Genomic DNA, 112,036 nt, shown 5'->3' on the forward strand with positions numbered 1-112,036 from the left:
GTTCCTCGATCACGTCCGCGAGGCGCTCGTCGTCCAGCTCGTCGGCGATCTCGTAACGCCGTTTGGGCGGCAGGTCGCGCAGCGCGGCGGCGACGTCGGCCGCGCGCATGCCCTCGAAGATGCTCAGAAGTTGTTGCGCGCCTTGAGGTTGCGCGGCCAGGTCGAGGACTCCGGGGCCACGCACGTCTTCCCACTTCACGATCCGGACCGGGCCGCGCCTGCCGAACCGGCCGATCCGCTGACGGATCGCGACGCGTCCGAGGACCCAGTCGCGCGTGCGCGTCGGTTCCATCCCGATGTCCTCGACGACCGCCTTCGCATCGGACGCTTCGATCGTGACGTGTGCGTCCAGCAGCTGCCCGACGACCAGAACCTCGTTAGGGCGCTGGTGGAAATGGCGGAGGTTGACCGAGCCGGTGGACAACGTCACGGCGTTCGCCTCGATCGACGTCACCCGCAACATAGGTACGAAGATGCGTCGTCGGGTCGCGAGTTCGACGACGACGCCGAGGACCCTCGGCGGCAGGCGGTCGGCGCGCAGCCCGGCGACGATGTCTCGGACCCGGCCGATCCGCTCGCCATCCGGCCCGAACACCGCGAGACCGGCGAGCTGACCCGCGAAAACCCGGTTTGTGGCGGCCACGTGATCAGGCTAGTGGGCCGCTGCCGGTAACGCCTGGTGCGCCCCGCACGTCTAGGTGGGCATGGAACGCGTACAAGATCCGGTCACCAAGTGGTGTGTCCTGATCGAGGAGACGGTCGGCCGTGGTGAGAGCCAGCGGTGGGGTGTTTCGGAGATCAGCAAGTTCGACACGAGGGACGAGGCGCTCGCCGCAGCGGAGCAGGCGGTGCGCGAGTACCAGCCGCAGCATCCGACGTTCGCGAAGGGACGGGACGCCTACCAGGTGGGCGAGGACTCCTGGATCGTGTGGGTGCCGGGTGCGACGCGCGAGTATCACTTCCGTGTCTCGGTGGGGAAGCAGGTGTGATGTGGAGCCCGAAGAGGAGACCAGGCGCGTACCGCTCGACCGGTGGTGTGTCCTGATCGAGGAGACCGTCGGCCACAGCAGTTACCTCCGGTGGGAGCTGACGCGTATCAAGTCGTTCGGCAGTCGAGCTGACGCGCTGGCGGAAGCCGCGAACTTGGCCAAGGGCTATGAACCCCAGCACCCCGGGAAGGGCCGCAGCCGCCGGATTTTCCGGACCGGCGAAGACCTGTGGACGGTCCAGGTGCGCGGCGCCAAGGACGAGACGTCCCATTTCCGGGTGGTTGTCGCGAAACCCGAGACTCCGTAAGAAAGGGGAACGCCCGGATCACCAGCCGGTGTAAGGGAATCGGCGTAGCATCGGCCTTACCAGATGGGTGGTGGTGCCGATGCTCATCGAAATTCTCACCGGGGTCGTCGCACTCGGTGGCGTGTGGGTCGGGCTCTCGGCCCGCGTGGTGAACCAATACGAGCGGGGTCTGGTGCTGCGCTGGGGCAAAGTGCACCGCCAGCCCCGCGAGCCGGGACTGACGATGATGCTGCCGATCGCCGACCGGATGCGGAAAGTCAACATGCAGATCGTCGCGATGCCGGTGCCCGCACAGGAAGGCATCACGCGCGACAACGTGACGGTCAAAGTGGACGCGGTGGTGTATTTCAAAGTCATCGACCCGGTCCAGGCCGTGATCGGCGTCGAGGATTACCGGTACGCCGTCGGCCAGGTCGCGCAGACCTCACTGCGGTCGATCATCGGCAAAAGCGAGCTCGACGACCTGCTGGCCAACCGTGAGCGGCTCAACCAGGGCCTCGAGGTGATGATCGACAGCCCGGCGCTGGAATGGGGAATCCACATCGACCGGGTTGAGATCAAAGATGTCGCTCTGCCCGAATCCATGAAGCGCTCGATGTCCCGGCAGGCCGAAGCGGAACGGGAGCGCAGGGCGAGGGTTATTGCCGCAGATGGCGAGTTTCAGGCATCTCAGAAGTTGTCCGAAGCCGCCGCTGTGATGGCAAACACACCGGCCGCACTGCAACTCAGACTGCTTGAAACCGTCGTAGAAGTAGCGGCCGAGAAAAATTCGACGCTCGTCCTGCCGTTCCCGGTCGAGTTACTCAGATTCCTGGAAAACGCGGCGAAGGTCACAGGACAATCACAGGAGAAAACCGACTAATTACTCGCTGTATTCGGTTGCTATGAGCACAGCCACAAAATGTGTGATCAATTTGCTCGGAGCCGATCACCGGGTTAACGCTTGTCGGCATGAGTTCTAGACGTTTTCGGATCTTCCGCAAGCGGCAGGAGGACGACCTGCTGCAGCGCAGCATGCGGACCTGCCCTGGTTGCCAGCGTGACGTGCACGTTTTCGCCGCGGGCTGCCGCCACTGCGGCCAGCAGCTGGATATCGCCAGCTGAGAGCCGCTTCACACCGCACGACCCCGGACAGGCGCGATACTGCTGAGTAACTGACACCGACGTTACGGGAGCAGATCATGGCTCGCCTTGCCCAGACCGCCGGACTGACCGACATCCAGAGCGAGATCCTGGCGACGGTCCGCGGATTCGTGGACAAGGAGGTCATCCCGCACGCGCAGGCCCTCGAACACGGTGACGAGTACCCGAGCGACATCGTCGAGGGCATGAAGGAAATGGGCCTCTTCGGCCTGACCATCCCGGAGGAGTACGGCGGCCTGGGCGAGTCCCTGCTGACCTACGCCTTGGTCGTCGAGGAGATCGCGCGCGGCTGGATGAGCGTGTCGGGCGTGATCAACACCCACTTCATCGTCGCGCACATGATCAAGCAGCACGGCACCGACGAGCAGAAGCAGTACTTCCTGCCCCGGATGGCGACCGGCGAGGTGCGCGGGGCGTTCTCGATGTCCGAACCGGACCTCGGCTCGGACGTCGCGGCGATCAAGACCAAGGCCAAGAAGGACGGCGACTCGTACACGATCGACGGCCAGAAGATGTGGCTGACCAACGGTGGAACGTCCACATTGATCGCCCTGCTGGCCAAAACCGACGAGGGAGCGCCGAAAGCGCACCAGAACCTGACCGCGTTCCTGGTCGAGAAGCCGACCGGCTTCGGTGAGGTCGCGCCGGGCCTGACGATCCCCGGCAAGATCGACAAAATGGGCTACAAGGGCGTGGACACAACGGAAGCGGTGTTTTCCGGCTACCAGATCCCGGCCAGCCGCGTGCTCGGCGAGGCGCCGGGCAAGGGCTTCGCGCAGATGATGGACGGCGTCGAGGTCGGCCGGGTGAACGTCGCGGCGCGGGCGTGCGGCATCGCGATCCGCGCGTTCGAGCTCGCGATCGAATACGCACAGCAGCGCAAGACTTTCGGCAAGGCGATCGCGGAACACCAAGCGATCGCCTTCAAGCTCGCCGAGATGGCCACGAAGGTCGAAGCCGCCCACCTGATGATGGTGAATGCGGCGCGCCTCAAGGACTCCGGCGCGCGCAACGACGTCGAAGCCGGCATGGCCAAACTGATCGCATCCGAGTACTGCGCGGAAGTGACGCAGGACGCGTTCCGGATCCACGGCGGCTACGGCTACTCCAAGGAGTACGAGATCGAGCGCCTGATGCGGGAGGCCCCGTTCCTGCTGATCGGCGAAGGCACGAGCGAGATCCAGAAGACCATCATCAGCCGTGGCCTGTTGCGCGAGTACAAGTCCCGCAGCTGATATTCCGAGGGCGGCGTGCATGAAGTTCGGAGTACGCCGCCCGGCCTGATATCTCTGGAGTATGAGAACGCTCGGTGTCGTCCTGGCGCTCGTCTTCGCGCTGACCGGATGCAGCTCGGACCCCGTGCCGGTGCAGTACGACAAGCAGTTCGCCGACCGTCTTGACGAAGTGCGCGACAACGCGCGGACCGTGCGGCTCAAGGACTTGGTGCCGGGTGACTGGGATCGGGTGCAGATCTTCCTCGGCCCGCACACCCGGGAATGGGTCGAGGGCAGGATCGGTCAGCCGCTGGACAGCGGCGAGTACGTCTTCGACACCGAAGGCAACATCCTCGTGTTCTGGAACGGTGACGACGTCGAGCGTCTGGTTGGCACGGTCGGGCGGCTGCTCGCGGAAGGCGAGTTCACCGGCGACGCCACCGTGACCGGCGAGAAGGACGGCACCGTCAAGATTTCCGGCTAGTATTCGTCGCGCAGCCGCAGCCGGGTCCACGTCGGCTCCTGCGGCCAGCCTTCCGGGGAGTCCTCCCACTCCTCCTTGCGCCCGTACGGGGTCAGGTCGAGCAGGTTGTGGTCCGTGCGCAACCGGTCGACTCCGCGCCCGGACGTGTAGTACGTCCGGAAGACCTCGCCATGGTCCAAGAGGAACACGCTGAGCCCGAAGCCGCCGCCGAGACCGAGATCGTCGTAGAAAGTGTTGCCGTAGGCCGAATACCAAGGCAGTGTCCAGCCGAACCGGGACCGCACGCCGGCGATCTGTGACTGCGGCGCCGGTGACATCAGTGCCAGCCGGGTGTCCCGGGCGTTGAGGTGGGTCTGGTCCTGCGCGAGGTTGTCGGTGAACGAGGCGCATCCGTCGCAGATGTGCGAAGACCCTGGCTGCAGCATGAAGTGGTACACGACCAGCTGCTGTTTGCCGTCGAACAGGTCGACCAGGCTGGCGGCTGACCCGTCCGGCGCGGTGAACGAGTAATCCGTGGACAGCTGGACCATCGGCAGCCTACGCCGCTCGGCGGCCAGCGCGTCCGTTGCCCGTGTGATCTCCTTTTCCTTGACCAGCAAGGCATCCCGGGCTGCTTGCCATTCGGCGGCCGATACCACTGGCGGACGGTTCATCGTGCGCTCCCTTCCGTGTGAAGTTCCTTGAGGGAACTCAAGCTAGCACGATGAGTTCCCTAAGGGAACCCGTACGGCTAAACTCGCTGCATGCAGCGCACTCAGTTCGGGGACATGGCGTGTTCGATCGCGCGGACCCTCGACGTCATCGGTGAGCCGTGGTCGCCGCTGATCCTGCGGGACGTCTACGTCGGCATCAACCGGTTCGACCAGATCCAGCAGGACCTCGGCATCTCCCGCAAGGTGCTCACCGAACGGCTCAAGTGGCTGGTCGCCAACGAGGTCCTCGACCGGCGCGAATACTCGACCGGCCGGTACGAGTACGTGCTCACCACCAAGGGCACCGAACTGGCCGATCTGCTGCTCGTCATGGTCCGCTGGGGCGATCGGTGGACCGCTGGCGAGGCCGGTCCGCCCGTGCTCTACCGGCACCACGCGTGCGGCGAGATCAGCCATGTCGAGCCGGTTTGCTCGGTGTGCGCCAAGCCCATGCACGCCTCGGACGTCGACGTTCTGCCCGGCCCCGGAGCAGCCGGGTTCGCGTCTTGATGTCCGGCTTGGCAGGATGGAACCACAGCTGTGCAGCGTGGAGAGGTGAACACCGTGGCCGGTGGTTTTTCTGGGACGGGGCGGCCCAATCCGGGCCTGCCACGGTTGCCGACGCCGCCGTCAGGCTGGCCGATCGGCTCCTACGAGACGTATGAGGGCGCCCAACGGGCGGTCGAGCACTTGGCCAGCGAGGACTTCCCGGTCACCGAAGTGACTATCGTCGGCGTCGACCTGATGTTGGTCGAGCGGATCGTCGGCAGGCTCACGTGGGGCAAGGTGCTGGGTACCGGCGCGTTGTCCGGTGCGTGGTTCGGCCTGTTCGTCGGCATCCTGCTGGCGTACTTCTCCAGCCAGGGCATGTCGCTCGTCCCGGTCCTCGTCGGCGTTGTCGCCGGTGTGTTGTTCGGGCTGACGTTCGCCGCGGTCAGCTACATGTCGACACGCGGGCGGCGGGACTTCGCCTCGGCGAGCCAACTGGTCGCCGGCCGCTATGACGTGCTTTGCCAGCCGCGGAACGCCGAGCGTGGTCGTGACTTGCTGGCCAAGCTGTCAATGCGCCCATCGGGTGGTACCCCGTAATACCTTGACGTAATCGTTTCTGCAGACACGGGCCATTCGCTTGCGAGGGGTGATCAACCCGCCTAAGTTCAGTGGGCCCGAGCGCGTTACAGGTGAGGTTGGGCACATCCGCGTTCGGGGGCACACCGAGGTGCCGGGCGCGCGGTGAGGGGCATGCCCGGTTTCCTCGCAGGACGAGGAGGCAGGGTTCATGCGCAGCGCCAGTCGCACGTCGCGAAGGCGCCTTGTCGGAGCCGTCGGGGCGGCACTACTCGCCGTTCCGCTGGTCACCGCTTGCGGATCTGATTCGGGTACGACGATCAACGTCTACTACTCACCCGAAGAGGTCTTCGACAAGGTAGTCGCGAAGTGCAACGAACAGGCAAACGGCCGGTACACCATCGTCTACAACAAGCTGCCACGGGAGGGCGATGGGCAGCGTGAGCAGATGGTCCGCAGGCTCGCGGCGAACGATTCCGAAATGGACATTCTCGGTCTCGACGTTGTCTGGGTCGCCGAGTTCGCCGAAGCCGGGTGGATTCTCGAGTGGACGGGCCAGAACAAGGCGGAAGCCGAACGCGATGTCTTCCCCGGACCACTGAGCACCGCGCAGTGGAACGGAAAGCTCTACGCGGCCACGAAGAACACCAACGTACAACTGCTTTGGTACGACCAGTCGCTCACCCCGACGCCGCCGAAGACGTTCGACGAGATGATCGCGGCGTCCGAGCGGCTCAAGGCGGAGGGCAAGCCCTACCAGATCCTGTTGACAGCGGCCGAGTACGAGGGCCTGGTGGTCAACTACAACACCATCGTCAACTCCGCGGGCGGGCACATCCTGTCCGAGGACGGCAAGAGCGTGGTGATGGACCAGGGTGCGGTCAAGGGCCTTGAGATCCTCAAGCGCCTCGCGACCGCGGGCGTCACCGCGTCGGACCTGAACGCGGCGAAGGAACAACAGGTACAGCTGGGCTTCCAACAGCCCAACAGCCAGGCCGCGTTCCAGATCAACTGGCCGTTCGTCTACGCCAGCATCCAGTCGGACGCACCTGACCGCTTCAAGAACCTGAAATGGGCGCAGTACCCGGGCGTGAACCCGGGCCAGCCGTCCAAGCCGACGATCGGTGGCTTCAACCTCGCGGTCAGCGCGTACTCCCGGCACCCGCAGGAGTCCTTCGAGGCCGCGCTGTGCCTGCGCAACGCGGAGAACCAGAAGTTCCAGGCCATCGAGGAGTCGCTGCCGCCGACCATCCGGTCGGTCTACAGCGACACGACACCGGTCGATCGGTCGAAACCGGCTGATCCCAAAGCGAACCCGACGATGGATCAGGCGTACCCGATGAAGGACGCGATCGTGCAGTCGCTGCAGGAGTCCGAGTCGCGGCCGCTCACTCCGGCGTACCAGAACGCCTCGACCGTGATCTCGACGATCCTTTCCCCGCCGTCGGCCATCGATCCACCGGCGACTGCCAATCGCCTGCGTCGTGAGCTGCAGGACGCGCTCGAGTCGAAGGGGGTCCTGCCGTGACCGAGACAGCGGTCAAACCCGCACCCGCGAAGACCGGCAAGAAGCCGAAACCCGAACTGTCGGAAGGAAAGCGCGCCGAACGCAAACTCGGCTGGCTGCTGTGCGCGCCCGCCGCGCTGGTGATGGTCGCGGTCACCGCGTGGCCGATCATCTACTCGATCTGGTTGTCCATGCAGCGCTACGACCTGAGATTCCCCAACCAGAGCGAGTTCGTCTTCCTGGACAACTACATCACCGTGCTGGGCAGCAACTACTGGTGGACCGCGTTCGGGCTGACCATGCTGATCACGGTCGTGTCGGTGATCATCGAGCTGGTTCTCGGCATGTGCCTCGCCCTGATCATGCACCGCACGATCGTCGGTCGAGGTTTGGTTCGTACGGTCTCGCTGATCCCGTACGGCATTGTCACCGTGGTCGCGGCCTTCTCATGGAAGTTCGCCTGGCAGGACACCACGGGCTATCTGAGCGATCTGGTGGCGCCGAACGCGTCGCTGCTGACCGACCAGGTGCCCGCGTTCTTCATCGTCGTGGCGGCCGAGGTGTGGAAGACGACGCCGTTCATGGCGTTGCTGCTGATGGCAGGTCTGGCGCTGGTGCCCGACGACCTGCTCAAGGCGGCGGCGATGGACGGCGCCGGGCCGTGGCAGCGGTTCACCAAGGTGATCGTGCCGGTGATGAAACCGGCGATCCTGGTGGCGCTGCTGTTCCGCACGCTCGACGCGTTCCGCATCTTCGACAACCTCTTCGTGCTCACCCCGGGCACGTCGTCGGTGTCGATCCAGACGTACAACAACCTGATCAAGGGCTTGAACCTGGGTATCGGGTCGACCATGTCGGTACTCATCTTCATCACGGTCGCGATCATCGCGTTCCTCTTCATCAAGGTGTTCGGCACGGCCGCACCAGGCTCCGACCCGGGAGGTAAGCGCTGATGGCCATGATCGGAACCCGGACACCGGGACGGGTGTTCAGGTGGACCGTGATCGACGTCGTCGTGGTGGTCTACGCACTGGTACCGGTGCTGTGGATCCTGTCGCTGTCGTTCAAGACCAAGGAGACGCTCACCGACCGGAGCCTGATCCCGACCGAGTGGACGTTCCAGAACTACATCGACATCTTCCAGACCACGGACTTCCTGCGGGCACTGGTGAACTCGATCGGCATCGCGGTGATCGCCACGGTGATCGCGGTGATCCTCGGCACGATGGCCGCGTACGCCATCGCGCGCCTGGATTTCCCCGGAAAGCGCGCACTGGTCGGTGTTTCGCTGCTGATCGCGATGTTCCCGCAGGTGTCGCTGGTGTCCCCGCTGTTCGAGATGGAGCGGGCGCTGGGCTTGTTCGACACGTGGCCAGGCCTGATCCTGCCGTACATCACGTTCGCGCTGCCACTGTCGATCTACACGCTCTCGGCGTTCTTCCGTGAGATCCCATGGGAGTTGGAGAAAGCGGCCAAGATGGACGGTGCCACACCCGGCCAGGCCTTCCGCAAGGTGATCGCACCGCTGGCCGCGCCTGGCGTGTTCACCACAGCCATCCTGGTGTTCATCTTCTGCTGGAACGACTTCCTCTTCGCGATCTCGTTGACGTCGACGAACGCGTCCAGGACGGTGCCCGCGGCACTGCAGTTCTTCACCGGCGCCTCGTACTTCGAGGACCCGACCGGGACGGTGTCCGCGGCGGCCGTCGTGATCACCATCCCGATCATCCTGTTCGTGTTGTTCTTCCAGCGCCGTATCGTCGCGGGGCTGACCTCCGGTGCCGTAAAGGGTTGATCATGGCTGAAATCGTGCTTGACAAGGTGACCAAGCGGTACCCGGATGGTGCCCTTGCGGTGTCCGAAGCGGACTTCACGATCGCTGACGGCGAGTTCATCATCCTGGTCGGCCCGTCCGGCTGTGGGAAGTCCACGACGCTGAACATGATCGCAGGCCTTGAGGACATCTCCGACGGTGAACTGCGCATCGACGGCAAGCGGGTGAACGAGAAAGCGCCGAAGGACCGGGACATCGCGATGGTGTTCCAGTCGTACGCTTTGTATCCGCACATGTCGGTGCGGGAGAACATGGCGTTCCCGCTGCGACTGGCCAAAGTGGACGACAAGATCGTCCGTGAGAAGGTCGAAGAGGCCGCCCGCACGCTGGACCTGACGCAGCACCTAGACCGCAAGCCGGGCAACCTGTCCGGTGGTCAGCGGCAGCGTGTCGCGATGGGCCGGGCGATCGTCCGTAGCCCCAAGGCGTTCCTGATGGACGAGCCACTGTCCAACTTGGACGCGAAGTTGCGTGTGCAGATGCGGACCTCGTTGTCCAAACTGCAGAAGCAGCTCGGGACGACGACGGTGTACGTGACCCACGACCAGACCGAGGCGATGACCCTCGGCGACCGGGTCGTGGTGCTGCGCGGCGGGATCGTGCAGCAGATCGGTTCGCCGCAGTTCCTCTACGAACAGCCGGCGAACCTGTTCGTGGCAGGCTTCATCGGTTCGCCGTCGATGAACTTCCTGCCCGCGACCCTGGCCGACAACGAGGTCAACTCGCCACTGGGCAAGTTCGCGCTGACCGACAGGATCCGCTCGTTGGTCGAGGCCGCAGGCGCACCCCGGGAGGTGATCCTCGGCATCCGGCCGGAGCACTTCGAAGACGCGCGTCTGCTCGACGACACGGCCAAGGGCACCGGTGCGACGTTTGTCGCGTCGGTCGACGTGCTCGAGTCGATGGGGTCGGACAAGTACGCGTACTTCACCATCGAGGGCGACCAGGCGACGTCGCAGGAACTGGAGGAGCTCGCCGCGGACTCGGGGACCTCCGATGTGCCTGACAGCGGCTCGCAGGTCGTGACCAGGCTTTCGGCGGCGTCCGAGGCCCGGCAGGGCGAGTCGCTGGACATCTGGTTCGACACGGACAAGGTGCAGCTCTTCGACCCGTCGAACGGCAAGAACCTCACCTACGCTGGCTGAAAACCCGCAATCCATGCTTGCATGCTGGCATTGTGCTAGCATGCAAGCATGGCGCAGGTGAGCTGGCGAGCCGACGACGAATTAGTGAACCGTGTCCGTCGGGCAGCAGCGGCCCAGCGGCGCAGCATGAACGACTTCATCAGCCTGGTGATGGAGGCTGCGACGAACCCGGACTTGGTGAGCGACGAGGCTGCCCGAATCCGGGAGCGGCTTGGCCGAATGGACCTTGTGGTCACGCCTATGCGCGTTTATGTGGATGAGGACGTGCATGACCACGCCCTGGGCGACCCGTCCCAGGAAGAGATCGAGAAGGCCATGGAGGCGGCGGGCAGGGGGACCAGCCTGTCCGACATCGTGAGCGAAGGACGCGGTGAGTGAGCGTCTTCGCGGATTCATCTGCTCTGGTGAAGCGCTACGCCAAAGAGGAAGGGCAGAACCTGGTCCGGCAGATTCCGGTTCTGGTGATCTCACACCTCGCGCGGGTGGAGGTGCCGTCGGCATTCTGGCGTAAGCAGCGAATGGGGCAACTCAGCAATAGGGAAGCCGCAGTGCTGGTGTCCCTGTTCGAGAATGACTACTACGACACCGAGGACAAGGCTCCATTCGTCGTGCTGGGAGTGACGCCTGTGGTCCTCGAAGCGGCGGCTCGTCTGACCCGCCGTCACGAGCTGAGGGCTTTCGACGCGATTCAGCTTGCTTCGGCCAAGCTTGCGGCAGAGGGGGATCCCGAGATCACTGAGTTCGCGGTGTGGGACAAGCGTTTGCGTGAGGCCGCGGCGGCGGAAGGGTTCACCCTCATCCCGGCCTGACCCCCGCCGTGTCCACCTGTCCAGCCCCCTGAAATTCCCGCTCCAGCACCGCGTGTCCACCGTTCCGGCATGGCGTGTCGACCTTTGCGGCATGGTGTGTTCGCTGTTGCGGCGCGGTGGGGCTGACATTGCGGCATGGGCGGGGGCGCATTCCGGCGTGCCGAACCCACCGTTGCGACGTGGCGTGTTCGCCTTTCGGCGCTTGGTGGGCCATTCGGGCTTCTAGCACTACCGTGCGCATTCGTGCGTTGCGCTCGGTATGCCGCGTTGACCTGCGTAAACCGCTCGTTCGGCTGCTGAAATCGGGCGTCGATCGGTGTCACCATGTACTCGGGGTGATCGATCATGGTGGAAAATGTCACTGTCGGTTGGCAAGTCGGGGCTGACGTCACCGACTGGCAGTTGACAGTCGAGTCGAGGGCTCGGCGGGTGCGCGCGGATTTGGCCGCCTTGCCGCCTGCTCCGGCGACGGAAGTGGCGCGCAAGGCAGCGGAGGTCTCGCTTGAGATCGTGGACGCGGCCTTGCGCAGTGCGGACAACAAGTGGTGGCGTTCCGGTGCGTCCTGGTGGTCGGGCTGGCACATCGAGCGCGCCTGGCGTGCCCTGCACGAAGCCGAGATCTACCTGGCCGCCGCCGATCCGGACCTGCCTTCCAGGCTGCCGGGGCTGCGGGCCCGGGTCCGGATGTACCTCGAAGAGGGCGATCCGCGGCGCAGGGCCATTGAGCAGGCAGACCCAGACCGGGCAACGGTTGTCGACGCGATGCGGGCGGCGTTCGACGCCTCGGACGACGCACATGCTGCCGCCAGGGCACTGCGCAACAAGCTGATTGTCATCAGTCTCGCCTTGTTCGTCCTCAACACCGCGCTCGGGTTGGTAGGGCTGCTCAAACCTGGGCTTGTGCCGACGTGCATGCCGCCGAACCCCGCTGTGCCGCAACTGCTTTGCCCGACCGGGGCGCGGGCGGCCACCGGCTGGGACGTGTGGATGGTCCAGCTCTTCGGGGCGTTGGGTGCCACGATTTCCGTTGTCCTGCTGCTCATCCGGCGCCGGCCTGACCTGAGTCCGTACGTGCTCATCGGATATCAGGCCTTGGTGAAAATCCTGCTCGGCGCGGCGTTGTCGGTCGTAGGGTTGCTGGCGTTGGGCGCGGGTCTGGTCAGCGGCATTGTTTACGTTGGCTCGCAGGCGGCTCTGCTGCTCTGGGCGGTACTTTTCGGGTACGCGCAACAAGTTGGGACACGGTTGCTTGACAACTACGCGGACCGGTTGATGGACGAAGTCAGGCCATTGCCCGATCGAGTCACAGTCGTGGCATCGAAGCGCTAGGGATGTCCGTCCGACGCGCGATCCACGAGTCAAGTGCCGCCAGCAAAACCGGGTCCGTCACCGCATGCCTGTGCAGGCTGGCGGCGGTGATCAGGGACTTGTCGGTGCGGTCCATCTTCCCCGTGATCTGCGCGAGGCACGTCCGAACGACGGTGTCTGCCGGGAGGCGACGCATTTCCGGTTGGGCGTCTTCGAGGTTAGCGGTGTACTCCGCGACCGCCTGCGCCGTCATTGCCGCGGGCACGTCAAGCGACGGGCACTGTTCGAGCGCCCAATAGCCGAAGTCGACCCACTTCTCCCGGTTGCGGACGGCATCCGTTGTCGTTGCCCGCCATGTGATCGTCCTGATGCGACGCATCCACCAGCTCCACGCGTACTCGGCGGGCTTGTGCTTGGCTATCCACCTCAACCGGGCGGCGGGGGAGAAGCTGACTAGTTCCTTCATGCTGCGGTAGATCGCCCGGTGGTCGCCCCAGTCGGGTTGTGAGTGGTCCTGGCGGTAGTCCGAGCCGATCCGCTCCACCTCACCGCACGGCAGGTGCACGGTCAGCGCCATCCTCGACTCTGGCTGCCAGTACTCCTGGTACTCCTCGAAAAGCGGCTTGCTGGGCAGCGGCGTCAACGACACACCACGGCGGGTGAGTTCGGCTTCCAGGTCTGCGAACAGCAGTGGGCGGTTGCGTGCGTTGAGCCGATGGGTCTGCACGCTGTAGTGCGAGCCGATCACGCCGTGGCCACTGGCTCTCCGGTGCCAGAAGATCTCCACGATGTCGTAGCCCCACCAGAAGGACTCGCCGTTGTCGTTGTCGTACTCGAAGTCACCGAGAATCCGCCGTACGACCGACGGGTCAAGGTCCGCGTCGACGCCGAGTACCGTTCCGGTTTCCACGATGTCGGCGAAGAACCCGGGATGGGCGTTGACCACCGGAACCCGTTCGCCCGGAATGTCCAAGCCGCCACGACCGCCGCGCGTCGACACAATCAGATCGACCAGGCCGTCACGAACATGCACAACGACACCGGACGTCGGCTGCAAATACGTGCGATCCTCCTGTGGGACAAGGGATACCCTGGCGGCCAGGGCAGAGAACGGCACTTGTTCCGTTGTCCGGCCGAGGTTCACCTCGAACCGGGACCCCTTGATGTCCCAGAAGAACTCGACGAGACCGTAGTCCCACGACAGCTCGTCGTCGCGCTCGGTGTCCCACGGGTCATCGCCGAGGTAGCGCTGGACCTCCTGAGGGCTCATGCCCGCGTCGGCGCCGAGGACCGTGCCGGTTCGCGCTATCCCGGCGAAGAAGTCGATGTCCATCAATCGGACACTGTGGCCGGTCGAACCCGAAGCGGCAACTCCTTTATCCCTTACGCAGCTTGGCTATCACGTCGTCATCCCACCGATGGGTGCGCATCAACCGGTACCGCTGCTCACTCACCGCGAGGTAGGCCTCGGCCTCGGTCCGGTCGCCGATCAGCCCGGCCTGCCTAAGCATGGTGACCACCGGCTCGAACTCCTCCGCGTAGAACCGGGCCGCGATCTCCGCCCGGTTGTAGAACTTGGACTCGTCCTGCATCAGCCGGAAGCCCCACGCCTCGACGGTTTCGCTCAGGATCGTGTACTGCCACGGGTCGCTGAGCACCATCGCCGCTCGGGCCGGCCCGGACAACGGCACGCGTTCCAGGAACAGCCTGCGGTCGTTCTTCACGATCAGGTCGCCACGGAACCGGATCCCGTCCGCCGAGATCTTGGTGCGCACCTCGGTGACGTACGCCTCGATCGTGTCCTGCTTGAGCGCGTGCGCCACCGAGACCCGGTGGTGCCCGTCGGACACGAAATGCAGGTCGCCGACCCGGTACACCTCGATCGGCGGGATCGGTTCGCCCCGCCGCTGTGCCCGCGCCAGCCTTTCCCACCGCTCCCGCAGCCGCCCCGATGTCGGCCGGAAGCGACGGTCGAAGTCCCTGGTCCGGTCCACGCTGCCGACGATCGAGTCCAGCCGGATCACCTGCGGGCCGAGCCTGCGTTCGCCGACCCTGCCGAGTGCCTCGACCACTTCGTCGAACGGCAGCATGATGTTCACGTCGTCGGGTTCACGGCGCAGCCACGCGGCCAATCTGGACAGCACTTGTCTGCGGCGCGCCTTCAGGAAGTCGTTTTCCGCGTCAGCACGTGGAAATCCCGTGTCAGTCTGCACCGTCACCTCCCGGCGTGATGTCCAGGATCTGGTAGCCGACCGTGTTGACGACCCTGGTCTGGTCCATTCGCCGCTCGGGAACCGTTTTCCCCAAAAGAAAATCGTCACCGTGCGGATGGATATGTCCGTGTAGTAGCCATGCCGGACGCATCCGGCGCACTGCGTCGTGCAGGCAGGCGAAGCCGCGGTGTGGTGGGTCCTCGCGGTCCCCGACCCCCAGCGGTGGTGCGTGCGTCAGCAGCACGTCGACGCCTCGCCCATCTCGACGGTACATACGGTCAGCCGCGCGGGCGAGCGTTTTCACCCGGCGTGATTGCTGTCTCTCGGTCCACTGGTTCGGCCCGTTGCTGTACCGGATCGAACCGCCGAGACCGGCTATCCGCAGCCCCGCGACATCGACGATCCGGCCGTCGGCGTCCACCCAGCCTTGTGGACCGGGCCAGCGCGCGGGGAACCCGTCGCGCATCCAGAGTCCACGGCGCCGGGCGTAGCCGCCCAGATCCACGTCGTGGTTGCCGGGGACCAGGACGCATGGCTGCTCCAAGGCGTTGGCCAGGTACTCCAGATAGTCGAACGGCAGGTCGCCCGCGGCCAGTACGAGATCGACCGAATGCCGGTGGACTTGATCGGTCCACAGCGACTCGACCACTTCATCGGACACCGTCAGCACCTTGGGCACGGCACTGAGCGTACGACCGTATTTCAGCCGTCGCGCGGCCATGAACCAATCCGGATAATCGGACACTCGCTGACGCGTGGTGGCCGAGGGAGGACACACCAGTGTTATCGGGGCTTGGCACTCTTTACCAGGGACTACTTCAGCACATCCGGGGCGCTTTCCCGGCACGGCATCCCCGCCATGCCGACGATGACATGTACGTCACAGGCGGCACGCACTGGAACGGCTACAGCCTCGAGTCGCTGATCAAGATGGTCTCGCGGGACGCCAATCCGGCCCAGCTGCAGTTCCTCGCCGACACGTGGCGCAGGCAGGGCGAGAAGCTGTCGGCCAGCGCCGCCGATCTGGAACGGTCGTTGGTCGCGCTGATGCAGTTCTGGTCCGGCGCGGGCGCGGACGAAGCACGAGCCAAAGTCGCGCACAACGCCAAGTGGATCTCCGGGCTGGGCCAGACGGCGACCCGGATCGCCGAGCCCGTCGACGACTCCGGTGGTGCGCTGACATCGGCGCAGAGCACGATGCCGGGCGCGCCGAAGGGCGGCCTGTGGTCCGGTCTCGGGACCGCTGGCGGCGCCGCGGCCGCTGGGTTCGCGATCGGCGGGCCGTTCGGAGCCGCGGCTGGGGCGGTCATCGGAGGCCTGGCGAGCGCGTTCGGGTTCGGCAGCAACAAGAAGAAGCTCAAGCGCAAGGCCGTGCAGACGATGACCCGGTATGAGACGGCAATTCTGGGCATCGACCGGGCCACCCCACAGTTCGGGCGGCCCGCGGATGGCATCAGTGACCCGATCTGGAACCGGCCAGGCGGACGCGACGGCGTGGGGACGATGCCATCCGGTGTCAACCGTTCCGGAACTGGGTCGCCTATCGGCTCCGGCGGCATGGGTACCTCCGATTGGTCGTACAGCACGGCACCGTCCTTTGCGGACAACGCGACTGGACGTTGGGGCGCGCTGACTGGTGTGGGCACCACGGGCGGCGTGGACATGGACACGTTGCGTGACAAGCGATTCGCTGGCGCGGTGCCGGGCATCGGCGGTGTGCCGCCGATGATGGGCGGCACGCGACCCAGCGACCACACGAACAGGTACGGCAGGGGCTCTCTCGCCGGATACGGGCCGGGTGGAATGGGTGCGGCACCTGGCCAGAAGCAAGAGGACGAGGAACACAAACGGCGTTACCCGCACGAAGAAGACCTGTTCACCGGAAATCTGAAGGCCGCGCCGCCGGTCATCGGGCTGTAAGGGGAATCATGTACGAGCATGAAGCCGGCGCACAGGGCTGGGAAGTCACCCCGGAACGGCTACGCGAGTTCGCCGCGGCGATAGCCCAGGTCAAGGCCGATTTGGACGCGGTACGCCGGGAAGTCGCCGAATTCCGTGACCCCGCGCTGACACCGAAACTGGGCACCAGCCCGCCCGCGCGGGAACTGGCCGAGAAGTTCACCGACCGGATCGCCGGGGACAACGGCCTGGCCGGCCAGCTCGAGCTGGCAGTGGCCAACCTGCAGGAGTTCGTCGAGGGCGCCGAACGCGCCGCGTCGAAGTACCAGGAGGTCGACGCGGCGAGCCGGGACGGTTTGAAGTGAGTGAGGACGTTGAGCTGCACCCGGTCGAAGTGGACCTGCTCTGCACGTTCGCTGAGGTGCGACCGCCGTTCCCGTTGGAGATCCCGGAAACCGGGCTCTCCGAGCAGGAACGCGCGGTGGTGTTCCACGTCGCACGCGAACAGCTGACCGAACGTGGTCTTGCCGACGAGCAAGGCCCGCTAGGCCTCGCCGACGAGTTCGTGCACCTGCTCAGATTCGGCGGCGGTGTGCTGGATCTCGTTGTCGCTGAGGAGAAAACCACGGTCGGCGCGGTCGTCCTGGCCTACCGGGACGACGCGCTGATCGTGGTCCAGCGGGCAGCCGATCCATTCGGGACTGTCGTGCTGCGACGGGTCACGCTCGACCAGGCCGTCGACGAGCTGTACGACATCATCCCGCGCCTCGACGCCGCACCGGCCACGCCTTTCACGTTGCCGCGCAAGGCTTTGCAGTCCGCGTTCGACGCGCTGATCGCCGACCTGCCGACCGAGGACGACGTGCGGCCACGCAAGCTCCCGCCGCGTGTGGTCGAGGAAATCCTTGCGCAGCACGGTGTTGACGATCGCGTGTCCCGCCGGATGGTCCAGTACCTGCAGCCCGTGCTCGGCAACGGTCAAGCCGGGGTGGCCCGCAGATCAGGGCCGGACGACGACTGGCACCGCACCGGTGACGAAATCCGTTGGCTGGACACGGAAAACGGTCGCTACCAACTCGGTGGTGACGGCGACTGGATGAGCGTGAACCCCTTCGCCCCCGCGGAGATCCGTGCGGCGCTGCGGAAACTGGCGGCAGGCCTGCGTTAACGCTGGGTGACCTGCTGCGGGGTTTCCATCGAGTGCGCGCGAGCGCCTTCCGGGTTGCCCGCGATGGACACGGTGATCACGACGAGCCATGCGACGATCACTGTGACGAGCCAGAACATGGGGTTGAGCAGGAACCGGGACATGATGTGCCTCCCTGTGTGGTGTCAGGGGGTGGACATGGGGCAGGGGACCGGAGGAGCAGCCGGGCGGCACGCGCCCGGCTAAAGCCATCGGTTCTTGCGCAGCACCCGGTAGAGCCACGTGCACACCAGCACGATGAGCAGGATCACCAACGGATAGCCGAACTTCCAGCGGAGTTCCGGCATGAAGTCGAAGTTCATCCCGTAGACACCGACGACCATGGTCGGGATCGAGATGATCGCGGCCCACGCGGTGATCTTGCGGATGTCGGTGTTCTGCTGGAGCGTGATCTTGGCCAGCGTGGCGTCGATCAACGTGTTCAGCATTTCGTCGAACCCCGTTACCCGGTCGGTCACCGTGGTCAGGTGGTCGTCGACGTCACGGAAGTACGACCGCACCTGCTCGGGTACCAGCGGCGTGTAGCCCTCGGCCAAGCGCCGCAACGGGTTTCCCAACGGTGTCACGGCCCGGCGGAGTTCGAGAACCTCACGTTTCATCAGATAGATCTGTTCGGCGCTGACCTGGGTGCGCGGGGCGAAGATGGTCGTTTCCATCATCTCGATGTCGTCCTCGAACCGTTCGGTGACGTCGAGGTAGCTGTCCACGATCCGGTCGGCGATCGCGTGCAGCACCGCGGCCGGGCCCATCTTCAACCGGTCCGTGTCCTTGTCCAGCTCCGCCCGCAGTGACGCCAGGCCGGAGTGGTTGCCGTGCCGGACCGTGACGATGAAGTCCTTGCCGAGGAAGGCCATCAGCTCGCCGGTCTCGACGATCTCGCTGGCGGTGGTCGGTGAGGAGTGCTCGACGAAGCGGACTGTCTTGAGCACCATGAACAGCGTCTCGTCGTAGCGCTCGAGCTTCGGCCGCTGGTGCGCCTGCACGGCGTCCTCGACGGCCAGCTCGTGCAGGCCGAAGGTGTCCGCGATGCCCTTGATCTGCTCGGCGTCCGGTTCGTGCAGTCCGATCCAGACAAAACCGTCGTTGTTCTTGCGTACTTCCTTGATGGCTTCGGCGTGCGTCCAGCGACCGGGGACGCGGGTGCCGTCACGGTAGATGCCGCAGTTCACGACGTACGCGGAAACAGGCACCGGGATCGGCGCCTGCGCGTTGTTGCGGTCAGGCTTTCCGCGCAGACCGCCAAGCGGGCGGATCGCAGCCATGGGGCCTCCAACGTTCGTCGTGCTACGGGCGTCAAACGCGCCGGAGTGGACTGGAGTCCTCCCCGGCCTTGCGGAGCGTCCCGGCCGGTACCGCGGGGCCTAGCGGGCGAAGCTGACCCTTCCGGTGGGGACGCTGCTGGTACTCGGCGCGCTATCTGTGCCACTCATGCGTCCTCACCTCCCAGGGTCGGGTCGTGTCAGCGGTGGAGTCGCTCACACACCAGTTGCACAGAATACTCCCTGTGCAACCACACTGTCGTCCTCGCCCATCGGCAGCGTTACACGGAGGTAGATCAAGTGCAGTTCGGTCGCTACTTCGAAGAGTTCGAAATCGGTGCGGTGTACAAGCACTGGCCTGGCAAAACTGTGACCGAGTACGACGATCACCTGTTCTGCCTGCTCACCATGAACCACCATCCGTTGCACATGGACGCGCACTATGCGGCCGAGACAACGGACTTCGGCCGCAACGTCGTGGTGGGCAACTACATCTACTCGCTGTTGCTGGGCATGTCGGTGCCTGACGTGTCCGGCAAGGCGATCGCTAATCTGGAAGTGGAATCGCTCAAACACGTCAAACCGACCTTCCACGGTGACACGATCTACGGCGAGACCGAAGTGCTCGACAAGACGCCGTCGAAGTCCAAGGACGACCGTGGGGTGGTGTACGTGGAGACCCGTGGGTACAAACAGGACGGAACCGTCGTGTGTGTTTTCCGTCGCAAGGTGATGGTTCCCAAGCGCTCGTACGGCGAGTCGCGCGGCGGCGAGCAGCCCGGCCGTCCGGAGCCAGTGGCCTGATGGCGTCGTTGGAGCTGGCCAAGGCGCGGCTGACGAACTTCGCCGTGAACGAGGCGGCGGGCATCTCACCGCTGTACGAGCTGCTGGCCACCCACGCCAAGGACGACGACGAAGTGGCCGCGCTGCTGGCCGCGGCACCGGAGAATTTCGCGCACGGCACGCTGTTCTTCGCCGCGGCGCAACGTCTCGTTCAGGCCGAGCCGTGGATCGAGCTGGCCAACTACTACCTGACGATGGGCGGCAGTTACGGCCCGGACGAGCGGGTCTGGCCGCTGTTTCGCCAGTTCGTGCTCGAGCGCGCGGACAAGATGCGCGAGCTGATCTCGACGCGCACGACGCAGACCAACGAGGTCCGCAGGGTCGCGACGATGTTCCCGGCCATCGCGATGGCGGCAAAGGAGGCCAAGGGGGCGATCGGGCTGCTGGAGGTCGGCACGAGCGCGGGGCTGCTGCTCGGCGTCGACCGGTACGGCTACCGGTACTCCACCGAGGCCGGTGAGCAGATCAACGCGGGCCCGGCGAAGACGCCGCTCGTGCTCACCTGTGCGGTGTCCGGCCAGCCGTTGCCCAAGCTGCCCAAGAAGGTCGCCGTGGCGGCCAAGGTGGGCCTCGACCGCCGCCCGATCGACCTGCGGGACGAGGAGGAGCTGGCGTGGCTGGAGGCGTGTGTCTGGGCCGATCAGCCGGAGCGGTCGCGGCGGCTGCGGGTGGCTGCCGAGATGCAGGAGAAGGACCGGCCGACCTTGGTCACCGGGGACGCGGTGGACGGCCTGGCGGAAGCGGCCGCGCAGGTGCCTGCCGAGCTCCCATTGGTCGTTCTGACGAGCCATGTGCTGCCGTACATGGCTGACGAGCGGCGGCAGGAGTTCGTGGCCGCAGTGGCCTCGCTGGCGGCCACCAGGCCGCTCTGGTGGGTCAGCCAGGAGCACTACCTGGCCGCGATGACGTACCTCGTGCCGGGCCGCACCGACTTCGAGGACAGCTTCCGGGAGATCCGGGGCGTGCTCGCTCTCGTCCGGTGGGAGGCGGGGAAGCCGGGCACCAGGTTGCTCGGCCGTACCGGAGCGCATGGCCAAACCCTTGCGTGGCTGTAGAAACTCATGCGCGCGGGAGCATGTCCCATTCCCGGAGTGTGGGAGCAAGGCCTTCGGTGAGCAAATTCGTCCGTTCGAGTGTGCCGAACGCCGCCAGGTCGATCCACGCGACCTGTGCGGCGTCGTCTCCCGGCCGCAGAAGGCCTCCGATGACCCGGCATTCGTAGTCGTAGATCTCGTACAAACCGCTCGCGGCCGGCCGGGTGACACTGCCGACCAGACGGCCTATCGAGACCGTCAAACCGGTCTCTTCGCGCAGCTCACGGGCCACAGCGACGGGGTCGGACTCACCCGGTTCGACCCGTCCGCCCGGTATCGACCACAGGCCTTCGCCGGGGGCGTGCGCACGCTGAACCATCAAAAGACGGCCATATGTGTCGTGGGTCACCCCTCCGACACACCTGATCTTACGAACGTGGCCACCTGGCATGAATACGTAGCGTAGCGATATTCGGCTGTGTGTCTGAGCGTGTGCTCCGAGTGCTGTACAACTCTCGTCAGCCGCCCACTTGGTGCGGTACAACGGTTTTCAACAGGCGCCACTGGGTGCGGAGAAGGACGGGGTTGGTCGTCGTGAACACGAAGAAGATCCTCGTGTTGACCGGAGTCGCTTTGCTCGTGTTCTTCCTGGTAACTCAACCGCAGGCGTCTGCGGGCATCGTCACCAACATCGTGAGCACGATCAAGGACGCCGCAGAAGCAATTATTACGTTCGTCAGTCATGTGTTTAACCCGTAGGCGCGAGATACTGGAGACATGTTCGCGCCCAGGGATCCAGACGAGTACCTCCTTGACTCCGAACGAAGAGTGATCCGGGTACGCCGGCATTGGGCGGTGTTGGCGTGGGATGTCTTCGAGGCGGCGGCGCTGCTGGCCGTCGCTGTGATGGTGTCCTACATCCTGCCGTCGTCGATGTGGCTGCTGCAGAACGTGCTGTGGTACGCCGCGCTTATCGTGCTGCTCCGCTTCGCCTACCTCGTGCTCGAGTGGTGGGTGGAGCGGATCGTGGTGACCGACAAACGGTTCATGATGACCACGGGAGTCTTCACCACGAAGGTCCTGATGATGCCGATCGGCAAGGTGACGGACCTCACGTACGAGAGATCGTGGGTGGGCAGGCTGTTCGGCTTCGGCACGATGGTGGTCGAGTCGGCCGGTCAGATCCAGGCGCTGAACCGGATCAACTATCTGCCCAAGCCAGAGCAGGTCTACGACGCCATTTCGGAACTGGTGTTCGGTGACAAGAAGGCGCAGGCCGAGCGGTTCTCGATGATCAAGGCCAAGAAGGCGGCCCTGGGCAAGAAGGCCACCGGCTGAGCGGCGAGAACCATGCCATGCAGCACACTGGATGGCATGGTGATCGATCTGCACACGCACTCGTCCGTCTCTGACGGCACGGACACGCCCACGGAGTTGGTCACCAAGGCATCGGCAGCCGGGTTGTCCGCGGTCGCGTTGACCGACCACGACACCACGGCAGGGTGGGCCGAGGCCGCGGAGGCGCTCCCGCGCGGTCTGTCGCTGGTCCGAGGCGCCGAGCTGTCCTGTACCTCACCTAACGGGCGCGGTGGCACGGCCACCGTGCACCTGCTGGCATACCTGTTCGACCCGACCGCACCCGCGATCGTGGCCGAACAGTCCCGCCTGCGCGCAGAACGCCGGACCCGGCTGTACAAGATGGCCAAGCGGATGGCCGAGGACGGCTATCCGGTGGACCCGGACGCTTTGATGGCGTCCCTTCCGGCGGACTCGCCAGCCGGACGTCCGCACTTGGCCATGGCACTGGTCCAAGCGGGTGTTGTCGCCACGGTCGACGAGGCGTTCGGCGTCTTCCTGAGCTCCCGGGGCCGGTTTCACGTCAGCCGCCGGGACACCCCCGTGCACACTGCGATCCAGATGATCGCCGACGCGGGCGGCGTGACCGTCCTCGCGCATGCTTTCGCTCACCACCGCGGCCCGACCGTGACCGCCGACGTGATCAAGGAGATGGCGGCCGCGGGCCTGACCGGGCTGGAAGTCGACCACCCCGATCACGACCCGTCGGTCCGCGCGGAACTGGGAGAGCTGGCCGTGGACTTGCGCCTGATCCGGACCGGGTCCAGCGACTACCACGGCACCAACAAGACGATCAGGATCGGCCAGGACTCCACCTCGCCGGAGGCTTTCGACGAGCTCGTCTCCAGGACCTCCGGCGTCGCGGTGCTACACGGTTAGGAACCGCACCTCGGGATAAGCCGCGGACGGCTCGTTGAGCAACGGCTGCGGCACGCCCCGCAGATGCAGGTCGAAGAAGGCTTTGACGTAGGCACGGGTGATCACGGCCGTCCGGTCCGCGGGCAGCGTGCCGCCGCCGTCGAGGCCCAGCTGATCACCCAGCAGGCCCACGTCGGTGAAGGACGCGTGGCGCGTGCCGTCGACCTCCAGCCACCGCTTCCAGCCGGTCATCCGCTGCCACTCGTGCACCCAGCCGGTGTTGCGATCCGGCCCCGTGCCTTCGTGGCCGATGAGCAGGAACGGCCGGTTCAGCTCGGCAGCCGGCTTCTCCTCGTGTGAACCGCCGTCGATGTTGATGCCTGCCCGAATCCGGGTGTCGGCCAGCATCGCCCGGATCGTGCTGATGCCACCGGCCGAGTGGCCGCCCATGGCGATCCTGGTCCGGTCGATCATCGGGTACTTCGCGGTCAGCTCGTCCAGTACGAAGGACACGTCCGCGGCCCGGCCGTGCTCCAGCTTCAGCCAGAACGCCCTGTCATGTGGGATGTCGCAGGAGACGCAGGTGGCGACGCGCCCGTCCGGGAACTGCGTGCCGCTGTTCTCGTAGGTGTGGTCGATCGTGGCCACGATGTAGCCCGCACTCGCCAGTTCCTCGGACAACGTGCTGAGCGTGGCACGGGGTTTGGTGTAGCCGGGGGAGAGCACGACCAGCGGCCACTTTCCCAGCGCCGGAACGGAGTTGGTGAACGAGTTGGTCCTGACCGTGGTCAGGATCTCGGGCGGTACACCGGGAATGCCTTCCAGGAGGAGTGCGGATTCCTTGGGCGTCATGTACTTCGCCCGTTGGGTACCGGCGAACCACGCGGGGTACCGCAGGGTGAGCATCAGCTCTCTCGGCCCGCCGACCCACGGGTCGGCACGCGATAAGTCCTTGAGGTACAAGGACTTCGTGCCGACTGCGTACTTGCCTGTCGGTGCGGGCAGGAACAAGGCAGGCTCCGCGGCGGCTGTGTGCCCTGTCGCGAGGGTCACGGTCACGGCGACGGCTGTCAAAGCTCGAAGCACTTCGGTTCCTTTCAGGACAAGTGCCGGCGGACCAGCCGGAAGGACAACCACGCCAACAAGGCCGTGAGGGCGAGGTAGATCGCGGTCTCGATGGCTTGCAGTCCCCAGAACTTGCTCGCTGGGTGATAAGTCAACTCTTGCTTGTAACCCAGGCTGTCGAGCTTCTTGAGGCAGGCGGTCGGTCGTTGCGGCGGCGGGCCCTGCGAGGGCGGCGGGACGGTGCATTCGGAGGCTGTGACCGCGGTGGCCAGCTCGACCGGGTTGCCGGCGGGGTCGACAGTCTTGTTGGCCAGTACCCACGATCCCGGGCTGCTTTCGACCCCGATCTGCTCGAACTTCCCAGCCTCGTTGACATGGATCTGCCTGACGCTTTCCTCGCTGATCGTGACCGTCTGGGTTTCGGGCGCCAGCACGTAAGGCCGCACTGCGAAGGGGAACACGAGCTGCACGGCGATGTAGAGCACGAGCGTGACAGCCATGGCCGCGATCGTGCGCCGGAGCAGGATTCCCACCGTGACACCGAGGACGAAGGCGAAGGCGGCGTAACCGATCGGCACGATGCCGCGGACTGCGAAGACCGGCGGTTCGATCCGTGGGCCGAAGCTCGAGCTGCGTGCCAGTTCGGTCGCGGTGTCGATCGGGCCCGCCCACCAGCTGACCACCAGACTGGCCAGTGCGCTGACAGCCATGGCCGCCAGCCCGGCCATTCCGAGTTTGACCGTCAGCCACCGGCCTCGCGTCACGGTTTGGTTCCACGCCAGGCGATGCGTGCCGGTCTCCAGCTCGCGGCTGATCAGCGGGGCACCCCAGAAGATCCCGATGATCGGCGGGATCCCGTACATCACCAGCAGTCCGGCGTAGTAGAGCTGGTAGTCCAGATCGGTGATCTGGCTGTACAACGTCTCCGCGTCGGTGATGGACGGCAGTTGCAGGGTCACCAGGACTGTGGCGAGGGCCGCGACGATCGCCGCGACAGCCGCGGCGGGCAGCCGGAACTGGCGCCAGGTCAACCAGATCATCGCAGGACCTCCAGCGCGCGACGGGGTTGCGGACGGCTCATGTAGGCGAGGACGAGGTCCTCGATGGTGACCGGCTCGACCGACCACGCCGGGTCGAGGATCGGCGCGGTGGTGTGGATCAGCAGCGTGGTCTGCCGCTCGGTGTGGCTGGCGGAGATGACGTGCTGGTCCTGCGGCAAGGTGTCGAGGTCACGCCGTGGGCCGGTCAGCCGGTAGTGCGTGGCGAGCAGTTCGTCGAACTCGCCAGTGATCCGGACCCGGGACTCCATCAGGACGATCAGGTGGTCGCAGACCCGTTCCAGGTCCGCGATGAGGTGCGACGAGAGCACGACACTCAGCTCCTGCTCGGCGACGGCCTCCATCAGGTCCTGTAAGAACTCCCTGCGTGCCAACGGGTCCAGCGCGGCGACCGGTTCGTCGAGCAGGAGCAGCTGTGGCCGTTTGGCGATGCCGAGCGTCAGCGCGAGCTGGGCGCGTTGGCCGCCGGAGAGTTTCCCGGCTTTCTGCGCGGGATCCAGGCCGATCTTGGTGATCCGCTGGTACGCGAGCGCGTTGTCCCAGTTCGGGTTGAGCTGCGAGCCGAGCCGCAGGTGGTCGGCGACGGTCAGGCCCGCGTAGACCGGCGTGTCCTGTGCGACGAACCCGACTTTGGCCAGCTGTTCGGTGCCGCTGCCGGGACGGCCGCCGCACACCTCGATCGTGCCTTCCGTCGGCGTGAGCATGCCCGCGGCGAGGTTGAGCAGGGTCGACTTGCCCGCGCCGTTCGGGCCGACCAGGCCGGTCACGTGACCGGCGGGGATTTCCAGCGTGCAATCGGTCAGTGCCCGCCGCCGCTTGTACGTCTTGCCCAGTCCTTGGGCTCTGAGGATCACGCTATGTCCTCCTGTGCGGCGGAACGAAAGGTTGTGGTGAACAGGGCCTCGATGCTCTCCTCGTCGAGGCCGGCCTTGCGGGCCTTGACCAGCCAGCGCTCCAGGTCCTGCCGTAGCGCGCCCAGTGCGGCGTTGGAGCCGCCGTTCAGCGTGGCCGTGACGAACGTGCCCACGCCCGGGCGGGCGGCGACGAGACCGTCGTGCTCAAGCTCGCGATACGCCTTGAGCACCGTGTTCGGGTTGATCGCCAGCTGGGCGACCACGTCCTTGACCTTCGGCAACTGATCCCCCTCGCGCAGCAGACCGAGCCGCAGCGCGTGCCGTACCTGCTGGACCAGCTGCTGGTAGGGCGACAGGCCGGATCTGCCGTTCAGATGGAACTCGATCACGACTTCCTCCATTTATCTAGCTAACTAGTACTATAGGGAAAGTGTGAGATGGGTGCCAGCGTGTGCCGATACCTGCAGGTTCGGCCGTGTCCTGTTTGGATGTGCGGGTGGCACTGGCTGACTACTTCGACGCGCGGATGTTCACCGCGACCACGATCACGCTGGTGGTGATCATGGATCCGCCCGGCACCATCCCGGTCTTCCTGAGCCTGGTCGGGCGCAAGTCGCGGGCCGCGCGCGCCGCGGCGGCCAGGCAGGCGGTGCTGGTGTCGCTGCTGGTCATCAGCCTGTTCGCGGTCGGCGGGCAGGCCATCCTGGCGTACCTGCACATCGGCATCCCGGCACTGCAGGGCGCGGGCGGGTTACTGCTGCTGATCATCGCGCTAGACCTGTTGAGCGGCCGTGGTACGACCGAGCCGCAGGAAGTCGAGGACGTCAACGTCGCCTTGGTCCCGCTCGGCACGCCGTTGCTGGCCGGTCCGGGTGCGATCGCGGCGACGATCGTGTTCGTGCGCCAGGCTGAGGGGCACACGGGCGGTTATGTGGCGCTCGCATTGGCGATTCTGACTGTTCACTTCTTGCTGTGGATCTGCCTGCGGTTCTCCGGCGTGGTGATCCGGTTGATCAAGGAGAGCGGGATCGTCCTGCTCGCCAAGATCGCAGGTCTGCTGCTCGCCGCGATCGCGGTGCAACTGCTGGCGGACTCCGTCCGCGGTTTTGTCAGTGGTTCCGGGTAACTTGGAGTCTGTGCAAGGGCAGCTCGGATTCGACAGCATGCCGAAGAAACTCGTTCGGGTGACTCCGTCGAAGTTGGCGACGTGGATGGATTGCCCACGCCGCTATCGAATGACGTACATTGACCGCCCGACACCGCAGCGCGGTGGTGCGTACGCGCACAGCACCCTGGGTGCCGTGGTGCACAACGCCTTGCGGGCTTTCTTCGATCTCCCGCTGGACAAGCGCACGCCGGAAACCGGTGCGGCCCTTGTGACAACCCATTGGAAGGACGACGGTTTCGCCGACGGCGGGCAAGCCGCTGTCTACCGTGACCGCGCTCGCGAATGGGTTGCCCGGTACCTGGCGGAGACGGACGTGTCGGTCGACCCGATCGGTCTCGAACGCTGGGTGTCGGCGCCCGCGGGCACGATCGTGGCAGAAGGGCGAGTCGACCGCATCGACGACCGCGACGGCGAGCTCGTGATCGTCGACTACAAGACCGGTCGGCAGGCCCTGACCACCGATGATGCCCGTGGCTCCCAGGCGCTGGCGATGTACGCGATCGCGACGACCCGGACACTGCGGCGCAAATGCAGGCGCGTCGAACTTCACCACCTGCCCACAGGCGAAGTCGCAGTCTGGGAGCACACCGACGAATCACTGGCCCGCCACCAGAAACGCGCGGAGGAAACGGCAGAGGAACTGCAGCTCGCGACCGACACACTGGAAGCGGGCGGCGATCCGGACGTGTTGTTCCCGCCGCAAGTGGGAAGGCAATGCTCATGGTGCGACTTCCGTCGCCACTGCCCAGAAGGCCAAGCAGCAGGACCGCCGACCGCCCCGTGGGGGATGTTGCCACCGTGAATTCCGAGCAGGCGACAGAAGAACTGCCGACCCAGAACCCGCACGCGAACGCGAATGCGGTGACTGAGGAGTACCCGGCCCAGGGACGGCAGGCTCGCAAGCCGCGCCCCGCGCCCGAGGGACGCCCTGAAGAACACCAGGTTCGCAAGCCGCGTCCAGCCGCCGAGGGGCGGGCAAACACGGTGGCTGAGGAGCGGCAGGTTCGCGTGCCGCGTCCCGCTCCTGAGGGGCACCCGAACGCGGCGACAGCTGAACAGCAGGTTCGCGCGCAGCGCCCGGCTCCCGAGATGCGCGCGAACGCCGTGCCCGACGAATACCAAGCGCAGCACGCAGCGCCTGAGGAACGCACAGATCAGACCCCCGAGGACCAGCCGAAGCGCCGCAAGGGCCGGCTCTGGCGCGAGCTCACCGGGGCGTTGGCGGCGGGGTTGACTGTCCTGGCCCTTGTCGTTCTTGTGCTGCAGATCATCTCGTGGTCCAACGGCGTGCCCGGGTTGGGCGTGGTCGAGCTCATCGGGCACATCGTTGCCGCCGGGTTGGCGTTGTATGCGCAGCGCACGATCGACCGGAGACCGGGCAGACCGGCGTTGATCGCAGGTCTCGGGATCGGCGTGCTCGTCGTGCTGGTGCTCGTCCTGTTCTGGTGGATCTAGCCAGCCAGCCACATCCGCCAGGTCGACAACAGAACCCCCAGCAGCGCCTCGGGATTCTCCACAGCAGGCGAGTGCCGGGCGCCCGGGATGACCGCGAAGTCCGCGTCCAACCGCTCTGCCATGTCCCGTTGCGCCGCGATGGGCCATGCGTCGTCATCGGCGCCACACGCCACCAAGCACGGCGTAGCAGTGGTTTCCAGCTGCCTGGCGAGGCTGTCGACGAGGTCAGGCTCGGTCCGTAGCCCCATGGCCATACCCAGCAGGTTCTCGGGCATGGTGCGCCGGAACCGCTCGGTCAAGAACTCCCGCAACTCGGCTGGCAACTTCAACCAGTTCGGGTCGTTCTCGTACATCGCCCGACGGAACTCGGCCAGCGTCTCGATGCCGTGCTCGCGCAGTACGGGCTCGGCCAACTCGAGCATCTTGCGCCGCGGCCCGACTGGCAACTCCTCGGGCCCGCTGCTGAGCAGCGTCAACCCGCGAATCGGCGTCCCGGCCAACACGGCGCCGCGCGAAACCAGCCCGCCGTAGGAATGCCCCAGCAGGAGAATCGGCCGTCCGTCCGCGGCCAGCTTGCCGACCAGTTCGGCGATCAATCCGCCGAGCGCCGCTGGCAAGTACGCGTCCAGTTCCACCGGTCCGACAGATTCGTACTGTCCCGGCAGGTCGATCGCGATCGGTTCGATCCCGGCGTCGGCGATCGGGTCGATCAGCGGCACGAAGTCCTCTTTGGACCCGGTGTAACCCGGTACCAGCAAGGCGATCGGGCCTTGGCCGGGCACCGGACGGCGCAACGCGGCCAGCGGGCCGTACCGGCCGGGCAGGTCGACTCGTTTGGCGCCGTGCGGGCTGACCTGGGACGGCGTCATCGGAGTGCGACCAATGTCGGCCCACGCTGTTCGAGCACCATGGGGCCGAGGGTGGACATCTGCACGGGACCGTTGTACTCGTCGCGGTTCACTGGTGTCTGCGCGACACGCGCGCCGGTCACTTGATCGGTCACCAGGTATGCGTCCTTTACCGGTAGCAACAGGTAGCCGGCGAACACCGCACCGGACCCGAGAGTGTTCTCGACCGTCCACAGTGGCCGCAGATCCGTTGTGGACAGTGCGATCGTGCGGGTGCCGGTGAACCAGAACAGCGCGTCGGTTCCCTTGGTGACCGGGACGACGCCGTGCGCGGGATCACCGGCGAAGTCGGAATCGGGGACCGCGACCGGGTACTCCTGGATCTTGTTGCCTTCGTTGTCGTACACCAGGATCCGGGACGGGTCGGGCAGCGCGATCGCGGTGTAGGTCTGGTTCATCGCGATGATTCGCGCACGAGAACCGCCTACCGTGTTGCTGAAGGCGACAATCGGCGTGTCGCTCTCGTTTTCCTTGCCCTCTGGGTTGTAGACGGTGAGCCGGTCGTCGCCAGTCACTGCCGGGTCGCTCGCGGCTGGGCATCGTTCGATCACGCCGATCCGGCCCGGCGTCACCGCGATCGATCCGTACATGCAACCGACGCGCGGCTGCTTGTCCGGGTTCACCATGTCCGGCACCTGGCCGTACTCCATGGTCTGCACGAGATCGTTGCGCCAGGTGTTGAGCAGGCGCTTGCCCGTTGTGGTCACGTGCGAGCCGTCGGACAACAACTGGGTGTCCAATTCGGCGTCGCCGTTGCGCTGGCGGTCCCGCTCGCCAGTGGCCGCCTTGAGCGAGGTCACCTCGCTGCAGTTGCCCTTCTTGCCAGGATCGGTGGACGGCAGCGAATTGTCCGGCTTGCTGAACAGCGCGATCGCGTCGTTGAAGCCTTCGCCGACCGTACACAGTGGAATGTCGCGGGCATAGCGCCAGCGCACTTTGCCGGAGTACGGCTCGCGACCGACGACCTCGTTGCCGTCACCCGTGACCACGGTCGGGCCGACGGCGACAGGGATCGGAGTCGCGCCACTCGGCGCGCGCCACGCTTCACCGAACGACGGCGGCAAGGTGCTGGGCTCTTCGGGAGTCTCGACCTCGCCGGACGCGGTCTGCGACGACGTCGCGGCGAAGTCGCTGGTGGTGCCGATCAGCGCCCAGCCGGCGACCACCGCGACAACGATGAGCGCGACCGCGATGAAGTCGCGGCGCCGGTGAAACGACGTGCGCGGTGGCCGGGGCGGGTCATCGTGGACCTCTCCGGCGAGGACATCCTCGCCGGAGACGGTCGTGCCGTGCCCGTCGTGCTCGGCGGTCTCCGGCACGTCGTCCTCCTCGAGAAGCTCGCAAAGTCCTTACTTCACGGTACTCACGAGGTTTCGCCCGCGTCACGGACCACCTCGACACCGCTGCGGCGTCGCGTGCGCTGGCGTCGTGGCTTGTCAGCGGCCTTCTCGGCGGTCTCCGGGGCCTTTGGTGCCTCTTCCGCCGTCGCGGTGACTTCCTCGCCTGCCCGGCGGCGCCTGCGCTGCCGTGGCGGACGCTCCTCGCCGTCACCCGACGGCGCTTCCTTCGTGCGCGTCTCCTTCGTGCGCGACGAGGTACGGGTGCGCGTGGTGCCGCCACTACGCCGACGGCGCTTCTTGCCGCCCGTGAGGTCTTCCTCCTGCTCGGCGTCCAAGCCCGCGCGGGTCTGCATGTCCTCCGGCAGCCTGCCGGTCGCGTCCGCGGGAATGCCCAGGTCGGCGTAGAGGTGCTCGGACGTGGAGTACGTCTCGACCGGCTCGGGCATGTCGAGGACGAGTGCGTCGCTGATGGACTTCCAGCGGTACTCCTCGTCCCAGTCGACCAGCGTGATCGCGACACCGGTGCGCCCGGCCCGGCCGGTGCGGCCGATCCGGTGCACGTAGGTCTGCTCGTCCTCAGGGCACTGGAAGTTGATCACGTGCGTGACGTCGTCGATGTCGATACCGCGAGCGGCCACATCGGTCGCGACCAGCACATCCACCTTGCCGGTCCGGAACGCGCGCAGCGCCTTCTCCCTGGCGCCCTGACCAAGGTCACCGTGCACGGCAGCGGCCGCGAACCCGCGTTCGGCCAGGTCGTCGGCGACTTTCTGGGCCGTCCGCTTGGTCCGGGCGAAGATCATCGTCAAGCCGCGGCTCTCGGACTGCAGGGCACGGGCGACGATCTCCTCCTTGTCCATGGAGTGCGCGCGGTAGACGAACTGACGGGTGCGCTCGTGGATCGCGCCCTGGTCGTTCTCCTCGGCCCGGATGTGGGTCGGCTGGTGCAGGAACGTCCGCGCCAGCGTGATGATCGGGCCGGGCATCGTGGCCGAGAACAGCATGGTCTGCCGCTCGTCGGGCACCATCCCGAGGATCCGCTCGATGTCCGGCAGGAAGCCGAGGTCGAGCATCTCGTCCGCTTCGTCCAGTACCAACGAACGGACCTTGCCGAGCACCAGGTGACGCTGTTCAGCCAGGTCAAGCAGGCGGCCAGGGGTGCCGACCACGACGTCGACGCCCTTGCGCAGCGCCGAGATCTGCTGCTCGTACGGACGGCCGCCGTAGATCGACAGGATCTTCACACCGAGGTGCTTGCTCGCGTCGGTGAGGTCGTGGGTGACCTGGAGACAAAGCTCACGCGTCGGCACGACGACAAGGGCCTGCGGGGTGCCGTCACCCGGCGTGGCCAGGCGGTGCAGCAGCGGGACGCCGAACCCGAGGGTCTTGCCCATCCCGGTCCGGGCCTGGCCGATGATGTCGTCGCCGGACATGGCCAGCGGGAGCGTCAGTTCCTGGATGGCGAACGTGCGGTCGATGCCCGCAGCCGACAGCGCCTTGACGATCTCGTCACGGACGCCGAACTCGGCGAAGGTCGGGGAGTCGCCCCTGACCGGTGCGCCTGCCTGCAGCGGGTGGGAAGTGTCAGTGTCCGGAACGCCGGCTTCGCTGTGCTCCAGCGCTACCGGATCCAGATTCTCGTTATGGGTAGAACTCAGGGTGATCGCCTCTCTTTACCAGTGCGCACTGCCCTGGTTGGGCCGCTCGACCGCTGCTGGGCGCTGGGGCGCCTGCGCGGGAGGGCCAGCGTGGCGTGCACACACCCTCCACGTGACGGGCTTGACCGCCACTGTCATACAACGTCGCCTCACGGCGTTGGGTACGCCGGGCGTCACACCGAGTCTACCTGGGATGTCCTGCCGTTACGCTCACCGCCATGAGCGAGGCTGATTCTGTGGTGGACTCCGCACGGCTGCAGGATGGAGTTGTTGATCTACTGGGCGTGCTGGCCTACGGCGAGCTTTCCGCGTTCGACCGGCTGGCGGAGGACGCCCGCAGCGCGCCGACCCTGGCAGGGCGCGCGGCGCTGTCGGTGATGGCGGCAGCCGAGATCGGGCACTACAGCAAGATCGAGCAGTACCTCACCGCGCACGGCGTACAGCCGACGGAGGCGATGGAGCCGTTCATCCAGCACTTCGAGGCGTTCCACGCGTCGACACCGCCACGCAGCTGGCACGAGTCGATCGTGAAGGCCTACGTGTTCGACGGCCTCGCGGCGGACCTCTACAGCCAGCTGGCGAACTGGCTGGACGAGTCGACGAAGGAACTCGTGCTCGATGTGTTGGCCGACACAGGGCACTCGGCGTTCGCTGAGCGCGAAGTCCGCGCGGCGTGCGAAGCGGACCGGACGCTGCGCGACAGACTGACGCTGTGGGGCCGACGGCTGCTGGGCGAAGGATTGACGCAGGCCCAGTACATCGTGGCGGAACGGGACGGGCTGACGGAGTTGATCGTGACGGGCTCGGGCGACCTCGCGGGCATCGCGGCGTTGTTCCGGCGGTTGCAGCAGGCGCACGGCAAGCGGATGACCGCGCTCGGACTCGGATAACCTTTCGTCATCACCAAAGAGGCACAAGCTGGAGGTCAGCGTGGAGGTCAAGATCGGCGTGGTGGACAGCCCAAGGGAGCTGCTCCTCACGAGCAACCTGTCGCCCGACGAGGTTGAGGCGCTGGTGGCCGACGCGCTGAAGAACCCCGCGGGCCAGCTCACCCTGGTCGACGACAAGGGCCGTCGTTACATCATCCCGGCGTCCCGGGTGGCTTACGTGGAGATCGGCACCGCCGACACCCGCAAGGTGGGCTTCTCGGTCAAGGTCTGAAGCACCTTTTCGCCCCCGAAGCGGCCACAGCGGTCACTTCGGGGGCGAAGTTTCACCTAGGCCATGTGCCAGCCATCCCGCGCGAACGGTCCGTTCGCGAATCGGGCTGGGGCCTACTTGGCCGCCGTCAGGTCCGTTGTGAACGGAGGCCTGCTCGTCCCCGTGATCCGGTAGCGATTCCACGGGTCCGGATCGGACACTTCGGCCGTGGCCTCGCCCTGCGGGGTCTTCACCCGGGCCGCGGTCTTCTTCCCGCCGGCCAGCGACGAGAGTTCAGCGTTCTCCTGGATCCGGCCATACCAGTGGTAGTAGCCGTCGATCGGCTGGAAGTAGCCGCGCAGCTCCACCTCGACGGTGACTTCTTTCTCACCGACCAGCAAGGTCGCCGGACCGGTGTAGCCCTCTTCGTCGCTCACTGGATTCTCCTCAACTGGACCACTTTGTTCACTTCGAAGGGTTTGTCCGGGGCGATCTGCACGTTGTGCTGCCGCAGGAATCCGTCGATCGCGGCCCAGATGATCGTGGTGAGGTATTCGACGACGGCGTCGCGGGTCATCGAGCGGCGTTCCAGCCACCATTCACCGGTGGTCTGCACCATGCCGACGATCGAGTACGCCCAGGGTTCGGCCGCGCCGGAGTCCAGGTTCAAGGCGCGCATGTAGTCACCGAGCAGGCTTGTCAGTGCCGCGGCGATCAGTTCTTTGTCCTCGCGCACCGGGTCTGAGTCCACCGGACGGTCGCCGAAGGACCGGCGGGCCAGCAGCCGGTAGAGGTTCGGGTAGTCCTCGATCACGCTGAAGAACGCGTCGAGGCTCTTGCGGATCCGCGGCACCGGGGCTTCTTCGCGGTTGATCGCTGGGATCAGTCGCTCGAACAGGATCTCCGTGCCCCGTTGTCCCAGTGCGACGAAGAGGTCCGCTTTGTCCGTGAAGTGCCGGTAGAGCACGGGTTTGGTCACGCCCGCCGCCTGTGCGACGTGCTCCATGCCCAGGTCGGGGCCGTGTTCGTCCAGTGCGCGAAGCGCCGCTTCGACGAACTCCTCGCGGCGGGCGGCCCGGTGTTCGCGCCACCGCTCACGCCGTGCGTCGCCTTGTCCCTTGACACGTTCGCCCATGCGGCTGCATGCTACCAGAAGTAACTGTTACTTCCGGTAACGCTTAAAGGGGTGTTCCGATGAGCCGCGCGTTGCGAGTTGCCGAGGGTTCCGATCGCGAGAAGACCGCCGAGCGACTGCTGAACTCGTCGGCCGACAAGTTCTACGACCCCGAGGTCGACATCGACTGGGCCGCGCCGCTCAAGCAAGGCATGCGGTACGCGCCCGACCACCGGATTTCCTTGTACGGCACCGAACTGTGGGACCAGCTGACGCCCGAGCAGCGGATCGAGCTGGGCAAGCACGAGGTCGCCAGCGTCGCCAGCAACGGCATCTGGTTCGAGGTCCTGCTGATGCAGATGCTGCTCAAGGAGGTCTACCGGATCGACCCGACCACGAGGCACGCCCAGTACGCGCTCACCGAGATCGCCGACGAATGCCGGCACTCGACGATGTTCGCGCGCGCCATCGAGCGAGTCGGCGCGCCCGCGTACGGCCCGCCGCCGATCCTCAGGCAGCTGGGCAAGCTGCTGCCGGTGATCGGTTACGGCCCCGCGCTGTACGGCTCGATCCTGATCGCCGAGGAGATCCTCGACCGCATCCAGCGCGAGAGCATGGCTGACGAGAACATCCAGCCGCTGGTCCGCATGGTCAACCGGATCCACGTGCTCGAAGAGGCCCGGCACGTCACGTTCGCCCGCCAGGAAGTGGTGCGCGGCATGAAGAACCTGCGCAAGTGGGAGCTGCCGTACCAGCGCTTCCTGATCGCGATCGTGGCGTTCGCGATCACCCGAAGCCTGATCAACCCACGTGTCTACAAGGCTGTCGGGCTCGACCCGAAGCACGCTGCCCAGGTCGCTCTGCGCAACCCGCACCACCAGGAGACGCTGCGGTGGTCCGGCGAGCGGATCATGAAGTTCCTCGACGAGGCCGGGCTGGTCGGCGCGCCGGGCATGCGCTGGTGGAAGGCGTCGTTCCTGGTCAGCCGCTGATTCGAACACAAGTCGAGCCCGCGGGCGACGCGGGCTCGACTTGTGTGAAGGTCAGGAATGCGGCTGGAGCGGGTACCCGCCACCGATGCCGCGCCACGCCAGCGTCGAGATCAGCTTGACCGCCTCGGCCTTGTCGATCGGACGGTTGCTGGCCAGCCACGACTGGGCCGCGACCTGGCTGGCGCCGACCAGACCGACCGCGAGCAGCCGCGCCCGCTCCTCGTCCAGACCTGCGTCAGCGGTGATGGTCGCGGTGATGGCGTCCACGCAGGCCTTGGTCGCGCGCTCGATGGTGTCGTGCACGACCGGTTCGCCCCGGATGTCCGACTGGAACACTAGCCGGAACGCTTCGCCTTCGCTGTCGACGAAGTCGAAATACGCGCCGACGGCCGCCTGAACCCGCAGTTTGTTGTCGGTGGTGGACTCGAGCGCACCGGTCACGCCCGCGATCAGCTCGTCGGCGTGGGTCTGCAGCAGCGCCATGTACAGCTCGAGCTTGCCGGGAAAGTGCTGGTAGAGCACGGGCTTGCTGACGCCCGCGCGCTCGGCGATCTCGTCCATCGCGGCAGCGTGGTAGCCGTTGGCGGCGAACACGTCCTGCGCCGCTGCAAGCAGCTGCGCGCGCCGGGCAGTCCGGGGCAGTCTCGCGCTCTTCGTGCCCTGCTGGATCGTTTCCGACATACGGCCTCCTCGCTCCGCCACAAACCTTACTCGCCGGTATGTCGGGCGAACCGGCGTCTCGATATTCGTCCTCACGAAGATGTCGCGGCGCGCATGCACACTGGACGGATGGACGTCACCAGTGAGCGGGTCCCGCTGACCCGAGTTCCGCTGTCCGACGCGCCGCGCCCGCCACTGGACACCACTCGGCTGCCGTGGCCGGGTGAGCACGTCGAAGCGGGCGGCGTGCGGCTGCATATCCGCAGGACACCGGGCCCGGCCGACGAGACGGCGGTCTACGTGCACGGCCTCGGCGGGTCGTCGAAGAACTGGACAGATCTGGCCGCCCAGCTGTCGCTGCACGCGCAGGGGATAGCGGTGGACCTGCCCGGTGCGGGGCAGTCCGAGCCGCCAGCCGGGTACCGGTTCGATCTTGCCGACCACGTCGAGACGCTGGCCAAGTTCATGCGTGGCCTGGATCACGGACCAGTGCACCTGTTCGGCAACTCGATGGGCGGCGCGGTGTCGATGCTCCTCGCGGCACGGCATCCCGACCTGGTGAAGACGTTGACCCTGGTCTCGCCCGCCGTGCCGGACCTGCGGCCGTTCCCGAACCGGATGTCCGACCCACGGATTCCGTTCGCGATGTTGCCGTTCGTCGGGTCGCGCTTCCGCCGCCAGCTCGCCGCGCTGACGCCGATGCAACGCGCTCACCAGCTGGTCAAGCTGTGTTTCGCGAACCCGTCGCTCGTCCCGCCGCACCGGATGGAGGAGACAGCGGCCGAGTTCGCCGAGCGCGCCAAGATCGCGTGGGCCGCGCAGGCCTTGATGGCCACGACGCTCGGGCTGTTCCGGGCGTGGCTCGTGCCGCCGTCCCAGTCGTTGTGGCGGATCGTCCCGCAGATCACCGCGCCGACGCTCGTGATCTGGGGCGCCGAGGACAAGCTGGTCACTGTGCGTAAGGCCCCACGAACCGCCCGGCTACTGCCGAGGGGGCGGCTGCTGGTGCTGCCGCGAACCGGTCATGTGGCGCAAATGGAGCGGCCAGAGACGGTCGCCCGGGCCGCGCTCGGCCTTTTCGAGGCCGAACGAAACGGAACCTGGTAGTCGCCGAGTCGCGCATTCGTTATCAGAGAGTGATGTGGCACCCTGTATGCCGTGAGCCGGAAGACCCAAGGAGGAGACGTCTCGCCGCCGAAAAGGTCACGCTCCGGAGCACCGCGTGGACCGCTTGGCCGCCGCGCGGGTGATGATCGGTATGAGCGTGGTGCCCGCCGCGTGTCCGGCGAACCGCTCGCCGCGGCGTGGCAACCGGACGAGCAGAACGCCGAGGAGTCCTTCCGGCGGCTCCCGCCGGTCAAGAAGCGCGGCCTGCTGGCCGTCTACGGGTGGCGGCTGTACGCGATCCCGATCTTGCTGGTGATCACCGCGCTCGTGGTGTGGGACACCACCAAAGCCGGGCCGCCCGGCGAGGCGCAGGCGTCGAACGGCGTGCAACAACCGGAAACTCTCGGCGGCACCAACGAAGTGCCGACGGACACGCCGGACGCCACCGAGAAGCCGGTGACCCCGATCGACGCCAAGATCCCGACCGCGGAACTGCCCCCCGGCAGCGAGTTCACGCAGGCAGGCGCCGGGACCTTCCGGGTGATCCCAGGCAACGGCCCGAAGGTCGGCCAGGGAACCAAGCAGACGTACACGTACACGATCGAAGTCGAGAACGGCATCAACGCCGCCGAGATGGGCGGCGGGGACGACGCGTTCGCCGGTCTGGTCGACAAGACACTGGCCGAGCCGCGCGGCTGGACCAGCGACCCCCGGATCGCCGTGCAACGCGTCGCGGACAAGCCGCAGGTCCGGATCTCGCTGACCACGCCCGAGACAACCCACAAACTCTGTGGGCGCACGATTCCGTACGAGTCGTCATGCCGGTTGTCCCGCGACGGCAGGGTTGTCATCAACCTGGCCCGTTGGGTGCGTGGCGCGTTGGCGTTCAACGGGGACATCGGCAGCTACCGGGTCTACGCCATCAACCATGAAGTTGGTCACGCGTTCGGCCGTGGCCATGAAGGCTGCGCGCAGGCCGACGGGCTGGCGCCGGTGATGATGCAGCAGACGTTCGGCGTGAACAACGACTACGTTGCCCAGCTCAACGACGCAGTCCCGGGCACACGGGACCCGGTGAAGGCGGACGGGAAGGTCTGCAAGATCAACCCGTGGCCCAACCCGCAGGGGAAGCCGGCCACCGGCTGACCGCCGTCCCGGAATGTGGGCAAACGGAAGGTTCCGGCCCTGCGCGGTGTTGGATTGGGCAGGACGCTTAGGAGGAGTCGATGCCCAGTAGTTCGCTGCCGCCGCTGGTAGAGCCCGCTGCGGAGCTGACCAAGGACGAGGTGGCCCGCTACAGCAGGCACCTGATCATCCCAGATGTTGGAGTCGACGGTCAGAAGCGACTGAAGAACGCTCGCGTGCTGGTCGTCGGTGCAGGCGGCCTGGGCAGCCCGGCGCTGCTGTACCTGGCGGCCGCGGGAGTCGGCACGCTCGGAATCGTGGACTTCGACGTGGTGGACGAGTCGAACCTGCAGCGCCAGGTGATCCACGGCGTGTCGGACGTGGGCAAGCCGAAGGCGGTGTCGGCCCGCGAGTCGATCGCGGAGATCAACCCGTTCGTCAAGGTGAACCTGCACGAGGCGCACCTGAACTCGGAGAACGCGCTCGACATCTTCCGTGACTACGACCTGATCCTGGACGGCACGGACAACTTCGCGACCCGGTACCTGGTGAACGACGCCGCCGTGCTGCTGGGCAAGCCGTACGTCTGGGGCTCGATCTTCAGGTTCGAAGGCCAGGTGAGCGTCTTCTGGGAAGACGCACCGAACGGACAGGGCCTGAACTACCGCGACCTCTACCCCGAGCCGCCGCCCCCGGGCATGGTCCCGTCCTGCGCGGAAGGCGGAGTGCTCGGCGTGCTGTGCGCCTCGATCGGTTCGATCATGGTGACCGAGGCGATCAAGCTGCTGACCGGCATCGGCGAGCCGCTGCTGGGTCGCTTGATGGTCTACGACGCACTGGAGATGTCCTACCGGACGATCAAGATCCGCAAGGACCCGGAGAGCCCGAAGATCACGGAGTTGATCGACTACGAGGCGTTCTGCGGCGTGGTGTCGGACGACGCGCAGAAGGCGGCGGCGGGTTCGACGATCACCCCGCGCGAGCTGAAGGAGAAGTTCGACCGGGGCGACAACTTCGCCCTGATCGACGTCCGCGAGCCGCACGAGTACGAAATCGTGGCGATCCCAGGCGCGGTGCTGATTCCGAAGGACCGGATTCTGTCCGGCGAGGCATTGGCGGAGTTGCCGCAGGACAAGCCAATCGTCCTGCACTGCAAGTCGGGTGCCCGGTCGGCTGAGGCGCTGGCCGCATTGCACAAGGCCGGATTTGCCGACGCGGTGCACGTGGGCAGCGGTGTCCTTGGCTGGGCCCGCGACGTTGATCCCAGCCTGCCGACGTACTGAGCTGTGCCTCGTGAGTGGTCCGGCCGGTGCCAACCGGCCGGACCACTCACCAGGATGACCAGGTCGGCCCGGACACCATCGCGTCAAAGGCGTGGCGGGGGCGGAAATCTTGCCGGGACGCGGTAGCGTGCCTGCCGATGGGTACTCCGAAGCCGCCTCCACCACACGTCCGCGCCGCGTTCGGCGCCAGGGACGCGGAGCCGGAGTTGATTGACGCCGGTCCGATGTGGCGATGCGGGGACGGCGCCTTCAAGCCGGCCAGCAGTCCCGCCGAAGCCGCATGGGTCGCGAAGGCCCTGGGCGACCTGCACGTCCCCGGGCTGCGCATCGGGCGTCCGTTAAGGAGCACGGACGGCCGGTGGGTCGTCGGTGGGTGGGCGGCGTACCGGTTCATCGAGGGCCATGCCGAGCCGCGGCACGACGAGGTCATCTCCGTCTCGCTCACGCTGCACGAAGCGCTGAAGAGTCTGCCGAGGCCGCGGTTCATCGACGCCCGTCAGGACGTCTTCGCCGTCGCCGACCGTGTCTCCAGCGGTGAGCTGGAGATGCCGTTGAAGCCCGACCGGGGTGGCGAGCTCTTCGCCGAACTGAACGCCAAGCAGAAGCCGGCCAAGCTCACCAAGCAGGTCGTGCACGGTGACCTGTTCGGCAACGTCCTCTTTGTCGGGGACGCTGATCCCGGGCTGATCGATTTCCGGCCTTACTGGCGGCCACCGGAGTGGGCTGCCGCCGTCGTTGTCGTGGACGCGTTGGCGTGGGGTGGCGCCGACGATGGCATCATCGGCCGGTGGTCTCACCTTGCCGAGTGGCCGCAGACCATGCTCCAGGCGTTGCTCTTCCGCCTGGCCGTACACGCGTTGCACCCGCGTTCAACTGCGGAGTCGTTGAAGGGCCTTGCCCGCGTCGCCGAACAGGTCGACCAGCTCCTTTAGCACCTCACGGCGAATTATGTCCCGCTGAGCAGGCAATGTCGCACAGTCGAAACACGGACGCATCCCTAGGTAACAACGGCTCCTTAGCGTTCTTCGAGTGACGACCAAGAGCACTGAGACGCATTGCCCGTACTGTGCCTTGCAGTGCGGGATGACGCTGGAGGGTGCCCTGGTCACGCCACGAGAGTTCCCCACGAACCGCGGTGGGTTGTGCCAGAAGGGTTGGACGTCTGGGGCGTTGCTGTCCAATCCGGTCAGGCTCACGAAACCGTTGCTGCACGGCAAACCTGTGAGCTGGGACACGGCGTTGGACTTCGTGGCCGAGCGGATCGAGCGCATCCAAGGGGAACACGGCCGTGACGGCATGGCCATCTTCGGCGGTGGCGGACTCACCAATGAGAAGGCCTACGCGCTCGGCAAATTCGCTCGGGTCGCGCTGAGGACGTCACAGATCGACTACAACGGCCGGTTCTGCATGTCCTCGGCTGCCGCTGCGGGCAACAAGGCGTTCGGTGTGGACCGCGGGATGCCCTTCCCCGTCACCGACCTCGACGACGCGGACATGATCCTGCTGGTCGGGGCCAACCCGGCGGAGACCATGCCGCCGTTCATGCAGCACATCAAGGCCGGTCTGATCGTTGTGGATCCCCGTCGCACGGCCACCGCCGAGCGCGCCATGCTGCACCTGAAGCCGGCGCCTGGCACTGATCTCGCACTGGCGCTGGGAATTCTGCACGCGGTGTTCAGCGAGGGATACGCCGAGCAGGATTACATCGAACAGAGAACTCACGGTTTCGCGGATGCCTGGCGTATCGCAGCCGCGTGGTGGCCAGAGCGTGTGGAGCGCGTCACAGGCGTATCGGCGACAGATCAGCGTGCTGTGGCAAGGATGCTCGCGAAAGCGAAGAACGCCTACATTCTCACCGCGCGTGGCACGGAACAGCACGCGAGCGGAACGGATACGGTCAACGCCTGGATCAACCTCGCGCTTGCGCTGGGACTGCCGGGAAAGCCGGGCAGCGGCTACGGATGCCTGACCGGGCAAGGAAACGGCCAAGGCGGCCGCGAGCACGGCCAGAAAGCCGACCAGCTCCCGGGTTACCGCAAGATCGACGACCCCGAGGCACGAGCGCACGTCGCCGGAGTGTGGGGTGTGGACCCGGACTCTTTACCCGGGCCCGGCCGGTCGGCATACGAACTGCTCGACGCGCTGGGCCGCCCGCACGGGCCGAAAGGCCTGCTCGTCTTCGGCAGCAACCCAGTCGTCTCCGCCCCGCGCGCGACGCACGTCACCGAACGCCTGAAGGCCCTGGACCTGCTGGTAGTGGCCGACTTCGTGCCCAACGAGACGACCGCGCTCGCTGACGTCGTCCTGCCGGTCACCCAGTGGGCCGAAGAAGAAGGCACGCTGACCAGCCTCGAAGGCCGCGTCCTGCACCGCCGCCCGGCGCTGCGACCGCCGCAGGAGGTCCGGTCGGACCTGGAAGTCCTGCAGGAGCTGGCAATCCGGCTGGGCTCACCGGCCAAGGCCTTCCCGACCATCCCCGAGGAAGTCTTCGACGAGCTCGCCAAGGCATCCGAAGGCGGGATCGCGGACTACTCGGGCATCACGTACGCCCGCCTTCGGGACGGCGAAGCCCTGCACTGGCCGGTGCCATCCCGGGAACATCCCGGAACACCCCGGCTCTTCGAGGACGAATTCGCCCACCCGGACGGCAAAGCCAGGTTCATCCCGGTCGACCACAAAGGACCGGCCGAACCGCCGGACGACGAATTCCCGCTCAGGGCGACAACAGGACGCGTCCTCGCGCACTACCAGTCCGGGGCGCAGACCCGCCGGATCGACGACCTGATGAAGGCCGTACCGGAGTCCTATGTAGAGGTTCACCCGGACACGGCCGAGCGTGCCGGGTTGACCAACGGCGACATGGCGAAGGTCGAGTCGCGCCGCGGCGAAGTCCAGGCGCGCGTGCGGTGTGTGCCGTCCATGCGTCCGGACACGGTCTTCCTCCCGTTTCACTTTCCCGGTGAGAACAGTGCGAACCGATTGACCAATCCGGCTCTCGACCCGACCAGCCGGATGCCGGAGTTCAAAGTCTGCGCGGTCCGACTAGCCCCCTGGGGGGAAGCATGAGCCCACGTCAGATCGTCATCGCCGGATACGGCATGGCCGGTTCCCGGCTCGCCGAGGAAATCCTGCGGCGCGACCCGGAAGGCGAACGCGTATCCCTGACCATCCTCGGTGAGGAGCAACACCTGGCGTACAACCGGGTGCTGCTGTCCGGAGTGGTCGCCGGGACGATGAAGGCCGAGAACGTCACCCTGCACGGCCAGGAATGGCACGACAGGGTCCGGCTTGGCGTGAGTGTCACGGAAATCGACCGGGACACCCGCAAGGTGACCCTCACCGACGGCAGCACGATCGGTTACGACACACTGGTTCTGGCGACTGGCAGCCGGTCGTGGATCCCGCCGGTCGAAGGTTTGTTCCCGGACGCCCCTGGTGTGCATACCTTCCGCACACTCGACGACTGCGAAGGAATTCTTGCGGCCGCGCGCCCTGGTGCACCGGTTGCCGTGCTGGGCGGAGGATTGCTCGGCATCGAAGCCGCGCGTGGGCTGGTTGGCCGGGGCTGCCAGGTGACAGTCGTGCACCCGGTCGGTCACCTGATGGAACGCCAGCTCGATCAAGCGGGCGGCAAGGTCCTCGCCAAGCAACTGTCCACATTGGGCGTCGAGGTCAAGCTGGACGCCAAGGTGAACGGTTACGTCCCAGGCGACGGCTTGAAGCTCGAAGACGGCTTGGTGCCCGCGGACATGGTCGTGGTCACAGCGGGCGTGAAGCCGGAGATCGATCTGGCCGTCAAGGCGGGAATCGCCGTCGACAGAGGCGTCCTGATCGACGACTGCCTGCGTACCAGCGATCCCCGCATCCACGCGATCGGCGACTGCGCACAGCACCCAGGAACCATGGCAGGCCTTGTGCAATCGGCATGGGAGCAGGCCGACGTACTGGCCGACCTGTTGACTGGCAAGAACGTTGCCAAGCGGTACCGGGGAACACCGGTGGTCACGCGGCTCAAGGCGCGTGACGTCGACCTGGCGGCACTGGGTGAGGTGCACGTCGACACCGACGCCGAAGACGCGGAAGTCTTGTGCCTCAACGACCCGACGCGCGGTCGTTATGCCAAGCTCGTCGTCAAACAGGACCGTGTCGCCGGTGCGATCGTCATCGGTGCCCCGGACGCGGCCGCCACAATCACCCAGTTGTACGACAGCCGGGTGCCGGTTCCGTCGGACCGGCTCGCGGTCCTTTTGGGACGGGCGTTGCCATCGGAGGCGACGCCTGCGGGTAGTCCTTCCGAGTTGCCCGGCACCGCTTTGGTGTGCCGCTGCAACTCGGTCACAAAAGCGCAGTTGGTCACGGCTTGGCGAGCGGGCGCCACGGACGTGACAGACCTGGCGTCGGCAACGAGGGCGACGACGGGATGCGGCAGCTGCCGCGATGCGGTGTGCGGCATTGCTGACTGGCTCTCGACCACGACGTAAAGGAAGAACATGAAGCGCATCGGTGGACGGTGGATCGACCAGTGGGAGCCGGAGGACCAGACGTTCTGGGACAACGGCGGCCGCAAGATCGCCTCGCGCAATCTGTGGTTCTCGATTTTCGCCGAGCACCTCGGCTTCTCGATCTGGACACTGTGGTCGGTGATGGTCCTGTTCATGGGACCGGAATACGGCTTGTCCGCGGCCGACAAGTTCCTCCTCGTGTCGACGCCGACGGTGGTCGGTGGGCTGATCCGGATCCCGTACACCTTCGCGCCCGCGAAGTTCGGCGGCCGCAACTGGACGATCTTCTCGGCCGGCCTGCTGCTCATCCCCGCGGTCCTCGCCGCGGTCGTGATGCAGCCGGGCACATCGCTGGGCACGTTCATGCTCATCGCCGCGCTGGGTGGCGTCGGTGGTGGGAACTTCGCCTCGTCGATGGCCAACATCAACGCCTTCTTCCCTGAGCGCAAGAAAGGCTGGGCGCTCGGCCTCAACGCGGGCGGCGGAAACCTTGGTGTGGCAGCGATCCAGGTGATCGGCCTGGTGGTGATCAGCACGGCTGGCCCGAGCGCGCCGCGGATCATCCTGTACATCTACATGCCGTTGCTCATCCTGGCGGCGATCGGCGCGATGCTGTTCATGGACAACCTGAGCACGATGAGTGGTGACACCAAAGCCCTTCGTGAGGTTGTCAAGGACCGGCAGTCCTGGGTGATGTCGTTCCTCTACATCGGCACTTTCGGGTCGTTCATCGGGTACAGCTTCGCCTTCGGTCTCGTGCTGCAGAACCAGTTCGGCCGCACACCGTTGCAGGCGGCGTCGCTGACATTCCTCGGGCCGTTGGTCGGTTCGTTGATCAGGCCAGTCGGCGGGTGGCTCGCCGACCGGGTCGGTGGTGCGAAAGTCACCCTGTGGACGTTCCTCGCGCTGGCCGCGGGGACCGGTGTGACGATCGTCGCATCGAACATGAAGTCGCTGCCGCTGTTCGTCGCCGGGTTCATTTCGTTGTTCGTGTTCTCCGGGCTCGGCAACGGATCCACCTACAAGATGATCCCGGCGATCTTCCGCGCCAAGGCCCAGTCCGCGATCGAGGCAGGTGCCGACGAGAAGACCGCGTTGGTGCGGGCCAGGCGGCTTTCCGGCGCCCTGATCGGCTTGGCAGGGGCGATCGGCGCGCTGGGCGGTGTGTTCATCAACCTGGCGTTCCGTGAGTCCTTCATGACCGCGAAGACCGGAGTTCCCGCGTTCGTGGCGTTCCTGGTCTTCTACGGAATCTGTTTTGTTGTCACGTGGGCGGTCTACCTGCGCAAACCGTCCTCGGTCAAGACCACGGAGCCGGCCCTCTCAGGCGTTTGACCTGCGGCGGGAGATTCCTTTAACGCGCCGGAAACACGGCAGAACCCGGTTCGACACGCTCACGACCCAGCATGGGGAACGTGCCCAACAGGGAGGACACAGCGGTATGACGCGGACATTGGTCGTCGTCGGATACGGGATGGTCGGTCATCGCCTGGCTCAGGCGATGCGGGACCGGGACGTGGACGGCGCATGGCGAATCGAAGTGCTCGCCGAGGAACCACGCCCGGCGTACGACCGGGTCGCTCTGTCCTCCTATGTGGACACGTGGAACGCTGATGACCTGATGCTGCCGGACATCGACGGCGTCAACATCAGGCTTGGCGAGAGCGCACTGGAGATCGACCGCGAGAAGCGGGAAGTCATCACGAGCAAGGGCGAGCGCGTCAACTACGACGCGCTGGTCCTTGCCACCGGCTCGAACCCGTTCGTGCCACCCGTTCCCGGCCGGGAGCTGCCGGGGTGCTTCGTCTACCGGACGATCGACGATCTCGACGCCATACGGGCGGCCGTCGAGAAAGCCGATCGTCCTGGTAGGCGGGCAGGGATGGTGCTCGGCGGCGGCCTGCTCGGCCTAGAGGCCGCGAATGCCTTGCGCGGTATGGGGCTTTCGCCGCACGTGGTCGAGCTCGCGCCCCGGCTGATGCCGATCCAGGTCGACGACGGCGGCGCCGGGTTGCTCAAGAACCTGGTGCAGAAGCTGGACCTGACCGTCCACACTGGAACCTCCGCCGAGGTGATCGAGCGGGACGGTGACCGGATGGTCGCCAAGCTGACCAACGGCGTCGAGCTCGACGTGGACGTGGTCGTGTTCTCCGCCGGTATCCGTCCACGTGACGACCTGGCCAGGCAAATCGGTCTGACCACCGGCGCGCGTGGTGGCGTTGTGGTGGACGAAGGTTGCCGCACGGACGACGAGAACATCTACGCCATCGGCGAATGCGCGTGTGTCGACGGGATGGTCTACGGCCTCGTCGCACCCGGCTACGCCATGGCCGAGGTCGTGGCCGATCGCTTGCTCGGTGGCACGGCGACCTTCCCCGGCGCCGACACCTCGACGAAGCTGAAGCTGCTCGGCGTGGACGTCGCGAGCTTCGGTGATGCGCACGGTGCCACCGAGGGCGCTCTTGAAGTGGTCTTCAACGACGCGGTGGCCGGCACCTACGCCAAGGTTGTGGTCTCGGACGACGCGAAGACCCTACTGGGCGGAATCTTGGTCGGTGACGCGAGCGCGTACACCATGCTGCGTCCGATGGTCGGTCGCGCGATCTCCGGCGACCCGGCCGCGCTGATCGCCCCGGCCGGTACGGACATCGCGATGGGGTCGCTGCCTGACGACGCCCAAGTCTGTTCCTGCAACGCCGTGACGAAGGCGACGATCAAGGGCGCGATCGCTGAGGGCTGCGCGGATGTGCCCGGGTTGAAGAGCTGCACCAAGGCGGGCACGACATGTGGTTCGTGCATTCCGATGCTCAAGCAGTTGCTCGCCGAGTCCGGTGTCGAGCAGTCGAAGGCGCTGTGTGAGCACTTCGAGTTCAGCCGCGCAGAGCTGTTCGAGATCATCTCCAGCACCGGCATCCGTGCGTTCAGCGAACTGATCACCAAGCACGGCAGGGGAACCGGATGTGACCTGTGCAAGCCCGCGGTCGCGTCCATTCTGGCGTCGCTGGGCAACGGGCACGTACTTGACGGCGAACAAGCGTCCCTTCAGGACACCAACGACCACTTCCTGGCGAACCTGCAGCGCAACGGCACGTACTCGGTGGTGCCGCGCATCCCCGGCGGTGAGATCACACCGGAGAAGCTGATGGTGATCGCCGAGGTGGCCAGGGACTTCGGGCTGTACACGAAGATCACCGGCGGCCAGCGGATCGACCTGTTCGGTGCGACGGTCGACCAGCTGCCGCACATCTGGCGGCGACTCGTCGACGCGGGCATGGAGTCCGGTCACGCCTACGGAAAGGCGTTGCGTACCGTCAAATCGTGCGTCGGCACGACCTGGTGTCGTTATGGCGTCCAGGACTCGGTCGGGTTGGCGATCCAGTTGGAGCTGCGCTACCGGGGCCTGCGGTCACCGCACAAGCTCAAGTCCGCTGTTTCCGGCTGTGCCAGGGAGTGCGCCGAGGCTCGCAGCAAGGACTTCGGTGTGATCGCGACCGAGCACGGCTGGAACCTGTACGTCGGCGGCAACGGCGGCTTCAAGCCGCGGCACGCGGACCTCCTTGTGTCTGATGTGGACACCGAGACGTTGGTCAGGCTGATCGACCGGTTCCTGATGTTCTACATCCGGACCGCGGATCGGTTGCAGCGCACGGCGGCGTGGATCGAGGCGATGGAGGGCGGTCTTGACCACCTGCGTGAGGTGATCGTCGACGACAGCCTCGGCATCTGTGCTGACCTGGAGGCCGCGATGGAGCAGCACGTCGGCTCCTACGCGGACGAGTGGCGCGGTGTGCTGGAGGACCCCGAGAAACTCGCCCGGTTCGCCTCGTTCGTCAACGCGCCGGGCACACCGGACCCGACAGTCTCGTTCCGCGAGGAACGCGGCCAGAAGGTTCCCGTCCAGCTGGGCATTCCGGAGGTGGTATCGCGATGATGTCCAAATCAGTCGTCGCAGTTTTTCCGCTGGCACGGCTGTTGCCCAATCGGGGTGTTGCCGCCTTGCTCCCTGGCGACGTCCAGGTCGCGGTGTTCCGCACCGGCGACGATGAGGTCTACGCACTGTCCAACATAGACCCGTTCTCGCGGGCCGCCGTGATGTCGCGGGGCATCGTCGGGGACCGGGGTGGCGTGCCCGTCGCGGTGTCGCCGATGCACAAGAACGCTTTCGATCTGCGCACGGGCGTGTGCGTGGATGATCCAGAGGTATCGCTCGAGGTGTATCCGGTGCGGGTGGACGCGGGCATGGTCATGGTTGGGGCTCCGTGACGCTCATGGTTGACAGCGTCGAGACCGAGGTTCCGCCGCTGGCCGGTTACACGGTCGGCATCACCGCGGCCCGCCGCGCCGACGAACTGGCTGTGCTGTTGGAGCGCCGTGGCGCCAATGTGGTGCACGGTCCCGCGATCCGGATCGTGCCGTTGCCGGACGACACGGAGTTGCAGGCGGCCACCGAGGGAATGATCGCGGACCCGGTCGACTACGTGGTGGTCACCACGGGGATCGGGTTCCGCGGATGGGTCGAGGCGGCCGAGGGCTGGGGACTGGGGCCGGATCTGCTGGGGATTCTGGGCAAGGCGGACGTGTTCGCCCGTGGGCCCAAGGCCAAGGGCGCGGTCCGGGCGGCCGGCCTGGTGGAGAGCTGGTCGCCGGCGTCGGAGAGCAACTCCGAGGTGCTGGAGTACCTGCTGGATTCCGGAGTGGACGGTAAGCGGATCGCGGTCCAGCTGCACGGCGAGCCGTTGCCGAACTTCGTGAACTCGTTGCTGGCCGCGGGCGCCGAAGTCGTCGAGATCCCGGTGTACCGCTGGACCTTGCCGGCGGACGTAGGCCCGCTTGAGCGCTTGCTCGACGCGGTCCTGGCTGGCTCGGTCGACGCGTTGACGTTCACCAGCGCACCCGCCGCGGCGAGCCTGCTGGCGATGGCGGAGAGGCAAGGGCGGCGCGACGCGCTGCTGGACATCCTTCGAGGACCGGTTTTGCCGGTGTGCGTGGGATCGGTGACCGCTGGACCGTTGATGGACGCCGGAATTCCGGTGGTGCAGCCAGAGCGGCCCAGGATCGGCGCGCTGGCCAGGTCAGTCGCGACTGAATTGCCTGGCCGTGCCACGCGGTTGCATGTGGGCGGCACCCAGTTGGAACTCCGCGGTCAGGCGGTCATCGTTGACGGCGTGCTGCGAGTCGTGCCACCAGCGCCAATGGCGGTTCTCCGGGCTCTGAGCGTGACGCCAGGCAAAGTCCTGTCCAGGCCTGCCCTGATCGGCGTGCTTCGCAAGCACTCCGGGCGGGACGGGGACGTCGATGCCCACGCGGTGGAAACCGCGATCGCGCGACTGCGTTCGGCGTTGGGAGATTCCACGCTCGTTCAGACCGTTGTCAAACGCGGCTACAGGTTGGCGATCCCGGTATGACTCTTGTTCTTGCCGCCCATGGCACTCGTGATCCAGCGGGCAGCCAGGTCATCCACGAGCTCGCCGAGCGGGTCCGAGCCCGGCTGTCCGATGTGGATGTGCGAGTGGCGTTCGCGGACGTGTGCTCGCCTAGCGTCTCCGACGTGTTGCGGACTGTGGACGGCCCTGCGGTCGTGGTCCCGGCTTTCCTCGCGTCCGGCTATCACGTCCGGGTGGACATCCCTGCTCAGGTCCGTGAATCCGGGCACCGCCAGACGATCGTGACCGACCCTTTTGGACCGTCACCGTCCCTTGTGGCCGTTGTGCACGAGCGACTGGTCGAGGCCGGATGGGACGGTGAGCCGGTCGTGCTCGCTGCGGCTGGGTCGTCGGATTCTCGCGCACTGGATGACGTTCAACGTGCCGCGCGGCTGTTGCAGACACGTGTGCGGGTGCCTGTCGAAGTCGGGTACGTAACGACAGCAAGCCCCCGGGTCACGGACCTGGTCCGTGATCGGAGGCTTGCCATCGCCGCGTGGTTGCTGGCTCCTGGGTTGTTCCATCGGGTCGTCCGTGACGCGGGAGCCAGCGTCGCCGCCGAGCCGATCGGCGCCCATTCAGGCGCGGTCGAGCTCGTTGTCCGTCGTTACCGCAATGCCTACTTGCCGACCGGAGCCGTCAGCTTGCCGTTGTCGTTCGCAACGGCAACGCAGGTGCCCGCCCGGTCACCCTGTGCCCAGGACTCCTTGGTCGGGTAGAAGTAGTAGATACCCAGCTTGTCCGCGATCGGGCTGGCCTCGACCCGTGCGCCGACCTTGTCGACGCAGAGCTTCTCCACCTCCGCGGCGATCTGGTCGGTGCCCGGGTACGCGCCGCTGCCCGCGACGGTGACCTGGCTGAGCACCTCGGCGTCGTGCGGCTGGGTGCACGGCACGGCACTGACCGACATGACCTCTTTGTTGTCGCCGGGGACGTTGTTGAAGCAGTCGCCGTCCTTCAGGTCGAACACATCGAGCTGTCCGGCTTGGGTGACCTGGCCCGTGTTGGTGTCGCGCGTGGCGCGCAGTCCGTCGCCGATGATGAAGACGGCGACGAGCAGGACAATCCACGCCGCGGACAGCACGAGACCGGCGATGGCCATGCCCCGGCCCTTGTCACCGCGCTTGCGGATCTGGCTCAGCGCGACGAAGCCGAAGATGACTGCGAACAGGACACCGCCGATGATGCCGAAGACCAGTGCGGCGATGGCGAAGCCGTTGGTCTTGCCGGACGGCGGTGGCGGGTAGTAACCAGGAGGCGGCGGCATGCCCGCGTCCTGGCCCTGCGGCGGTGGCAAGGGCGCGCCTTGCCCATGTGGAGGCGTGTGGCCGTCACCAGGAGGCGGCGGCATCAAAGGAGGTGGTTGCGTCACGCGAGCATGATGGCGGACGCCACTACACGCTGTACACACGTTTGGCACAGGTAACGACCAAAGAGTGACCAGCGATGCTGTTCAGTGACCACGCTGACTGGGGGAACTGTGCTCAAAACCCGCCGCGCCGTCGCAGGTGTGATTGTCGCAACTGGACTGATGCTGCCGGCCACCGCCGAGGCACAGACGTGCACCTGGCAGCGGACAGACTTCACTGTGCCTGAGCCGCACTACAACGTCGAGGTGTTCGGGATCGGCGGCGACTACGCCGTCGGCACGGCGATCACCGACGGCACGCGGATTGTCCGATGGCACAACGGCCAGGGAACTGTCCTCGAACCACCAGCGGAAGGTGACTTCGTCTGGCCGGTCTCGGTGAGCGCGAACGGGACTGTGGTAGCGAAGCAGAGCGCTCGCGGGTACGTCACCAAACTGGACGGCACACACCAGTTCCTGGGCACCGGCGACGGTGAGACCGCGGAGCCCATGTCGATCAACGGCCACGGAGACGTCGCTGGTTACGTCCACGGCAACGGCCAGAGCAAGAACGTCGTCTGGTCCGGATCGGACTACTCGAAGTACGAGGTCTACAGCATGACCAACGTCGGCGTCGCGGGCATCGACGACACGAACGCACTGGTCACTACGAACGGCGTCAAGTACCGAAGCCCCAAGGTGGGGTGGCCGCTGCAGAAAGCCCATGGTTACAAGGACGTTGTGGTGGAGGAGTTCGACCACGGCATCGCGGTGGGGTGGACGCACAAGAACGGCTCCCGCATGGCGCTTGTGTGGAACGACAATTCGTCCCTGCGCGTCACGATTCCCAGCGCTGTCGCGTACTCGGCGAATACCCGCGGAACGATCATCGGCAGTGCGGGCGACGGAAGCCCGCGGCTGTGGCGAGCCGGAGGCATGGGCGTTTTGCCAAGCCCAGCACCGCTTTACTACGCCACCTTCGTCACCGAGGACGACCGCCTCGTCGGAACGTACAAGGACAGCAACGACGACGGCCACGCAGCCGCGTGGAGTTGCAGTTAGAACAGGCCTGGTTCGTCTTTTGGCTGCGCTGCGGCCCAGCGGTATTGGCGCATGTTGACGCGGTTGCCGTCCGCGAGAACGCCTTCAGCCCGCAAGCGCTCCAACTGCTCTTCCTCAAGGTGCGGTGCGGGCGTGCCATCGGAGCGCAGGATTCGGTGCCACGGCAGGTCGTGGCCGTCCTCGGCGAGGATCCGGCCGACCAGGCGGGGTGAAGGGGCGCCTGCGATCGCGGCGATATCGCCGTACGACGCCACGGTTCCCTGAGGAACTGTGGCGATCACTTCGCGTACGCGTTCGTGCAGCTGCTCGTCCATTTCAGCCGTTCATGTCGTTCAGGTAAGCCAGAACTGCCAGCACGCGCCGGTTGTCGTCCTCCGAGGGCGGCAGCATCAGCTTGCTGAAGATGTTGTTGGTGTGCTTGCTGACCGCTTTCTCCGTGACGAACATCCGGGCCGCGATCGCCGCGTTCGACCGGCCTTCGGCCATCAGCGACAGCACTTCGCGTTCACGCGGAGTGAGCGATCCCAGTGGCTCGTCGCGTTCGCGCCGGGCCAGCAACTGCGAGATCACGTCCGGGTCCATCGCCGTCCCGCCCGCGGCGACGCGGCGGACCGCGTCGACGAACTGGCTGACCTCCGACACGCGGTCCTTCAGCAGGTAGCCGACGCCCCCGGCGCGGTCGGACAGCAGCTCCCTGGCGTAGAGCTGCTCGACGTACTGTGACAGCACCAGGATGGGCAGGCCGGGCACCTGCTTACGGGCCTCGATCGCGGCCTTCAGGCCTTCGTCGGTGAAGGTCGGCGGCAGCCGCACGTCCACGACCGCGACGTCCGGCTTGTGCTGCACCAGCGCTTCGAGCAGCGCGGGACCGCTGTCCACGGCCTCGACCACCTCGAAGTCGTGCGCGGTCAGCAATCTGATCAGCCCGTCACGCAGCAGGGCCAGATCCTCCCCAAGGACTACTCGCACGCACCGACCCTACCGGGAGGCCGCCCGGCAAGGCCGGTCACCGGCCGAGGAAGTCCATGATCAGCTCGGCGGTCTCCACCGGGTGCTCGAACTGCAGCATGTGGCCGCTGTCGAACTCGGTGACCTCCAGGTTGGCCTGCATGGTCATCTTGCACGCGTCGACGAACGCGGGCCGGACGAACGGTGACCGCTTGGCCGAGACGAGCAGGGTGTGCGTGGTCGGCGGCGGGAGCTGGGCGGCGCGGCTCATCTCGCTCCACGCCGTGGTCACCGCCGAGTAGTTGCTTCGGGGCATCCAGCGGCCGTCGCTCGTCTGCACGAAGTTCTCGCGCAGCTCCTCTTCGACGTCACGCAGGCTGATGCCGGCCCATTCGTTGCGCTGCCATTCGCCTGCCTCTTCGATGCTCTGGAAGACCTGCGGCCACATCGGCATGGTGTCCATCACGAACTGCGGGTCCAGCCCGATGGCCGGGTCGAGCAGTACCAGCTTGGTGACCCGTTGCGGTGCGAGGCGGGCGAGGTGGATCGCCGCCGCACCACCGAATGAGTGGCCGATCACCGGCAGGCCGGTCACCGCCAGACTGTCCAAAACGGACAGCAAGTCCGCCGCGTGCTGTTCCAGTGTCCACGGTGGAAGGTGCGTCGACTGCCCGTGCCCGCGCAGATCCGGCGCGATCACACGGAAGCCGTAGAGGAACTCCTCGGCCAGCCGCTTCCAGCGTCCACCATGGCCGGTCACGCCATGCACCATCAGCACGGGCACCCCGTCGTCGGGGCCGAACTGGTGGACATGCAACATCGGGCTCACCCGCACATGATCGCATGACCAAGGATGATCCCTTTTCTGTGGCTATTTCCGGTTTTCCAGGCCAGCCATTACGGTATGGGGACCGCCCCGGGTATGGAGGTCCAGCGATGGTCCGAAAGCTCGCCCTGACCTGTGTCTTGATCGCGGTCGCGCTGTTCTTGCCGGTTCCGGCCGGTGCCGAGGCCGAACGGCAACAGACCGCCATTCCGGCATATTGGGGACCCGATACTCCGGACGGAATGACGATCTTCCACCGATTGGCGCAGAACCGTCCGACGAATGGGATTGTCGTGCTGAACGGCAGCCGCAGCATGCCGGAGCTGCCGTTCCACCCGGCTTGGGCCTCGGCGATCGGTCGTTTGGCCGGGACCGGAACAAAAACGCTGGTATACGTCGACACCGGCTATCACGGCATCGACTTCGGGCACGGCAGTCATCGCACCCGAAGCGGTGGAACGTCGATTCCGGAATGGTCGGCGCAAATCCGCCAGGACATCGACGACTGGTATGCCACATATGGCGGGCATGGGATCAGCGGCATCTTTCTTGATCAGACCATTCTGCTGTGCGGGGCCGACGACGCGTACGTCAAGCTCTACGCGGAGATCCGCGATCACATCAGGGCCAAGCACGCTGACGCGTACGTCGTGATCAATCCCGGTGCACCTGCCGACCAGTGCTATGAGGACGTCGCGGACACCATGGTGTCGTTCGAGGGCGACTTCACCGCGTACATGACACACACTTCGCCTGACTGGCAACGGAACCATCCGAACCCGCGCAAGTTCTGGCACCTCGTGCACAACGTGCCGACCGAAGCCGACATGAAGACCGTCATCGCCCGCAGCAAGATCAACAACGCCGGATTCGTGTACACCACCGAGCTCCGGATGGACCCGTACCCATGGGCCGGTCTGGCGTCCTATTGGGACGCGCAACTCGTTGCCGCGTCAGGGATCGCCGATGTCACGCCACCGCAACGGCCCGCAACGCCGACCGCCACGACCCGCGCCAACCCGGCTGGGGCCAGGGTCCGGCTGGCGTGGCCGACACCGGCCGACGACGTCGCGGTGTCCGGCTACGAGATTTTCGCCAACGGGACAAAGATCGCTGATTCGTACGACAATGCTTATCAGGCAACGGGTCTGCCGCTCGCGACACGATTCGAGTTCACCGTGCGGGCACGCGACGCGGCCGGAAATCTCTCCGAACCGAGTGCGCCGCTTGTGATCACCACACCGTCCGGCGGGCCGCCGATGTCGGAAGCGTCGGCGTGCCTGAGCCCGGAACACGCGGAATACCGGGTGAGTTTCGGCGCGGTGTTCGGGCATCACCGGGTCTTCGTCGACTCGGACAACAATCCGGCGACCGGCTGGCATCTGCCACCCGGGCTACCGTCCGGCGTCGACTTGTTGATCGAGAACGCGTTTCTCTACCGGTATACCGGTCCCGGATGGGCGTGGGAACGAGTACCCGATGTCAACCCTTTGGTAGCGGAATTCGGAGGTTCTTTCACCTGGCGTGTCCCGGTGGCCGGGCAGGCCAGGCAGACCCTCGTGTTCAGCGGATTCACCGCCGAAGATCCACCGGACGAGTACTCGCAGCCGATTACCGTGGATCAGGTTCCGGTCTGTTGAATTCACTCGGCAGGACTAATGGAAAACTGCTAACACATCCTTGACCGACACCGACGAACCCATTGGCCGGTGTTAAAAATCCTCAAGGAGTGAGCGTGACTGTTCACATGCCGGATTTACGCAGAATCGGCATCGTTGGAATGGGCTATGTCGGCTTGACGCTGGCGGCTGCGATGGCCCGCAAGGGCTTTGAAGTACACGGTGTCGACACGGATCCGTTGGTACTCGAATCGTTGTCGCGGGGAAAACCGCACATCTTCGAACCGGGCGTCACCGAGACGTTCACGGAATTGATCAACAAGAACATCTTCATCTCCCGCGAACTGCCGCAGGGCGGGGTCGACGCGGCCATCATCTGCGTGTCCACACCTGTGGATGAAAGGACCCATGAACCCAGGCTGAAGAATCTCGCCGCCGCGGCCGAGCATGTCGCCGATCGGTGCGCGCCGACCACGTTGGTGGTCGTGCGCAGCACGGTCCCGGTCGGCGCGAGCCGCGAAGTCGTGTTGCCGCCGCTGGTGGAGAAGTGGGGGAGCGCGCGGCTGGTGATGGCGCCCGAGCGCACCATCCAAGGCCAGGCCTTGCGTGAACTCGTCGAGTTGCCGCAGGTCGTCGGCGGTCTCGACGACGAAAGCCGGGAACTGGGTGTCCGGCTGTTCGCGCAACTGGCCGCGCAGGTCGTTCCGGTGTCCACTGTGGAGACTGCTGAGCTGGTGAAGCTCACCAACAACTGCCACACGGACGTGATCTACTCGTTCGGCAACGAGGTCGCGATGCTCACCGAGCGGCTCGGCCTCGACCCGCTCGAAGTCATCCGGGCGACCAACATCGACTATCCACGACCGGACATCGCCAAGCCCGGCTACGTCGGCGGCGGTTGCCTGTCGAAGGACCCGTACATCATGCTCACCAGCGGTGAGCGCAACGGTTACGTGCCGAAGCTGATCGCCGCGGCCCGCACGCTCAACGAAGAGACCCCGGTGCACGTCGCACACAAGATGGTCGAGTTGATGAACGGCGCCAAAACGCTGATGGTGCTCGGCTGGGCGTACAAAGGACATCCGCCGACGGACGACATGCGCGGGACCCCGATCGCGTCGATGATGCCGGTGTTCACCGAAGCCGGGATCAGGGTGCTCGGCCACGATCCACTCGTGCTGCCCAGGGTCATCAGGGAATACGGCGGCGAACCGGTCACGCTCGCCGACGGTTTCCAGGAAGCCGAAGCGGTACTGGTGATCACCGACCACCCGGACTACAAGGCGATCGACATCGATTCACTCCTGCGAGGCGGGAACGTGCGGGTCGTCTACGACTCCTGGCGGATCCTAGACGCGGACAAGATCACTGCCCGTGGCGTGCACTACGCGGCGCTGGGATATGAGGTGCCGGCATGAGGGTGCTCGTCCTTGGCGGCGCCGGGTTCATCGGCCTGCACTTGACCAGGCGCTTGCTCGCCGACGGGCACGACGTCACAGTGGTCGACGACTTCTCCCGCGGCCGCGACGATCCCGACCTCGCCGCGCTCGAGGTGCCGGTCATCTCGGCGGATCTCACCGACCCCGAGGCGTACCAGAAGATCCCGCACGACTGGGACCAGGTGTACCTGCTGGCCGCGGTCGTCGGCGTCCGCAATGTCGAGAAGGACCCGGGCAAGGTCGTTCGCGTCAACACCATGGTCGTACTGAACACTTTGGACTGGATCCGGCCGGAGGAGAAGCTGTTCTTCGCCTCGACCAGTGAGATCTACGCGGGTGGTGTGACCGCGGGGATCGTTCAGGTGCCGACCCCCGAGACCGTGCCGGTGATGATCGAGGATGTCACGGCGGCGAGGTTCGCCTACGCGGCCAGCAAGCTCATCGGTGAGGAAGCGGTCGTCCACATCGGACGCGCGAAGGGCCTTCAGTTCGTGATCGGACGATTCCACAACGTCTACGGTCCTCGGATGGGCGCGGACCACGTGATCCCCGAGCTGTCGTTGCGGGCCGCGCGCCGGGAGGATCCGTTCAAGGTCTACGGCACCGACCAGTACCGCGCGTTCTGCTACGTCGACGACGCGGTCACGGCCATGCTGCTGTCGATGGCCAAGGTCTCCGGCGAGATCGTCCACATCGGAACCGACGAGGAGACGAACATCGGCGACTTGACCAAGCTGGTCCTGCGGATCGCCGAGCACGACCCGGTGCTGGACGTCGAAGACGCACCGGCGGGTTCGGTCGCCAGAAGATGCCCGGACTTGACGAAGCTGCGCGCGCTCACCGGATACGAGCCCGCGGTGTCATTGGAAGAAGGAGTCAGGCGGACATTCGAATGGTATCGCGGGAACGCGTGAACCATCAGCGCGGCGGGCCGATCGCGTTCTACTACGGAACGAACCAGATCGATCGGCTCGTCGCGTTCGACCGTGTGGTGCTGCAAGGCGACGCGTATTCCGAACAGGACATCGCGTCGCTTGTGGTACGTGGCGTGCAGCCACTCTGTTATCTGTCCCTGACCGAGGACGTGGGACCGCCTGCCGAGTGGCAACGCGAGGACCGCAACCCGGACTGGGGCGGCAAGTTCGTCCATGTCGGACATCCCGGGTGGAGCGAGCACGTCCTGAACAGGGCACGCGACATGCGCCGGATCGGGTTCCGGGGCTTCTTCCTCGACACGCTCAACATCGAGCTGACCTACCCGCAGGACCTGCCGCATCTGCTGACACTGATCGCCGCGATCCGTGAACTGTCCTATCCGGACTACCTGTTGGCCAACCGCGGCTTCGGCCTGTTGCCGCAGCTGGCGGACTTTGTCGACGGGGTGTTGTTCGAGTCGTTCACGTCCCGCTGGCTCGACGGCGGATATGCGCCGTGGCCACCGGACGTGCTTGACGTCCACGCGCGCTACGCCGAGATGTTGCTCGGCCTGGACGTCGAGGTGTTCGCCCTCGACTACGCGGACACGCCGCGGTTGGCGGAGTACGCCCGCGAACGCGCGGCCCGCTTCGGCATGCCCTGTTTTGTGAGCACCCGCGATCTGGGCACCCTGCCTGGTCAAAGCTCGTGAGTGTTTTGGCCGGTCAGAACCGGCCAAAACACTCACGATGTCCTTCACCAGAGTGCACGGACCGAGGCGTGCAGGTCGTGCTCGGGCCGCCAGCCCAGTGCGGTGATCCGGCTGATGTCGGCGGCGATCCAGGTCACCGCGCCGGACCGGTGCACCGGCGGGTCGGCTTCGGAGATCTCGCCGGTGAACCCGGCGACCTCGGCCAGCAGCTTGACCGCGTCCCTGATCAGTACCGCGTGTCCACTTCCGACGTTCAGCACCCGGTGCGGGACCTCGTCGGCCAGTGCGACAGTGGCGATCGCACTCGCCACATCCCGGACGTCCACGAAGTCCCGGTACGAGTTCAGCGGGCCAAGCAAGATCTTGTTCCGGCCGTCCCGCAGTGCCGTGCGGATACTCGCCGCTGCCCGGCCGAGCACGGTGTCCGCGCCGACACCGGGCCCGATCGGGTTGAAGACACGCAACGACACCGCGTCCAGATCCGCCGAGCTGATCATCGAAGTGCTCGCCAGTTTGGTGATCCCGTAGGTGGCAACGGGAACCGTCGGGCTGTCTTCGGAAACCGGGATTCCCGCGGGGACCACGCCGTACTCGCCTGCCGATCCCATCACCACCAACCTGGTTCCGGTAGCGACGGCACCGATCGCGTCGAGGAGGTACGCGGTCGTGAGCACGTTGGCCGAAACCAGTTCCGCGGCGCAGCCGGATAACAGGCCGGTGCAGTTGACCACGACGTCCGGCTTGACCTCACGCAACAGAGCCATGAGCTTCGCCACGTCGTCGTTGATCAAGTCGTGGCGCAGCGCGGACCGGCGACCTGCTTGGACGACCATCGCCCGGCCGTCGAGCGTGGCGGCGACGTGACCGCCAAGGAACCCCGAGCCGCCGAAGAGCAGTACCCGTTTCACCGCAGTGCCTCCGGTACCAGGATCGGACGGAGCCGCTCGAATTCCCGGTTGGCTTCGTCGTAGTCGTCCGGCCGCCCGATGTCCAGCCAGTACCCGTCGAAGTCGTACGCCGCGGGCGGTTCGTCCTTGGCCAGCAGATCGAGCACGAGCTCGTCCAGTCCAAACGGGACATTGCGCGGATAGGGCGCGAGTGTCTTGCGAGACATCGCGTAGACACCCATGCTGACGCCGTACGACAACGTCGGCTTCTCGACGAAGCGCACGATCCGCCCGTCCGAGGTCTCCAACGTGCCGAAGTCGATCTTCACCTGCCGTTGGTAGGTGGCGATCGTCAACGGTGCACGGGTCTCGGTGTGGTGGTTGAGCAACGCGACATAGTCCAGATCGGTCAGCACGTCCCCGTTCATCACCAGGAAGTGCTCGGGCAGTTGGTCGAGGAAGTTCAGCAGCGGGCCGATTGTGGACAGTGGCGACTCCTCTTCGGAGTAGTCGACCGCGATCCCCCAGCGCGAACCGTCCCCGACGAACGCCTGGATCAGCGAGCCGAGGTGGCCGATCGCCAGCGTCGCGCGGGTGAAGCCCTGCGATCTGAGCTGCTGCATGATGATGTCGAGGATCGCGTACTCCTCGCCGATCGGCACCAACGGTTTCGGCAGCGCCGTGGTGTATGGCCGCAGTCTTACTCCCCGCCCCCCAGCGAGTATCACCGCGTGCATAGTGGAACCCTCCTTCTTCAGGTCATCGGTAGCGCCGGACCTCACCGGCGGACACCAGCGAGGTCAGCAGGAACAGCACCAGCAAGGCGGCACAACAGACGAGGAACACCGCGATTTCGTGACCGGGCACCATGTAGTTGACGATCACGTTGGCACTGATCACGACCGGCATGATCGCGAGCAGCCACCGCAGTCCCTCGTAACGCATCAGTACGAACCCGAGGAAGAACACGCCACCGAGCACCACGTGGGCGTCGACGAGCAGCGAACCCCGGGTGGTGAGCAGGCCGAACTGGGCGAGCACACCGAGCATGAGCAGTGCGATGCAGCCCAGGAACACCAGGCAGTACGCCAGCTCTCGGATCAGCAGCCGTTGCGTGGCCCGCCGGAACGCCGTGACGCTACGGCTGCGGTCCAGTTCGTCCAGCGCCTGCTCGGAATACCGGTGCGCCCGCCATTCCACGGCACCCATGCCGAGAACGAGCGGAGCGACCGCCAGTCCGAGATCCAGATCGGCCAGCACGAACCGTGCGTCGGTGTTCAGCAGGAACGCCGCACACAAGGCCGAATACGCCACACTCGGCCCGGTCAGCCGCAGCAACATGGGCATCCGCGGCGGTTTCCGTACATCGGGTTGTGCCCGGCCCGTCTCGCGCCACGACATGGTCAACGTGAGTACAGTGGACAGCAGGCCGCAACCGAGCGCGACGAGCATCACGTCGAACAGCAAGTGCGCCGCCCCGCCGGCACACGCGGGAATCATCAGCAACGCGAGCCGTGCTTCCCTTTTGTAGATCACCATGACACAGGACGAGACCTGGAAGCCCATCTGTGCCAGGCAGAACACCCACAACCGCTGGTCGATCACGGCGGATCCGACGACAACGACACCAAGCCCGGTGCCGCCGAGAACCCGTAACGATCGTGCGGCCGCATGGTCGAGACCATGGCCGAGCAAGCGATAGGCCACGAGGCTCATACCCATCGCCCACCACCAGCCGATCCCGGTGGTGAACACCAGGCCACGGACCATGGTCAGGCCGCCGAGCCAGTCGTACACGGCCGGGTAGCTCAGGCTGGGCAACAGGAAGAGCGGTCCATGCGACAGGACTCGGAACGTCCTGCGTGCCCGTTGCTCGTCCAAGGGGGCTTCGACGTCCCGCGGCAGCCGTTGGTACACCACGCTCGCCAAGGCGAAGACATCCTTGACGCCGTAGCGTTCCCTGGCGACCTGGTCGGTGAAGCCCTGGCTTTCCAGCACCGCCGCGATCTGCAGTTCGTCGACCGCGCGGCCGACCATCGGTGCGACGCGATTCGCGAGCTCGTCGACCGCCTCGATCTCGTTCATCGAGTCACCAGCTCACTGTAGATGCCGCGGTAGCTGTCATTCCATTGCTGCAAGGTGAAGTTCTCCAGAACCCGCTGTCGTGCGACGCGTCCGAGCTTGCGTCGCAACGGCGTGTCGGTGAGCAACTTGACGCACGCCCGCGCGACGGCTGCGTGATCACGCGGCGAGACAACGAATCCGGCGTCACCGACCGCTTCGGACACACCGCCGACGTTGGTGCACACCTGCGGTCTGCCTGCCGACATCGATTCGACGACGGTGAACGGGAACCCTTCGGACACACTGGTCAACGCGACCAGATGCCCCGCGTGGTAAGCGTCGATCTGCCGGGGAACCCGGCCTTCGAAGGTCGCGGACTCGCCGAGCCCCAGCTCGTCGATCAGACTGACGCAGCTGGCGTGGTAGCCCTCGTTGGCCGGAGTGACCGGCCCGAACATCCGCAGCCGTGCGCCCGGGATCTCCGTACGCACCAGGTGGAACGCCCTGATCAGGGTGTGCAGGTCCTTCAACGGGTCGATCCTGCCGACGAACACGATCGTCGGCACGTCCGGCTCGTGCTCGACCGGCGGGAAGTCGGCGGGATCGATTCCGTTGTACATCGTGCGCATGCGGCTGGCGTCCGCGCCGTTGTGCAGCTGCCAGCGACGGTTGTAGCTGGAGTGCGGTGCGAGCATGTCCGCCGCTCGGTAGGCCGCGCCGGCCAATGCCCGGAAGAAGCTGAGCAGCAGCACTTTCACGGAGTGCGGCGCGGGTTCGTTGACGATGCCGAGATAGCGTTCCCGCAGGTACACGCCGTGCTCGGACATCAGGATCGGTGTGCCGTACGTCCATTTCGCGGCCATCGCGACCAGTGCGCTGAGACCGTTCATGGACAGATGACAGATGTCGGCTTGGATCGGGGCACAGGACAACGGCCGCAGCATGTGTTCCAGCAAATCGGCCGCGGTTAACGCGTCACGCAGGCTGAGCGGTTCGGTCCACAGCGTCATCAACCGGTCGATGGCATCGTTGGACAGCATCGCTTTGCCGAGGTCCGCAGCCTGCGCGTACCGGAACATGTCGGGTAAGACGGCCAGCAACGCGTCCGGATTTCCCGGTGGCCGCAGTGCTTCGAGGAACGAGGCGTGGATCCCGGCGAACCCCCGGAGTTTTCGCCTTTCCTCCGGCGGTTCACCCCATAACGGCAGGTTCACGACCTCGGCCAGGTTTTCAGGAGCCGCCCATGTGCTGCGCTCGGAGCCGTCCACGGTCAGTGCGACGGCGGTGAACCGGTGCTCGGGCATGCCGTTGATCAACTGGTCGCACCACAGGCTGACACCACCGGGGTGGAACGGGTACGCGCCCTCGGAGATCAACGCGATCTTGAGGCTGCGCGTAGCCGCTGGTTTCGGGAGGATTACCCGTTCGGCCGAGGTCATGGGCGGGGACTCGCCGTCAGTGTGACGGCCTGGCCCGCGGTCACACCGACCCGGGATATCGCGTCACTGCCGTAGATCTCGGCCTCGTCGGGTCCTTTTTGGTCTCCTTCGGTTGCCTCCCTCGTCTCGATCCCCGTGATGAAGAGGGATCCGTGATTCTTGGGCGTGTAGGTGACCGCGTTCGTGACACGGTTCCAGATCGCGTCTTGCGTGAGCTGCGCGAAATGTGCCGTGCGGTTCTCGACGTAGTTCGCCAACGTGGTCCAGTCGGTGTTCTTCAACGGAACCCGGTAGTACGAGCTGTATCCGGCGAGCACGGCGTCGATCCAGTCGAACGCGAGGCTCTTGCCGGTGGCGTACTGGTGGAGGTTGCCTTGGTGGAGTGTGTGGACGTACGCCGAGCCGCTCATCACGTGTCCTAACGCGACTTCGGCTTCACCTTTGACGATCGCGTCGTAAGTGTGCTCGCCGTATTCAGCGTTGTAGAGCGCTGTCTGTTCTTCAGGCGTGACCGCCTCGAAGGCGATGTTGGTCGGCCAGTCCGGCACTACGAACACGTTGGGTTGCAACGGGTGGTAGATGCCGCAGTTGGAACACGACGGCCGGTGTCCGGCGAACGACATGTTGCCCTGGACGTAGCGAACGCCGAGATCGCTTGCCGCCCTGAGCATTTCCTTGTTGGAGCCACCCAGTCCGTAGTCGGTCGGCGGATCCGGCGACAGCGGATCCGGGTTGTAGACGCCGAGACCGGAGTACTCCGGTGTCTTGAGGATGTTGTGCGGCACCTTCAGCCCGCCGATCGCCGCATCGTTGAGGTTACGGCGGATCTCGGTGTGACTGCGCTCGTAGGAGGTGTCGTTCATCTGCGGGTGCGTGCTGGTGTGGTTGATCCACCGGAACTCGTCGGCCAAGCACTTGGTGTAGCTGCTCAACGTTTCGGCGGTGTCGTCACCACATCGCGCCCGCGCATGGAATTTGCTTGCGTTGTAAGGCAGGTTGAGCGTGAAGTCTTTCGCCAGCGGATGGTTCTGCCGCGCTTTCTTCTGCTGGTTGGCGACTTCGGCGGCCTCGGTGCCGGTCAGCCGGTAGACGTCCTGGGTGCCGTCCGCGCGCATGCGCAGCGTGCTGCTGAACCAGTCGTCCACGTCCACGCCGAACCAATAACGTTGTTCGCCGACGAAGACGCCCTTCGTAGCCCAGCGGACCAGGCCCGGTCCGAGTAGCTTTGTCGACACGGCGTCCGGGCCGAGCGAGAACGTGACCGCGGCTCGTTCCCGGCCATCGGGCGCTTTGCTGATCACGCCGACGATGTCATCGCCGACCTTGAGCAGAGGCTCGGCCGTGCAGCCGAGTCTCGCCCGGTACAGATAGGACTGTGTGATCGGGATCCTGGCGTCGTCCTTGAGATAGTCGAACATTCGGTTACCCGTGATGGACGCCATTTCAGGCTTGGTCCCGACGGCTCCTTCACGTACCGGACGCAGGCAGTAGTCCTCCGGGGTCTGTCCGGGGAACGTGTTGAGCGCGACCTGGCGAACCTGGAACTCGCGCTCGTAGTCCCACAGTGCTTTCCATTGTGGAGCGTCGAACGCACTGTGATAGCTACCGTTGTTCGCATAGAGCAAGGCGTTGTTGGTCAACAGGATCGCGTTGTACCTGCCGACGCCATCCGGTCGGACCAACCGGCCGGCGTCCAGCCGTTCGGTCCGAGCCAGCAACACGTCATACGGCGTGCCGATCCCGTCGAGGACTGATTTCCACGCGGCCAGGCCGAAATCCTCCGCGTCCGTCGCCACCACCAACTGCCGCAACGCGACGCGTGTGCCAGGTCCCGAGTCGATCGAGGCGGTGTCGACTGTTTTGGTCAGAACCGGGACTCGTTGTTTGCGTGGCAATGGCGGCTGTTCAGGCAGCACAGGATCTGCCGTGGTTGCTGTGCTCGTGGTCGGGCCGAGTCCCGACGGGCTGGACAACGTGACCGCTACCAGCCCGAGCGCGACAATGATCAGCAACGGAATGGGCAGATTTCGGCCCAGCCGGCGTGGATTCATCTGCTTACCTCGTCGGCTGCGCGAGCAGGATCTGGGAGCCGGGGCGGACGCTTGCCTGTGAGATCAGGTCCGCGCCGTACCGCTCGGATGGCACGGTCGCGAGGCTGGCCCCGGTGACGAACAGCGTTCCGGTCGTGTCGGCGTTGATCGTGACGATGTTGGTCAGCCGGTCCCACACCGCGTCCGGTCCGGCCTTGATCTCGTTGAAGTGCGCGGTGCGGGCTTTGGAGTAGGTCGCCAGCTTGCTCCAGTCCGGGCCCTTCAGCGGCACCTGGTAGAAGCTGTTGTACTGCCGGACGACTTCCTCGACCCAGTCGAAGATCAGGCTCTTGCCCGGCGCGTAGTGGTGTGCGTTGCCCTGGTGGAAGGTGTGCGCGTACACCGATCCGCTGAGCACGTGCGACAGACCGACTTCGGCTTCCAGCGCGAGGATCTCGGGATAGGTCAGGTTCCGCGGGTGCGTCGGGAACTGGCCGTTCGGGCCGTAAAGGCTGTTGTACAGATAGGTCTGCTCGGCGGGCGTGGTGACCTGGTAGCCGATGTTCACCGGCCAGTCCGGCACGACCGACACCGCGGGCTCCAACGGGTGCGGGATCGCGCAGTTGAAACACGGCGGCTGATGGCCTTCGAAGGACATGTTGCCGTGCAAGTACTTCACGCCGAGGTCCTTCGCCGCCCGCAGCAGTTCCCGGTTGGACCCGGTCAGGCCGAAGTCCTTCAGCGGGCCGTTCGGGGCGGTCGAGTACACACCGAGTCCGGAGTAACCACCGGTCTTCAGGATCTCGGTGGGGACGACGAGCCCGGCGTCGCGGGCCACCGTGAGGTTGTCGCGGATCTCGGCGACGTTCTCGGCGTACGGGGTGAAGTCCATCGCCGGGTGGTGCATCGTGTGGTTGATCCACCGGAAGTTGTTGGCCTCGCACCGGGAAAAGCTGCTCAGCGGGTCAGGGGTGTTCATCGCGCTGCAGCGGGACGGTGCGGTGGGGATGAAGTTGCCGCCGTTGTACGGGATGTTCAGGTTGAACTCGTCGGCCAGCGGATACCTGTCGCGCAGCGAGTTCTGCTGTGCGTGCGTGGCCGACGCCTCCGGGCCGGACAGCCGGAAGCCGGGGTTGGTCTCCAGGCGGCCGTCGGGGTACAGGTGCGCGGTGTAGTTGAACCAGTCGTCGACGTCCACGTTCAGCCAGTGCCGCTGCTCGCCGATGAAAACACCGTTCGTGGCCCAGCGGAGCAGCCCGTAGCCCAGCAGGTCGGTGTGCACCTGGTATTCGCCGGAGGAGAACGTCAGCGCCGCACGCTCCCGCCCGTCGGCAGTCGTCGAAGTCACGCCCAGCACGTCGTTGCCCAAAGTCAGCAGCGCCTGCGCGGAACAGCCCGGCTGCAATCGTGAGCGGTAGGCGTAGGCCTCGGTGATCGGAATTCGCGCCGAGGCCTTCAGATAGTCGAAGAACTGGGATCCGGCCTGGGTCAAAGCGGCCTGTACCGGTGTGCTGATCGGACCTTCGCTGCCTTCCCGCAGGCAGTAGTCCTCCGGAAATGTGCCGTATGAGGTGTACAAGGAGACCTGGCGGATCCCGTGTGTCCTTTCGTAGGACCACAGGACGGCCCATTCGGCCGGATCGAAGGCGCTGGTCCCTTCGCTGATCAGCGCGTTGTCGGTGAGCAGGACGGCGCTGTATTTCGCCGTTCCGTCATTGTTCACGAGCATGTTCGCCCGGAGGGTGGTGTTCTTGGCCAGTATCACGTCGTACGGCTGGCCGATCCGCTCCAGCGTGGACTTCCACGTCGGCAAGCCGAAATCAGTGGACGAACTGGCGATGACCAGCACTCTCAGCGCGACCTTCGTGGTCGCGTTCGCCGCGGACGTGGATGGTGCCGCCGAGCTCATCGGCCCGTTGAGCACCGGCAGCTTGGGCGGCGGGGGCGACTGCTTCGGTCTGGCGACCGCTGCTCGGATCAGCGGATGTTCGTGCGCGTGCTCGACATGCCCGCCGCTCGGTACGGCACTGCTTGGCGGGGTGGCGACGGAACCGGTCACAGCGGCTGCTAACAGGACAGGTAATACCCGTGTCCTGATCCTTTTCATGGACGGACCCCTCTAGTGGCGTTGTTATTCGGGCATGGCGGCATGGCGGCATGGCGAGCGCGCCACTCGCGAAGCGATGAAGATTTATTCCCAATAAGTGGAACAAGGCGCGAAACGCTCAGCCGGGCATGAGCCTCCCAGTTGCAGGGCGGGCAGCTAATGATCGATAAAGGGCGCGACGGCACCTAGGGGTTCGTCGCCGGATGTCCGGTTGTTACATGCCACAACGGCGAGTTTTCAGTCGATCATTGGCGATATCGGAATGCTTGAGAGTGCAACGATTTCTGACGGGCGGTTTTGCCGGGTCACAGCGCCCGGCTTGGGCCTTGTGGGCGCTTCGGTCTGCGGCCGGACGGCGGTTCGGTCACTCCGGAGGATGGTGCACCGGATATCTCTCGGCCGAACGGGTGACAATTGTGCCAACCGGCTGTTTTTATGCCCGAAAAAAGTCCTGATCACATTGATAGACCGGCAACTGGGAATGACGTTTGCCACCTGGCGCGAATATCGCCGAACCTTGCTCGGGACGGGCGGGGGCTGCCTGGATGCCGGTGCGGTCTAAGTCGATCACCTGCCGGAGACCTGAATGATCAACTGCCCAGGTCGGGGGTGTCGGTGCGGGGATTGTCGGTGGGCCGTGATTCCATCGTGACGTGGTGACGAAGTCCGCGCCGCTCCTCGTCCGGGCTCCGCGCCATCCTCGCGCGGGTCTGAGCTGGGACGATGCGGCCACCCAGCTGCTCGAGGGTGGTGCAGGCGGTTTTTGTCGTGTGCTGGGTGGCCCCGGTACGGGCAAGACCACTTTGCTCGCGGAGCTCGCGGCCAAGCGCATCGCGGACGGCATCGATCCGGAGAACGTGCTGATTCTCACCGCAAGCAGGCGCGCGGCGACCGCCTTGCGCACGCATATCACCGGCCTGCTCACCGACGGCGGAATGCGAACAGCCCGCGAACCCCTCGTGCGGACGGTCCACTCGTATGCCTTCGCCGTGCTCAGGTTGCAGGCGTCATTGCGTGACGAGCCTGGGCCGAGGTTGCTGAGCGGGCCTGAGCAGGACGCGGTCGTGCGTGACCTGCTCGAGGGTGACTTGGAGAAAGGCGCGCCGAAGTGGCCGAAGCGCCTGCGGCCCGCGCTGGCCCTTCCGGGCTTCGCCGACGAGCTGCGTGACCTGTTGCTGCGTGCGGCCGAGCGCGGCGTGGGGCCGCGGGATCTCGCGGCGCTCGGGCGGCAGTACGGGCGGGACGAATGGGTCGCGGCAGGCCGGTTCGGTGTTCAGTACGAACAGGTCACCCTGCTCGCGGGCGCGGCCGACACCGGTGTGGCGCAAGCGAGCGGGCCCGCGCTGGACGCGGCCGAGCTGGTGGACAGCGCGTTGGTCGCGTTCGAAACCGACGCTGAATTGCTCGACCGGGAGCGTTTGCGGGTCCGTCACCTCTATGTCGACGACGCCCAGCACCTCGATCCGCTGCAGTACCAACTCGCGACCACGCTGGCCGAGGGGTCGGCCGAGTTCGTCCTCGCCGGTGACCCCGACCAGGCGATCTTCTCGTTCCGTGGCGCCGATCCACGGCTGCTTGCCGACGCGGATCCCAGTGGCCACAACACAATCGTTCTCACCACCGGCCACCGGATGGCCACTCAGATCCGCGAGGCGGTCGGACGGGTAGCCGGCCGGTTGCCGGGATCCGGGCCGCAACGTCAGCTCCGCGAGGGCAAGGACGTGCCCCGCGATGGCAACGTGGCTTTGCGGCTGCACCCGTCCGCCGCTGCCGAGGCCAGCTGGGTCGCTGACCAGTTGCGACGAGCGCACTTGATCGACGAGGTGCCGTGGTCGGAGATGGCCGTGGTCGTCCGGTCCGCGACACGGTCGATCCCTGTGCTGTACCGGGCGTTGGCTGCGGCCGGTGTGCCGGTCGCGATCCCGACCGATGAGGTGCCGTTGGCGCAACAGCCTGCGGTACGGCCGTTCCTCGCGTTGCTCGAGTGTGCCGCTGACCGTTCGGCGTTGGACGCGGACGTGGCCGCGATGCTGCTGTCCTCGCCACTTGGCGGTGCGGATCCGATGGCGTTGCGGCGACTCAGGCGAGGGCTGCGGCGGCTGGAGATGGCCGCGGGCGGGGACCGTTCCAGCGACGAGTTGCTAGTCGAGGCGCTCGACACGCACGACACGCTCGCCGCGTTGGACGACGCCGAAGCCGCGCCGCTGCGTCGCGTGGCCGCGTTGCTCGCCGGAGCGCGTAAGGCGATCGCCAACGGCGCGGGTGTCGAGCAAGTGCTGTGGGAGATATGGCAGGGCAGCGGTCTGGAGCGTCGTTGGGTCGCGCAGGCCGAACGCGGCGGAACCGCTGGTGCACAAGCGGATCGTGACCTCGACGCGATCGTCGGCCTGTTCCACGCGGCGGCGAAGTACGCCGACCGGTTGCCCGGTGCCGGTGTCGCCCGGTTCGCGGATTACCTGACGGCGCAACAGATCGCGGGCGACAGCCTCGCCCAGAAGGCGCCGATTGGCGAGTCCGTCGCGTTGCTCACCGCGCACGCTGCGGCAGGGCGCGAGTGGACTGTCGTCGCCGTACCCGGCGTACAGGAGGGCGCGTGGCCAGACCTACGGCTGCGCGGATCTTTGCTGGGCGTCGAACAGATGGTGGACGTGCTGAACGGCGCGGACCCGTATGAATACGTGTCAATGACCGCGCCTTTGCTGGCCGAGGAACGCCGGTTGTTCATGGTCGCCGCGAGCCGCGCACGGTGGCGGCTGTTGGTCAGCGCGATTCGTGGGGAAGAGGAACAGCCGTCCCGATTCCTGGGCGAACTGGCCGAATTCGAGGACGAGGAACTCGCCTTCGTCTCGCTGTCCGGGACAAGGTCGCTCGTACTGGCTGATCTTGTCGGCGAGTTGCGCAAGGTGGTCTGTGACGGCGAGGAGCCCGCGCCACGCCGCCGCCGTGCCGCGCAGCAACTGGCCAGGCTCGCCGAGGCCGGGGTGCCGGGCGCACACCCGGATTCCTGGTACGGCCTGGCCGAGCTGTCCAGCGCCGCCGCGCTGCGGGAGAAGACCGAGACCGTCAAGGTCTCACCGTCCACAGTGGACGTTCTGGCCAAGTGCCCGCTGCGTTGGGTGGTCGAACGACACGGCGGCCAGGACCCCGTCGAACTGCACGTGATCACCGGGACGCTGGTGCACGCCCTCGCGCAGGCCGCCGCGGAGGGCGCGAACGAGAGGGAACTGCGTACCCAGCTCGACGAGGCCTGGAAACAGGTCGACGCGGGCGCGCCCTGGTACTCCAAGCGGGAACGGCAACGCGTGCACGGGATGCTCGACACGTTCCTGAGCTGGCTGACCGGCAGCCGTTCCCAGCTCACCCAGGTCGCGATCGAGGAGGACGTCACCGTGGACCTGCCGCAGGAGGACGACGGGCCGCTGATCCGGCTGCGTGGCCGCGTCGACCGCCTGGAAGCCGACGCGGACAAGCGCCCGGTCGTGATCGACATCAAGAGCGGCAAGACACCGGTGAGCAAGGACGACGCCGCACAACACCCGCAGCTCGCGGTGTACCAGCTCGCCGCGGCGTATGGCGCGTTCGTCAAGCTCGGCCTGGACACCTCACCCGGTGGTGCGCGCCTGGTGTTCGTGGCGAAAAAAGACCGGAAGACCGGCGCGGCGGAGCGCGTCCAGGACCCGGTCGAGGGGGAAGCTGTTCAGGAGTGGCTGTCGGTTGTCCGCAAGGCAGCGGCCGACAGCATCGGTCCGGACTACGACGCCAGGGAGAACCCCGACTGCCCCCGCTGCCCAGCCAAGACCAGTTGCCCGTTGCACCCGGCCGGACGGCAGGTGACGGAGTAATGAATGGACGTTTGCCGATGTAGGGTCGGGTCGCTGTGAACGACCGGATGACCCCCAGGCAGCTGGCCTCCGCTTTGGGCCTGCCTGCCCCGACCGACGAGCAGGCGACCGTGATCGCGGCGCCTGCCGAGCCGGCGTTGGTCGTCGCGGGTGCGGGTGCGGGCAAGACCGAGACGATGGCGGGCCGCGTGGTGTGGCTGGTCGCCAACGGCCTGGTCGTGCCGGAGCGGATCCTCGGGCTGACGTTCACGCGCAAGGCCGCCCGTCAGCTGGCCGACCGGGTCCGCGCCCGGCTGCGCAGGCTGGTGGGTTCCGGGGTGCTGGACCGGCTGGATCCCAGCGGTGAACGCAAGGCCGCGGTGATCACCGGCGAGCCGACCATCCTCACGTACCACGCCTACGCCGGTCGCCTGGTCGGCGAGCACGGTCTCAGGCTGCCGGTCGAGCCCGCGGCGCGGCTGCTCACCGAGACCTCGTCGTGGCAGCTGGCCCATCGCCTGGTCAGCACGTGGACGCACGACCTGGACACCGACCGCGTCCCGGCGACGATCACCAAATACCTGCTCGACCTGGCCGGGGAGATCGGTGAGCATCTCGTTGACGAGGACAAACTCGCCGAACACGCCGAACGGCTCTGCCAGATCATCGAGAACGCGCCGCGTGGCCCGAGACAGGCCGCGGAGCCGTCCCAGAAGCTGAAAGAGATCATTGCGGCGCAACGGTTCCGCGTTGCCCTGCTGCCGATGGTGAAGGCGTACGCCGAACGCAAGCGCAGGGACGGCGTGCTGGACTTCGCCGATCAGATGGCCATGGCGGCCCGGCTCGCGCGTGACCATGCTGAGGTCGTCAAGGGCGAGCGTGCCCGGTACGGCGCCGTGCTGCTCGACGAATATCAGGACACTGGCCACGCGCAGCGCATCCTGCTGCGATCGCTGTTCGGCCGGGACGAGCCGATGCCCGTCACCGCGGTGGGCGACCCCGCGCAGGCGATCTACGGCTGGCGTGGCGCGAGCGCGGCGAACCTGCCCCGGTTCACCACGGACTTCCCGAACCAGGACAAGCGGCCTGCCACCCGCTATGGCCTGCTCACGAGTTTCCGTAACCCGCCTGAAGTGCTGAAACTCGCGAACGCGATCTCCGATCCGCTGCGCCGGGCCGGTCTTGAGGTCGACGAGCTGCGCGCGCGTGAGGACGCGAACGAAGGCGACGTGCATTGCGCGCTGTTCCCGGACGTCCAAGCGGAGCTGGAATGGCTCGCCGACGCGGTGGCCAGTCGCTGGCGGGCGAAGGTGGAAAGCGAAGGAAAGCCGCCGACGGCCGCGGTCCTGGTTCGCCGGCGAGCCGACATGGCGGACATCGCGACCGCGTTGCGAACACGTGGACTGCCGGTCGAGGTCGTCGGCCTCGGTGGCCTGCTGGACGAGCCGGAAGTCCGTGACCTGGTCAGCACGTTGCGAGTGCTCGTTGACCCGCTCGCGGGCACGGCCGCGACGCGCCTGCTGACCGGCTCGCGCTGGCGGCTGTCCGCCGCTGACCTTGCCGCGTTGTGGCGCCGTGCGACCGAATTGGCTGGTCTGCACGCTCCGGACCAGGTGGATCCGCTGCTGGGCGCGGTGCCGGGGGAGCGGGCCGAGCAGGCCGGACTGGTCGACGCGCTCGACGACCCCGGCGACCCGAAGCGGTACTCGACCGAGGGCTACAACCGCATCCGTGGCCTGGGCGGCGAACTCACGCAACTGCGCCGCAGGTTGGACCAGTCGTTGCCGGAATTGGTCGCGGACGTCGAACGGACCATGCAGCTGGACATCGAGGCCTCGGCCCGGCCCGGCCCGATCTCCCGCGTGCACCTCGACGCGTTCGCGGACGTCGTCGCGGATTACGCGCGGTACAGCCCGTCGGCCAGCCTGATGTCCTTTCTGGACTACCTTTCCGCGGCTGAGGACGCCGAGGACGGCTTGGAACCCGGTGAGGTCGAGGTGGCCGAGGACCGGGTGCAAGTGCTGACCGTGCACTCCGCGAAAGGACTCGAGTGGGAGGTCGTCGCGATCCCGCACGTCGTGTCGGACGTCTTCCCGTCCAAGCGGCGGGGTTCGAGCTGGCTGCGTGCGGTGACCGAACTGCCCGCGTCGCTCCGCGGTGACGCCGAGGACCTGCCGGATCTCAGGCTTTCCGGCGACATGAACCGCAAGGAAGTCGAAGAAGCCTTGGCGCTGCACAACGAGGGCTTCGCCGAGCGGGCGTTGACCGAGGAACGACGCCTCTTCTACGTCGCACTGACCCGCTCGGAGCACAGTTTGCTGGTGTCCGGGCACTGGTGGGGCCGGAGCGGCACGAAACCAAAGGGCCCGTCCGAGTTCCTCACCGAATTGTCCGAAGTGGACGTTGCGACGGTCGACCACTGGGCGCCGGCGCCCGCTGAGGACGAGGAGAACCCGATCGCCAACGCCGCACGGATCGCGCGGTGGCCGATCGATCCGTTGGGCAAGCGCCGCCAAGACGTGCTCGACGGCGCCGACCAGGTCCGGGCCGAGCTGGCGAAGCTGAAGCGCGGCAAACCACCCGACGAGGACCAGTTGCTGCTTCCGCTGGAGGACGAAGACCCGGACGGCTGGAAGCGCGATACGGACGTGCTGCTCGCCGAACGCGCGGCGGCCGCGACCAACCGCGAGAAGATCACTCTGCCTGGCCAGCTTTCGGTGAGTCAGCTCGTCGAACTGGCCGCCGACCCGGACGCGTTGGCCCGCAGGCTCCGCCGTCCGCTGCCGTTCCCGCCCAACCCAGTCGCGCGCAGGGGTACCGCGTTCCACACCTGGCTGGAGCGGCGGTTCGGTTCCGGCCGCTTGCTTGACCTCGACGAACTGCCCGGCGCCGCCGACGACAACGCGGCTGCTGACGAGGAACTGGAGGCGTTGCGAGCCGCGTTCCTCGGCAGCGCGTGGGCCGACCGTTTCCCGCACGAGGTCGAGGTGCCGTTCACGTGCGACGTTGACGGCCTGTCCGTGCGTGGACGGATGGACGCCGTGTATTCAGACGATGACGGCGGTTGGACCGTGGTCGACTGGAAGACCGGCCGCGTGCCCGACGCGGCACATCTGCCTGCGTTGGCCGTGCAGCTGGCCGCCTACCGGTTGGCGTGGGCGCAGCTCGCCGACGTTCCGGTCGACCGTGTTCGCGCGGCTTTCCACTACGTACGCGACGACCACACGCTACGGCCAGCGGACCTGCTGGATGTTGAGGGACTCAAGGCGCTCGTACGGTCAGTTCCGTCGGTCACGGACGCGTAGCGCCCACGCGACAAGCGGCCATTGCAACGGCAACCGGGCAAACGCGACCACCCGTGACGGCGTTGTCTTCGCGTCCAACGCCATCTGCACGTTCCCCGGGAACACCGCCACGAACAACAGGGCCGCGAGAAGACCGCCGAGCCGCCGCGTCTTAGGGATGGCTATGAGGAGCGCGGTCCCGAGCTCACCGGCGCCCGACACGTACGTCCAGGTTCTCGCGTTGCCCGGCAGCGCCCTAGGGATGATCCGGTCGAACGGGCGCGGCACGAGGAAGTGCAGCGTGCCCATGGTGCCGAGCATCGCAGCGAGAAGGATCGCGCGCCGGGAATCGGTCATGCGGGTGACCCTACTCGCCGGTAGGGCGACGCACGAGCCACCGCCGGAAGGGGCGAACGCTAGTCTGCGGCACGTTGACGTCCCACTGGGGAGTGTGTGCACATGATCAGGCGGCTGCAGGCCTCCGACCGGCTCACCGACCGGCCGGACCATTCGCTGGTCGGGGTCATCCGGATCCCAGAGGGCTCGGTCAGCCCGGTCACGGCGATCGTCCGCAGAGTGATCGGTGCGCTGCTGGCGCTCGCCTCCGCGGTCGTGATCGTGTACCTGGACCGGGACGGCTACCGGGACGTCAACGAGGACGGGCTGTCCCTGCTCGACGCGATCTACTACGCCACGGTCTCGCTGTCGACCACCGGCTACGGCGACATCACCCCGGTCAGCCCGTCGGCCAGGTTGATCAACGTCCTGGTGATCACACCGTTGCGCGTGCTGTTCCTGATCGTGCTGGTCGGTACGACCCTCGCGGTGCTGACCGAACGGTCCCGGCAGGCTTTCAAGATCCAAGTTTGGAGGAAAAAGGTGCGGGACCACGTGGTGGTGATCGGCTTCGGTACGAAGGGCCGGTCCGCGGTCAGCGCCGTGATGACGGACGGCATGAAGCCCGGCCAGATCGTCGTCGTGGACACTGACCAGAATTCATTGGACGCCGCGTCCGCACTCGGCCTTGTGACAGTGCACGGCTCCGGCACACGGTCGGACGTTCTGCGCGTCGCCGGGGTGGACCGGGCGCGAGCGGTGGTCGTGGCGGCGAATCGTGACGACTCGGCTGTGCTGATCACGTTGACTGCGCGGGAAATGGCGCCGAAGGCCCAGATCGTGTCGGCCGTGCGTGAGGCGGAGAACGTGCACCTATTGCGACAGTCGGGCGCGGACTCCGTTGTGGTGTCCAGCGAAACGGCAGGCCGCCTGCTCGGCATGGCGACCCACACACCGTCCGTCGTGAACATGGTCGAGGACCTGATCACGCCGGACAGCGGACTCGCGATCGCCGAACGAGACGTTGAGCCGGGCGAAGTTGGCGGGTCACCGCGGCACCTCAGCGACATCGTCCTCGGGGTTGTGCGCGGCAAGAAGCTTTACCGCGTCGACTCGGCGGAGGCGGACGCGATCGAGGAAGGCGACCGGCTGCTGTACGTCCGCAAGGTCACCCCACCCGGCGAGGGCGACGAGGTCTGACCCGGCGGCAACGTGTGACCCAGCGGCGAGGTCTGCCCCGGTGGCGACCAGGCTGAACCTCAACGGCGACCGAAACTGTCGTACCCCTGCGGTAACGTGAAAATCAGGGGTCCCCTTGGGGAATTGTCGTCGCGATGGCGGCTGCGCTCGGCGGCTCAGACGCTCCGCAAGACCGATACGACCGTGCCGAGGATGACCGCACGATCGCCATCGATGACCTCGTACGCGGGGTTGCGCGGCTCCAGGTACACGTGCCCGTTGCGCTTGCGGTACACCTTCACGGTCGCTTCTTCGTCGATCATCGCGGCGACGATCTGCCCGGAGTGTGCCTCGGATTGCTGGCGCACCACGACGATGTCGCCGTCGCAGATGGCTGCGTCGATCATCGAGTCTCCGCGCACGCGCAGGCCGAAGACGTTGCCGCGGCCGGTCAAGTTCCGCGGCAGCTGCAGGATGTCGTCGACGTGCTCCTCCGCCGCGATCGGCACACCGGCCGCGATGTCACCGACCACCGGGACAGGCACCGAGTCGCCTGACTCCTGCGATGCTGACTCCTGCAGGAACATTCGGACGTCGATCGGGCGGGACACCGAGGCGCTGCGCCGCAGGAAGCCTTTGTCCTCCAGTGCCGCGAGGTGCTTCGACACCGACGAGGCCGAACGCAGGCCGACCGCGTCACCGATCTCCCTGGTGCTGGGGGAATAGCCGTTGCGCTGAACCCAGTCCTGGATCGTGGCCAGGATCTGCTGCTGCCGCAACGGCAGTTCGGACGCGTCGAGGTGGTCGAAGAGGTCGGTCACCCACGGAATGGTAGAGGCAGTCCGCTGGCAGGGCTGGAAGGCGCTCCGGGGAACACATGGTGCCGGAAAGGTGGACACGGCGTGCTGGAAAGGTGGACACGATCTGCGGGGTGACAGCGAAACGGGGTTCTGAGACCATCCCGCTTGTGGTCTGACATCATCCTGCTTGTGCGGGCCCGCCCGGACGCGGTCCGGCTTGCCGTTGTCGTACTGCTTGGGATTTTTGTCAGCTTGACGCTGTGGCTCGCGGCGCCAGGCCTCTTCGGGCTGTCCGCGGACTTACCCAATTCCACCAAGATCACCGCGAGAGTCACCCACGGCGTCGGGTGTGCCGACCCCGGCGCCGGGGAAATCGTCACGTTCGTCCACGCAGGAACGGAACATCAGGCCAAATTGGACGCCTGCGGCCACCAGCCGGGCGAGCCGGTCGAGGTCAGCGTCCCTACCGAGCTGACCGGCCAGATCACCGTGCACGCCGCGGAAGCAGCCACCGGCGAGAGCGACGCGCGCAGGCCGGTGGCGTACATCCTGTTCCTCTTAGCCTGTCTGGCAGGCGGCAGTTTTTCCTATTTGTACGGCAGACTCAGCTGACGCTGCTGGCTGGCGCCAGGTAGGTGTTGCACTGGTATGTGCGGTTCTTTTCGTAGCCCTGCTTCTGCCAAGCGCCGTAGTTCTGGCGTTTCCCGTGGTCACGGGGTGCGCTCGGGTTGTTGTCGTCGCCGCGCTGGTAGCCGTCCTCCAGCATGTCCCGCACGACCGTGTCGGTGATCGAGCCCTTGCCGTTCCACGCCGCGGCGAACCACATTCCGCTGAAGCACTGCGCCTGCAGTTCCTCGCGCCGGGAGATCTCAAGACCGGCCGCGGTGTCCGGGCCGACCTCGTAGGCCTGCTGGTACGCCGCCTTCATCGCACCGCTCAACGCCTGGATGTGGTGGCCGAACTCGTGCGCGAACACCGACAGGTACGAGCCGATCATGTTCTTGTTGGCCTGGACGTTCAGCCCTTCGAACGGCATGTAGATCGCGCCGTCGGGAGGGCAGTAGAACGCCGCCGCTTCGCCCTCGGTGACGTCACCACAGCCGCTGCTCCACCGCTTTCCGCTGGGGAACACCAGTTTCGGACGCTGGTACGGCAGGTTCGCGCGCTGCATCACCGGCTGCCAGGCAGCCTCAAGGCACGGCAGCGCGGCGGTGAAGAACGCCTGCGCCGCAGTCGGCGTGCTCTGCCACTTCGGCAGGTTGCACGTCACGACGTTCGTGCCGTTCTCGCCGAGGAACAACGGATTGTCCTTGGTCTTGAGCACCGGCCGCGGCCCGCTCGGCGTACTCGTCGTCGTGGTCCGAGTCGTAGCGCGGGGCGTCGACGAGGCCGCAGAAGGCGGCTGCGTGGGAGTGATGGCCTCGCTGCTCGGCCCCGGGTCGTACGTCCTAGTAGGCGTCGGAGCCTGGCTTTCGTAGTTGTAGCCGGAGTCGGCGACACTGTTCGACTTCTTGTCGTCCATCACCACGAGAACTGTGGTCAACGCGCCTACCACCGCAAGCACGGCGACCAACGTGACGGTCACGATCACGCCTGTGTTGGACTTCCGCCGCGGCGGGAGCGACGGCGGCATGTGCCACTGCGGGGCTGGCGGTCGGTACGGCGGCGGTGGTGGTGGCATTTGCCCCGGAGGCCGTGGCGCCTGGTACATCGGCGGTGCGGGCATGCGCCGTGGCGGCGGCGCGACCGGCCGCGGCGGTGGGAACCTGGGCGGCTGATAGCCAGGTCCATAGGGCGGTTGTGTCATCTCAGTCCCCCCGGGCGTCAGCTGACACTGTTAGCTGGTGCGAGATAGGTATTGCACTGGTACGTACGGTTCTTCTCGTAACCGTGCTTCTGCCAGTTGCCGTAGTTCTGGCGCTTTCCATGGTCACGGGGTGCGCCTGGGTTGTTGTCGTCGCCGCGGGTGTAGCCGTCGGCGATCATGTCCCGGACGACCGCGTCGGTGATCGAGCCCTTGCCGTTCCACGCCGCGGCGAACCACATACCGCCGAAGCACTGGGCCTGAAGTTCCTTGCGGCGCTGGATTTCCAGGCCCGCGGCACTGTCCGGGCCGAGTTCGTACGACTCCTGGTGTGCGGCCTTAAGCGAACCGCTCATCGCCTGGATGTGATGCCCGTACTCGTGCGCGAACAGCGCGAGGTAAGCGCCGATCTTGTTGCCGTTGACGTTGGTCTGCAGGCCTTCGAACGGCATGTACAAGGTCACGTCCGGACTGCAGTAGAACGCCGCGACGTCCTCTTTGGTCGAGTCCGCCACGCCACACCCGCTCTCCCAGCGCTTTCCGCTCGGGAAAGCGACCTTCGGCCGGACATACGGCAGGTTCGCGCGTTGCATCACCGGGGCCCACGCGGCCTCGAAGCACGGCATCGCGGCGGTGAAGAACGCCTGCGCCGCGGCCGGGGTGCTCTGCCACTTCGGCAGGTTGCACGTCACCGTGTTGGTGCCGTGATCCCCGGCGAAGAGCGGGTTGTCTTTGGTCCGCAACACCGGCTTCGGCCCGCTCGGCGTGCTGGTCGTGGTCCGGGTCTGGGTGGGCGTCGACCGTGTGGCCGATGTGGACGATGTCGGTCGCGCACTGCTCGTGGGCGTCGATGTCGCGCTGTACGTCGAAGAAGTCGCGGTTGGATAGTCGTAGCCGGAATCCGCAACGCTCGACGGCTTCCTCTTGCCGCCGTCGACCGCTGCGAGCACGCCGATCAGCCCGCCGACCACGACAAGAACACTCACCAAGGTGATGGTGACGATCATGCCGGTGTTGGACTTCGGCCGGTACGGCGGCTGCTGCATGTGCCACGGCGGCGGCACTGGCGGCAGTGGTGGCGGTGGACCGTACGACGGCCGCGGCTGGTACATCGGCGGTGCCGGAAGCGGCCGGGGAGGTGGGGCGACAGGACGCGGCGGTGGGAAGCCGCGCTGTGGGAACCCGCCCTGACCTGGCCCATACGGCGGTTGGGTCACTTTCTCCCCCCAAATTGTCTCAACCGAGCGTGAGCATAAGCGGGCTCCGCTATCGTCCGCAGGCGTGTTGACGAATTGGGGGGTGGCGGCCGCGGGTCTGGCGGCCGCTATTGGGCTTTCAGTCGGGCAACCGCCGCCGTCGATCCCGAACATCCCGATCATTCCCGAGCCGAGCGGCCCGGTGCAGCCACCGTCCTCTTCGGACCCCAAGCCGGGTGGTGGCGCTGGCGGGGTCGAGTTCCCGACGCGCACCCAGCTTCAGCTCAAAGTGGAGCGTGACGGGCTGCTGACGGTCGAGGAGACGATCACCGTCCGGTCCGGCGAGAAGCTCAACCGCCGTTCGCCGCTGCGGATCAAGTCAGGCGAGATGGACCGGGTCTTCGTCGTGCGCGACCCGAAGCTGGAGGGCAACGGCTCCGCGCAGGCGACGGCGGACGAGTTCACCGTGTCCGTCGGCGAGGGCAAGTCGGTGCTGCGCTACCAGGTGGACGGTGCGGTCATCGACCTCGGCGACCGGCAGGAGGTGCGCTGGCAGCTCGCGGCCGGCTGGGACGCCCACCTCAGCCTGCTGCGCGCCACGTTCATCGCGCCTGAGATCCCGATCTCGGTGCGCTGTAACGGCGGCCCGTACGGCACCGAGCGACCTTGCAGACGCGCCAGGACGGACAATGCTGGCGTCACTCGCGTCGACGTGCCGGATCTCAGCGCGGGCGACCGCGTCGACCTGGCCGTCGGCTTGCCCCTGGGGACGGTCCCGGCAAACGCCAAGCTCGTCGAGCCGGAGAAAGGCACGGGTCCGTTCGCTCTCACCTCGTTCTCCGGGTTCGGGCTGCTCGGGCTGACCGTGTTGTTGCTCGGCGGAATCGTGCTGCTGTGGGTCGCGCGCGGCCGGGACGCGAAGGTGCTGGCAACCGACGTCGGGCCAGTCGACGTTCTTGTGCGCGACAAGGACAGCGTCGCCTTCGCTTCACCCGATGGTGTACTTCCCGGGCAGATCGGCACGGTCACCGACGAGCGGGTGGACCCGGTGGACATCACCGCGACGGTGCTGGACCTCGCGGTCCGCAACTACTTGTGGATCCAGGAGATCAGCCAGGACGACTGGCAGATCGTCCGCCGCAACCCCGCCGACGACGCGCTGACCGCCTACGAGCGCGCGGTGTACGAGGCCATTCCGGAACAGGGCGGCACCGTGTCCACACTGTCCGTCGACATGGACCGCATCAAAGACGCGATGTACACGGACGTTGCCCAGCGTGAGTGGTTCAAGCGCCGTCCGGATCAGGAGCGCACCCGTTGGATGGCGGTCGGTATCGGTCTTGCCTTCATAGGAGCCGGGCTGACCGCAGTGCTCGCGTTGACAGTCGGTAACGCGCTGCTCGGCCTCGCGGTTGTCATCGCCGGTGTCGCGCTCGCGCTCGGTGCACGGCTGATGCCAGCGCGTACCAAGCGCGGCAGCGTGCTGCTGGCACAGGTGCGTAGTCTCCGCGGTTACTTGCAGTCAGCGACTCCGTCCAGCATCCCGGAGAACGACCGTGAGCTGGTGTTCTCCCGCTCCCTGCCGTACGCGGTGGTGCTCGGCGAGTCGCCACGGTGGCTCGAGGCGTTCGCCTCATCGGGCGAGCTCTACTGGTTCAGCGGTGGGCGAAACCTGCCGGGCTTCATCACGGCGATGGACCGCGCGCTGGCCAAGTAGGCTCGTGCCATGGCTGCACCCGACCTGCACACGTTCACCCTCCCGAACGGTTTGCGTGTGGTGCTCGCGCCGGACACCACATCACCGGTGGTCGGCGTCAGCGTGCACTACGACGTGGGCTTCCGATCCGAACCAGAGGGGCGAACCGGCTTCGCCCACCTGTTCGAGCACCTGATGTTCCAGGGCAGCGAGAGCCTGGAGAAGCTGGCGCACTTCCGCCACGTCCAGTCCTCCGGTGGCACGTTCAACGGCTCGACGCACCCGGACTACACCGACTACTTCGAGGTGCTCCCGTCCGCCGCGCTTGAGCGGGCGCTGTTCCTCGAGGCCGACCGGATGCGCGCGCCGAAGCTGACCCAGGAGAACCTCCAGAACCAGATCGACGTGGTGAAAGAGGAAATCCGGCTGAACGTGCTGAACCGGCCCTACGGCGGATTCCCGTGGATCCTGCTGCCGCCGGTGCTCTACAAGACGTTCCCGAACGCGCACAACGGCTACGGCGACTTCACCGACCTCGAACAGGCCAGCCTCGACGACTGCGCCGCCTTCTTCGACACGTACTACGCACCCGGCAACGCGGTGCTCACCGTGGCTGGTGACTTCACCGTCGAGCAGGCCCGTGAACTGGTCGAACGGCACTTCGGTGACGTGCCCGCACGCGAGACGCCGCAACGACCGTCGTTCGCCGAACCGCCGCCCCAGGGCGAACTGCGCGGCGAGCACCAGGACCCGCACGCGCCGCTGCCCGCGCTGGCCGTCGGCTACCGGATGCCCGACCCGATCAACGACCTGGATGCGTACCTGGCGCACCTCGTGCTCGCCTCCGTGCTCACCGAGGGCGACGGCTCCCGGCTGCAGCAGCGGATGGTGCACAAGGAAGCGCTGGTCACCGACATCAACGCCGGTGCCGGGCTGTTCGGCCCGTTCGAGGCGCGTGACCCGGACACGTTCTCGATCACCGCGATGTACTCGCCGGAGGTGACCGTCGACCGCGTGCTCGGCGCGCTGGACGAGGAACTCGAACTGCTGGCCAGCACCCCGCCGTCGGAGCAGGAGCTGGCGAAGGTGACCGCACGCTGGGTCTCCAGCCTGCACAAGGAGCACGACCGCCTGGTCAGCAGGACGCTCGGGCTGGGCAGCTTCCAGTTGCTGTACGGCGACGCCGGGCTGATCTACCAGCTGCCCGACCGGATCGCGGCGGTCACGCCGCAGGACGTGTCCGGCGCGGCCAAGCTGCTGCGCCCGGACTCGCGTGCCGTACTGCAGGTCTTCCCGGCTGGAGGTGCCGAATGAGCATCACGTCTCACCGTTCTGCCGAGGAAATCGGTCGTACCGAGGTCGGTCCGCGCCCGTTGCCGCCGTTGGGCGAGCAGCGCGCGGCGACCGGTCTGTCCCATGTGGACACCACGCTGACCAACGGGCTGCGCGTGATCGTGGTCAAGCAGTCGGCCGTGCCCATGGTCGAACTGCGGCTGCGGATCCCGTTCGCCGACACGGACCTGATGCACGCGGCCAAGGCCGAGGTGCTGGCGTCGACGTTCTTCTCCGGCACGGCAAAGCGTGACCGGGTCGCGATCGACACCGATCTGGCGCTGGTCGGCGGCGAGCTGGACGCGTCGGTCGACCCGGAGCGGCTCAGCATCGGCGGAAACGCACTGGCCAGCGGCTTGGACACATTGCTCGACGTACTCAGCGACGCGTTGACCTCGGCGTCGTACGTCGATGAGGAGGTCGGCCGGGAGAAGTCGCGGCTGGTCGAGCGGATCGCGATGGCCATGTCGCAGCCGAGCGTGATCGCCCGGCGGGCGCTGCAGAAGCACCGTTACGGCGACCACCCGGCCACCCGTGAGATGCCGGAAGCCGAGGACGTCGCCAAGGTCACCGCGGACGAGGTCCGCGCACTGCACCGTGATTTCGTGCTGCCGCGCGGATCGGTGCTCGTCCTGGTCGGCGATGTCGAGCCGGACCCGGCCGTGGCCACGTTGGAATCGGCGCTCGGCGGCTGGCAGGCCGACGGCACCGCGACCGAACTGCCTGAGCTGCCAGTGGTTCCGGGCGGCGACCTGCTGTTCGTGCCGCGTACCGGTGCCGTGCAGTCGCAGTTCCGGCTCAGCGCGCAGGCCATCACCCGGACCGATGCCCGGTATCCGGCGCTGCAGCTGGCGAACCTGGCGTTCGGCGGGTTCTTCTCGTCCCGTCTGGTCGAGAACATCCGTGAGGACAAGGGGTACACGTACCACGCACGGTCCTATCTGGAGTTCACGCCCGGTGGCGCGACCCTGCTGATCGACACCGACACGGCCAGCGAAGTCACCGCGAACGCGTTGCTGGAGGTCCGGTACGAGCTCGCCAGGATCGTGCTGTCGCCGCCGTCGGACACCGAAGTGGACACTGTCCGGCAGTACGCGATCGGGCAGCTGCTCACCGCGACCGCGTCGCAGTCCGGGCTCGCGTCACAGCTGATCGGCCTTGCCTCGCAAGGGCTCGGGGTCGAGTGGCTGGTGTCGTACCCAGGCAGGCTGCAGGAGGTCACGGCCGAACAGATCGCGGCTGCGGCCCGTGACTTCTTCGCGCCGGTCAACTGGACCGGTGTGATCGTCGGTGACTCGGCCCAGTTCGAGAACGTGCGTCTGCTGGGTGACGTGAAGCAGTGACGTTCCAGCTCGACAGCCTCCCGGTGCTCTCCCGCTCCACTGTGGAACGTGAGGAGACGCTACGGGAGGACCCGCGCAGGCAGGCGGAGCTGTGGCAGGACGGGCGGGTCCTCGTTGTGGACCCGCGCGGCCGCACCCCGATCCGTTCCGGCGGAACGGTTCTGGCGTTCCAGAAGGCCACCGGGGACGGACCGCCGGCGGAGGCTTTGCTGCTGGGTGAGGAGAAAGGCGTCGGCTACTGGGCATTGCCCGTCGAGTCGTCGGCGCCGGACTCCGGCCTCGACTGGCGGTCATGGCAGGACATCGGCAACGCCGAAGGGGAGCAGTGGCTCGACCTGCGGGCTGCGGGGTCCTTTTTGGACGCCACGGCGGCCGGCCTGTTCACCACCGCGGTCGCGTTGCTCAACTGGCACCGCAGGGCCAAGTTCTGCGCGAACTGCGGTTCCGCGGTGGACCGGGTCAAGTCCGGATGGGCGACTCAGTGCCCGCAGTGCGGCCGTGAGGAGTACCCACGGACCGACCCGGCGGTGATCTGCCTTGTCCACGACCGGGACGACACCCAGGTTTTGCTGGCCCGGCAACCGGTCTGGCCGAAAGGCCGGTACTCCGTGCTCGCCGGGTTCGTCGAGGCGGGCGAATCGCTGGAAGCCTGCGTTGCCAGGGAGATCTGCGAGGAAGTCGGCGTGGACGTCGCCGACATCCGGTACCTCGGCAGCCAGCCGTGGCCCTTCCCGCGTTCGTTGATGCTCGGCTTCGCGGCGAGTGCCGATCCGCTGCAGCCGACTCGTCTCGCCGACGGGGAGATCGAGGAGGCGCACTGGGTCGCCCGCGAGGTCGTGCGGGAAGCCCTTGCCGCGGAAGCTGAAGGCCGCGAGCACTGGCTAGGGCTGCCCGGGCCGACCTCCATCGCCCGGCGGATGCTCGAGTCCTGGGCCGCCGCCTGACCAGGACGTCGTCTTGGTCACGTCGATCAGGATGAACGGTCCCTCGGGCGGGATGTCCTGGTACTGCGGGTATTTCTCGATCAGCCAGGCCCGTCGCGCTGTGGTCTCGGTGATCCGTGCGGTTCCGTCCGCACGGATCCACCACAGTCGCCGCCAGTCCTCGTCGTAGTGGTCGACGAGCAGGGACACTTTCGCGTTGGCCCGGATGTTGCGCAGCCGCTTGAGGTCGCGGGTCGACTTGGGCTTGTGGTCGATCGCGATCACGATGACGTCGTCCCTGGCCGCGAACGTGACCGGGACGATGTGCGGTTGGCCGTCCTCGCCGACTGTCGCCAGGCGCGCGACCCTCGCGTCATCGAGCCGCACGGACCGCGGCTTCGACTAGCTCGTCCGGTTCGGCGTCGATGTCCAGCACCACACCACGCTCGTCCGGCTGCAGCGGTTCCAGGTCGGCGATCTGGGAATCGAGCAGCGCGGGCGGCATGAAATGCCCCTTGCGGGCCGCGAGGCGCTCCGCGATCAGCTCACGCGTGCCGTCGAGGTGCACGAAGAACACGTCGCCGCCGGTCCTGAGCACGTCGCGGTACTTGCGCTTGAGCGCTGACGACGTGACAACTCCGCCGGTCTGCTGGTGGTCGCTGATCCAGGCCGCGATGGCCCGCAGCCACGGCCAGCGGTCGTCGTCGGTCAGCGGGGTGCCCGACGACATTTTCGCGATGTTCTCCGGCGGGTGGAACTCGTCGGCCTCGGCGTAGTCCACGCCCTGCCGTTTCGCCAGCTCAAGGCCGACTGTCGTCTTGCCTGCCCCGGAAACGCCCATCACCACGATGACCATCTGCCAACTCTAGAGGCCCCGGATTTCACTACACTGTGCGCATGCCGACGAGTCGGGGGACTGATTGGTACCGCTAGTCACGTTGAAATGGCGACGGGTCGCACCGCGCTGGGCGTTCATGGGACTGATGGGGTGCTTGGCCGTGCTCGGCGCCCTGTTCGCGCTGATCGTCGCGGTCGATTCGCTGCAGAAAGCAACCGCCGGTGGGCAGACCCACGGGTTCGCCGTGGTGATCCTGCTCGCGTGGACCACCGCCGCCGTGCGGCTGTTCCGTGCTGACCTCTACGTCAGCACGGAAGGCATCCGCAAGCGCACGCTCCTGCGGCAAAGGACCTGGGCATGGGCCGCGATCCAGGACTTCACGATCAAGCCGATGGCCGGCCTGCGCCTGCTGGGCGGCTACGCGATCTGGATCCGCCTGCACGACGGCAGCGAGATCGAGACCTCGGTGCACTACGCCGAGTCGCTGCCCGAGGTGCGTGGCATGTTCATGTCCGAGGCCGAAGCCCACGAGATCCTGCGGCAACTGCAGGGTGCGTTGGCCCGCTCCCGCGCCGCGGCCCAAGCCAGATGACATCTATCCTCCCCTCACACTTCTGCGATGAGGGGGGACGATGGATCGTTGGGAGCTGGCGGTGCCCAACCGCGAGGACAGCCAACGAGGACTGGTCCTGTTAGGTGTCGGGGTTCTGCTCGTCGGCTTCGAGATCTATGACTCGGTGGTCTACGGGTTCGCACCGTCATACACGCTTGTCGCGATCCTGTTCGCCTTCGTCGTGGGCTGGCGGATCCGGACGATGGGCCTGTACGTCAGCCAGCGGGGCGTGCGGATCCGATTGCCGTACCACACCCGCACGTACGACTGGTTCGAGATCAGGGACTTCGAAAGCAAGCCGCTGCCGCCGTCGAGACGGCTGCTGATCTGGGTGGTACTGAAGATGGGCGAGCCCCAGCGGACTTCGGTGCCGGGCAGCCCGGAGGTCCTGGACCAGTTGCGCGCCCGGCTCGCGGCGCGCAGCGTAGGTGAATGACGGTCAAGTGGGAGCGAGTGGGGGCGAACGCGCGTTTCGTGGCGTTCGCCCGAGGCGTGGCCTTGGTGTGCGCCGTGGCCGTGGCCGCTGGCTTCGATCCCGGCCGACGCGGTAGCGCGCCTGCAAGCCGCGCATGGCGCTAACCGAGGAGGCGTTCAAGGCTCCGCAAGCGAGTGACCAGTTCGCTCGGGGACGCGGGCGCGACCGTCAACCAAAGGTCGCCGCCGCTGGAAACCGTTGCCAGGTTGAGGAATCGTCCCCATTTTGTGTCGGCGTACCGCAGCGGGTGCGTGACTTCCGTGCGACGGCCTAAGGAATCCCGGACCGCCACCCAGAGTTCGCCGCTGCCCGCCGACGGCTGGGCCATGACTTGGAGGACCTGTCGCAGATCAGGCCGGGCAGGTCTTCGTTTCCGAGCGGCCGCACGCAGTTCGTCCACGGGGACGGAGACCGGTGTGCCAGAACCTGGGCGCATGTCCGGAAGCTGGCCGACCAACGCCTCGGCCAGCTTGCTCGCCTTGGCTTTCCGCAAGGAGATTTCGGTGTCGTCCCGTACGGCCAGAATCGCTTCCCGACCGGTGGCGGCGGCGAGAATGCTCCTTCGCCTCGCGATCCATCCGTAGTACTCGACACTTGCGCGGCAGAGCACCGACAATGCTGCGGCTACGTCGACGTCCAGCCGTCCATGACGGTCCAGCCAGCCCAGTCGCTTCGCTTCTTCGTAGGCGCTGGCTTGTGCGGCTTGGACCTCGTCGCGGGGCCGCCACACCGCGGCAGGCGCCAGCACCTCGGGCAACTCACCGATGCGTTCCTGCCGGAGCAGGGTTGCCAACGCGTCTACCGGCAGCCGCACTGGTCTCGGGAGCACTACTCGATCACCGGCGGCGCGGTCCGCTCGTCCGTGCCGAAGATCGCTTCCGGATCGGGTTCCTGCAAGAAGGAGGCTCGCTCGTGTTCTTCGTCTTCGCTGCCCCTCGCAGGACCAAGTGCGCCCATGGGCGTTCCGCCCGGTCCACCACGTGTGGCACCTCGAGGCCCTTCTGGAGTTAGGTGGCCGCGCCCGGCGCCGGCCTGGCTATGGGGGAGTCCAGCGCCGGTGCGGCCTCCCGCGCCGCTGCTTGAACCGGGCGCGCCGGATCCAGTTCCGCCGCGGCCTTGGTTGCCAGACCCTGCTCCACTGCCTTGGCCGCCCGCTCCTGTCCTTGGTCCCGGTCCGGCGCTGGATGCCGCGCCACCGCCTTGGCCGAGCGGGTTGCCGCCGATCGGTCCGAGCGTGCTGCTGTTCCCGCCGGTGACCGGCACCGCACCAGGCGACCCCGAACCAGGACTTCCTGGGGTCGACGGCACAAAGCTGCCCGGATTGGTGCCTTGCTGAGGTGGCGGTACCCCTTGCCCAGGCGGTGGTGCCCCGCCCTGCCCAGGCCCTGAGGGTGGCGGCTCGACGGGGCTGGGCTCGTCACCCGGCCTCGGTGCCGGCCCGGAATTCCCGGTGCCAGGCCCATCGCCACCCCGCCCAAAAGGCGACGGCTGATCCCCACCACCAGGAGGAACCGGCCCACCCTCTTGAGACGCAACGCTCATCGAAGCGTTATCCGCCAAAAGCGTCCCGTACGAACTCGGCAACCGCGTCGTGTTGTACGAGCTGGCGTTGTCGTAGGCGCTCATCACGTCCACGTTGTGCTGGGACGCGGCGTTGTACGCAGCAACTTGCCCTTTGTACGTCGCACCCACATCCGAAGAAGTGACCATCATCCACGGATCAGGAAAAGCAGGTTCAGGCGGAACAGGCCGGACGGAATTCTTGGCATCACCAAACGACCCAACCTGCCGCATGGAGAGATCCTGCGCGACATTGATCTCCGGAGCAGCCAACGCATGAGCAACCGCCAACGGCCCAGCACCCCGCTGCGCGGCCCCAGCGGAATCCCCCTGCCAAGCCGATTCCATAGCCGACGTCAACTGAATGATCTCATCAGCCTGCTGCTCGTACTCAGCGACAAGTTCCTTCACGATCGCCGCAGCATTAGCGAGCCCTTCCCCGCCCCGCGCTTGCGTGAAGTTCCGATAGATCTGCTCGGCCGACATGAACACGTCAACCACCAGCCTTCAGCGTCTGGAGTACCAAAGAAGCAGCCTGTTTGGCCTGATCGCAGGACTTCTCACCCTCGCGACTCTGCACGTTCGTACGAAACGTCAGAACATCCGAGACTCCCACTGCGAGATCACAAGAACCGGTGGGTCTGCTGTCGCGGACATCCTTGAAGACTCCGGGATATCCGTCGACGGTGGTTTCGATCCAATAGGCCTGGAAGTCGCCATCCCGGTGCGCCCGGTAGAAGTCCGCGAGCCCGTTCTTGTTGCCAGTCATGAAGGTCAGATGGACGTAGTAGGCGATGCTGCTGTTCTTCCAGCTGCAACTCGGTCCGGCGTTTCTGGCCACTGCGCTAGTGGTGTCGGCTTCACCTTCTGCACCAAGGTTCAGGCTCGCCAGTTGCGAGGTGCTCAAAGCTGTACAGGGTTGCGCGAGGAACTTGGCGGCATCCAGTGGATTGGTTACCGCCGGAGCTCCATACCTGTTGTGAGGGCCAGGAGTTGTCGTTTCGGGGGCGGAGGCTGGCGGTGAGACTGGTGAGCCAGCCTGTGTCAGTGTGCATCCACCGGCCAACATCACTATGGCGATCGCTGCGAGCCCGAACCTGTGCAGTCTTCGACGCATCCGTGGTCCTAACAGGTGTTGTTCATGCGGCCGGTATTGCCGCTTTCGGTGGCGGTGTATGCGGTTCGGGTCTCCTCAAGCTTTTTCACATACGCGTCCGCATACCTGAACATGCTGTCGGCGTGCTTTTCCATCGCGTCGAGCGAGGATTTCAATGCCTCCGCCTGTAGCCGACTCATCACATCACTGGCTGGCGGGTAGACCAAGGATCGTGCGTCGAGGATCTCGTCTCGGCGGCGCCGAATCGCGTCCCGGACACCGGTCCACTTTTTGATCAAGGTGTCCAGTTGGTCCAGGCTGGTGAATACCCACTTGCCGTTGGTACCACCTCCACCAACGGCTCGAGATTCGTAATCCGTGCCGAGAATGCCCGTGACCGCACGCAACGTCTTGTCCATCGCGACCTCGAACCGGACCTGCTGTTCGGCGGTTCTGGGTCCCTGCTCCCCAACAGGCACCTCGCGCTCCTCCCCGTCACATGCTGCGCCAGGGTTGTCAACCCAGCGTAACTATAGTGAGAGTGGCACAGAAACGGTTCCTGAATTTGCGACTCGGCCTCAGCATCACCCGAACGGTTTAGGACTGTGCTGACGAGAGCTCCGGCAAAGAATGTCAGTGCTAGTCCGTTTGCGCCCATCTGAGCTGCCATTCGCCGATGATCACGAGTGGATCAGTAGTACGCGAATTACGCCAGGCAGTACGCGGTAGATCGCGCCCGCAATGGTCCGGCCCGAGTTTTTGTTGCCATGTTTTTGGGCCCTTTTGTGTCCAATTAGGCACAACGCACTCGGCTTGACGAGATGGACGCCGCCGCCGACCGCCTGATGGTCAGCGTCAGCTTCGGTGAGCTGGCTCGGACGCTGTCCACGGCGGCACTCGAGCAGGCGATGACCGACGAGTTGTCATCGCGGGTGACCAATGACCTATGGGTCGATCCGGTCCATCGCTGAGCCGTCCCATGTGGTCTGGGTGCACGCCACCCCACGCCCGTTCCGCGGCCGCAGCACGTCGTAGATGTGCATGCGCGGGATCTTGTCGGACACGCCCCAGCCGCTTGGCCACGTGATGACCCAGTCCATGTCCAGGTCGACCAGAAGACCGAGCATTCGGGCGATGGTCGGGTCGTCAAGGCGTTCGAAGGCCTCGTCCAGCAACACCAACCGCAACGGGTTGAAGTCCTCGGAGTTGCTGCTCACCGCGTCGTAGAACGCGGCAGCCGCAGCGAAGAGCGTCACATAGGACACGAGCCGCGTCTCACCGGAAGACAACTGGCGCAAGCGCCGGACCCGCTGCCCGCCATCAGGTCCGGTGTCGGCCACGCGGACCGTGAAAGCGTGCCACGAGCGGTAATCCAGCGCCCGCGACAGGATTTCCGCGTAACCGCTGGAATGCGTGTCCCGTTCGGCCTCGATCCGTTCGGTGAATACGCGCCGCAAGGTCGCGTCCTGCGCGGAAGTCCTTTCGCCGTACGGCATCCGGACCAGCGACAACGCCTGACGAGTCTCGTCGTCCAAGGCCGCGGAAGGCTTCCACTCCAGTTGGACGTGCACGCCCTGGGACGACTTCGCCTGGCCGAGCACCTCGTTCATCCGCCGGGCCAAGTCCTCCGCCACGGTGATCTGCCCGCGCAGCCACTCCGCCAGATCCCTGATCAGGTAGTCGGCGAAGATCCTTTGATACTGCTCGTCCAGGAAACCGCGCTGTTCCGCCAGTTTCGTCGAGACCTGCTTGGCGGCCTGCGCCACCGGACGGCCGCCTTCCTCGCCCGCGACCGAGACCGTCAGCAGGCCCGCGTGCTCCTCGGCGGCGATGTCGTAGCCGCCTGCCAAAGCTGTCTGCAGGTCCTGAAGCTTGGTGATCACGGCCGTCTCACCAGCGGATTTACGGTCCGCAGCCTCGACAACCGCAGCCCGCACAGCCGCCAGGTCCGTCTCTTCCAGCTCAGGCAACGCGGCCGGTAGCACACCAGGAGCCTGGACCACGGCGGTGAACTGGCGATACGCGTTGGCCTGGATCTCCTCGGACGACGCCAACTGCTCAGTCGCGCCTTCCAACTGCGCGTCCAGCTTCGCCGCCTGTTCCCGCAGCGCGGTGATCTTCTCGCGGATGTCCTTCAACGAGACGCGCATCTGCTTGCGCGACTGCTCGAGCTCGGCCAACCGGGCCGCGATCTCCTTGGCCTCACCGCCGACCGAGCCGGTGAGCTCGGACAATGTTCCTGCCTGGGCCGCGTATTCGGCGCAGCGCTGGTCCGCGTCGGATTCCGCGGTGGTCCGGTCGGCTACGGCCGTGTGGTACCGGTGCGTGGCGTCGACCAGGTCTTCGATCGTGCCACGGCAGCGCTGGCGCAAAGCTTCGGCGAGACGCTCCGCGGCGCCCAACGCCTCGGCCGCAGCCTGCTGAGCCTGGCGGAGATCCTCGGAGCGGGGCGACAGGCCGGCGTCGCCTGCTTGCCGCAGCAGGTCGGCAGTTGTTGCCTGCCAACGGTTCTGCATTTGGTCGTGCTCTTCGCGCAGCTGCTGGGCGTGCTTGTTGGCGCGCTCGGTCGCCTCTTGTTCCGTGCGCATCCGGGTGTGCTTGGCGATCAGTTCCTCGTCGCCGGGGAACTTCTCCAGGTGCCGTTCCCATTCCGCGACAACGTCGTTCGCTGAGCGCTGCTGTTCTTCCGCGGCCTGCAGTTCGGTCCGCAGCGTTGCGAGTTCCTCTTCCAGTTCGGTGATCCTGCGTTGCCGTCCGGCCGCACGGGCTCCCGCGCCCACGAACTCCGCCGCAGGTTTCGAACCACGGCCGTGCAGCGTGCCCGCACGCCAATGCCCGTCGGCCGAGAGCGCCAAGGCGGCCGAGGAGTCACCCAACCCGACGCTCCGCAGCAGGTCTGAGACGTGAGCAGCGGGCACCGGGCTGTCCGGAACCTCAACGGCGACAAGCACATCCGCCAACGACGGGCCGTCGACCGCAGCGCCGGGAGAAGCCAGCACGTCCTCCAGATCGGGGACCGCACCTTCGGGCGTGACCCACGCGTTGAGCAGGCGGCTGGCCTCCAACGCGGACTCCAGCCCGGCCCGGTCGGCCTCCGAGACGTCCGGCTTGAAGTCCACCAAGCGGTAGAAAGCGGCCCCGGTGGACTCGTCACGGGTGACCGTGGCAGCGGGCGAACGTTCCTTGCCGGCACGCAAAGCAGCCAGCTCGGCGTCCCGTTCGCCGATGGCGTCGCGGGTCTCGGTCCGGCGCTGGGAAGCAGCGTGGGCCGCGTCACGCGCGGTCTGCACGAGAGGCGCGGTCCACTGACGGGCGGCAGTGGTCAGCTCGCGAGCCTGCGCCGGGTTGGCCGACAAGTCCTCAACGGACGGCAGTTGCAGCTGGCGCTCGGGCTTCGCGGTCTGCAAAGGCCCTGCGGCACACCAGGAACGGACCTGCTCGAGCCACACGTCGGACTCGGTGATCAGTTCCTGGTTGGCCTGGTTACGCCGACCGGCTGCCTCGGTGGCCTCCAGCTGGGCGGCACGGGCCGACGAGCGCAGCGTCTCGACGTGCTGTTCCTGTTTCTCCTGCTCCAAGGCCTGCTGGTGCAAGGCGAGCGTCAACGCGCTGCGCTGCCTGGCTTCTTTCGCCGCGCGACCCGCCCGCTCGGCGGCCTCGGTCAGCGCGGTCAGGAGCTCGTCACCTGCGACGGGAGGCGGGACCTTGCGCTCGATGGGCAGCGGCTCTGCCTCGGGGTCCGGCTTCGCGCGGACCCGCTCGGTGATCGTCTCGCTTTCGCTCTCGGCCATCCGCGGCAGCGTCGGGCACAGCGTGGTGTCCAAACCGGCCGCCTGCAAGGCAATCCGCAGCGACTCGCCGAATTCCCCGGCGGAGTCGAGGTCTTGGGCCAATCGGCGCAGCAACCGCACCACGCCGTCGACGGCAGCGTCCTCGGCCAGACGCTGCTTGTTGGCCACGTCCAACGCGGCTGTCGCGGCCGAACGCGAGGCGGCCACGAGCTTCTCGCGGCTCTGCAAGTCCTGCAGGTCACGGAAAGCGGGCAGCTCTTTCAGCGCGCCGATGGTCTCCTCGGCCTGCTGCTCACCGCCTTCCAGCTCCTGCTCGGCACGTTCGGCTTCGGCACGCTCTGAGCGCGCCTTCTCCAGCTCGGCGGTCAGCTTCTTGGACTGTGCGCCCAGTTTGCGGACGTTGTCCTCACTGGCCTTCAACCGATCAGCCGCGGAGCGCAGCCCGGCCAGCGCGTAGTCGGAGTACGTCTTGAGGAACGTCCGCAACGCCTTGTCGGCCGTGCCGAGCCGGGTGATGTTCTCCCTGATCGACTCCAGGTCGTCGAAGGACGTGGCCAGCTGCTCGATCATGGCCGCGTCCAGCGGCGGCAGCGCGTCCGACAGGATCTGCTCGAGCTGGCCTTCCAGCACCTTCAGGCCGACGTCCGGGTTACGCAGGGTCCGCTGCAGGTGCAGCAGGTCGCCGTAGCGGACCGCGGGCACACCGTAGACCGTCTCGGCGATCTTGGCGCGGAACGCCGCCTCTTCCAGAACACAGTCGGCGCCAAGGACTTCACGCAGCTGCGCGGAACCCAGCGGCACCCGGTCGGGACCGGCGAGCTGGAAGTCGATGCCCACGCGCTGCGGCGTGATGAACCGCCACGAGTCGGAGATCTGCTGCGAGGTCTTGGACGCCTTCACGCCAAGACCACAGGTCAGGGTGTGTCCTTCGCGCTTGAGCTCGACCCAGGCGTAGCCGATCCGGTTCGGGCCGCCGTCGTAGTCGTCGAGCATCAGCCTGCGGATGCTGACCGTGTCGAAGCCCTTCGAACCGAGTTGCCGCAGGTCGCCGTCCAGGCACAGCGGCAGGAGCAGTTCGAGCGTGCGCGACTTGCCGGAGCCGTTGGTGCCCTGGAAGATCGCGCGCCCGCCGGAGAAGTCGAAGGTCTGTTCGGCGTACTGCCAGACGTTGACGATCCCGCCCCGGTGCAACCGCCAGCGATCCGTCATGCCCCGCCCTCCTCGTCGAACAATGACCACCCCGGTACTTCGGGTTCTGGGGCAGGTTCAGCGATCTCGCGCTCCGGGTCACCATCGGGCTCAGGCCACCAACGAGCCGCGGCAGGCGAGAGCCACCACCGCTCGCCGTCGGCGACTGCAAGTCCCATATGGACGAACAGCGCCAGCACCTCCGTGACAATCCCGTCGAGATCCTCGGCCGCCTGGCGGGACCAGGCAGCCGGGTAGTCGGCCACAAGCCGTTCGCACACCTCACGAACCCGGTCGGCGGTGACCGGGCGTCGCCCAGCACTGTCTACTTGGGACTCTTCGGTGTCGTCGGCCGGAGGGTCCTGGCTGAGCAGATCGGGCAGTGCGAGCAACCCGATTCGTGCGACTGTACTGGTACCCGGGAACATCACGTCGGAGAGGTACTCCTCCGGATCGGCCGCGAGGATGCCTTCGAGCCGGGTCTCGGTGTACAGCCCGAAACACCGCTCGAGCAGGTACGACTCGCGCCTCTGGTTGCGCAGCAGCCATTCCCGCTCGTCCTCGGCGAGATCGGCGTACAGCACCACCGGTGTCTCCACGATCTTCCTGCGCACCTGGAAGTCCACCCGGCGCGGAGCGGTCCGGGCGGCCAGCGTCACCAGGTGCCCGGCGTCCTGTGCGTCCCCGACCGGCCCGGCGAGCAACTGGCCGAGCAGGTCGGTCTCGATTGTGATCAACGCCTCGGCCGGTGCGTCCGAACTGGCCGAGCCGACCGTGCCCTCGGTCTCGGTGAGCACACCCAACGACACCAGATGCCGTAGTGCCGCAGTCAAAGCACGCCGGTCGGCGATCGTGTCCACGACCTGCATGCCCGCCTCGATCGCCGCCGCGCGGACGTCCGACACCAGGCGGGACAACAGAACCTGGCGTCCCGTGCCGGTCAGCGCGGCCATGGTCAACGCTACGTACGCGTAGCCTCGCGGCGAGAGCTCCTGCACTCCGCGGGTGGAATCCTCGCCGGGACCGGCTTTGTAGAGCCGCGCGAACTTGCGTTCCACGACCAGCCGGTAGCCCAGCAACGCGGTGAACAGCTCGCCGAGCACCACACGATGCCGGTACACCAACGGAAGCAGTTCGCCGTCCGGCCCGCCGAGCCGCAGCAACGGCCTGCGCAGCAGGGTACGGGCGCAGCGCACCACGTTGGCCGCGTCGATATCCGCCAGCCCGTCGAGCGGGTCGGCCGCGCTGAGCCTCATCCCACCACCAGCCGGGAATCCCGCAGTGTCAACGTTCCACCGGTCGACCGGACCGTTGCGGTCTCGCCTTCGGCGTACTCGATCCGCACGGTCAGGCCACGGACCTGGTCCTCGGCCGAACCGGAGTCCTGCGAGCTCTCCCGTTGCGCCATCGCCATGGTCAGCAGCTCGCAGAGCACGCCGAGAGCGCCGGGCGACAGCGTCACCTGGTCCAGTTTCGGTGCCGCCGCGACAAGTTCGGCCACGTCAGCCGCCCTGAGCTCGTCGGCGCGCCGCGCATCGGCCAGCAGCGACTGCTCGGTGATCGGGTCGTCCATGATCCGTGAGGTACGGCCGCGCGCTCCACGGTCGCTACGGCTGCGCACGCTGACCGTCACGTCACAGACAGGCCCTTCGCTCCATGGCGTGCGCTCGTCGTCCGAGTCGTGCTCAGGCGCTGGTAGGACGTGTCGTGACGAGTACAACCCGAACGCGGCCGCGTACATCTGCGCGGCTTGCGCGGGCGTGCTGTCGTCGAACCACTTGGCGAGCTTGAGCAACTCCGCGCGGCGCCCCGGCAACAACCCGCCACCGGCGGTCGCGCGCTTGACGCTTGCGAGCAACGAACCGATCGCGCGTGCCGTTGCCTCACGCAGGACCGTGACCTGCGACGGGCGTCCAGGGCGGTCCACGAACCAGTCCGTGAGCTCCTGCCAGTCCGCGGCGCTACGGCCCCTGGCGCGCTCGACAGAGGGCCCGAGGCCGTCCGTCGGGCCCAGCAGCCTCAGCAGCTCCGGGCGAGCCGCGGCGAAACGGCCGGTCAGGTGCTCGGCGATGGCCGGGGTTTGCCGCAGGACGTCCTCGACGACCTTCTGGATGTATTCGACCAGGAGGTTGCGGAACCCGGAGATCTCGTCGGCCGCCAGGTGATGGCGGGTCACGACCTGACCGAGGTAGGCGTAGAAGTCACGAACGGTCGCGGCGAGCTCGGCGTGCTGCAGGAACAGGGTCGTGACCTGTTCGGACAGCAGTTCGCGGGCCCGTTGGGCGGCGGCGGACTCGGCGTCCCGTTGCTCCTGGCTCACGGCGTTCGACAGCGACTTGCCGAGCTGGCTCAGGCCGCGCTCGATCGCGGGCAGCAGCTCACGGGAGACCTCACGAGCGCCTTCCGGGACCCGGAGCAGCTCGTCGACGTCTCGCTGCACGCGCACGGCCAGCTTGCTGACCTGGTATCGGACGCTGCCGTGCTGGAACTCGGCGATGCTGGCGGCGACCACCTCACGGCGGCCCTGCACCAGGTTGCCCCACTCGACCAGCTGCTTGAGCCGCGTGATCACGTTCTCGATGCGTGACTCGCCGCGTTCGACCGTGCCGTCGCGCTCCGCTGGAGCCAGCGCCGCGGCCACGTCACCTGCGGAAAGGTCGGCGAGCAGGGTCGCGGTGAACAGCCGCATGATCGCCAGGTACGTCGCCTTGTGCTCCCTGGCCTGCAGATACGCGTACAGCCCGAGCCGGTCGGTGTTCGAGCGCGCGGGCACATCGGCCGCACGGTCCTGCTGCTCGGGGTTCACGGCTCAGCACCCTAGCTTCTGACGCTGATCTTGGCGGCGCTACGGTTCGTCTACTGGGTAGGGGCTGGGAGGACTGGTGACCGCGGGTAGAGCAGTCGGGCTGCTGCTGGGCGTCGTCGCGGACGGTGTTTTCGGTGATCCGCGCAAGCGGCATCCGGTGGCGGGTTTCGGTGCGCTGGCGCAGCGCTTGGAGAACTTGGCCTACCGGGACAGCAAGCTGCCGGGTGCGGTGTACACGGGTGTGCTGGCCGGTTCGGCCGTGGCTGTCGGCATTGCGGCAGAACGGATTGGGCGACGTCACCCGTTGTTGCGCGTGGTGACCACCGCGACCGCGACCTGGATCGCGTTGGGCGGCAAGTCGCTGGCCCGTGAGGGCACGTCGATGGGCCGTGAGCTGGACGCCGGCGATGTCGACGCGGCGCGCAAGCGTTTGCCCAACTTGTGTGGCCGTGATCCGCAGGCGCTGGACGCGACCGCTTTGGCGCGCGCGACGGTGGAGTCCGTGGCGGAGAACACATCCGACGCCGTGGTCGCGCCGCTGTTCTGGGGCGCGGTGTTCGGCGTGCCTGGGCTGCTCGGCTATCGGGCCGTGAACACGATGGACGCCATGGTCGGGCACCGCTCGCCGCGGTACCGCAACTTCGGCTGGGCCTCGGCCAAACTGGACGATGTGGTGAACTTCGTGCCCGCTCGGGCCGCCGCGGCGTTGACCGTGGCAGGAGCGCCCGTGGTCGGCGGCTCGGCCCAAGGCGCCTGGCACGCATGGCAACGGGATGCGAAGGCGCATCCGAGTCCGAACGCCGGCCGCGTCGAAGCGGCGTTCGCCGGAGCGCTGGAAATTCGCCTGGGTGGGCGAACTGTGTACAAGCACGGTGTGGAAGAACGGCCGGTTCTCGGAACAGGGCGTAGTCCGGACGCCGGACATGTCACACGTGCGGTTGAACTTTCCCGGGTGGTCGGCGGCCTGGCCGGTGCGGCGGCCGCGGTACTGGCGCTGTTCGGCAGGCGCTGACAAAATCTCGCCTACCTACTGTGCACGGGTGGCTACTCCCGGGAAGATTGGCAGGTGACTTCCCTTGTGTCCCCTTTGCGTGCGTCAGCGCTCGCGGTGCTGATGGTGGCTGGAGTGCTGACCAGTGCCAACACCGCCTCGGCTGCTGCACGGCCGGTGATCGGTGCCTACTACGCGGGCTGGAACAGCCAGAACTATCCGGTCTCCCAGATCCCGGCCGACCGCCTCACGCACTTGTTCTACGCGTTCTCCACGATCGAGAACGGCAAGTGTGTGGCCGGCGCCGGAGCACCTGCCGACTTCGCCGCCTTGGCCCGGCTCAAGAAGGCCAAGCCGCACTTGAAGACGCTGATCTCGATCGGTGGCTGGGGCGCGGGCGGGTTCTCCGACGCGGCACTGACTCCCGCTTCGCGTGCCGCGTTCGTCAAGTCGTGCGTGGACATGTTCTTCGTGCAGTACCGCGGCAGCTTCGACGGCGTGGACATCGACTGGGAGTTCCCGGTGTACGGCGGCCCGGCCGAGATCACCGACCGGCCGCAGGACAAGCGGAACATGACCCTGCTGACCAAGGAGTTCCGCCGCCAGCTCGGTCCGGGCAAGCTCGTCACCGGTGCGCTGCCGACCGGCAGGCTGCAGACCGACGGCCCGTACGACCCGGCGCTGAGCTTCGAACTGGGTGAGCTGGCCAAGGTCATGGACTTCATCAACGTGATGACCTACGACATGGGCACCGGCTTCTCGGCCGTGTCGACGTTCAACGCACCCATGAAAGAGGTCGCCGACGACCCGCTCGGGCAGCCGATGCGGCGCTGGAACAACGTGACCGCGGCGATCGAGTACTACAAGCGCCACGGCGTGCCCGGTACGAAGATGGTGCTCGGGGTTCCCTTCTACGGCAGGGGTTTCATCGTCAACGAGCCCGGCACGCAGAACGGCCTTTACCAGTCCTACGGGTCGGCCTTCTGGCCAGGCGGCTGGGGCACGATCAAGCAGGATCTGCTGCCCGATCAGGCGTGGACGCAGTTCTGGCACCCGGTCGCGCAGGCGCCATGGCTCTACAACGCGGCCGAGCGCAAGTTCCTCAGCTACGAAAACCCCAGGTCGATCGGGATCAAGGCGCAGTTCGCCAAGAAGGCCGGGCTGATCGGGACGTTCATGTGGGAACTGTCCGATGACGACTCGTCACACTCGCTGCTGAAGGCGATGTCCGGGCCGTTTGTGAAATAGGCCGTTTTCCCTCCCCGGCCGTCTACGATGACCGGCGACCCGGGGAGGGAAACATGGAACCGTGGGAAATCTCCGGACCACAGTTCATCGGCCTGTACATCGGCGGAGTCGTGGTCGCGTTCCTTCTCGGTTTCGTGCTGCGCAAGGTGATGTGGCCTCGTGAACGTCCAACCGGTCCGGTCACAGTGGAGGAAGTTGCCTTCATGCGTGGCGGTCCGTTCCGGGTTGTCGACGTCGCGATCGCGCAGCTGTTGCAAACCGGTGCTGTGCGTGTGGATCGGTCTGGCACCTTGCACGCCACTGGTATCGCCGGCCGGACATCGTTGGAACAAGCGATATTGCAATCACTGCGGCGCGGGCGCGGCAATGCTCGGATCGTCAAGCTGTTGCTACGCAGGCATCCCGCGATCCGGGCGATTCGTAGTTCGCTGGCGAACCGCGGGCTGATCCAGGCGAACACGTTCGCGCAGGTGTCCGTGATGAACCTGCCGATCCTGGTGGTGTTCGGGATCGGGATCGCGCGGCTGGTGAACGGGATCCGCTTGTCGCGGCCGGTGGATCTGCTGTGGGCGTGCCTGATCGTGACGTTCGGACTGCTGCTCGCCCGATGGTTCAGCGCGGGCAAGGTCAAGGAGACCCCAGCAGGGGCGGAGTTTCGTCGCGGGCTGCGCAGTTTCGCCGAGAACGCTCACCTGCGGATGCCCGTCGCGGCATTGACCGGGGTCGCGGGGATCGTGGCTTTGGGCGGACTGGCGGCTTTCCCCGACGCGACGATCTCGGTCGCGCTCGCGTCGACCGATCCCATGCGATGGGGCTTTGGCGGCTCGTCCTCGTCGTCTTCGTCGAGCGACTCGTCGTCGTCTTCGTCGTCGTGCTCTTCGGGAAGCAGCTGTGGTGGTGGCGGAAGCAGTTGCGGCGGTTAGGTGGTGGCCTTTTCGCGTTCCGCGGCCTCTTCTTCTGCGACCATTTCCGCGACTGATTTCTTCTTGGGGCGTTCGGTGCTCAACGTCCCGCCGGGAAGCAGTTCGCGCCACGTGAAGTAAAGCCAGCCGAGGACCGCCATCGCCCCGAACGCGATCCACTGCAGGGCGTAGGAGAAATACGGCCCCGCGTCGAGCTCAGGCAGGGGGAGCGGACCGAGCACGCCGGGCGTCTTGATCTCCAGCTGCAGATACCCCGGCTCGATCCGCAGGCCCGTGGCCCTGGCGACCGTCCTTGAGTCGACGGCCCACACCTGGCGCTTGCCGCTCTCGTCCACGAAGGCGTCCCGGTTGTCCGGGTTCCGCTCGTCGTTGCGCTGACGTGCCAGGATCTGGGTCTGGCCGACCGGCGGGGGCGCGTAGGCCGGCACCTTCGACTGCTGCGGCCGCAGGAAACCCCGGTCGACCAGGACGATCCGGCCGTCGGTCAGCCGGAACGGGACCATCACCTCGAACGCGGGCTCACCCTGAACGGTCCGCAGCCGCGCGATGACCTCGTTCTGCTGGAGGAACTCGCCGGTCGCGGTGACCAGCCGCCACTCCGTGACGCCCGGCTGCCACGGCTGCGGCTCGGCCGTGCGCGACGCCGTGATCTCGTCGTTCTGCGTCTTGCGTGCCTCGTGCCGGTGGAACTGCCACGGCGCGAGCAGGGTGAAGCACGCCGTGGCGAAAATGATCACCAGCGCCGTGAGTCCCAGCCACCCCGGCCTGAGCAGGTTCCGCAGTCGCACCACTCCACCGTAACCACCCGGGACCAAAGTCCTCGCACCTGACCCTTGATCGCGGCGATGATGGGCTGATGGGGATCAACCGGATCAATCCGCCCGAACTGCACCAGACACCCGGCTACCACCACATCACCGTGGTCGAGGCCGGCCGGACCGCTTACCTCGCAGGTCAGTGCCCACTCAACAAGGAAGGCGAGGTCGTGGAAGGCGGCCTTGAAGCCCAGATCGACGCTGTCGTCGCCAACGCCATGACCGCCCTGGCCGCGGTCGACGCCAAGCCCAGCGATGTCGTGCGCTCAGTGATCTACGTCGTCAGCCATGAACAAGAGACCCTCGCCGGGGTGTGGGCTCGGCTGACCGAGTCCGGGCTCGCTGAGGCTTTCACCACAGCGAGCACGCTGCTCGGCGTCGCCCAGCTCGGCTACCGCGGTCAGCTGGTCGAGCTCGACCTCACCGCAGCGCTGCCCTAGCCGCCGACAGCGCCTGGCTGGCGTAACCGCCGCCGAACAACACGACGTGCACGAGCAGCGGAAACAGTTGGTGCAGGGGGACTCGGGCCTGCCAGCCGTCGGCCAGCGGGTACACCTCCTGGTACGCACCCAGCACCCGGTCCAGCATCGGGCAGCCGAACAGCTGCAGCATCGCGAGGTCGGTCTCGCGGTGGCCGCCGTGCGCGGCGGGGTCGATCAGCCAGGCGCGGCCGTCGGTGGCCCAGTGCACGTTGCCTGACCACAAATCGCCGTGCAGCCGAGCGGGCGGTTCCTCGGGGACGAGGTCGGGCAAGCGGGCGCACACCGCCTCAAAAGGCGCCCAGGGCAACGTCGTACGCCGTAGATACGGCTCGATGCGTTGTGTGGCAAAGAACTCGGGCCATGAGGTGACCGGCCCGTTGTACATCGGCGCGAGGCCGATCCAGGCGTCCGCTGGTCCGTCGGGCGGCGGCGAACCGAATGCCGGGGCGCCCGCGAGGTGCAGTGCGGCCAGGCCACGCCCGAACGCCTCGGCGTCGGCAGGCTGTCCCGGCTCGATCTGCTCGATCACTAGCCAGTGGTCGCTGTGGCCACGAACCGCGGGCACGGGCACAACGCCCGGTTCGGCGATCCAGTCGAGCGACTTGGCCTCGGCCAGGACCGCCGAGACCTGGGTGTGCCGTTTGGCCACGACCAGGTCGCCGTCGGCCAGTTCGACCTCGTACACCGAGCCGCTCAGCCGATGCGTTGACGTGGCCTCGACCCCGGTGAGCTCGGTGACCGCCGTCAGCGCCGACGAGCTCACAGGTTCTCCTTGACCCATTCGACCAGCCCGGGCGTGGCCGCCTCGATCATCGCCAGCACGATCTGGAACCCGTCGTTCCCGCCGTAGTACGGGTCCGGGACGTCCAGATCGCCCGTCGCGGCCGGGTCGAACGAGCGGAACAGCCGGATCCGGTCCGGGTCGTCGACCAGCCTGCGCAGTTCACGGGCGTGCCCGGAGTCCATCGCGATCAGCAGGTCGGCAGTCAGGTGCTCGGCGCCGACCTGGGCCGCGACGTGCGCGGTGGGGTAGCCGTGGTCGAGCAGGATCTTCTGCGCCCTGCTGTCCGCGGCGTCACCGACGTGCCAGCTGCCGGTGCCCGCGCTGGTGACCTTGACGTTGTCTTCCAGGCCTTCGCGCCGCAGGTGCTCGCGCACGACGATCGCGGCCATCGGGGACCGGCAGATGTTGCCTGTACAGATAAAACTCAGGTGCACGACGGCCAACCCTATCGGTGTCATTAGTATTGCCGCGATGACCAGCGAAGATCTTCGCCATCACGGCGACAAGGACACGGCGCCTGGCATGTTGGACTTCGCGGTCAACGTGTGGCTGCCGGCTCCGCCGCGGTGGTTGCACGACCGGCTGGCCGCGGCGCTCGAGCGGCTGGCGGCGTATCCGTCGGATGTCGACGATCTTGCCGCGCGTACGGCGGTCGCGCAGCGGCACGGCCGTACGCCGGACGAAGTCATGGTGCTCAACGGGTCGGCTGAGGGGTTCGCGCTGCTGCCGAACCTGCGGCCCGCATTGGCCGCGGTCGTCCATCCGTCGTTCACTGAACCCGAGGCTGCCCTGCGGACCGGCGGGATCCCGATCCACCGGGTGATGCTCGACGGCGACTACGTCCTGCGTCCCGAGTTGGTGCCGGACGAGGCCGACATGGTCGTGATCGGCAACCCGACGAACCCGACATCGGTCACCCACCCGGCCGCGTCGATCCGGCAGTTGGCCAGGCCAGGACGGCTGATCGTGGTCGACGAGGCCTTCATGGACGCCGTCCCCGGCGAGCCTGAGTCCCTCGCGGGCGACCCCGGCGTGCTGGTGTTCCGCAGCCTCACCAAGACGTGGGCGTTGGCCGGGCTTCGTGCGGGGTACGTACTCGGCGACCCGGAGATCCTGGCCCGGCTGGCCGTTGACCGTCCACAGTGGCCAGTAGGTACCCTGGTACTCGAAGCGGTGGCCGCGTGTTGTTCGCCGGGAGCTGTCGCCGAGGCCGAGGAGACGGCGCAGGCGGTGATCGAGTACCGCGCGCAGTTCGTGACCGCGTTGCGGGAAGCTGGAATCGAGGTCGTCGCCGAGCCGACCGCGCCCTTTGTCCTCGTCCGCGTGCCGGACGGGGTGAAGGTCCGGGAAGTGCTGCGGGACAAGAAGATCGCGGTGCGCCGGGGTGAGACGTTCCCTGGGTTGTCGACCGAGTACATCCGGCTCGCTGTCCGGCCGCCGTCGCAGGTGGCCCGGTTGTTGAATGCCTGGCCTGTGGAGGTTCGCGCGTGAGCACAGTTGGCCGAGTCGTCGCCGCGTTGGAGGCCGCGTACCCGCCCGAGCTGGCCGAATCGTGGGACGCGATCGGGCTGGTGTGCGGGGATCCGATCGAGGACGTCCGGCGCGTGCTGTTCTGCGTCGACCCGACCGAGTCCACTGTGGACGAGGCGATGGAGATCGGCGCGCAGATGATCGTGGCGCATCACCCGTTGCTCTTGCGCGGTGTGCACGGCGTTCCGGCGAACACGCCGAAAGGCAGCCTGGTCCACAAGCTGATCCGGGCAGGGATCGCACTGTATTGCGCGCACACCAACGCGGACTCCGCTTTCCCAGGCGTTTCGGACGCGTTGGCCCAGGCGATCGGGCTCTCGGTACTGGCTCCGCTCAGCCCGAAGGAACCGCCACTCGGCCTCGGTCGTATTGGTGAACTGCCTGAACCTGAGCCGCTGGAGACGTTCGTCCAGCGCGTCGCCGACGCGTTGCCCGAGACCGCTTGGGGCGTACGCGCCGCCGGTGACCCGCAGCGTCCGATTAGGACGGTCGCGGTCTGTGGCGGATCCGGTGATTCGCTGCTCGCCGAAGCCACGGCCGCGGGCGTGGACGCGTACGTCACCGCCGATCTGCGCCACCACGTGAGCGGTGAACATATCGACTCGGCGCCGGACGCACCGGCGCTGGTGGACGTCTCGCACTGGGCCAGCGAGTGGCCGTGGTGCGACCAGGCGGCGGGCGTCGTGCGCGCCGCCTTCGGGGGTAACGTCGAGACTCACACATCGATCCGCCGCACCGATCCCTGGACCCTCCGGGCGGCCAGAACGGGGAGGACCGCACGTTGAAAGCCGACCCAGCCGTGCAGCGCCGGCTGTTGGACCTCGCCGAGGTCGACGCCGACCTGGCGCGCCTCGAGCACCGCAGGCGCACGCTGCCGGAGATCACCGAGATCGCCGCGGCCGAGCAGGCGGCACGGGCCAAGCGGGACGCGCAGGTGGCCGTGGCCACCCAGCTCAACGACCTCGACCGCGAGGTCAAACGGCAGGAGAAGGAGATCGACCAGGTCCGCGCCCGGGTCGAGCGGGACGACAAGCTGCTGCAGTCCGGCACGGTCGCGGCCAAGCAGATGACCGACCTCGAGCACGAGATCGACACGCTGCACCGCAGGCAGGCGGCGTTGGAGGACGACCTGCTCGAGCTGATGGAGCGGCGTGAGGCGTTGGAGATGGACGCCCAGCACTCCGAAGCCGAGCTGGCCAAGGCGGAGGCTGCGGTGACGGACGCGACGAGCCGCCGTGACCAGGCGTTCGCCGACATCGAGTCCCAGGAAGCCAAGGCCAACGCGACCCGTAAGGCGATGTTGCCTGCGTTCCCGGAGCAGCTGCTCGCGCTGTACAACCGGGTCCGTGAGCACAAGGGCACCGGCGCGGCTCTGCTGCGGTCACGGCGGTGCGGCGCCTGCCGTCTCGAACTGGATCGTGTCGTGATCTCGCAGATCAAGGCCGCGCCCGCGGACGAAGTCGTGCGCTGCGAGGAATGCGGCGCGATCTTGATCCGTACGGCGGAGTCAGGCCTGTGAAGGTTGTTGTCGAGGCTGACGGCGGGTCCCGGGGCAACCCCGGCCCCGCCGGGTACGGCGCGGTTGTCCGGGACGCCTCGAACGGCGAGTTGCTGGCCGAGCGGTCCGAGGGCATCGGCGTGGCCACCAATAACGTCGCGGAGTACAGCGGGCTGATCGCGGGCCTGCAGGCCGCCGCGGCACTGTCCGCCGACGAGGTCGAAGTGCGGATGGACTCCAAGCTCGTCGTCGAGCAGATGTCCGGCCGATGGAAGATCAAGCATGCCGCGCTGCAGCCGTTGGCGGCCAAGGCCCAAGAGCTGGTCGCCAAGTTCTCCCGGGTGACCTTCGAATGGATTCCGCGGGAGCTCAACAAAGAAGCCGACCGGCTGGCGAACGAGGCGATGGACGCCCAGGCCTCGGCCTCGCACACGCCCACCCCGGCGAAGTGGACCGGCGCCCAAGGAACACCGACGCGGATCCTCCTGCTGCGGCACGGTCAGACCCCGCTTTCGGTGGAGCGCCGGTATTCCGGGCGCGGCGAGGCCCCGCTGACACCGGTGGGGGAGAAGCAAGCACTTGCCGCGGCGGCCCGGCTGGCGTCGATGAGCATTGTGGACTCGTCAACCCCGATTGTGTCCTCGCCGTTGGGGCGGGCCAAGCAGACCGCCCAGGCCGTCGCCGACGCGACCGGTGGTGCCGTCGTTGTCCACAATGGTCTGACCGAGACGGACTTCGGCTCGTGGGAAGGGTTGACGTTCAGCGAAGCCGCTGAGCGTGATCCCGAGCTGCACGGCCGGTGGCTGAGCGACTCCTCAGTCCCGGCGCCCGGCGGCGAGAGCTTCGACGAAGTGCATCGCCGCGTCCGCAAGGTCCGTGACGAGCTTGTCGCGGAACACGGCGGCGGGACGGTGATCGTGGTCAGCCACGTCACGCCGATCAAATCGTTGCTGCGCCTGGGTTTGGACACCGGGCCGGCGCTGCTCTACCGGCTGCACCTCGACCTGGCCTCGCTGTCCATTGTGGAGTTCTATCCGGACGGCAACGCCTCGGTCCGCCTGGTCAACGATATTTCGCATCATCCCAGTTCGTGACGTAACCGTCCGGGCGGACCAGGATCGGCTGTGCCACCGGCTTCTTGGGCTTGACCGTGGTGACGAAGTCCGGGGTGTCCCGGGCTTCGTTCGTGACGAGCACGAAACGCCCGCCCCGCAAGGCTTCGAAGAGCCGCCCGTCGGTCAGCTCGATGTCCGGTGCGCGCCTCTTGTCGCCGTAGTGGATGCCGATTCCGGAGATCTGGCCCGCGGCCTTCGTCGCGATCTTGGTCCGGTTGAGCAGGAAACCGCCGATCAACCCGCGCAGCCGGATGCCGAGCTTCGTCTTGACCATCCCGAGCCGGATGATGGTGCCGCTGCTGCGCAGCACGGTCTTGCCGACCGGATGACGTTCTTCCTGATACGTGTCAAGCAGTTCGTCGCCGGCGTGACCGTTGAGGACCGCGGCCAGCTTCCACCCGAGGTTGGCAGCGTCCTGGATGCCTGTGTTCATGCCCTGACCGCCTGCGGGTGAGTGGCAATGTGCCGCGTCACCTGCGAGGAAGACGCGCCCCTGCCGGTAGTTCGGCACCTGGCGCTCGTCGCTGTGGAACCGTGACATCCAGCGTGGATCGTGCATGCCCATGTCCGTGCCGAGGGCGCGCTTGGTGACTTCGCGGATCTCGTCGAGTTCCAGCGGGGCGTTGTCGTCGACCTGATTGCGACGGTCCCACGCGAAGATCCGGTACCAGCCGTCGCCGAAGGGCGCGATGAACGCGAACCCGTCGCCGACCGCGTTGACCGCGAGCACGTCGGTCGGCGGTGTCGTCAGCCTGACGTCCGCCAGCATGATCGACTTCAGCACCGACTTGCCGGGAAACGGCAGCCCGATGAGCTCGCGAACCTTGCTGCGCACACCGTCGGTACCGACCACGTACTTGGCCTGCCAGGTCCTGGTCGTGCTCTCGAGGATGACGGAGTCCGAGGTCTGCCTGAGGCTCTTGACCTCTTCGCCGTGCACGATCTTGACGCCAAGCCGTTCGGCGCGTTCGCGCAGGACCTTCTCGACCTCGTACTGCGGGCTGATGAACAGATAGTTGAACTTGGTCGGCAGCTTGCTGAGGTCGAGATACATCTTGTCGAACAGTCGCAGCTTGCGCACCGGCTTGCCGGGCAGCTTGTCGGCCAGTCCGCGGATGTCGAGCTGCTCCATGGTCCTGGCGTGTACGGCGAAAGCCCGGGTGGTGTTCGCCTCGGTGCTGGCCCGCCGCTCCAGGATGGTGACATCGATACCCGCTTGGGCAAGGTCACCGGCGAGCATCAAACCGGTCGGACCTGCGCCAACGATGACGACGTCCATGATTCCCTCCTTGGTCAACGCTTGTTGAATTTAACGGTAGACCGGGTGCGGATGCGATGTCAACAGGTGTTGGCCTACACTTGTTGACATGGCCCGTAGATCGGACGTGACCAGGGAGGCGATCCTCAACGCCGCCCGCGAGCGCTTCGCCGCGGACGGATACGAACGCGCGACCATCAGAGCGATAGCGGCGGACGCGGGAATCGACCCGGCGATGGTGATGCGCTACTACGGCAACAAGGAAAAACTCTTCGCGACAGCGGCGGAGTTCGACCTACGCCTGCCAGATCTGACGGTGATCCCCCGTGACGAGATCGGATCGACGCTCGCCCGGCACGTGCTGACCCGCTGGGAGCGAAGCGAAACGATGATGGCCCTGCTCAGGGCAGGGGTGACTCATCCCTCCGCCGCGGAGCGCATGCGCTCGATCTGTGCGACCCAGTTGGGGGCGGCATTTGCGGCCATCGGCCTCGACGACATCCCAGTCCGCGCAGGGTTGGTGGCGACGCAGGTTCTGGGGTTCGCCTTGTGCCGCTACATCTTGGAGTTCCCACCCGTGGTGGCGATGGACAATGAGGCAGTCGTGCACTGGCTCGGCCCCACCTTGCAGCGCTACCTGACGGGCGAGCAGCCAGGTTCTCTTTAACGACTTCACCTTGTCGGCATGGCCATCGCTCGGGATTGCTTCCTGCGGGTGGATCACCGCCGCGCCACCGCCGCGAGCTGCCTACCGGGCTTAGACCCCCAGACACCCCAGACACCCCAGACACCCCAGGCATCCCCCACCACTCCCGGGGGGCGTCCCCTGGCCAGTCTATCGCCTGGGCATGATCAACATCGGGTCGAGCGGTGGCTGTGGACAACCAGATTTGCCAATGATCCCTTCGCCACGCTAAAGCCATCCCTCGCGCCAAAGCCATCCCTCGCGGCCAAGCCGCCCCTTCGCGGCCAAGCCATCCCTCGGGGCAAAGCCTCCGCTCGTGCCAAAGCCGCCCCTTCGCGGCAAAGCCGCTGCTCGCGCCAAGCCATCCCCCGCGCCGAAGCCGCTGCTCGCGGCAAAGCCGCCCCTCGCGCCTAAGCCGCGCCCGTTGGTTCAAGCGAAACGCACCCAGCGCTGGGTCGGAAGGAACTCGCACCGTGGGGGTCTGGGGGCTCGGCCCCCAGAAGACACCACGCCTCGGCCGCCTAACACGCTGAAAAGAACAAACAGCGGCGGCCGAAAGGCGGACGAGTCGGCATGTAAGCCGGATTCTGTACCCGGGATTCCCGGGTGGCGGCCATCCATCTGGGCCTGCCGTCGCCGGCAGGCTCGTGCGGCCTACCCGCAGGCTCGGGCGGGCCGCCCTCGATCGCCTGCGCAGGCGTCCATTTCTGAACGCCCTCTTGGCCTTGCTCCGGGTGGGGTTTACCTAGCCACCCCGGTCACCCGGGGTGCTGGTGGTCTCTTACACCACCGTTTCACCCTTACCTCGGCCGTTGGCCAAGGCGGTTTGCTTTCTGTGGCACTGTCCCGCGAGTCGCCTCGGGTTGCCGTTAGCAACCACCCTGCCCTGTGGAGTCCGGACTTTCCTCGGCTTTTCTTTCGAATCGCCGCGGCCGCCCTGCCGACTCGTCCGCCTGCAAAGGGTATCTCACGGTTCGGAACTGGTTGCCGGTGTGTTGGTCACCGGGCTTTACTCGGCGGCGTCACACGGTCACCGACCGGGAGCGATGATGTCCACAAGCGACTGGGTGCGCGGTCACCCCGCAGGGTTGTGATCGGCCATGGCCACGATTCTGATCGTGTCGGGCAGTCCGGCGCCGGAGGCGCCGACAGCCGTGCTGCTCCGGCATGTTTCCGATCTGCTCAAGGGTCACGAGGTGCATCTGCTGTCCGTACGTGACCTGCCGACGGTCGCGTTGCTCAGCGGTGACCTTCTTGATCCGGTGATTCGCAACGCGATGGATTTGGTTGACCGTGCGGATGGCGTGGTTGTCGCGAGTCCGGTTTATCGTGCCGCGTACAGCGGTCTGGTGCAGTCGTTGCTGAACTTGCTCCGGAAGACCGCGCTGACCGGCAAAGTGGTGCTGCCGCTGGCAAACGGTGGCACGCAAGGTCACCTTGTCGCGATCGATTACGCGTTGCGGCCGTTGCTGGCTGCACGCGGGGCGACCGATGTCGTGCCTGGCCACTTTGTTCTCGACACGGACGTGTCCACGCCGTCACCGGAACTCGCGGGCGCGGTGCGCCGGTTCGCCGGTGCGCTCGCGGAAAACCCTGGATTGGCTACTGCTTCATAAGGTTCACGAACGCGGCCAGTGACTCCTCGAACGGCGCCGCGTCGGAGTACCACTTCGTCTCGTGTTCCAGCACGATCGGGCCGGTGAAATCCTTGGCAGCGGCTAGGGTTTCCTTGATCGGCACCGTTCCGGTGCCCGGGACCATCGGCCTGCGGTCGGTCGCGGAAGCCGCGTCCTTCAGTTGGAGTTCGCCAAGCCACGGCAGCAAAGCCTGGGCTGCCTCGGCCGGTGTCTCACCGGCGCGCCAGGTGTGCATCGCGTCCCAGATCGCGCCGACGCCGCTCGCGCCCGAACCGGCGAGCACAGCCGCGATCTCCTTGCCCCGCAACAAAAGATCGTGCGTCTCGAGCAGCAGGGTGACGCCTTCGGCGATCTGCGCCGCCTTGGCGAGCCGCTCGGCGGCCAGGTCCACCGAGGTTCCCGGTGAGCGGCCGGGGAAGATCCGGATCGCCGGTGCCTGCAGGTCGTGTGCCAGTTCGACGTGGTCGGCGAGTATCGACACGTCGTCGTCGCACAGCCGGTAGTACGACGCGAGCGCCGTGATCCCGAGCCCGTCGAGCGCACTGCGGGCCGCGTCCTTCTCCGCTTTGGACAAGCCAACGTGCACCGGCTCGTCGGCGGCGCACCGCAACTCAACCAACCCGATGCCGTACTTGCGGGCCAGCGCGGCAACGTCGGCCAGCGGGAGGCCGGGGCATCCGAGCGTCGAGAAACCAAGCATGCCGCTTACCTTACGACCGCGACCTGCTCGCCGTGTTCGTAAGCCCATTGCCCCATCGCCTCGATCGGCACGAGCATGGTCCGCCCGAGAGCGGTCAGCTCGTATCCGCGTGTGACCAGGCCGTACTCCTCCAGCCGACGCAAGGTCTCGGTGAGCACTTTGGCGCTGACCCCGCCGATCTGCTCGCGCAGTTCGGTGTGTCGCCGCGGCCCGTCTTTCAGTGCCCAGATCACCACGGCGTTCCAGGTGTTGGACACGATGTCGAACGCCAGCCGGGCGGGACAGTCGGCAAGAAGCATGCGGACAGTCTGCATGATACAGTCTGCGCTTATATAAGCAGTAGCTACTGGAGGCGGGATGGCCGAGCAGAAGATCCACACGTTCCTGATGTTCGAAGGCAAGGCCGAAGAGGCGATGTCGTTCTACATCTCGCTCTTCGATGACGCGGAGATCGTGTCGATCAGCCGATACGGCGCTGAAGGTCCTGGCAAGGAAGGCAGCGTCGTGCAGGCCATCTTCACGCTCGCGGGCCAGCAGTACATGTGCATCGACAGCCCGGTCTCGCACGCGTTCACGTTCACGCCCGCTGTGTCGCTGTTCGTCAACTGCGCCGACGAGGCCGAGATCGACCGTCTGTACGCCGCGCTGTCCGAAGGCGGCGGGGTGCTGATGGCGCTCGGCGACCATGGGTTCAGCAAGAAGTTCGGCTGGATCAACGACCGTTTCGGAGTGTCCTGGCAGCTCAACCTCGCCGCCTAGACTCGGCGCATGCAAGAGGCTGACCTGGTCGCTCTTTCGAAGGAATGGGCCGCCGCGATCGTGTCCAACGACGCCACCCTGATCGGTTCGTACATGGCCGACGAGTGGGTGAT

The 112,036-nt window shown here is 66.5% G+C and carries 117 protein-coding genes and 1 other RNA gene (2 of these 118 running past the window's edge); 69 read left to right on the forward strand and 49 right to left on the reverse strand.

Annotation, left to right across the window (positions count from 1 at the left end; genetic code table 11):
- Window positions 1-643, reverse strand: the 5' portion of a protein-coding gene (locus B9C43_RS26465; RefSeq protein WP_033389572.1) for a magnesium transporter MgtE N-terminal domain-containing protein. It extends 626 nt beyond the left edge of the window; only the first 643 of its 1,269 coding nucleotides appear in the window; it begins with the start codon at window positions 641-643; its stop codon lies beyond the left edge, outside the window.
- Window positions 644-704: 61 nt separating this feature from the next.
- On the opposite strand from B9C43_RS26465, the gene B9C43_RS26470 reads away from it, so the two are divergent.
- The 6 genes from B9C43_RS26470 (at window position 705) to B9C43_RS26490 (ending at window position 4,137) form a co-directional block, all read left to right on the forward strand.
- Window positions 705-989: a hypothetical protein gene (locus B9C43_RS26470; protein ID WP_084429720.1), complete on the forward strand. Its 285-nt coding sequence runs from the start codon at window positions 705-707 to the stop codon at window positions 987-989.
- 1 nt (window position 990) lies between these two features.
- Entirely contained in the window at window positions 991-1,296 is a 306-nt protein-coding gene (locus B9C43_RS26475; protein ID WP_084429721.1) for a hypothetical protein, read from the forward strand.
- Window positions 1,297-1,375: 79 nt separating this feature from the next.
- Window positions 1,376-2,158: a slipin family protein gene (locus B9C43_RS26480; protein WP_084429864.1), complete on the forward strand. Its 783-nt coding sequence runs from the start codon at window positions 1,376-1,378 to the stop codon at window positions 2,156-2,158.
- 89 nt (window positions 2,159-2,247) lie between these two features.
- A complete protein-coding gene (locus B9C43_RS56875; protein WP_160096707.1) occupies window positions 2,248-2,400 on the forward strand; it encodes a hypothetical protein in 153 nt (50 codons plus the stop codon).
- A 77-nt stretch (window positions 2,401-2,477) separates the two neighbouring features.
- A complete protein-coding gene (locus tag B9C43_RS26485; protein ID WP_033389578.1) occupies window positions 2,478-3,674 on the forward strand; it encodes an acyl-CoA dehydrogenase family protein in 1,197 nt (398 codons plus the stop codon).
- Between the two features lie 61 nt (window positions 3,675-3,735).
- Window positions 3,736-4,137 carry a hypothetical protein gene (locus B9C43_RS26490; RefSeq protein WP_084429722.1) on the forward strand — a complete coding sequence of 134 codons (402 nt, stop codon included), beginning with the start codon at window positions 3,736-3,738 and terminating at the stop codon, window positions 4,135-4,137.
- Here the strand turns inward: B9C43_RS26490 and B9C43_RS26495 are convergent.
- Window positions 4,134-4,790, reverse strand: coding sequence for a DUF899 domain-containing protein (locus B9C43_RS26495; RefSeq protein ID WP_033389582.1), 657 nt, complete (start codon window positions 4,788-4,790; stop codon window positions 4,134-4,136). The genes B9C43_RS26490 and B9C43_RS26495 overlap by 4 nt on opposite strands.
- A 90-nt stretch (window positions 4,791-4,880) precedes the next feature.
- Here B9C43_RS26495 and B9C43_RS26500 point away from each other — a divergent pair, with 90 nt between their 5' ends.
- From B9C43_RS26500 to B9C43_RS26540, 9 genes are all read left to right on the forward strand, one after another.
- The gene (locus tag B9C43_RS26500; protein ID WP_033389585.1) at window positions 4,881-5,339 is read left to right on the forward strand and encodes a winged helix-turn-helix transcriptional regulator; all 459 of its coding nucleotides are present in this window, start codon (window positions 4,881-4,883) and stop codon (window positions 5,337-5,339) included.
- Window positions 5,340-5,384: 45 nt separating this feature from the next.
- Window positions 5,385-5,918: a YflT domain-containing protein gene (locus B9C43_RS26505; RefSeq protein ID WP_084429723.1), complete on the forward strand. Its 534-nt coding sequence runs from the start codon at window positions 5,385-5,387 to the stop codon at window positions 5,916-5,918.
- 190 nt (window positions 5,919-6,108) lie between these two features.
- Window positions 6,109-7,425, forward strand: a complete 1,317-nt coding sequence (locus B9C43_RS26510) for an ABC transporter substrate-binding protein (protein WP_033389594.1) — start codon at window positions 6,109-6,111, stop codon at window positions 7,423-7,425.
- Entirely contained in the window at window positions 7,422-8,357 is a 936-nt protein-coding gene (locus tag B9C43_RS26515; RefSeq protein WP_033389596.1) for a carbohydrate ABC transporter permease, read from the forward strand. The genes B9C43_RS26510 and B9C43_RS26515 overlap by 4 nt, the downstream gene beginning before the upstream one ends.
- Window positions 8,357-9,199 (forward strand): carbohydrate ABC transporter permease, encoded by an 843-nt coding sequence (locus tag B9C43_RS26520; protein ID WP_033389597.1) that lies wholly within the window; start codon window positions 8,357-8,359, stop codon window positions 9,197-9,199. The genes B9C43_RS26515 and B9C43_RS26520 overlap by 1 nt, the downstream gene beginning before the upstream one ends.
- Before the next feature lie 2 nt (window positions 9,200-9,201).
- On the forward strand, window positions 9,202-10,383 hold the full coding sequence (locus B9C43_RS26525) for an ABC transporter ATP-binding protein (protein ID WP_084429724.1): 1,182 nt from the start codon (window positions 9,202-9,204) through the stop codon (window positions 10,381-10,383).
- 48 nt (window positions 10,384-10,431) lie between these two features.
- Window positions 10,432-10,761: a hypothetical protein gene (locus B9C43_RS26530; RefSeq protein WP_084429725.1), complete on the forward strand. Its 330-nt coding sequence runs from the start codon at window positions 10,432-10,434 to the stop codon at window positions 10,759-10,761.
- Complete coding sequence (locus tag B9C43_RS26535; RefSeq protein WP_084429726.1) at window positions 10,758-11,192, forward strand: type II toxin-antitoxin system VapC family toxin; 435 nt, start codon at window positions 10,758-10,760, stop codon at window positions 11,190-11,192. The genes B9C43_RS26530 and B9C43_RS26535 overlap by 4 nt, the downstream gene beginning before the upstream one ends.
- 345 nt (window positions 11,193-11,537) lie before the next feature.
- Window positions 11,538-12,521, forward strand: a complete 984-nt coding sequence (locus B9C43_RS26540; protein ID WP_051896988.1) for a hypothetical protein — start codon at window positions 11,538-11,540, stop codon at window positions 12,519-12,521.
- Here the strand turns inward: B9C43_RS26540 and B9C43_RS26545 are convergent.
- From B9C43_RS26545 to B9C43_RS26555, 3 genes are read right to left on the reverse strand one after another with little or no spacing between them, the layout of a single operon-like run.
- On the reverse strand, window positions 12,496-13,833 hold the full coding sequence (locus B9C43_RS26545; protein ID WP_084429727.1) for a hypothetical protein: 1,338 nt from the start codon (window positions 13,831-13,833) through the stop codon (window positions 12,496-12,498). The two genes, B9C43_RS26540 and B9C43_RS26545, sit on opposite strands and share 26 nt — an antisense overlap.
- Window positions 13,834-13,876: 43 nt before the next feature.
- Window positions 13,877-14,713: a hypothetical protein gene (locus B9C43_RS26550; RefSeq protein WP_033389621.1), complete on the reverse strand. Its 837-nt coding sequence runs from the start codon at window positions 14,711-14,713 to the stop codon at window positions 13,877-13,879.
- On the reverse strand, window positions 14,703-15,392 hold the full coding sequence (locus tag B9C43_RS26555; protein WP_084429865.1) for a metallophosphoesterase family protein: 690 nt from the start codon (window positions 15,390-15,392) through the stop codon (window positions 14,703-14,705). The genes B9C43_RS26550 and B9C43_RS26555 overlap by 11 nt, the downstream gene beginning before the upstream one ends.
- Before the next feature lie 101 nt (window positions 15,393-15,493).
- Between B9C43_RS26555 and B9C43_RS26560 the strand changes: the two genes are divergently transcribed.
- The 3 genes from B9C43_RS26560 to B9C43_RS26570 are packed head-to-tail and all read left to right on the forward strand — an operon-like array spanning window position 15,494 to window position 17,780.
- Window positions 15,494-16,633: a WXG100 family type VII secretion target gene (locus B9C43_RS26560; RefSeq protein WP_143446594.1), complete on the forward strand. Its 1,140-nt coding sequence runs from the start codon at window positions 15,494-15,496 to the stop codon at window positions 16,631-16,633.
- Window positions 16,634-16,641: 8 nt separating this feature from the next.
- On the forward strand, window positions 16,642-16,977 hold the full coding sequence (locus tag B9C43_RS26565; RefSeq protein WP_084429729.1) for a hypothetical protein: 336 nt from the start codon (window positions 16,642-16,644) through the stop codon (window positions 16,975-16,977).
- The gene (locus tag B9C43_RS26570) at window positions 16,974-17,780 is read left to right on the forward strand and encodes an ESX secretion-associated protein EspG (RefSeq protein ID WP_084429730.1); all 807 of its coding nucleotides are present in this window, start codon (window positions 16,974-16,976) and stop codon (window positions 17,778-17,780) included. The genes B9C43_RS26565 and B9C43_RS26570 overlap by 4 nt, the downstream gene beginning before the upstream one ends.
- Here the strand turns inward: B9C43_RS26570 and B9C43_RS57635 are convergent.
- Window positions 17,777-17,923: a hypothetical protein gene (locus B9C43_RS57635; protein ID WP_200825696.1), complete on the reverse strand. Its 147-nt coding sequence runs from the start codon at window positions 17,921-17,923 to the stop codon at window positions 17,777-17,779. The genes B9C43_RS26570 and B9C43_RS57635 overlap by 4 nt on opposite strands.
- A gap of 78 nt (window positions 17,924-18,001) precedes the next feature.
- A complete protein-coding gene (locus B9C43_RS26575; protein ID WP_033389612.1) occupies window positions 18,002-19,081 on the reverse strand; it encodes a magnesium and cobalt transport protein CorA in 1,080 nt (359 codons plus the stop codon).
- 297 nt (window positions 19,082-19,378) lie between these two features.
- Between B9C43_RS26575 and B9C43_RS26580 the strand changes: the two genes are divergently transcribed.
- The gene (locus B9C43_RS26580; RefSeq protein WP_033389614.1) at window positions 19,379-19,882 is read left to right on the forward strand and encodes a MaoC family dehydratase; all 504 of its coding nucleotides are present in this window, start codon (window positions 19,379-19,381) and stop codon (window positions 19,880-19,882) included.
- Window positions 19,879-20,976 carry a DUF2332 domain-containing protein gene (locus tag B9C43_RS26585; protein ID WP_143446627.1) on the forward strand — a complete coding sequence of 366 codons (1,098 nt, stop codon included), beginning with the start codon at window positions 19,879-19,881 and terminating at the stop codon, window positions 20,974-20,976. Before B9C43_RS26580 ends, B9C43_RS26585 begins: the two co-directional genes overlap by 4 nt.
- Window positions 20,977-20,980: 4 nt before the next feature.
- Here B9C43_RS26585 and B9C43_RS26590 read toward each other — a convergent pair whose 3' ends face one another.
- Window positions 20,981-21,406 carry an NUDIX hydrolase gene (locus B9C43_RS26590; protein ID WP_084429732.1) on the reverse strand — a complete coding sequence of 142 codons (426 nt, stop codon included), beginning with the start codon at window positions 21,404-21,406 and terminating at the stop codon, window positions 20,981-20,983.
- Window positions 21,407-21,549: 143 nt separating this feature from the next.
- Between B9C43_RS26590 and B9C43_RS57640 the strand changes: the two genes are divergently transcribed.
- From B9C43_RS57640 to B9C43_RS26600, 3 genes are read left to right on the forward strand one after another with little or no spacing between them, the layout of a single operon-like run.
- Window positions 21,550-21,714: a hypothetical protein gene (locus B9C43_RS57640; protein WP_185845559.1), complete on the forward strand. Its 165-nt coding sequence runs from the start codon at window positions 21,550-21,552 to the stop codon at window positions 21,712-21,714.
- Between the two features lie 18 nt (window positions 21,715-21,732).
- Window positions 21,733-22,293: a PH domain-containing protein gene (locus B9C43_RS26595; protein ID WP_033389626.1), complete on the forward strand. Its 561-nt coding sequence runs from the start codon at window positions 21,733-21,735 to the stop codon at window positions 22,291-22,293.
- A 36-nt stretch (window positions 22,294-22,329) separates the two neighbouring features.
- Window positions 22,330-23,190 (forward strand): PHP domain-containing protein, encoded by an 861-nt coding sequence (locus tag B9C43_RS26600; protein ID WP_033389628.1) that lies wholly within the window; start codon window positions 22,330-22,332, stop codon window positions 23,188-23,190.
- Here B9C43_RS26600 and B9C43_RS26605 read toward each other — a convergent pair.
- From B9C43_RS26605 to B9C43_RS26620, 4 genes are read right to left on the reverse strand one after another with little or no spacing between them, the layout of a single operon-like run.
- Complete coding sequence (locus B9C43_RS26605) at window positions 23,179-24,255, reverse strand: alpha/beta hydrolase family protein (RefSeq protein WP_235038843.1); 1,077 nt, start codon at window positions 24,253-24,255, stop codon at window positions 23,179-23,181. The two genes, B9C43_RS26600 and B9C43_RS26605, sit on opposite strands and share 12 nt — an antisense overlap.
- 11 nt (window positions 24,256-24,266) lie before the next feature.
- Window positions 24,267-25,274 carry an ABC transporter permease gene (locus tag B9C43_RS26610; protein WP_084429733.1) on the reverse strand — a complete coding sequence of 336 codons (1,008 nt, stop codon included), beginning with the start codon at window positions 25,272-25,274 and terminating at the stop codon, window positions 24,267-24,269.
- Window positions 25,271-26,146: an ABC transporter ATP-binding protein gene (locus tag B9C43_RS26615; RefSeq protein WP_033389632.1), complete on the reverse strand. Its 876-nt coding sequence runs from the start codon at window positions 26,144-26,146 to the stop codon at window positions 25,271-25,273. The genes B9C43_RS26610 and B9C43_RS26615 overlap by 4 nt, the downstream gene beginning before the upstream one ends.
- Window positions 26,143-26,535 (reverse strand): GntR family transcriptional regulator, encoded by a 393-nt coding sequence (locus tag B9C43_RS26620; RefSeq protein WP_084429734.1) that lies wholly within the window; start codon window positions 26,533-26,535, stop codon window positions 26,143-26,145. The genes B9C43_RS26615 and B9C43_RS26620 overlap by 4 nt, the downstream gene beginning before the upstream one ends.
- Before the next feature lie 107 nt (window positions 26,536-26,642).
- On the opposite strand from B9C43_RS26620, the gene B9C43_RS26625 reads away from it, so the two are divergent.
- Genes B9C43_RS26625 through B9C43_RS58660 form a run of 3 tightly spaced genes read left to right on the forward strand, consistent with a single transcriptional unit; the run spans window position 26,643 to window position 28,769 of the window.
- Window positions 26,643-27,272: a MarC family protein gene (locus B9C43_RS26625; RefSeq protein WP_063751137.1), complete on the forward strand. Its 630-nt coding sequence runs from the start codon at window positions 26,643-26,645 to the stop codon at window positions 27,270-27,272.
- Window positions 27,273-27,309: 37 nt separating this feature from the next.
- Window positions 27,310-28,116, forward strand: a complete 807-nt coding sequence (locus B9C43_RS26630) for a RecB family exonuclease (RefSeq protein WP_200825708.1) — start codon at window positions 27,310-27,312, stop codon at window positions 28,114-28,116.
- Window positions 28,113-28,769, forward strand: a complete 657-nt coding sequence (locus tag B9C43_RS58660; RefSeq protein WP_235038844.1) for a hypothetical protein — start codon at window positions 28,113-28,115, stop codon at window positions 28,767-28,769. The genes B9C43_RS26630 and B9C43_RS58660 overlap by 4 nt, the downstream gene beginning before the upstream one ends.
- Here the strand turns inward: B9C43_RS58660 and B9C43_RS26640 are convergent.
- Genes B9C43_RS26640 through B9C43_RS26650 form a run of 3 tightly spaced genes read right to left on the reverse strand, consistent with a single transcriptional unit; the run spans window position 28,766 to window position 32,450 of the window.
- Window positions 28,766-29,638: an alpha/beta fold hydrolase gene (locus B9C43_RS26640; RefSeq protein ID WP_084429735.1), complete on the reverse strand. Its 873-nt coding sequence runs from the start codon at window positions 29,636-29,638 to the stop codon at window positions 28,766-28,768. The two genes, B9C43_RS58660 and B9C43_RS26640, sit on opposite strands and share 4 nt — an antisense overlap.
- On the reverse strand, window positions 29,635-30,996 hold the full coding sequence (locus tag B9C43_RS26645; protein WP_084429736.1) for an Rv3212 family protein: 1,362 nt from the start codon (window positions 30,994-30,996) through the stop codon (window positions 29,635-29,637). The genes B9C43_RS26640 and B9C43_RS26645 overlap by 4 nt, the downstream gene beginning before the upstream one ends.
- A gap of 44 nt (window positions 30,997-31,040) precedes the next feature.
- Entirely contained in the window at window positions 31,041-32,450 is a 1,410-nt protein-coding gene (locus tag B9C43_RS26650; protein ID WP_235038845.1) for a DEAD/DEAH box helicase, read from the reverse strand.
- 443 nt (window positions 32,451-32,893) lie between these two features.
- On the opposite strand from B9C43_RS26650, the gene B9C43_RS26655 reads away from it, so the two are divergent.
- Both B9C43_RS26655 and B9C43_RS26660 read left to right on the forward strand, forming a co-directional pair.
- A complete protein-coding gene (locus B9C43_RS26655) occupies window positions 32,894-33,565 on the forward strand; it encodes a ferritin-like fold-containing protein (RefSeq protein WP_051896991.1) in 672 nt (223 codons plus the stop codon).
- A 40-nt stretch (window positions 33,566-33,605) separates the two neighbouring features.
- Entirely contained in the window at window positions 33,606-33,836 is a 231-nt protein-coding gene (locus B9C43_RS26660) for a DUF3107 domain-containing protein (RefSeq protein ID WP_033389637.1), read from the forward strand.
- Window positions 33,837-33,949: 113 nt separating this feature from the next.
- Here B9C43_RS26660 and B9C43_RS26665 read toward each other — a convergent pair whose 3' ends face one another.
- Together B9C43_RS26665 and B9C43_RS26670 are read right to left on the reverse strand one after the other, a co-directional pair.
- Entirely contained in the window at window positions 33,950-34,252 is a 303-nt protein-coding gene (locus B9C43_RS26665) for a DUF4873 domain-containing protein (protein ID WP_033394280.1), read from the reverse strand.
- The gene (locus tag B9C43_RS26670) at window positions 34,249-34,950 is read right to left on the reverse strand and encodes a TetR/AcrR family transcriptional regulator (RefSeq protein WP_084429738.1); all 702 of its coding nucleotides are present in this window, start codon (window positions 34,948-34,950) and stop codon (window positions 34,249-34,251) included. The genes B9C43_RS26665 and B9C43_RS26670 overlap by 4 nt, the downstream gene beginning before the upstream one ends.
- Window positions 34,951-35,009: 59 nt before the next feature.
- Here B9C43_RS26670 and B9C43_RS26675 point away from each other — a divergent pair, with 59 nt between their 5' ends.
- Complete coding sequence (locus B9C43_RS26675) at window positions 35,010-35,921, forward strand: AurF N-oxygenase family protein (RefSeq protein ID WP_084429739.1); 912 nt, start codon at window positions 35,010-35,012, stop codon at window positions 35,919-35,921.
- A 51-nt stretch (window positions 35,922-35,972) separates the two neighbouring features.
- On the opposite strand, the gene B9C43_RS26680 is transcribed toward B9C43_RS26675, so the two are convergent.
- Complete coding sequence (locus B9C43_RS26680; protein WP_084429740.1) at window positions 35,973-36,602, reverse strand: TetR/AcrR family transcriptional regulator; 630 nt, start codon at window positions 36,600-36,602, stop codon at window positions 35,973-35,975.
- Between the two features lie 108 nt (window positions 36,603-36,710).
- Here B9C43_RS26680 and B9C43_RS26685 point away from each other — a divergent pair, with 108 nt between their 5' ends.
- The 11 genes from B9C43_RS26685 (at window position 36,711) to B9C43_RS26735 (ending at window position 50,740) form a co-directional block, all read left to right on the forward strand.
- Window positions 36,711-37,688 (forward strand): alpha/beta fold hydrolase, encoded by a 978-nt coding sequence (locus B9C43_RS26685; protein WP_235038846.1) that lies wholly within the window; start codon window positions 36,711-36,713, stop codon window positions 37,686-37,688.
- Window positions 37,689-37,739: 51 nt separating this feature from the next.
- Window positions 37,740-38,834 (forward strand): DUF3152 domain-containing protein, encoded by a 1,095-nt coding sequence (locus B9C43_RS26690; protein WP_084429742.1) that lies wholly within the window; start codon window positions 37,740-37,742, stop codon window positions 38,832-38,834.
- 80 nt (window positions 38,835-38,914) lie between these two features.
- Window positions 38,915-40,096, forward strand: a complete 1,182-nt coding sequence (gene moeZ, locus B9C43_RS26695) for an adenylyltransferase/sulfurtransferase MoeZ (RefSeq protein WP_033380774.1) — start codon at window positions 38,915-38,917, stop codon at window positions 40,094-40,096.
- Between the two features lie 137 nt (window positions 40,097-40,233).
- Window positions 40,234-41,028 carry a TIGR02569 family protein gene (locus tag B9C43_RS26700; protein WP_084429743.1) on the forward strand — a complete coding sequence of 265 codons (795 nt, stop codon included), beginning with the start codon at window positions 40,234-40,236 and terminating at the stop codon, window positions 41,026-41,028.
- 151 nt (window positions 41,029-41,179) lie between these two features.
- On the forward strand, window positions 41,180-43,162 hold the full coding sequence (locus B9C43_RS26705; RefSeq protein WP_084429744.1) for a molybdopterin oxidoreductase family protein: 1,983 nt from the start codon (window positions 41,180-41,182) through the stop codon (window positions 43,160-43,162).
- On the forward strand, window positions 43,159-44,577 hold the full coding sequence (locus tag B9C43_RS26710; protein WP_084429745.1) for an FAD-dependent oxidoreductase: 1,419 nt from the start codon (window positions 43,159-43,161) through the stop codon (window positions 44,575-44,577). The genes B9C43_RS26705 and B9C43_RS26710 overlap by 4 nt, the downstream gene beginning before the upstream one ends.
- Window positions 44,578-44,586: 9 nt before the next feature.
- Entirely contained in the window at window positions 44,587-45,933 is a 1,347-nt protein-coding gene (locus B9C43_RS26715) for a nitrate/nitrite transporter (RefSeq protein ID WP_084429746.1), read from the forward strand.
- Window positions 45,934-46,039: 106 nt separating this feature from the next.
- Window positions 46,040-48,529, forward strand: coding sequence for a nitrite reductase large subunit NirB (gene nirB, locus B9C43_RS26720; protein ID WP_084429747.1), 2,490 nt, complete (start codon window positions 46,040-46,042; stop codon window positions 48,527-48,529).
- Window positions 48,526-48,861, forward strand: a complete 336-nt coding sequence (gene nirD / locus B9C43_RS26725; protein WP_084429748.1) for a nitrite reductase small subunit NirD — start codon at window positions 48,526-48,528, stop codon at window positions 48,859-48,861. Before nirB ends, nirD begins: the two co-directional genes overlap by 4 nt.
- 5 nt (window positions 48,862-48,866) lie before the next feature.
- The gene (locus B9C43_RS26730; protein WP_084429869.1) at window positions 48,867-50,003 is read left to right on the forward strand and encodes a uroporphyrinogen-III synthase; all 1,137 of its coding nucleotides are present in this window, start codon (window positions 48,867-48,869) and stop codon (window positions 50,001-50,003) included.
- On the forward strand, window positions 50,000-50,740 hold the full coding sequence (locus B9C43_RS26735; protein WP_084429749.1) for a sirohydrochlorin chelatase: 741 nt from the start codon (window positions 50,000-50,002) through the stop codon (window positions 50,738-50,740). The genes B9C43_RS26730 and B9C43_RS26735 overlap by 4 nt, the downstream gene beginning before the upstream one ends.
- On the opposite strand, the gene B9C43_RS26740 is transcribed toward B9C43_RS26735, so the two are convergent.
- Entirely contained in the window at window positions 50,641-51,393 is a 753-nt protein-coding gene (locus tag B9C43_RS26740; protein ID WP_084429750.1) for a DUF4190 domain-containing protein, read from the reverse strand. The genes B9C43_RS26735 and B9C43_RS26740 overlap by 100 nt on opposite strands.
- A gap of 84 nt (window positions 51,394-51,477) precedes the next feature.
- On the opposite strand from B9C43_RS26740, the gene B9C43_RS26745 reads away from it, so the two are divergent.
- Complete coding sequence (locus tag B9C43_RS26745; protein ID WP_084429751.1) at window positions 51,478-52,431, forward strand: hypothetical protein; 954 nt, start codon at window positions 51,478-51,480, stop codon at window positions 52,429-52,431.
- Here the strand turns inward: B9C43_RS26745 and B9C43_RS26750 are convergent.
- From B9C43_RS26750 to B9C43_RS26760, 3 genes are read right to left on the reverse strand one after another with little or no spacing between them, the layout of a single operon-like run.
- On the reverse strand, window positions 52,428-52,745 hold the full coding sequence (locus B9C43_RS26750; protein WP_033380761.1) for an MGMT family protein: 318 nt from the start codon (window positions 52,743-52,745) through the stop codon (window positions 52,428-52,430). The two genes, B9C43_RS26745 and B9C43_RS26750, sit on opposite strands and share 4 nt — an antisense overlap.
- A 1-nt stretch (window position 52,746) precedes the next feature.
- Window positions 52,747-53,400, reverse strand: a complete 654-nt coding sequence (locus B9C43_RS26755; RefSeq protein ID WP_033380760.1) for a LuxR C-terminal-related transcriptional regulator — start codon at window positions 53,398-53,400, stop codon at window positions 52,747-52,749.
- A 37-nt stretch (window positions 53,401-53,437) separates the two neighbouring features.
- Complete coding sequence (locus B9C43_RS26760; protein WP_084429752.1) at window positions 53,438-54,199, reverse strand: alpha/beta fold hydrolase; 762 nt, start codon at window positions 54,197-54,199, stop codon at window positions 53,438-53,440.
- Window positions 54,200-54,315: 116 nt separating this feature from the next.
- On the opposite strand from B9C43_RS26760, the gene B9C43_RS26765 reads away from it, so the two are divergent.
- The 4 genes from B9C43_RS26765 (at window position 54,316) to B9C43_RS26780 (ending at window position 58,890) form a co-directional block, all read left to right on the forward strand.
- A complete protein-coding gene (locus B9C43_RS26765) occupies window positions 54,316-55,845 on the forward strand; it encodes a spherulation-specific family 4 protein (RefSeq protein WP_160096709.1) in 1,530 nt (509 codons plus the stop codon).
- Window positions 55,846-55,940: 95 nt separating this feature from the next.
- Window positions 55,941-57,242, forward strand: a complete 1,302-nt coding sequence (locus tag B9C43_RS26770; protein ID WP_235038847.1) for a nucleotide sugar dehydrogenase — start codon at window positions 55,941-55,943, stop codon at window positions 57,240-57,242.
- Window positions 57,239-58,177, forward strand: coding sequence for an NAD-dependent epimerase/dehydratase family protein (locus tag B9C43_RS26775; protein ID WP_084429755.1), 939 nt, complete (start codon window positions 57,239-57,241; stop codon window positions 58,175-58,177). The genes B9C43_RS26770 and B9C43_RS26775 overlap by 4 nt, the downstream gene beginning before the upstream one ends.
- Window positions 58,174-58,890, forward strand: coding sequence for an endo alpha-1,4 polygalactosaminidase (locus B9C43_RS26780; protein WP_200825697.1), 717 nt, complete (start codon window positions 58,174-58,176; stop codon window positions 58,888-58,890). The genes B9C43_RS26775 and B9C43_RS26780 overlap by 4 nt, the downstream gene beginning before the upstream one ends.
- Window positions 58,891-58,934: 44 nt before the next feature.
- On the opposite strand, the gene B9C43_RS26785 is transcribed toward B9C43_RS26780, so the two are convergent.
- Genes B9C43_RS26785 through B9C43_RS26810 form a run of 6 tightly spaced genes read right to left on the reverse strand, consistent with a single transcriptional unit; the run spans window position 58,935 to window position 67,369 of the window.
- Entirely contained in the window at window positions 58,935-59,798 is an 864-nt protein-coding gene (locus B9C43_RS26785; protein ID WP_084429757.1) for an NAD-dependent epimerase/dehydratase family protein, read from the reverse strand.
- On the reverse strand, window positions 59,795-60,514 hold the full coding sequence (locus B9C43_RS26790; protein WP_033380743.1) for a nucleotidyltransferase family protein: 720 nt from the start codon (window positions 60,512-60,514) through the stop codon (window positions 59,795-59,797). The genes B9C43_RS26785 and B9C43_RS26790 overlap by 4 nt, the downstream gene beginning before the upstream one ends.
- A 22-nt stretch (window positions 60,515-60,536) precedes the next feature.
- Window positions 60,537-61,862, reverse strand: coding sequence for a hypothetical protein (locus B9C43_RS26795; RefSeq protein WP_084429758.1), 1,326 nt, complete (start codon window positions 61,860-61,862; stop codon window positions 60,537-60,539).
- Window positions 61,859-63,280 (reverse strand): GT4 family glycosyltransferase PelF, encoded by a 1,422-nt coding sequence (pelF, locus tag B9C43_RS26800; protein ID WP_084429759.1) that lies wholly within the window; start codon window positions 63,278-63,280, stop codon window positions 61,859-61,861. Before pelF ends, B9C43_RS26795 begins: the two co-directional genes overlap by 4 nt.
- A complete protein-coding gene (locus B9C43_RS26805) occupies window positions 63,277-65,331 on the reverse strand; it encodes an Agd3-related carbohydrate-binding protein (protein WP_084429760.1) in 2,055 nt (684 codons plus the stop codon). The genes pelF and B9C43_RS26805 overlap by 4 nt, the downstream gene beginning before the upstream one ends.
- Window positions 65,332-65,335: 4 nt before the next feature.
- The gene (locus B9C43_RS26810) at window positions 65,336-67,369 is read right to left on the reverse strand and encodes an Agd3-related carbohydrate-binding protein (RefSeq protein WP_143446597.1); all 2,034 of its coding nucleotides are present in this window, start codon (window positions 67,367-67,369) and stop codon (window positions 65,336-65,338) included.
- A 701-nt stretch (window positions 67,370-68,070) separates the two neighbouring features.
- On the opposite strand from B9C43_RS26810, the gene B9C43_RS26815 reads away from it, so the two are divergent.
- Together B9C43_RS26815 and B9C43_RS26820 are read left to right on the forward strand one after the other, a co-directional pair.
- Window positions 68,071-71,259 (forward strand): ATP-dependent helicase, encoded by a 3,189-nt coding sequence (locus B9C43_RS26815; RefSeq protein WP_407657123.1) that lies wholly within the window; start codon window positions 68,071-68,073, stop codon window positions 71,257-71,259.
- Window positions 71,260-71,306: 47 nt separating this feature from the next.
- On the forward strand, window positions 71,307-74,543 hold the full coding sequence (locus B9C43_RS26820) for an ATP-dependent helicase (RefSeq protein ID WP_084429871.1): 3,237 nt from the start codon (window positions 71,307-71,309) through the stop codon (window positions 74,541-74,543).
- Here B9C43_RS26820 and B9C43_RS26825 read toward each other — a convergent pair.
- The gene (locus tag B9C43_RS26825; RefSeq protein WP_084429762.1) at window positions 74,517-74,879 is read right to left on the reverse strand and encodes a DoxX family protein; all 363 of its coding nucleotides are present in this window, start codon (window positions 74,877-74,879) and stop codon (window positions 74,517-74,519) included. The two genes, B9C43_RS26820 and B9C43_RS26825, sit on opposite strands and share 27 nt — an antisense overlap.
- 102 nt (window positions 74,880-74,981) lie before the next feature.
- Here B9C43_RS26825 and B9C43_RS26830 point away from each other — a divergent pair, with 102 nt between their 5' ends.
- Window positions 74,982-76,058, forward strand: coding sequence for a potassium channel family protein (locus B9C43_RS26830; RefSeq protein ID WP_033380737.1), 1,077 nt, complete (start codon window positions 74,982-74,984; stop codon window positions 76,056-76,058).
- Window positions 76,059-76,213: 155 nt separating this feature from the next.
- Here B9C43_RS26830 and lexA read toward each other — a convergent pair whose 3' ends face one another.
- Window positions 76,214-76,858 carry a transcriptional repressor LexA gene (gene lexA / locus B9C43_RS26835; RefSeq protein WP_235038848.1) on the reverse strand — a complete coding sequence of 215 codons (645 nt, stop codon included), beginning with the start codon at window positions 76,856-76,858 and terminating at the stop codon, window positions 76,214-76,216.
- Window positions 76,859-77,026: 168 nt separating this feature from the next.
- Between lexA and B9C43_RS26840 the strand changes: the two genes are divergently transcribed.
- Complete coding sequence (locus tag B9C43_RS26840) at window positions 77,027-77,449, forward strand: hypothetical protein (RefSeq protein ID WP_143446598.1); 423 nt, start codon at window positions 77,027-77,029, stop codon at window positions 77,447-77,449.
- On the opposite strand, the gene B9C43_RS26845 is transcribed toward B9C43_RS26840, so the two are convergent.
- On the reverse strand, window positions 77,442-78,422 hold the full coding sequence (locus tag B9C43_RS26845) for a neutral zinc metallopeptidase (protein WP_160096711.1): 981 nt from the start codon (window positions 78,420-78,422) through the stop codon (window positions 77,442-77,444). The genes B9C43_RS26840 and B9C43_RS26845 overlap by 8 nt on opposite strands.
- Between B9C43_RS26845 and B9C43_RS56880 the strand changes: the two genes are divergently transcribed.
- A complete protein-coding gene (locus B9C43_RS56880) occupies window positions 78,412-78,615 on the forward strand; it encodes a hypothetical protein (RefSeq protein WP_160096713.1) in 204 nt (67 codons plus the stop codon). The genes B9C43_RS26845 and B9C43_RS56880 overlap by 11 nt on opposite strands.
- Before the next feature lie 46 nt (window positions 78,616-78,661).
- Here the strand turns inward: B9C43_RS56880 and B9C43_RS26850 are convergent, their stop codons facing one another.
- Window positions 78,662-79,753, reverse strand: coding sequence for a neutral zinc metallopeptidase (locus B9C43_RS26850; RefSeq protein WP_051894900.1), 1,092 nt, complete (start codon window positions 79,751-79,753; stop codon window positions 78,662-78,664).
- Between the two features lie 169 nt (window positions 79,754-79,922).
- On the opposite strand from B9C43_RS26850, the gene B9C43_RS26860 reads away from it, so the two are divergent.
- From B9C43_RS26860 to nudC, 4 genes are read left to right on the forward strand one after another with little or no spacing between them, the layout of a single operon-like run.
- Window positions 79,923-81,554 carry a DUF2207 domain-containing protein gene (locus B9C43_RS26860; RefSeq protein ID WP_160096715.1) on the forward strand — a complete coding sequence of 544 codons (1,632 nt, stop codon included), beginning with the start codon at window positions 79,923-79,925 and terminating at the stop codon, window positions 81,552-81,554.
- 9 nt (window positions 81,555-81,563) lie between these two features.
- The gene (locus B9C43_RS26865) at window positions 81,564-82,847 is read left to right on the forward strand and encodes a M16 family metallopeptidase (protein WP_033380735.1); all 1,284 of its coding nucleotides are present in this window, start codon (window positions 81,564-81,566) and stop codon (window positions 82,845-82,847) included.
- Window positions 82,844-84,208, forward strand: a complete 1,365-nt coding sequence (locus B9C43_RS26870) for a M16 family metallopeptidase (RefSeq protein WP_084429766.1) — start codon at window positions 82,844-82,846, stop codon at window positions 84,206-84,208. The genes B9C43_RS26865 and B9C43_RS26870 overlap by 4 nt, the downstream gene beginning before the upstream one ends.
- Complete coding sequence (gene nudC / locus B9C43_RS26875) at window positions 84,205-85,152, forward strand: NAD(+) diphosphatase (protein ID WP_084429767.1); 948 nt, start codon at window positions 84,205-84,207, stop codon at window positions 85,150-85,152. Before B9C43_RS26870 ends, nudC begins: the two co-directional genes overlap by 4 nt.
- Here the strand turns inward: nudC and B9C43_RS26880 are convergent.
- Both B9C43_RS26880 and B9C43_RS26885 read right to left on the reverse strand, forming a co-directional pair.
- Window positions 85,090-85,518, reverse strand: a complete 429-nt coding sequence (locus B9C43_RS26880) for a TIGR03668 family PPOX class F420-dependent oxidoreductase (RefSeq protein ID WP_084429768.1) — start codon at window positions 85,516-85,518, stop codon at window positions 85,090-85,092. The genes nudC and B9C43_RS26880 overlap by 63 nt on opposite strands.
- A complete protein-coding gene (locus B9C43_RS26885; protein WP_084429769.1) occupies window positions 85,505-85,987 on the reverse strand; it encodes a gluconokinase in 483 nt (160 codons plus the stop codon). Before B9C43_RS26885 ends, B9C43_RS26880 begins: the two co-directional genes overlap by 14 nt.
- An 82-nt stretch (window positions 85,988-86,069) precedes the next feature.
- On the opposite strand from B9C43_RS26885, the gene B9C43_RS26890 reads away from it, so the two are divergent.
- Together B9C43_RS26890 and B9C43_RS26895 are read left to right on the forward strand one after the other, a co-directional pair.
- The gene (locus B9C43_RS26890) at window positions 86,070-86,561 is read left to right on the forward strand and encodes a hypothetical protein (RefSeq protein ID WP_143446600.1); all 492 of its coding nucleotides are present in this window, start codon (window positions 86,070-86,072) and stop codon (window positions 86,559-86,561) included.
- Between the two features lie 40 nt (window positions 86,562-86,601).
- A complete protein-coding gene (locus tag B9C43_RS26895) occupies window positions 86,602-87,018 on the forward strand; it encodes a hypothetical protein (RefSeq protein ID WP_084429771.1) in 417 nt (138 codons plus the stop codon).
- Window positions 87,019-87,157: 139 nt separating this feature from the next.
- On the opposite strand, the gene B9C43_RS26900 is transcribed toward B9C43_RS26895, so the two are convergent.
- The 5 genes from B9C43_RS26900 to B9C43_RS26915 form a co-directional block, all read right to left on the reverse strand.
- Window positions 87,158-87,871: an ESX secretion-associated protein EspG gene (locus B9C43_RS26900; RefSeq protein ID WP_160096717.1), complete on the reverse strand. Its 714-nt coding sequence runs from the start codon at window positions 87,869-87,871 to the stop codon at window positions 87,158-87,160.
- Window positions 87,872-87,885: 14 nt separating this feature from the next.
- Entirely contained in the window at window positions 87,886-88,014 is a 129-nt protein-coding gene (locus tag B9C43_RS59655) for a hypothetical protein (protein ID WP_268811589.1), read from the reverse strand.
- A gap of 50 nt (window positions 88,015-88,064) precedes the next feature.
- Window positions 88,065-88,325 (reverse strand): hypothetical protein, encoded by a 261-nt coding sequence (locus tag B9C43_RS26905; protein ID WP_084429773.1) that lies wholly within the window; start codon window positions 88,323-88,325, stop codon window positions 88,065-88,067.
- A 785-nt stretch (window positions 88,326-89,110) separates the two neighbouring features.
- Window positions 89,111-89,734 carry a DUF3558 domain-containing protein gene (locus B9C43_RS26910; RefSeq protein WP_084429774.1) on the reverse strand — a complete coding sequence of 208 codons (624 nt, stop codon included), beginning with the start codon at window positions 89,732-89,734 and terminating at the stop codon, window positions 89,111-89,113.
- Window positions 89,735-89,742: 8 nt separating this feature from the next.
- Entirely contained in the window at window positions 89,743-90,132 is a 390-nt protein-coding gene (locus B9C43_RS26915; protein WP_143446601.1) for a hypothetical protein, read from the reverse strand.
- 402 nt (window positions 90,133-90,534) lie between these two features.
- Between B9C43_RS26915 and B9C43_RS56885 the strand changes: the two genes are divergently transcribed.
- A complete protein-coding gene (locus tag B9C43_RS56885) occupies window positions 90,535-90,684 on the forward strand; it encodes a hypothetical protein (protein WP_160096719.1) in 150 nt (49 codons plus the stop codon).
- Here B9C43_RS56885 and B9C43_RS26920 read toward each other — a convergent pair.
- Genes B9C43_RS26920 through B9C43_RS26930 form a run of 3 tightly spaced genes read right to left on the reverse strand, consistent with a single transcriptional unit; the run spans window position 90,658 to window position 97,498 of the window.
- Complete coding sequence (locus B9C43_RS26920; RefSeq protein WP_084429776.1) at window positions 90,658-94,713, reverse strand: TIGR02680 family protein; 4,056 nt, start codon at window positions 94,711-94,713, stop codon at window positions 90,658-90,660. The genes B9C43_RS56885 and B9C43_RS26920 overlap by 27 nt on opposite strands.
- Window positions 94,710-95,948, reverse strand: coding sequence for a TIGR02678 family protein (locus B9C43_RS26925; protein WP_033380723.1), 1,239 nt, complete (start codon window positions 95,946-95,948; stop codon window positions 94,710-94,712). Before B9C43_RS26925 ends, B9C43_RS26920 begins: the two co-directional genes overlap by 4 nt.
- Window positions 95,945-97,498, reverse strand: a complete 1,554-nt coding sequence (locus B9C43_RS26930) for a DUF2397 domain-containing protein (protein WP_084429777.1) — start codon at window positions 97,496-97,498, stop codon at window positions 95,945-95,947. Before B9C43_RS26930 ends, B9C43_RS26925 begins: the two co-directional genes overlap by 4 nt.
- Before the next feature lie 76 nt (window positions 97,499-97,574).
- Here B9C43_RS26930 and B9C43_RS26935 point away from each other — a divergent pair, with 76 nt between their 5' ends.
- From B9C43_RS26935 to B9C43_RS26945, 3 genes are read left to right on the forward strand one after another with little or no spacing between them, the layout of a single operon-like run.
- A complete protein-coding gene (locus B9C43_RS26935) occupies window positions 97,575-98,510 on the forward strand; it encodes a cobalamin biosynthesis protein (RefSeq protein WP_033380715.1) in 936 nt (311 codons plus the stop codon).
- Between the two features lie 54 nt (window positions 98,511-98,564).
- Entirely contained in the window at window positions 98,565-99,737 is a 1,173-nt protein-coding gene (locus B9C43_RS26940; protein ID WP_235038849.1) for a glycoside hydrolase family 18 protein, read from the forward strand.
- 53 nt (window positions 99,738-99,790) lie between these two features.
- Complete coding sequence (locus B9C43_RS26945) at window positions 99,791-100,660, forward strand: TIGR04222 domain-containing membrane protein (protein WP_084429778.1); 870 nt, start codon at window positions 99,791-99,793, stop codon at window positions 100,658-100,660.
- Here B9C43_RS26945 and B9C43_RS26950 read toward each other — a convergent pair.
- On the reverse strand, window positions 100,657-101,448 hold the full coding sequence (locus tag B9C43_RS26950; RefSeq protein WP_084429872.1) for an SURF1 family cytochrome oxidase biogenesis protein: 792 nt from the start codon (window positions 101,446-101,448) through the stop codon (window positions 100,657-100,659). The two genes, B9C43_RS26945 and B9C43_RS26950, sit on opposite strands and share 4 nt — an antisense overlap.
- 68 nt (window positions 101,449-101,516) lie before the next feature.
- On the opposite strand from B9C43_RS26950, the gene B9C43_RS26955 reads away from it, so the two are divergent.
- On the forward strand, window positions 101,517-101,915 hold the full coding sequence (locus B9C43_RS26955; protein ID WP_084429779.1) for a RidA family protein: 399 nt from the start codon (window positions 101,517-101,519) through the stop codon (window positions 101,913-101,915).
- On the opposite strand, the gene B9C43_RS26960 is transcribed toward B9C43_RS26955, so the two are convergent.
- Together B9C43_RS26960 and B9C43_RS26965 are read right to left on the reverse strand one after the other, a co-directional pair.
- Window positions 101,896-102,738, reverse strand: a complete 843-nt coding sequence (locus B9C43_RS26960; RefSeq protein ID WP_084429780.1) for a fructosamine kinase family protein — start codon at window positions 102,736-102,738, stop codon at window positions 101,896-101,898. The genes B9C43_RS26955 and B9C43_RS26960 overlap by 20 nt on opposite strands.
- Window positions 102,717-103,175, reverse strand: coding sequence for a low molecular weight protein-tyrosine-phosphatase (locus B9C43_RS26965; protein WP_033380718.1), 459 nt, complete (start codon window positions 103,173-103,175; stop codon window positions 102,717-102,719). Before B9C43_RS26965 ends, B9C43_RS26960 begins: the two co-directional genes overlap by 22 nt.
- Window positions 103,176-103,212: 37 nt before the next feature.
- Between B9C43_RS26965 and cobC the strand changes: the two genes are divergently transcribed.
- Genes cobC through B9C43_RS26985 form a run of 4 tightly spaced genes read left to right on the forward strand, consistent with a single transcriptional unit; the run spans window position 103,213 to window position 106,863 of the window.
- On the forward strand, window positions 103,213-104,232 hold the full coding sequence (gene cobC / locus B9C43_RS26970; protein WP_084429781.1) for an Rv2231c family histidinol phosphate aminotransferase CobC: 1,020 nt from the start codon (window positions 103,213-103,215) through the stop codon (window positions 104,230-104,232).
- Window positions 104,229-105,056 (forward strand): Nif3-like dinuclear metal center hexameric protein, encoded by an 828-nt coding sequence (locus tag B9C43_RS26975; protein ID WP_033380710.1) that lies wholly within the window; start codon window positions 104,229-104,231, stop codon window positions 105,054-105,056. Before cobC ends, B9C43_RS26975 begins: the two co-directional genes overlap by 4 nt.
- On the forward strand, window positions 105,053-105,790 hold the full coding sequence (locus B9C43_RS26980; protein WP_084429782.1) for a zinc ribbon domain-containing protein: 738 nt from the start codon (window positions 105,053-105,055) through the stop codon (window positions 105,788-105,790). The genes B9C43_RS26975 and B9C43_RS26980 overlap by 4 nt, the downstream gene beginning before the upstream one ends.
- Entirely contained in the window at window positions 105,748-106,863 is a 1,116-nt protein-coding gene (locus B9C43_RS26985; protein WP_084429783.1) for a bifunctional RNase H/acid phosphatase, read from the forward strand. The genes B9C43_RS26980 and B9C43_RS26985 overlap by 43 nt, the downstream gene beginning before the upstream one ends.
- On the opposite strand, the gene B9C43_RS26990 is transcribed toward B9C43_RS26985, so the two are convergent.
- The gene (locus tag B9C43_RS26990) at window positions 106,832-108,163 is read right to left on the reverse strand and encodes an FAD-dependent oxidoreductase (RefSeq protein ID WP_084429784.1); all 1,332 of its coding nucleotides are present in this window, start codon (window positions 108,161-108,163) and stop codon (window positions 106,832-106,834) included. The two genes, B9C43_RS26985 and B9C43_RS26990, sit on opposite strands and share 32 nt — an antisense overlap.
- Window positions 108,164-108,251: 88 nt before the next feature.
- Here B9C43_RS26990 and B9C43_RS26995 point away from each other — a divergent pair, with 88 nt between their 5' ends.
- Entirely contained in the window at window positions 108,252-108,809 is a 558-nt protein-coding gene (locus B9C43_RS26995; protein ID WP_084429785.1) for a TetR/AcrR family transcriptional regulator, read from the forward strand.
- 578 nt (window positions 108,810-109,387) lie between these two features.
- On the opposite strand, the gene rnpB is transcribed toward B9C43_RS26995, so the two are convergent.
- Window positions 109,388-109,775: RNase P RNA component class A (gene rnpB / locus B9C43_RS27000), an RNA gene on the reverse strand.
- A gap of 152 nt (window positions 109,776-109,927) precedes the next feature.
- On the opposite strand from rnpB, the gene B9C43_RS27005 reads away from it, so the two are divergent.
- Window positions 109,928-110,443, forward strand: a complete 516-nt coding sequence (locus B9C43_RS27005; RefSeq protein ID WP_084429786.1) for an NAD(P)H-dependent oxidoreductase — start codon at window positions 109,928-109,930, stop codon at window positions 110,441-110,443.
- Here the strand turns inward: B9C43_RS27005 and B9C43_RS27010 are convergent.
- Entirely contained in the window at window positions 110,430-111,164 is a 735-nt protein-coding gene (locus B9C43_RS27010; protein ID WP_033380700.1) for a sugar phosphate isomerase/epimerase family protein, read from the reverse strand. The two genes, B9C43_RS27005 and B9C43_RS27010, sit on opposite strands and share 14 nt — an antisense overlap.
- Window positions 111,165-111,169: 5 nt before the next feature.
- Window positions 111,170-111,463, reverse strand: coding sequence for a winged helix-turn-helix transcriptional regulator (locus tag B9C43_RS27015; RefSeq protein WP_084429874.1), 294 nt, complete (start codon window positions 111,461-111,463; stop codon window positions 111,170-111,172).
- Window positions 111,464-111,521: 58 nt separating this feature from the next.
- Here B9C43_RS27015 and B9C43_RS27020 point away from each other — a divergent pair, with 58 nt between their 5' ends.
- Both B9C43_RS27020 and B9C43_RS27025 read left to right on the forward strand, forming a co-directional pair.
- Entirely contained in the window at window positions 111,522-111,923 is a 402-nt protein-coding gene (locus B9C43_RS27020) for a VOC family protein (RefSeq protein WP_084429788.1), read from the forward strand.
- 9 nt (window positions 111,924-111,932) lie between these two features.
- Window positions 111,933-112,036, forward strand: partial view of a nuclear transport factor 2 family protein gene (locus B9C43_RS27025; protein ID WP_084429789.1) — the 5' end (the start) only. 262 nt of this gene lie beyond the right edge of the window; the window shows 104 of its 366 coding nt (coding positions 1-104); the start codon lies at window positions 111,933-111,935; its stop codon lies beyond the right edge, outside the window.

Origin of the sequence: Kibdelosporangium aridum, assembly GCF_900176515.1 — a bacterium.
In the GTDB taxonomy this organism is placed as follows: domain Bacteria; phylum Actinomycetota; class Actinomycetes; order Mycobacteriales; family Pseudonocardiaceae; genus Kibdelosporangium; species Kibdelosporangium aridum.

Bases quoted from the DNA above. Each gene is read 5' to 3' on its own strand.
- B9C43_RS26470 (WP_084429720.1), top strand. From the start codon at position 705: ATGGAACGCGTACAAGATCCGGTCACCAAGTGGTGTGTCCTGATCGAG.
- B9C43_RS26480 (WP_084429864.1), top strand. From the start codon at position 1,376: ATGCTCATCGAAATTCTCACCGGGGTCGTCGCACTCGGTGGCGTGTGG.
- B9C43_RS56875 (WP_160096707.1), top strand. From the start codon at position 2,248: ATGAGTTCTAGACGTTTTCGGATCTTCCGCAAGCGGCAGGAGGACGAC.
- B9C43_RS26485 (WP_033389578.1), top strand. From the start codon at position 2,478: ATGGCTCGCCTTGCCCAGACCGCCGGACTGACCGACATCCAGAGCGAG.
- B9C43_RS26490 (WP_084429722.1), top strand. From the start codon at position 3,736: ATGAGAACGCTCGGTGTCGTCCTGGCGCTCGTCTTCGCGCTGACCGGA.
- B9C43_RS26495 (WP_033389582.1), bottom strand. From the start codon at position 4,790: ATGAACCGTCCGCCAGTGGTATCGGCCGCCGAATGGCAAGCAGCCCGG.
- B9C43_RS26500 (WP_033389585.1), top strand. From the start codon at position 4,881: ATGCAGCGCACTCAGTTCGGGGACATGGCGTGTTCGATCGCGCGGACC.
- B9C43_RS26510 (WP_033389594.1), top strand. From the start codon at position 6,109: ATGCGCAGCGCCAGTCGCACGTCGCGAAGGCGCCTTGTCGGAGCCGTC.
- B9C43_RS26520 (WP_033389597.1), top strand. From the start codon at position 8,357: ATGGCCATGATCGGAACCCGGACACCGGGACGGGTGTTCAGGTGGACC.
- B9C43_RS26525 (WP_084429724.1), top strand. From the start codon at position 9,202: ATGGCTGAAATCGTGCTTGACAAGGTGACCAAGCGGTACCCGGATGGT.
- B9C43_RS26530 (WP_084429725.1), top strand. From the start codon at position 10,432: ATGGCGCAGGTGAGCTGGCGAGCCGACGACGAATTAGTGAACCGTGTC.
- B9C43_RS26540 (WP_051896988.1), top strand. From the start codon at position 11,538: ATGGTGGAAAATGTCACTGTCGGTTGGCAAGTCGGGGCTGACGTCACC.
- B9C43_RS26545 (WP_084429727.1), bottom strand. From the start codon at position 13,833: ATGGACATCGACTTCTTCGCCGGGATAGCGCGAACCGGCACGGTCCTC.
- B9C43_RS26565 (WP_084429729.1), top strand. From the start codon at position 16,642: ATGTACGAGCATGAAGCCGGCGCACAGGGCTGGGAAGTCACCCCGGAA.
- B9C43_RS57635 (WP_200825696.1), bottom strand. From the start codon at position 17,923: ATGTCCCGGTTCCTGCTCAACCCCATGTTCTGGCTCGTCACAGTGATC.
- B9C43_RS26575 (WP_033389612.1), bottom strand. From the start codon at position 19,081: ATGGCTGCGATCCGCCCGCTTGGCGGTCTGCGCGGAAAGCCTGACCGC.
- B9C43_RS26590 (WP_084429732.1), bottom strand. From the start codon at position 21,406: ATGCCAGGTGGCCACGTTCGTAAGATCAGGTGTGTCGGAGGGGTGACC.
- B9C43_RS26595 (WP_033389626.1), top strand. From the start codon at position 21,733: ATGTTCGCGCCCAGGGATCCAGACGAGTACCTCCTTGACTCCGAACGA.
- B9C43_RS26600 (WP_033389628.1), top strand. From the start codon at position 22,330: ATGGTGATCGATCTGCACACGCACTCGTCCGTCTCTGACGGCACGGAC.
- B9C43_RS26610 (WP_084429733.1), bottom strand. From the start codon at position 25,274: ATGATCTGGTTGACCTGGCGCCAGTTCCGGCTGCCCGCCGCGGCTGTC.
- B9C43_RS26630 (WP_200825708.1), top strand. From the start codon at position 27,310: ATGCCGAAGAAACTCGTTCGGGTGACTCCGTCGAAGTTGGCGACGTGG.
- B9C43_RS26640 (WP_084429735.1), bottom strand. From the start codon at position 29,638: ATGACGCCGTCCCAGGTCAGCCCGCACGGCGCCAAACGAGTCGACCTG.
- B9C43_RS26650 (WP_235038845.1), bottom strand. From the start codon at position 32,450: ATGTCCGGCGACGACATCATCGGCCAGGCCCGGACCGGGATGGGCAAG.
- B9C43_RS26655 (WP_051896991.1), top strand. From the start codon at position 32,894: ATGAGCGAGGCTGATTCTGTGGTGGACTCCGCACGGCTGCAGGATGGA.
- B9C43_RS26670 (WP_084429738.1), bottom strand. From the start codon at position 34,950: ATGGGCGAACGTGTCAAGGGACAAGGCGACGCACGGCGTGAGCGGTGG.
- B9C43_RS26675 (WP_084429739.1), top strand. From the start codon at position 35,010: ATGAGCCGCGCGTTGCGAGTTGCCGAGGGTTCCGATCGCGAGAAGACC.
- B9C43_RS26680 (WP_084429740.1), bottom strand. From the start codon at position 36,602: ATGTCGGAAACGATCCAGCAGGGCACGAAGAGCGCGAGACTGCCCCGG.
- B9C43_RS26685 (WP_235038846.1), top strand. From the start codon at position 36,711: ATGGACGTCACCAGTGAGCGGGTCCCGCTGACCCGAGTTCCGCTGTCC.
- moeZ (WP_033380774.1), top strand. From the start codon at position 38,915: ATGCCCAGTAGTTCGCTGCCGCCGCTGGTAGAGCCCGCTGCGGAGCTG.
- B9C43_RS26700 (WP_084429743.1), top strand. From the start codon at position 40,234: ATGGGTACTCCGAAGCCGCCTCCACCACACGTCCGCGCCGCGTTCGGC.
- B9C43_RS26705 (WP_084429744.1), top strand. From the start codon at position 41,180: ATGACGCTGGAGGGTGCCCTGGTCACGCCACGAGAGTTCCCCACGAAC.
- B9C43_RS26710 (WP_084429745.1), top strand. From the start codon at position 43,159: ATGAGCCCACGTCAGATCGTCATCGCCGGATACGGCATGGCCGGTTCC.
- B9C43_RS26715 (WP_084429746.1), top strand. From the start codon at position 44,587: ATGAAGCGCATCGGTGGACGGTGGATCGACCAGTGGGAGCCGGAGGAC.
- nirB (WP_084429747.1), top strand. From the start codon at position 46,040: ATGACGCGGACATTGGTCGTCGTCGGATACGGGATGGTCGGTCATCGC.
- nirD (WP_084429748.1), top strand. From the start codon at position 48,526: ATGATGTCCAAATCAGTCGTCGCAGTTTTTCCGCTGGCACGGCTGTTG.
- B9C43_RS26730 (WP_084429869.1), top strand. From the start codon at position 48,867: ATGGTTGACAGCGTCGAGACCGAGGTTCCGCCGCTGGCCGGTTACACG.
- B9C43_RS26735 (WP_084429749.1), top strand. From the start codon at position 50,000: ATGACTCTTGTTCTTGCCGCCCATGGCACTCGTGATCCAGCGGGCAGC.
- B9C43_RS26750 (WP_033380761.1), bottom strand. From the start codon at position 52,745: ATGGACGAGCAGCTGCACGAACGCGTACGCGAAGTGATCGCCACAGTT.
- B9C43_RS26760 (WP_084429752.1), bottom strand. From the start codon at position 54,199: ATGTTGCATGTCCACCAGTTCGGCCCCGACGACGGGGTGCCCGTGCTG.
- B9C43_RS26765 (WP_160096709.1), top strand. From the start codon at position 54,316: ATGGTCCGAAAGCTCGCCCTGACCTGTGTCTTGATCGCGGTCGCGCTG.
- B9C43_RS26775 (WP_084429755.1), top strand. From the start codon at position 57,239: ATGAGGGTGCTCGTCCTTGGCGGCGCCGGGTTCATCGGCCTGCACTTG.
- B9C43_RS26790 (WP_033380743.1), bottom strand. From the start codon at position 60,514: ATGCACGCGGTGATACTCGCTGGGGGGCGGGGAGTAAGACTGCGGCCA.
- B9C43_RS26795 (WP_084429758.1), bottom strand. From the start codon at position 61,862: ATGAACGAGATCGAGGCGGTCGACGAGCTCGCGAATCGCGTCGCACCG.
- pelF (WP_084429759.1), bottom strand. From the start codon at position 63,280: ATGACCTCGGCCGAACGGGTAATCCTCCCGAAACCAGCGGCTACGCGC.
- B9C43_RS26805 (WP_084429760.1), bottom strand. From the start codon at position 65,331: ATGAATCCACGCCGGCTGGGCCGAAATCTGCCCATTCCGTTGCTGATC.
- B9C43_RS26820 (WP_084429871.1), top strand. From the start codon at position 71,307: ATGACCCCCAGGCAGCTGGCCTCCGCTTTGGGCCTGCCTGCCCCGACC.
- B9C43_RS26825 (WP_084429762.1), bottom strand. From the start codon at position 74,879: ATGACCGATTCCCGGCGCGCGATCCTTCTCGCTGCGATGCTCGGCACC.
- B9C43_RS26830 (WP_033380737.1), top strand. From the start codon at position 74,982: ATGATCAGGCGGCTGCAGGCCTCCGACCGGCTCACCGACCGGCCGGAC.
- B9C43_RS26850 (WP_051894900.1), bottom strand. From the start codon at position 79,753: ATGTACCAGCCGCGGCCGTCGTACGGTCCACCGCCACCACTGCCGCCA.
- B9C43_RS26865 (WP_033380735.1), top strand. From the start codon at position 81,564: ATGGCTGCACCCGACCTGCACACGTTCACCCTCCCGAACGGTTTGCGT.
- B9C43_RS26870 (WP_084429766.1), top strand. From the start codon at position 82,844: ATGAGCATCACGTCTCACCGTTCTGCCGAGGAAATCGGTCGTACCGAG.
- B9C43_RS26885 (WP_084429769.1), bottom strand. From the start codon at position 85,987: ATGGTCATCGTGGTGATGGGCGTTTCCGGGGCAGGCAAGACGACAGTC.
- B9C43_RS26895 (WP_084429771.1), top strand. From the start codon at position 86,602: ATGGATCGTTGGGAGCTGGCGGTGCCCAACCGCGAGGACAGCCAACGA.
- B9C43_RS59655 (WP_268811589.1), bottom strand. From the start codon at position 88,014: ATGGGCGCACTTGGTCCTGCGAGGGGCAGCGAAGACGAAGAACACGAG.
- B9C43_RS26910 (WP_084429774.1), bottom strand. From the start codon at position 89,734: ATGCGTCGAAGACTGCACAGGTTCGGGCTCGCAGCGATCGCCATAGTG.
- B9C43_RS26915 (WP_143446601.1), bottom strand. From the start codon at position 90,132: ATGGACAAGACGTTGCGTGCGGTCACGGGCATTCTCGGCACGGATTAC.
- B9C43_RS56885 (WP_160096719.1), top strand. From the start codon at position 90,535: ATGGACGCCGCCGCCGACCGCCTGATGGTCAGCGTCAGCTTCGGTGAG.
- B9C43_RS26920 (WP_084429776.1), bottom strand. From the start codon at position 94,713: ATGACGGATCGCTGGCGGTTGCACCGGGGCGGGATCGTCAACGTCTGG.
- B9C43_RS26925 (WP_033380723.1), bottom strand. From the start codon at position 95,948: ATGAGGCTCAGCGCGGCCGACCCGCTCGACGGGCTGGCGGATATCGAC.
- B9C43_RS26945 (WP_084429778.1), top strand. From the start codon at position 99,791: ATGGAACCGTGGGAAATCTCCGGACCACAGTTCATCGGCCTGTACATC.
- B9C43_RS26955 (WP_084429779.1), top strand. From the start codon at position 101,517: ATGGGGATCAACCGGATCAATCCGCCCGAACTGCACCAGACACCCGGC.
- B9C43_RS26960 (WP_084429780.1), bottom strand. From the start codon at position 102,738: ATGGGTCAAGGAGAACCTGTGAGCTCGTCGGCGCTGACGGCGGTCACC.
- cobC (WP_084429781.1), top strand. From the start codon at position 103,213: ATGACCAGCGAAGATCTTCGCCATCACGGCGACAAGGACACGGCGCCT.
- B9C43_RS26985 (WP_084429783.1), top strand. From the start codon at position 105,748: ATGCGGCGCGATCTTGATCCGTACGGCGGAGTCAGGCCTGTGAAGGTT.
- B9C43_RS26990 (WP_084429784.1), bottom strand. From the start codon at position 108,163: ATGGACGTCGTCATCGTTGGCGCAGGTCCGACCGGTTTGATGCTCGCC.
- B9C43_RS26995 (WP_084429785.1), top strand. From the start codon at position 108,252: ATGGCCCGTAGATCGGACGTGACCAGGGAGGCGATCCTCAACGCCGCC.
- B9C43_RS27005 (WP_084429786.1), top strand. From the start codon at position 109,928: ATGGCCACGATTCTGATCGTGTCGGGCAGTCCGGCGCCGGAGGCGCCG.
- B9C43_RS27010 (WP_033380700.1), bottom strand. From the start codon at position 111,164: ATGCTTGGTTTCTCGACGCTCGGATGCCCCGGCCTCCCGCTGGCCGAC.
- B9C43_RS27015 (WP_084429874.1), bottom strand. From the start codon at position 111,463: ATGCTTCTTGCCGACTGTCCCGCCCGGCTGGCGTTCGACATCGTGTCC.
- B9C43_RS27020 (WP_084429788.1), top strand. From the start codon at position 111,522: ATGGCCGAGCAGAAGATCCACACGTTCCTGATGTTCGAAGGCAAGGCC.